Genomic DNA, 115,343 nt, shown 5'->3' on the forward strand with positions numbered 1-115,343 from the left:
GGCCACACCGGCTGCGTCTACTCGGTAGCGTTCAGTCCTGATGGCAGTCTTCTCGCCTCTGGCAGCCTAGATAAGAGCGTTAAGCTATGGAAAGTTTCCCGCTGATCGAGCGGCGACGACAAGGTGCTCGCGGAGCAGCCCGATGCGGGAGGTTCCCTTCAACGGACTGGTCGCCAACCGGTGAGTGTCCGAGGTGTCGGGTTGTGGGCGTGGCGTGCCCCCAAGTATCACTGGATCGACGCTCGATGTGGCAATTGGTCTTGGTTCACATTCCGTATCGCCGCGCTGCAACGGCATGAGCTGGCCCCCGGGAACTTCGAAGTACAGGCCCCGTTCGTATCGGGTCAGTCGCTTTCGGATGGCGTCGTATTCGTCGGGCACGGCTGTACCCACCCCCGTTGCACGCTGAAGATGTCAGGCGAAAAGTAGTGTCGGACGCTTCGTCTCGTATATCAGTCGGTCGTGCGGGCACCCCGTGCGCGGAGGGCGGCCTCGGCGATGCTGTACTCGATGATCTCGGGGCCGCTGTCGTCTCGGAACAGATGCTTGGCGATCGACACCATCGAGATGTCGGAGATCTGGTCGTCGCGATACCGCACGGACGGGCCGAACTCCGTGTAGAGGGGTGGGCCCCATTCCGGGATGTTCATCCACCCGTATCCGGCTCGGCGGACGTAGCATTCGCCCTGGAACCGGATGTAGCCGTCAGCGAGGTCGCGGTTGCCTGGTGTGATGAACGCCGACCAGTCACCGAACAGCGGTATCGCGGCGTCCATGATCCGGGTCGAGTGCGGGCGTTTCCACCATTCGGTGTCCGCGGGCATCTCCGGTACGGTCGAGGTAAGGAATTGCTGGATGCGGGCTTGCATGTGCTCGGGCGCGACCCAGTCCAGCCAAGCCTGGGTTTTGTCGTCGAAGTCGAGTGCGAACCCGAACTGGTCGTTGCTGTCCACTGGAATGGCCTCCGTACGGTTCGTTTGTTTCCTCGTTTACTTTTCGCCCGAACGGATTCTCCCGGAAGGCCACGGCTCGATGCCTCCGAGGGCTGGTACAGCGTGGCTTCTCCTCGTAGTGCTGTCTCGGGCATGAAGGATCCACTCCGATGTGGGGAGAGGGGAGGCCAGTCAACGGACCGCTGGACGGGTTGCCCGCTCGGTCGCGTCCAAGGGCGATGAAGCCGACTTGGTGGGAGTCACGATCACGGCCTTGGATGATCATGCCGATATGGTGCCGGTCAAGCAGAGCTTGCTCACAACGCCGCCCCCGTGGGTGTCCCCTCCGAGGTGAGGCGCGGCCTTTGCGGGACACGGTATCGGTCCAGAACAGGCCGGTCAGCGATCAGGGCAGCTCGTTGCGGGTGGCGGGGTCAGGCGGTGACGTCCAGTTGTGCGGCGAGGCGCCGCGATTCGCGCTCATTGAGCCGGCCGCTGTGTGTGACCAGTTCCGCCGCCAGTGAGCGGGCTAGTGGGTGGCATTTCATCGACTCTTGGCTGACGGCCGTGCCTGTGCGTAGTGCGCCGAGTGTACCGAGCCAGTCTCGTTGTTGGGCGTAGGCGCGGGACAGTTCGAGCCAGAGTCGGGCGCGGCGGTCGATCGACGGCACTGTATCGGGATCGACGGCGCTTGCCGTGTCCAGTGCGCTGCCGGACTTGCGTAGGTCGACCTGTACCGATACGGCGCTGATTTCGGTATTCGCGACGCCGAACAGTGTCCAGGGGTGTGCTGATCCGGGGGGCAGTGCGCGTGCTATGCCCATCGCCTGGTCGATACTGTGCAGTGCGTCGCCTTCGCGGCCGATGCGTGCGGCGGTGATGGCGCCGTGGAGTTGGCAGGCGCCCCAGAGTGCTTGTGCGTCTCGGTTGCCGTCCAGGTGTGGTCCGAGCAGAGCAATGGCGTCGGACATGAGGCGGTAGGCATCGGCCTCGCGGCCGGTGGAGCGCCAGACGTTGCCGAGTACCCAGGATGCCGAGGCGAGGGTTACCGGGTCGTCGGCGATCTCGGCGGCCGACATGCATCGGTCGGCGGCGAGCCACAACAGTGGTGCGTCGGCGACCCAGGCAAGGACTTGTTCGGACAGTGCGTAGGCACCTGATAGCGCTGCTGCGGCGGCGCGGCGTTCCGATCCGTCGAGTGTGCGTACTGCGCGGCGGCCATCGCGGATCAGTCCGGGCAGCATTGCGCCCGCGTCGGCGCGGGGCGTAGCCGAAGTGTGCCATAGCCGCCACGCGCGCTGAACCCGTGCAGCAAGTCCGACCGTGTCGACCGGTGACGGCGCGGGGGTGAGGTCGACACCTTCTATCGCCGCGCGGATGGCGGGTACGACGGGATGTCCGGCGCGGCGGGAGACACCGACCAGCAGCTCGTGGTCGCCGGTGATCTCGGTGAGATCCCGGACGCCGAGTGCCTGACCGATGCGCAGCAGCATATCGAGTGCCGGTGGATGCTGTAGGCGGCCTTTTTCCACATCGCGCAGCCAATCTTCGGAGCGACCGACGAGACCGGCGACAACTGCGCGGGTGCGGCCGGTGCGGGTGCGGATGTTCTGGATGCGCTCGCCTATCGCGCGTGTGGCGAGTTCGTCAGAGGTCGGCATAGCGGCCTGCCTTCTTCGCGGGATGGGGCCGCTTCGCGGATACCCCCTCGGCTGATGGGATGTCCTCCGCGAAGAGGTAATTCCCAGGATAGGGGTCTCTGGTGCGGTCTGACCAGCGTCTCGAGGTAGGGGGAATCCCCCTACCTCGCAGAGTGGTTCGCGCCTACCTGTGCGTCCGGTTCGTCGCGTGAAGGATTCGTCTACGTCACCGCCGCCGGGTTGGACCTCGAGTCCTCGGCGGCGGTGGCAGCCAGCGGCAGCAGGGGACAGGCAGGGGATATTCGATGCGATATCGGCCGACCGCTTTCGGGTATGTAGATCCGGATGTCAGTAGGTGTGTGGAGTGGGACCGGGCACAGGTTTACCGTTTGGCGCGTCATCTCGGCTATTCGGTGATGTGGCACGACCTGTCGTCGGTGCTCCCGCTGTTCGATCAAGTACGTGCCGCCGACGTGGACGCGGTGGTCGTGCCCGGCCCGGATCATCTGGGCCCGCTGGAGTTGAACAGGGTTATGGACGTTGCCGATGTGGAAACGGTCCTGCCTCGGTTGTCGTTTGCCCGGTGGTCGATGACATGGGCCGGGCAATGATCACTCTGGGATACGTGGTGGCGGTAGGGCTGCCTCTGGCGGTGCTGGTCTGGGCGCTGGCATGGCCTGCGCCGCGCGCGGAAGCGGAACCGACCCGCAGCGCACCGAACCGCGACCGTACCCGAGTCCGGCGCGTGACGACCCGGCAGCAACGGAATGTGCGTCGACGGCCGAGCGTGGAGGTGGATGCCTGTTCTTTCGGCCAGGAGAATCAGCGGGCGGGGCACGCGTAGCCGGGCCATCGATCGCCTGCCGCTGGGATGGCCCCCGTGCAGTTCGTTGTTTCTTCGTTTACTTTCCGCCTCAACGGACTTCGCCATCCGGGTGCGGGTGAGACCGAACCACTCAGATTTGCCCGCACCCGCGCGCCTGGCGCCCCTGATCGAACACACGATCATCGACACCTTCGACTTCCACCTCGCCAAGAACTACCTCGCCCACCAGAACCTGCTACCTCTCGACCTGGGCGTGGCCGCGCAGGTCGGAACGGTTCGCGGGTGGTGCCAGAGTGTGTCGCGCAGGATCGCGCCGAGGCGCGCCGGTCAGGCCGGCCCGACGGCGGCGCGGATTGCGGGATCGAGAAGGCCGAGGTCGCTGCCGAGGCGGTCGGCGAGGTCGCGGGCGACCGCGACATCTTTGCGGAGGAAGTCGGCGACCGATTCGGAAAAGGCCGCGACCGACCCCTTGGCCGCGACACTGAGGACCGCGCGGCTCGAACTACTCGCGTGGGGGAGCGCCGCAAGCACTTCCGATTCGGCGAGACCCAGTTGCCCGGCCAGCCGGACGGCTTCGGTGACCAACCCGATCTGGGCGGCGAACAGCGCGTTGTTCACCAGCTTGACCCGTTGGCCGTTGCCGAGTGCGCCGACCGGCAGCACCGGATCGGCGTAGGCCGACAGCACGGGGCGGGCGCGTTCGACCGCTTCCGTATCGCCACCGAGGAAGACGGTGATCGCACCGTCGGCGATATTGTGCGGACCTCCGCTGACCGGCGCGTCGACCACCCGGCGACCGGTCGCGGCGATCGCGGTCGCGGTATCGGGGCTGCCGGTGGTGTGCAGGATGAGTACCGAATCGTGCGGCATGGTGTCGAGCAGACCGCTGCCGAGGCAGACCTCGCGCACCTGGTCGTCGGTGAAAACACAGATCACCACCGCCTCCGCGTTCTCACCTGCCTCGGCGGCCGAGCCGACGGTGGTCGCGCCGGCGGCGCTGATGGCCTCGCGGCCGGCGGGGTTGCGGCCCACCGCGCGGACACTGTGCCCAGCGGTCACGAGGCGCCGGATCATGGGGACGCCCATCCGGCCGGCGCCGACGAATCCGATACGCACGCGGTTCTCCTTCGATCGTGGGCGCCGGAATTTCCCGGCGGCCGAGCAGCTTCGGGGCCCCCGCCTCGCAGGCGGTCGTGCTGGTTCAGCGAGGTTTTCCCATGAGGTCCAGTGTCGCGTCGGCGGTATCGAGCACCGCGCCGGGCGTGATACCGGCGGCCTCGGCGAGTTGGCTGATCAGCCGGACGTCCTTGCGCAGCAGGTCCCCGGCATGGGTCGCGATCTGCTCCAGCGATCCGCCGCCGGCCAGGATCCGGCCCAGCGCGAAACTGTTCCCGCTGCCGTTGCCGATCACCTCGCCGAGCCGCTGCGGGCTCACCCCGAGCTGTTCGCCGAGTTCCAGGGTGCTCACGGCGGTGGCCATATGCGCGGTGAAGAGCAGGTTGTTCAGCAGTTTGGTGGTCTGGCCGGCCCCGACATCGCCGAGGTGGACCACCGGATTCGCGTAGGTGGCGAACACCGGCAGGCAGCGTTGCAGGGTTTCGGCGTCCCCACCGGCCATCACCAGCAACCGTCCCGCCTCGACCGCCGGTGCGCCACCGCTCACCGGCGCGTCTATCAAGGAAACACCGTGTTCGGCAGCCTTGTCGGCGAGATCGCGGCAGGTATCGGGATGGACGGTGCTGTGGATCGCGATCACGGGCCGGTCGGTGCGTCCGGCTGCCGAGGCGGCGAATCCGGCGAAAATACCGTCCTCGCGTTCCAGAACGTCGCGAACGTCCGCGTCACCGACGACGCACAGGCACACCAGATCGCTGCCGGCGGCCAGCGCGGCCGGACTCTCGGCGATCTCCGCCGCGGTATCGGCATACGGTTCGACCGATACGGCGCGGCGCGCCCACAGGGTGGTCGGATAGCCGCCCTCGACGATCCGGCGGGCCATCGGCCCACCCTGACTACCCAATCCGATGAATCCGACGCGCATACGATTCTCCCTTCGCGCGCTCAGGAATCGGCGCTCGCCGAATCCGGTTGTCCGGCGTTCGGCCGCCAGAACACGGCCAGCAGCGCGGCGGTCCCGAGTACGCCCACGAGGAGCGCGATCAGTCCACCGGCCCAGCCGGTGATCTCGATACCGGCGGCATGATCCACCGACAGCCACCCCGGACCCAGAATGCCCATGACCACGCAGACCACACCGAGCACCAGCACGTATTCGTAGCCGTCGCGCATCACGAAGAACCCGTTCTTCCGGTGCGCCAGCAGGGCGGCCACCAGCATCACCGAGATCACCGCCGCGGCGGCCAGCGGGGTGAGCAGTCCGAGGATCAGCAGCACACCCGCCCCGATCTCGGTGATCACGCTCAGCCACGCTTGCAGGACACCGTTGCGCAGCCCGAGGCTGCTGAACCAGCGCGCGGTGCCGGCGATCTTGCCGCCCCCGATCCAGTGGTTGACCCCGTGCGCGATCATGGTCGCCCCCACGACCAGCCGTAGCAGCAACAATGCGATATCGGTGACGTCCATGAGTTACCTTTCCGGCGCCGCGGCGCCGCCGTCGAACTGCAGGGTGGGCCCGGAGAATTCGCCGGTCTGCCGGGCAACGGCACATTCTTCGGCGAACGAGAGCACAGACAGATGGTAGGCCGGTGCCGTGCGACCGAGGCTGATGTTGTGCCCGGTATTCGGCTGCCGGTTCACCACTACCCGGCCGGCGGCGGTGAACAGGGACCCCACCGCCGTCATCTCCGCCGGATCATTACGCCATACGCGTTCGTGTTCGCCGAGGGTGTAGCGCACCGGGATGCGGATATGCGGCGCGAGCCCGAGGAATTCCCGGGCGGCCCACTCGTTGAGGGCCTTCACTTCGAGGGCCGATCCACGGGCCGCGACGTTACTCCCGCCGAGAACGTCCGCAGGATAGAGCCGCGCGGGACTCCAGATCAGTTTGCCCACTCCCGGTGGCCGTTTGCCGGGTTCCCGTCGTGTGCCCCAGAGCAGTTCGTGGGCCACCGGCTGGTGCTGCCGCCCGGTCCCGGCCAGTTCCAGACCCAGCAGGTCGGCGCCACGCCCGGCCGCGGCCATCCGGACCGCCAACTCGCAACCCGCCGAATGGGCTAGCAGGAAAACTCCCGCGCCACGCGGCAATCCGTCGAGCAGGGTGTCGATCGCGCCATACATCAGATCTACCCGCCGGCGCGGATCCGTGAGCCTGTCTGCGTAGGGGCCGGAGCTCCGGAAACCGGGCCGGTCCAGCGCGAGCATGGTGTATCCGAGTCGCTGTCCGGTGCGCAACAGCGAGAACTCCGGATGTCCGGGGCAGTCGAAATACCGGGAGTCGACCGCGCCTCCGTGCACCGCGACCACCACCGCGCGCGGTGTGCTTGCTTCGGCCAGCAGGCCGGACACCGGAATTCCGTGGACCTCCCGGACTTCCGCGGCCACCGGCAGCGGACCGGTGGGCTCGGTCGGTACGAGATCCGAATCGGTCAGTGTCATCGGCTCAGGACGCGCTCCGCAGCAGCATGGCGCCGCCCGGGGTCAGCCCCCCGCTGGAAACCACCGCGACCCGCGCATCCCGGACCTGGCGTTCCCCGGCCGTCCCGCGCAGCTGCACGATCGCCTCGTGCAGCAGCCCCATCCCATGGGTGCGGCCGTGTGACAGCTGCCCGCCGTGGGTGTTCAGCGGCAGGACCCCGTCGCGGGCGATGTTCTTCCCGCCGTCCAGGAAATCCTTGGCTTCGCCGATTTTGCAGAAACCCAACGCCTCGATCCAGGACACGCAGTTGATGGTGAACCCGTCGTACAGTTCGGCCACATCGACATCGTCGGGCCGCAGATCGGTGCGGGTCCACAGGTGCGCGGCCGGGCCGAGTACCTGCGGTTCGTGGGTGAGTGTGCTCTGATCCCATTCGATCCGCTCGATGATCTGGGTGCCCACGGCCTCCACCTCGATCCCGGGCACCGGCAGGTCCGCCGCGGCGTCGCGCGCCGAGACGATCACCGCGACCGCGCCGTCACACGGCACATCACAGTCGTAGAGACCGAACGGCGTGGTGATCGGGCGGGCGTCGAGATAGTCGTCCATGGTCATCGGATCGCGGTAGACCGCGCTCGGATTCAGTGCGGCGTTCGCACGCTGGTTCACTGCGACCCAGCCCAATGTCTCGCGGGTGGTGCCGTATTCGTGGAAATGCCGTTGTGCCTTCTGCGCCAGCGTATGCGCGGCGGAGGTGGATCCGAACGGATGCATCCAACTGGCGGTGCGGCCACCGCCGGATACGGGGAGGGCACCACGTTTCATCATCTCGTTGAAGGTGGCCTCCCACACCGTGCGGTAGCACAGCACATGGGTGGCCAACCCGGCGTGTACGGCGAGCATGGCCGCGATCACCGATCCGCCGGGCCCGAAGGTCTCGATCCCGCCGTTGTGCCAGGTGGGCCGGATGCCGAGCGCCGATTCCAGTGCGGTGACCCCGCCCTCCCCGAAACCGCCCAGGTTGCCGCCACCCGGATACGAGGACAGGCCGTCGATATCGTCGAGGGTCAGTCCGGCGTCGGCCACCGCGCGTTCGCAGGCGTCCACGGTGAGCTCGAGGGGTGGCCGCATCAACCGCCGCCCGATATCCGACATCCCGATTCCGGTGAGAACGACACTGTCCTCGAACTTGTCGCGACGCAGCATCGGTGTCACCCGCTGACCGAATTCGGCCGGTGCGATCTCGTCGACCGGTAGTGGCGCCGGTTCCGGCTGTCGAGTGGTGGGACGGAACAGCGGTAGCCATACATCGCCGTCGTGCTGGAACATCACTTCGACTCGCATACCGAGGTGGAGTCGGTCCGGATCGCATTCGACGATATTGGTGGTGAGCCGGACCCGGGGGTCGTCGGACAGCGCCACCGTCGCCACCACGTACGGAGGTGGCAGGCCCGGCAGCGCGAACCGGTGGTTGACCGTGAAGGAAGCAAGTGTCGCCGTACCCGAGACCACGCGCGGGGCGAGTTCGCGACCCCGGCAGTACCGGCAGATCGGCTGGGGCGGATGGATCAGTGCCGAGCACGCGCGGCACTCCTGGATCCGCAGTTGCCCGTCGGCGCCGGAGGTCCAGAAGAATTCGGTGTCCAGGGACAGCAGCGGGAGCGGCCGCCCCGAACGCGGTGCCGGATCGTCCTCGTTCGTCGATGCCATATCGCCTCCTCGTATCACCGGTGCGCGGCACTTCCGGCCGGTGATCTCCTCGTTGTTCCGTGACCGCGGCGGGCGGCCGGCTGCCACCCGCCGCGGTCACGGGGATCCGTTGTGGTGCCCCGGTGCTAGATCTGCGCGGCGTCCTTCCGGACGGTGACGGGTTCGGCGAGTCGCTGTTCGTCGCATGCCGTCTGCAACTTCTCCAGCGTTTCGGCCAGACCCGGGCCGAGCGGCTCACCCGGAGTGAACGTGGCCGGAAGATGGCGCATGCCCTGAATGACCGCGACCGTTTCGTAGTGCACGGTTTCCTCCGGGATGCAGCGGAAATCGGGTATCCGGTCCAGCACCGCCAGCAGCATCCGCTTGTACACCGCGCGGGCCACATTGGATCCGATACACCGGTGGATGCCGAGTCCGAAACTGAAGTGCCGATTGCCCTTCCGGTCCAGGACGACGGCATCGGGTTGTTCGAACACCGCCGGGTCGCGGTTGGCCATCGCCCAGGACAGCCACAGCCGTTCCCCTTCGGCGAACCGGGCACCGGCCAGTTCGATATCGGTGGTGAATGTCCGGCCGTCTCCCGGGGCGGGAGTGAAGTACCGCAGGAACTCCTCGGTTGCCGAATCGAGCAGGTCGTCGCGTTCCCGGCTGAGGGTTTCGCGTTCGGCGCGATGTTCGGACAACCATTCCAGCGAATGCGCGGTGAGCGCGGTGGTGGTGTCGAAACCGCCACCGATCAGGAGCCCGAGCATGCCCAGGATCTCGATATCGGGGAGCGGTTTGCCGCCGAGTGTCGCCTCGGTGGCCAGCGCGTGGACGAGACCGGGCCGCGGGTGCTCCCGGATCTCGACCAGATTGGTGTACATGTCCAGGCCCATTTCCTGGTGCAATCGGTGCACCCGCTCGTACTCCGGGGAGTCCGGTGGGGTGTAGACCGTGGCGTGTGCGGGCTCGCTGTAGACCGCCCAGTTGCGCAGCGGGATGCCCAGCATCGCCAGCGTCAGCACCGCGGGCACGATATTGGCGAGGTCGTCGACGAAATCGATGCGCCCGCTGCGGATCTTCTCGTCGAGTGCGGCCCGCACGAGTTCGTCGACGAACGGGATCCATCGCTGTACGGCGGCGGGGGAGAGGTACGGGTTGAGCACCGAACGCAGTTCGCGATGCTCGGGATCGTCCATCTCCAGGATGCCGTTGCGGATGGCGGCTTGGTTGGTGGAGGGGATCGTGATGCCTCGATATCCGCGCCGCACCCCCTCCACATCGCGGTCGTTGGAGACGTGAGGGCAGCGGGCGAGTTCGAAGACTTCCCGGTTGCCCGCCGCCACCCAGTAACCGTCGTGGTTGTCGGTCCAGGCGACCGGGCAGTGCCGGTGCATATGCTCGGTGATCGTCTGGAACGACTCCCGGTAGCCGGGTTCGTAGCGGTCGTAATGGAACTGAGGACGGTGACTGCCGGTGGATTCGGTGGCGGACATCGGGTGCCCCCTCGTCTTGCTCGGTCTACTCGGTGAGCGTGATGGCGCGCTCGGGGCAGGAGTGCACCGCCTCGCGCACGTGATCTTCTTGATCGTGGGCTACGTTCTCGTCCACCGGTGACGAGTGGCCGTCGATTTCGCTGAGTTCGAACGCTTTGGGCGCGATCATCGAGCAGAGGGTATGGCCCTGGCAGCGTTGCTGGTCGACATGGACCTTCACGGTTGTCACTTCCCTTCGAGTGCGGCCGGCGGATACCTGGGGCTGATTCAGGTGTTGCGTCCGCCGTTGACGCCGATGATCTGGCCGGTGATGTAACCGGCCTCTTCGGAGATCAGGAAAGCGCAGGTGGCGGCGATATCCTCGGGTGTACCGACCCGCCGCACGGGTGTGCGCTGAATATGGTCCTCGACGGTGCCGCCGAGTAGCCGGCGCTCCTCGGAGCGGCGCAGCATCGGGGTATCGATGAACCCCGGCGGGACCGCGTTGACGGTGATCCCGGACGGGCCGAGTTCCAGCGCCAGCGATTTGGTGAGCCCGTTGACCGCGGATTTCGACGAGACATAGTGCGACATGAACGGCTGTCCCGACTGCGCGCTGGAGGACGAGATGTTCACGATTCGCCCCCATCCGGCCTCGACCATATCCGGCAGGACCGCTTGGATCGTATGGAAGACGCCGTGCAGGTTGACCTCGATGACCCGCTTCCATTCGGCGAAATCGATGTTCTGGAAGCGTTTGAATCCGTCTACGCCGGCGGCATTCACCAGAACGGTGACCGGACCCAGTTTCTCGCGGATGGTGCCGAGTGCTGCGGCCAGGCTGTCGGGGTCGGTGACATCGGCCCGGTAGGCGGAATCGTCGCCGGCGGAGGCATTGCGGTCCAGGGCCGCCACATGGAAGCCGTCGCTGCGGAGCCGCTGCGCGATGGCCAGTCCGATGCCCGAGGCGCCGCCGGTGACAACTGCGGTTTTCACCGGGCCTCCGTAGCGTGGAGGTCCGGCCCTTCACGGCGGGGAGGAAACGCGTCAACCTCGGTGGCGACGTGGTCAGTGGTTGTCATGCCAACCCGTCTTTCTGTATGTGTGTCGGTGCTGTGTGTTAGGAATTCCGCTGTGCGGAAGGCGTACAAAGTCCGGGTTTATCCGGATACCGAGCAAGCGGCCCAGTTGAGCCGTACGTTCGGCTGCGTGCGCCTGGTCTGGAACAAGACCCTCGACGCACGGCACCGCGCTTACCACGCGCACGGCACGAAGACTGCCTACCGGGAGACCGACGCCGCCCTGACTGTGTGGAAGAAGACCGAGGACTTGGCGTTTTTGTCCGAGGTGTCGTCGGTGCCGTTGCAGCAGACACTGCGGCATCAGCACACCGCGTACGCGAGCTTCTTCGCTGGACGCGCGAAGTACCCGCGTTTCAAGTCCCGCAATGGACGTCAGTCTGCGCACTACACGCGATCTGCGTTCCGTCTTCGTAACGGCAAGCTGACGCTGGCCAAGCACTCGAAGCCGCTGGAGTTCGTATGGTCTTGGGACGTCGATGTCTTGGCGGATCTGAATCCGACGATGGTTGTTGTGTCGCGGGAGTCGGACGGGCGTTGGTATGTGACGTTCGCTGTCGACGCCGGCGACTCCGACCACGCAACGGAAACCGGCAGTACGGTCGGCGTTGATCTCGGAGTGAAGGACTTCGCGGCCCTGTCCACAGGCGAGAAGATCGCCAACCCGAAGAATTTGGACCGCAAGGCGCGCAACCTCGCGCGTTACCAGCGGCAGATGGCGCGTAAGCAGAAGGGTTCCGCGAACCGCCGCAAGGCCAGGAACAAGGTTGCCGGAACGCATCGAAAGATACGCAACGCGCGCTTTGACTTCCTGCACCGAACATCGACGCGCTTGATTCGCGAGAACGATGTGATCGCGATCGAAGACCTCAACGTTGCAGGCATGAGCCGCAGCGTGAAGGGAACGATCGACAAGCCGGGCCGCAACGTGCGCGCCAAAGCCGGACTCAATCGCACGGTGCTGGACGCGGCCCGGCGTCAACTGGAGTACAAGGCCGAACGCGCGGGTAAGCGGGTCGTGGTCATCGACCGCTGGTACCCGTCCAGCAAGACGTGCTCCGCGTGCGGACACCTGCTGTCGAGCTTGAAGCTGTCGGTGCGGCACTGGAGGTGTCCCGACTGCGGCACCCGGCATGACCGGGACCACAACGCCGCGAAGAACATCCTTGCGGCAGGTCTTGCCGTAGCCAGGGAAAGCCCTGGTGATGCCTGTGGAGCTGGCGTAAATCTGCAAGGGTCCTCCCTTCGGTTGTCGGCTACGAAGCAGGAACTATCGGGCGTGAGCCCGATGGGAATCCCGGCCCTTTAGGGCCGGGCGGAAGTCAAGCTGGCCTTTCCTCTCTCGCGCCCGCCGGCGCAAGAATATGCATTCCGAATAAGAGAACCGTACTCTCGTGAAGATCGGCTACGCAAGATCCGTTCGATCCGTGCAGTCCGACCCCTGGTCTGCTGTGGGCTGGAAAGTTCCCGCTCATCGAATCGACCGCGCGAGCCCGCTGTCAAATGTACTATTCTCCTGAAACGAGAATGCTATTTCCACAAACTTCGAGGAGGCGGGATGTCAACGCAGGAAGAGGCGGTGACTGCCACCCAGCGGCTGCTCATCGACGGGCAGCTGATCGAGACCGGGCGCACCCTGGCCTCGCTCAATCCCGCGAACGGTGACGTGGTCGGCCACGCGCCCGAAGCCGGTGTGGCCGAGGTCGACGCCGCTGTCGCCGCCGCCCGCCGCGCGTTCGACACCACCGATTGGTCGACGAATCACGAATTCCGCGCGCGCTGCCTGGAACAGCTCTATCAGGCGCTGCTGGACAATGTGGAAGAGTTGCGCGCCCTGATGATCGCCGAGGTCGGCGCGAGCTACATCCTCACCAAAGGCAACCAGCTCGAAACACCGTTCGAGATCGTGAAGTACTACGCCGGGCTGCTGCGGGACTACACCTGGACCGAGGACCTCGGGCCGGTCGAGATCCGCGGCGCACAGCATCAACGGTGGGTAGAGAAGGAAGGCGCCGGGGTCGTCGCGGCCATCGCCGCCTACAACTACCCCTACCAGTTGGCGTTCGCGAAACTCGCGCCGTCGCTGGCCGCGGGCTGCACCGTCGTACTGAAGGGTGCGCCCGATACGCCGCTGATCACCCTTGCACTCGGCGAACTCATTGCGCAGCACACCGATATACCGGCCGGTGTGGTGAACATCCTCACCAGTTCCGAAGTAGCCGTCGGTGAGCGGATGACCACGCACCCAGATGTGGACGTCGTCTCCTTCACCGGTTCCACCCCGGTCGGTCGCAAGATCATGGCCGCCGCCAGTGAAACCCTGAAAAAGGTATTCCTCGAGCTCGGCGGCAAATCCGCGGCGATCCTGCTCGACGACGCCGACTACAACCTGGGCGCCATGTTCGCCGCGTTCAGTATCTGCTCGCACGCCGGCCAGGGCTGCGCCATCACCACCCGGCTGCTGGTGCCGCGTGCCGACCACGACAAGGTCGCCGAACTGGTCGCCGCGAACCTCGCGAACATCACCTACGGTGATCCCGCCGACCCGAAGAACTATATGGGCCCGCTGATCAGCGAACGCCAGCGTGACAAGGTGCACGGTCTGGTGGAGCGTGCGGTCGCGGCCGGTGCCACCCTGGTGGCGGGCGGCGAGAAGGTCGATCCCGGCTATTTCTACAAGCCGACGCTGCTGGCGAACGTGGATCCCGACAGCGAGATCGCGCAGGAAGAAGTGTTCGGCCCGGTGCTGGTACTGATCCCGTACGACGATATCGACCACGCCGTGGCGATCGCCAACAACTCGATCTACGGCCTGTCCGGCGGTGTCTTCGGCGCCGACGCCGAACGCGCTCGGGCGGTGGCGCGGCGGATCCGCACCGGAACCTTCAGCATCAACGGCGGCAACTACTTCCACCCCGACGCGCCGTTCGGCGGATACAAGCAGTCCGGTGTCGGCCGCGAAATGGGCGTCGTCGGGATGGAGGAGTTCATGGAGCGTAAGACGATCGCCGAGGTGCTGGCATGAGCGGGTCGGGCCCGGAGGCAGTAGCGGAGCGTGACCACGCAGGGCCCTCGCTCATGCCGAGAGGAGAGGCAGCGTGAGTAAGCCGCTGGAGGGGATCACGGTCCTCGAGGTCGCCATGTACGGCTTCGTACCGTCGGCGGGGGCGGTACTCGCCGACTGGGGTGCGAACGTGATCAAGGTCGAGCACGCGGTGACCGGCGATCCGCAGCGCGGGTTGCGGCAGATCGGCAAGTTCAAGGTCGAGGGCGACCCGAATCCGAATATCGAGCACGCCAACCGCGGCAAGCGCAGTATCGGCATCGATATGTCGGTCGAGGGCGGCCGGGAAGTGATCTATGAGCTGGCACGGAAAGCGGATGTCTTTCTCACCAGTTTCCTGCCGTCGGCGCGCACCAAGTTCGGGATCGACGTCGACAATATCCGGGCCGTGAACCCGGAGATCGTGTATGCCCGGGGGAGTGCGCTGGGTCCGCGCGGTGTCGAGTCCGATCGCGGCGGCTACGATATGACGGCTTTCTGGTGCCGGGGCGGCGTGGCCGCCACCATCACCCCGGAAGGCACCGACGGGATGATCTCGCCGCCCGGTCCCGCCTTCGGCGACACCATCTCCGGTACCAACCTGGCCGGCGGTATCGCCGCGGCACTGTTGAAGCGGGAACGAACCGGGGAACCGTCGATCGTGGACGTCTCGCTGCTGGGCAGTGGTCTGTGGTCGCTCGGCCACACCGTGGCGCTGTCGGCTTATCAGGGTGAGCCGATGATCGCCCCGCCGCCCGGAACACACGGTGCGATGTCGAATCCGCTGTCGGGCCTGTACAAGACGGCCGACGACCGCTATCTGTCGTTCGTCATGCTGCAACCCGGCAAGTTCTGGGCAGATGTCTGCCACCATATCGACCGCCCCGACATGGCCGGGGATCCCCGTTTCGCCGATGCCGCGCAGATCGCGGCGAACACCGATGCCGGGGTGGAGATCCTGCGCGAGGCGATCGCCCAGCGGACCCTCGCGGAATGGACCACCGAATTCGCGACCCTCAAAGGGCCGTGGGCCCCTGTCCAGGATTCCCGTCAGGTCGCCGACGACCACCAGATCCGTTCCAATGAATACATTCTTCCCGCAGGGGAATTGGAGCTGGTCTCGAGTCCGGTGCAGTTCGATGTCACCGCCCCGGAACTGCGGCCCGGTCCGGAATTCGCCGCCCAGACCGAGGAGGTCCTGCTCGAACTCGGCTGGGACTGGGACCGCATCATCGAGTTGAAAACCAGTGGAGCCGTGGCCTGATCCGGGCAATCCGACGATGACGTGGTGCCGGGGCGCGACCCGGCACCACGCCGGGCCACCCGGTCAGTCCGGGGCGTGCTGCGGCGCGAGCGCGGGGCCGCTGATCGCGCACTGCGGCAGGCAGTCGACCGAGTCCAGGGAGGGGGCACGCCGGGGCGGGCGCAGCAGTAGCGCGGCCAGAAGCGCCCCGGTGAGCAGCAACCCGGCGCAGATCCACATCGCGACTGTGAAACCCGAATCGAAGGCCGCGGGATCCTCCAGCGAACCCGAGATACCGGCCAGACCGGGCAAGGCCGCCACGGCGAGCAGTTGCGCCGTCCGGGCGACCGCATTGTTCACACCGGAGGCGATACCCGCTTCGGTCGTCGGTACCGCCCCGAGTACGGCCCCGGTGAGCGGTGCGACCAGCACCGAGAGGCCGAGGCCGAATACGACCACTCCGGGCAGTACATCCACCATGTAGCCCGCATCCGGTCCGATCCGCAGCAGTAACACCAATCCGGCCGCCGCGATGAGCGGCCCGAGTGTCATGGGCAGGCGGGGGCCGTGCCGCTGGGCCCACCGGCCGGCCGGGGCCGAAAGCAGCAGCATCAGCAGGGTTACCGGAACGGTGGCGGCACCCGACAGCAGCGGTGAGTATCCCGCCACCAGTTGCAACTGGAGTACCAGCAGGAAGAACACCCCGCCGAGCGCGGCATAGACCGCGAGCGTGACAAGGTTGGCCGCGGTGAAGACACGCGAGGCGAACAACGAGGGCGGGACGAGCGGGTGGTCGCTGCGCATCTCGATCAGGACGAATGCTGCCAGCAGCAGCCCGCCCGCGCCCACCAGCAGCGGGACGGTATCGATCAGCCCGAGGGTCAGCGCGCCGAGCGCGGCCGCGATCACCAGTGCGCCGGGTAGGTCGAGCCGGGTCGCGGCATCCGGGTCTCGACTCTCCGGCACATGCCGCAGCGAGACCAGGACCACCACCAGTACCAGCGGCAGATTGATGAAGAAGATCGACCGCCAGCCCGCCACATCGATCAGCCAGCCCCCGAGGAAGGGGCCGAGCGCGCCCGCCACCCCGGCGAATCCCGACCACAGCCCGATGGCCGCGCCCCGGTCGCGATCGTCGATGGACGCGGAGATCAGCGCGAGACTGCCCGGGGTGAGCATCGCGCCGGCGACGCCCTGCAACACCCGGGCGGCCACCAGCATTTCGATGTTTACCGCCGCGCCGCACAGCAGTGATGCCAGGGCGAAACCCACGGCGCCGGCCACGAACATCTTGCGCCGGCCGAACCGGTCGCCGAACGAACCGCCGAGCAGGATGAACGAGGCCAGCGTCAGGGTGTAGCCGTTCAGCGTCCATTGGAGTCCGGCGACATCGGTGTCCAATGCCTCGCCGATCCGGGGCAGGGCGATATTGACGACTGTCGCGTCGAGGGACGCCACCGACGAACCGAGAACCGTGGCCAGCACGATCCACCGGCCGGAGGCCGACCGGAGCCGGGGCAGCTCAGCGGTAGTCACTCCAGTGAAGATAGGTGGTCAGGCGGGGCCGGCGCGTTCGACACTCGGCGTCGTGGCCTGCGGGATGACAGGAGTACCCGGACCGGCGGGCGATGGTCGCCTGCCCGGGTTCCGGGACTCACGCGGCTCACGCAACCGCGTACCGTGGCCGGATTGCGAGTTCGGTCAACCGGCCGGCGTCAGGAAATGAGCGTTGAGCAAGGCGGCGTATTCGGGGAGCACAGTCGAGTCCTGGAGGGATCCTTGTGTTCTGGCCCATTCGGCGAGTTCGGTCAATTTCGCTGCGAGGTCCGGTTGTAGTTGCAGGGTGAAATCGAACTGTGGCAGGACCGTGCGCAGGAGCTCCGGGTCGAGCTGCGTGGCCGTGGCGACGGCGGCCACGGCGGGATCGGACAGTTGCGCCAGATCGCTTCCAGCGTCCCTCAGCGCCGCGAAGAATGCCGTGAGCGCGGGGCCCTTCGAATCGATCGCCGCCTGCGTGGCGAGGTACAGGCTGTGCTGGCTGTAGCCGCCGCCCGCGAGCTCGACCGCATCCTCGCCCAGGGCCTGGATCACCTGTGCCTGGTAGGGCTGGAAGATCGAGACCGCGTCGACATTGCGCTGGGTGGCCGCGGTGACCGTCGCCGACGGCGCGACCTGCACGAGGTTCGCCTGGATCGCGTTCTCCGACAGGGCATCGACGGCGAAATACGCCGCACTCGTGCCGATGGGGGTGCCGATCGATTTCCCGGCGAGATCGTCGATGCTCGCGATTCCGGCGCTGCGGCGGGCGACGATCCGCGAGCCCTCCCAGCGCGAGCCGTCGCCGACCACGCGCAGTGACGGTGACCGGGTGAGGACGGCGGAGGTGGGTACATCGGCGGCCGTCGCGACATCGACCTGCCCCGCGGCGACTGCCTGTAGAGCCTCGATTCCGGACGGGAAGTTCACCACTTCCACATCCACACCGTGCCTGGTGAAATGGCCCCCCTCGGCGGCGACGGGGATCTGCGCCCAGGACGGGTCGACGACGAAACCGACAGTCAGTGTGTCGGAGTCGTTGCCGGTGTCACCGCAGGCGACGACGGACAGAGTCAGGGTGGCGGCTGCTAGTGAGGCGGACAGCAACCGCCGGAGACGAATTTTCACAGTCGTGCGACTTTCTGCTTCAGAGGTGGTGCGCGGGTACTGCATGGTCGATACCGAGTTCGTGATGGAGCGATTTCCGGATCTCGCTGTAACCGGACTGGTCCGCGAGGGCGTCCGCGGGACGCGGGCGGCCGAGAGGATTGGTGATCCGGTCGGCGATGCGGCCGTCGCGAAGGACACTGACCGTATCGGCGAGCCGGATCGCCTCGTCGATATCGTGGGTGACGAAGACGACCGTCCGGTGCAACCGGGTCCACAGATCGATGAGCAGGTCCTGCATCTTCAGGCGGGTCAGCGCATCGAGGGCCGCGAAGGGTTCGTCCATCAGCATCACGGTGGGCTCGCCCGCAAGCACACGCGCAATGCTCACCCGCTGCCGCATCCCGCCGGAGAGTTCATCGGGGCGCCGGCGTCCCACATCCGTGGCGAGTTCGACGAGTTCGAGGAGTTCCGGGACGCGGCTACGCCGAAGGCGTGCCGGCACACCACGGGCCCGTAGCGCGAACTCGATATTGTCGGCGACACTCATCCACGGGAACAGGACGTCGCGCTGGAAGGCCATCCCGCGGCGCGGATCCGGTGCGACGACCGGTTCACCGTTATCGGTGATCGTGCCCGCGGTGGGGGCGATGAGCCCGGCCAGGCAGTGCAACAGCGTCGATTTCCCGCTGCCGGAGGCGCCGACGAGGACGGAGAAGGAGCCGTCCGGAATCGTCAGGTCGATCCGGTCCAGCGTCGGCAGCGACTGCCCGGGGAATCGCACTACGAGGTCGTTGATTTCGAGTGGCATCTCATTGCTCCTTGCGGGCCCAGCGGGTGACCGGCGCCGTGCCGGTCGCGATCACGAGGTCGCACAGCGCGCCGATGATCCCCAGTACGATCAGGCAGGCGATGAGCCGGTCGGCCTGGGAGAACAATTGCGCCTGATAGATCCGGTAGCCGAGACCGGCAGTGGTACCGGTCATTTCGGCGACGACGATGAGCACGAAGGCCATGGCCGCGCCCACCCGGAGGCCGGAGACGATATCGGGCGTCGCTTCGGGTAGCACGATGCGGGTGAGGGTCTGCCATCGTCCGGCACCGAGGCAGCGCGCGGCCCGCAGATAGTCGGCCGGTGTACTCGCCAGTCCCGCATGGCTGTTGATCCAGACAGGAACGAAGACCCCGAGGGCGATGACAAGGGTTTTGCTGCTCTCACCCAGCCCGAACCACAGGATTGCCAGCGGCACGAGCCCGATGGTCGGGATCGGCGACAGCAGCCGCAGGACCGGTTGCAGGAGATTGCGCCCCGCCGCGGTATTCGCGGTGACCACCGCGGCGGCGATCCCGGCGACGGCCCCGAGGCCGAATCCCGCGAACGCCCGCCGCAGGCTCGCGACGATATCTTCGGCGAGCAGGCCCTCGGCCGCCAGGTTGTATCCGGCCCGGAATATCTCCGGCACGCTGGGAAAGAGTTCGCGCGGGAACCGGCCACTCGCCACGACCAGGCTCCAGACCATCGCGGCCAGGGCGAGCCCGGCCCCGGTCCAGCCGAGGGCCCGCAAGCGCGCGATCCAGCGCGGGACCGCGCGCCCCGTGTTCCGCGGGGCCGGGTCCGGCCCGGCGGTGGACGAGGGTGCGGTCCCGGTGATCGTGGCTCGTACGCTGGTGCTCACGTCGGCGAACCTTCCTGGGGTGATGAGCCGGACAAGGATCTACGGATTCGGTGCCGTGCCGACGGGGCGTGCCGGGTCGCGCGGCGTGCCCGCCGGAACCCAGCCGAAGGGCACCGACTGCGCCCGGTAGACCAGCGGTGTCAGCGTGAGCCGGTCCACCCCCGGCACCCGGGGCTCGCGGACCTCGGGCTCACCTGCGACGCCGTAGCCCTCGTAGGGACTGTGGTATTCCCAGACCACGTCTCCGGCGGCGGTGACCTGGAAGAGTCGTCCCTGCATACCCTCGGTGATCAGGGTGTTGCCGTTGGGCAGTCGCTGCGCGTTGCTGACGAAGGAGCTGAAGAACGTCCAGGACGGCCGGCCGGAATCCTCGGCGGTGTACTGCCAGACGATCTGCTCGGTGGCCGGGTCGATTTCCAGGATCCGCGACCCCGCGTATATCCCGAGCGCCGCCGGTGGATACCCCGCACCACCCTGGTTGTCGAAGACGAGGATATTGCCCGCGCCGGGCAGGCCCGCGGCGGTCATGTGCGGATTGTGCTGGCCGGATATCTGATCCAGTGGCCGCGGCACCTTGCGGACATTGATCCGCTGATGCTGGGCCCCGGCGAGCGCCTCGAAATAGGGGCCGAGTTTCCAGACGATACCGCCCGAGGTTTTGTCGATCAGTGCGACGATATTGGCCTTGCGGAAACTGACGAGAATATTGTCGGGATGGAACACGCCCTCCGGATCCCGGTCGTACCAGCGGTTGGGGCCGAGGGTTTTCGCGCTGTTCATCTCCAGATACCCCCACGGGTCCTCGGGATCGCGTGCCGCCGTCTCCCGCAGCGCAGAGCGGCCCGCCGCGGAGAAACCCAGCTCGTCGAGGTGGTCGCCGGCCAGCCACTGCCAGACGATCGCACCGTGGGCGTCCACTTCGACCAGTCCCTGATCGCCCACGGTCGCCTCGGCCAGGTCCGGGACAACCCGCGGTACGGTGACCAGCAGCAGCCGATGGCCGTTCGGTAGCAGCTCCCAGTCGTGGTTCTGCCGTGCCGCGCCGCCGGGGGCCTGATGCCCCCATTCCCAGACACGTTCACCGGACCAGCTGAGCTGGCCCACCGTCCCGTTGGCGTAGATCCCGCCGCGCGCGTCGCCACTGTCGGACAGCTGGACTCCGACGTCGCCGAGCCGCCCGCCGTTGAGGGCGGGATCGATGAGGCGCGGCGGCACGCCCGCGAAGGGCCACTCGTGCAGCACGGTCCCGTTGAGGTCGATCAGCCGGGTGACCGCGTCGGCGCCGGTGAAGAGAACGTAACTGTCGTAGGCGTTCTCGGGGTCGCACCAGGTGACGCCCGTCTGTCGTGTGTATGCCATGCCCGCTACTTCACCCTTCGCTCATTGCACCCGTGGGTCCTGCTCGGAACGGGTCTAATCGATTAGCGTAGGGAGATTGCGGTAGCGCGCACAGTGTAAGAATCGGGGCGAATCAAACCCTCCGGCACCGGAGTCCCCGACGACCAGACTGGATCGATCGTGAGAGTCAAACGCCCCACCCTCGCCGATGTCGCCCGGCACGCCGGCACCTCGACAGCCGTGGTCAGCTATGTGATGAACAACGGGCCGCGCCCGGTCTCGGACCGGCTACGTGCCAAAGTCGTCGCCGCGGCCGACGAACTGAACTACCGGCCCGACCGCAACGCCCAGGCCCTGCGCCGGCCGCGCCGCTGGCGCCAGATCGGTTTGCTCGTCCCCGATATGACCATGCCGCTGTTCGGTGCCTTCGCCGGCCGGATCGAAATCGAGGCACGGGCACGCAATCACCTCACCATGATCGGCAACACCGGCTTCGATCCCGAACGGGAGCGGGAGTTCGCCGCTGCCTTCATCGATATCGGAATCGACGGCCTGCTGGTCGTCGGCGCGGTCGACGCCCCCGGCACGGCCGCGATCTGCGAGCAGGCGCGCGTCCCCGCGGTCTGGGTGCACAACAGCCGGGGCACGAGCGACTCGCCGATCGTCGGCGCCGACCACCGCGCCGCCGGCCGGCTCGCGGCTCGCCACCTGGTAGCGACGCACGCATGCGAAAACCTCGTCTTCGTGGGAGGTTTCACCGATGGCGACGTGCGCCACGGCGACCGGGAAACCGTGGCCCAGCGGTACGCGGGCTTCGCCGAGGTCGCCGGTGCACACCACGAGGTGATCCGCACGGATCTGACGGCCGAAGGGGCCTACGCCGCGGTGAGCGCGTTCCTCCGGGACGGCGTGCGGCCGCCCGGTGCAATGGTGATCGGTACGGGCGGGCAGTCCGCCGCCACGGTGCGCGCGGTCACCGACGCCGGATTACGGATACCCCGCGATATCCGGGTGGTCGGTTTCGACGCCGATACCGCCGGTAATTTCGGGCAGATAATCCTCACCTCGGTGCGGCAGCCGATCGGCGCGATCACCCGTACTGCGTTGGACCGATTGCTCGGCGACGCGGCCGAGCCGGGACAGCGTGCGGAGGCCGCCGTGGCGCGGGTCGAACTGGATACGGGCGAATCCTGCGGTTGCCGCACCGGTTCCGTCCCGGCCCCGGTCGCCCACCGGGAAAGCTATTGCGCTGCGGTCCCGGGCTCCACTGCTTCGCCGACCTCGACCGGATTGGACGGGTCCGCACTCCACTGCGACCACGAACCCGGGAACAGGGAGGCTTCGCGACCCGCGGCAGCCAATGCGGCAACAGCGACGGCCGCCGTGACGCCGGAACCGCAGTAGACGACCGGTGGGGGGCCGGCCCCCGGCCCGGGAAACACCGCGCGGACCTCGGCGTCCGGCCGGAACCGGCCGGACGCGTCGAGCAGGGTCGTCGAGGGGACGTTGATCGCGCCGGGAATATGGCCGGCCACGGGATCGACCGGTTCGTTCTCACCCCGGTAGCGTTCGGGCGCCCGGGCATCGATCAGGCTCCCCCGGGCGGCGATATCGCCCAGCTCCGCGGCGGTGGCGACCTGTCGTGCGCCAGTGTAGAGATCGTCGTGGGTCACGGTGATATCGCCGGTGTCCGGGGTGACCTGGCCGGTGTCGAGGGAACCGGCCGCTTCCTGCCAGGCGGCGAGGCCCCCGTCCAGGATGCGGACATCATGCAGCCCGGCGGCGGTGAGCACCCACCAGGCGCGCGCCGAACCGGCGCGGTTCCAGTCGTCGTAGATAACGACCGGGGTGCCGCTGCGCACACCCCACGCCCGCAGATTGCGTTGCAGAGCCGCACCGCCGGGCAGTGGGTGCCGGCCGCGTCCGGTCGCCGAGTGATCGGACAGTTCGTTCTCGAGGTCGACGTAGACGGCGCCCGGGAGGTGACCGGCGCGATAGTCGTTTCGGCCGTCCGGCCGGTCGAGCCGCCAGCGGACATCGAGCAGCGTCACCGGTTCGCCCGCCGCAATCGACTGCGCCAGTTCCTCGGCGGTAGTGAACACTTCAGCACGAGCAGTCATCGAACAGTCTCCACCTCGGGGGTTTGCCGCCGGAATTCTCACCGCAGGGTGGTCGGCGTGGCTCGGCCGACGACGGCACAGCCGGATCGTAGCAGCGCTCGCGGGGTTGTTGCCGAGTCGATGCCCTCCGTGTCCGAGCCGGGCCCACGGGCCTGCGGACGCCATTGAAATCTCGGCGAGGCTAATTCTGTACTGCAAGTTTGTGCGTATCTAGAGTCCTTGATCGGTAAACATCCCATCAATCGTCCAGGTTTGATGGTGTGCCGCGGATTTGCCGTGACCACGGCAGGTATCCATTCCGCGGGTGCCCCGGCGCCGATCGGCATGCCGTGCAGCAGAAGAGAGTTCGCAATGCCCGAAGAGTGCAGATCGCCGCGCCCGGATGCCCGGGCGCGGCTCACGGTTGCCGCTGAGGTGTACGGCCTCGGCGTCGGGCCGGCCGCCTGGCGTCGCGGACCCCGCACGAACGAGGCCGTGCTCGAGGCAATCGAGGAAGCCGCCGCCCACCTCGACACCGCCGGCGCCGACTACCTGGTCGTCGCCGATTCGCTCACCTCCCGGTTCGCTCCGGATATCGACAGCGTCCGTCCCGATGCGCTGCTGGTGGCAAGCGGATTGGTCACGCGCACCCGGCAACTCGGGTTGATCCCGGCGATCGGCCTCCCGGCGACCGAACCCTTCCATGTGTCCCGCGCCGTCGCCACACTGGATATCCTGTCCGGCGGTCGCGGCGGCTGGCATCCGGTGGCGCCGGAGGACGACCCCCTCGTCGACCGTTCCCGCCCCGGCGCCGAGCCCGGCGGCCCATCGGTGAACAATGATCGCTACGCCGAACATATTGCCGTCACACGGGCACTGGCGACGAGCTGGGAGCCGGATGCCATCTTGTGGGACACCCGCGCCGGGCGGTTCCTGGACGCGGCGAGGATCCATACGCTCGAGCCGCTCGGCGAACACTTTCCGGTCATCGGCCCCTCGCCGACCCCGCGCCCCCCACGCGGCGGTTTGTACACCGTTGTCGACGCGACCGCGCAGGAAGTTTCCCTCGCCGCACGCTGGGCCGACGAGGCAATCGTGCGCGCGGAATCACCTGCCGAAGCAGCGGCTGTAGCGACGGCGCTGCGCAGATCTCTGAACGAGCACGACGCCCGGCACCATGAGAGTTCCACGCGACCCGGACAGGGGCCCCGCCGATTCCGGGAGAGATCCGGGCGACCGGAGCGCGACGCCCCGCCGTGGACCGCGAATCCCCCCGGCCGGCGGCGCGATATTCCACTGCGTATCGCGGTCCGCCCCTACCTGGCCGATACTGCCGGGCAAGCCCGTGAACTGCAGGTAGCCGATTGCGTGCTCCCCGCCGCGACCCGCGCGATTCCGGTAGTGGGCACCGCCGGGGAAATCGTGGCGCAACTCGAACGGCTCGCCGCGGATCTGGCCACGCCCCGGATCCTGCTCAGCCTGCCCGACACTCGCGGGGCCGCCCAGCTCTGGCATCGGCTCGCCGCCGCCGGGCTGCCGACCGGCCGCATACCCGCCTGATCGATCTCGCCGAAAGTTCTCGATGAACCAGCCAGTCGCCCACCTGGGCGTGATATTCCCCGGTAACAACGAGTCCGTCGTGTGGCGCCATCCGGCCACCCGATCGTTTCTCGAACTCGATACCTATCTCGATTTCGCCCGCACCGCCGAACGTGGCGGCCTGGACTTCCTGTTTCTTGCCGAACGGCTCGGGATCCGCGGTGCCGCGGGCCGGGTCCACGAACATCTGGCCGCCGGGCGGGTGGACAATCTGACCGTTCTCGCGGCGCTGGCCCGCGCAACCACCCACCTGGGGTTGGTGGCCACACTCAATACGACCTTCAACGATGCGCTCACCCTGGCCCGTCAGCTGGCCACCCTCGATCAGCTGAGTGCCGGTCGAGCGGCATGGAATATCGTGACCACCGAAACGGTGGGGTCGAACTTCTCCGCCGGTAACTACCTCGCCCACGACGAGCGGTACACACGCGCCGGTGAAGTCGTCGATCTGGTGCGGCAACTGTGGCGGGCGGCGCCCGAGGCAGCGGTCCGCCACGAGGGACGTTTCCAGAGCTATGCGGGTTCACCCGGACTCGGCCGCAGCCGGCAGGGGGAGCCGGTTCTCGTCCAGGCCGGGGCCTCGGCAGACGGGCGTGCCTTCGCTGCCCGCTACGCCGATGTGGTGTTCACCAATGCGGGCGGTGATATCGAGCGGGCCAGAGCTTTCCGCGCCGATCTGCGCCGCCTCGCCGGCCAGGCGGGCCGCGACCCGGCGCGCGTTCTCGTTCTGCCGGAATTCGGATTCGTCGTCGGGGATACTGCCGCCGAAGCCGTGGAGCAGGCTGCGTACCTGACCGACCTGAAGGTATCGCCCCTGTTCGCGAGGGCGTGGCTCGAGGATATGTGGCGCCGCCCGTACCCCGATTTCGATATCGACGGGCCGCTCCCCGCCGAGGAACCCGATTACGCCGGCGGTCTGCCCGCCGACGACCGCTTCGCGGTGCGCGCCGCCACCACCCACCAGCAGCGTGTCACGGCCTATCGCGACCTGGCCGAACAGCAGGGGTTCACCGTGCGGCAGCTGATCGCGCATCTCAAACGCGACAGCCTGTTCGCGGGTACCCCCGAGGCGATCGCCGACGAGATCGAACGCTGGGTCACCACCGGCGCCTCCGACGGTTTCATCCTGTCGCCTCCGGTGATCGTCGACAGCCTGACCCGGTTCGTCGACTCGGTAGTGCCCCGGTTGCGGGCGCGCGGACTGCTACGCGAAACCTATGCCGGTTCGACCCTGCGCGACCACCTCGGCCTTCCCGGCCCGACCGCCGGTACCCCAGCGGACTGAACCCGGCGACAGCGCCGCCCTCGACCGGCAACCGCCGGGCTCCGACCCTGCCGTCCCGACCTAGAACGGAGTGGATTTCCTTGTCTGCCAACGCGGCTCCTCGCCGGATGATCCTCGGCACCCTGCTCAACGGCGCGGGCCATCACGAAGGTGGCTGGCGGCTGCCGGACAGCCGCGCCGAGGAGATCTACGCCGTTTCTCTCTATCGTGATCTCGCCCGCCTGGCGGAGGACGCGAAACTGCACTTCTTGTTCGCCGCCGACAGTCCGAGCCAGGATCTGCGGCAGCTCCGGAAGAAGGCCCACCGCAACCTGGAGCCGCTCACCCTGCTCACTGCGTTATCGCTGTCCACCGAGCGGATCGGCCTCATCGGGACCTTCACCACGTCCTATTACGAACCGTACAATCTGGCCCGGCAATTGAATTCGCTCGATATCATCTCCGGCGGCCGCACCGGCTGGAATGTGGTCACCTCGCATTCGGGCGCGGAGAACTTCACCGACCGGCCGCATCTCGAACACGGTCTGCGCTACCGGCGCGCCGAGGAGTACGTGCGCCTGACGAAAGCTCTGTGGGACGGCTGGGACCGCGATGCCCTCGCCGTGGATCGGGCACATGGCGTGTGGGTGGATACCGAGAAGGTGCGTGCCGCAGATTTCCACGGTGAGTTCCTGCATTCCCAGGGCCCGCTGAATCTACCGCCGTCCCCGCAGCGGTGGCCGGTGCTGGTGCAGGCGGGTGCCTCGGACGACGGCAAAGTGCTCGCCGCCGCGCACGCCGAACTCGTGTACACGGCCGGCAGCGGGCTGGAAGGGGCCTACGCCTACGCCGAGGACGTCCGTGACCGGGCCGAGGCGCGGGGGCGCGGACGTGACGCAGTGAAGATTCTGCCCGGAATCGCGCCGGTGGTCGCGGAGACCGATGCGCAGGCGCAGCGAATCCTCGACGAACTGGACGATTTCATCGACAACCGGACGGCGCTGCCGATGCTGGAGAAGCTTTTCGGTGGGATCGATCTCTCCACCATCGGGCTCGACGAGCGGATCCCCGCAGAACTGCTCCCGCAGACCTCACAGGCGTGGGTCGAATCGCGGTACCGGCTGTTGCGCGGGCTCGCCGTGGACGAGGGTTACACCGTGCGGCAACTGATCCGGGTGGCGCAGCGTGGGGGCGGGCACTGGAGTCCGGTCGGTTCGGTGGAGCGGGTGGCCGACCAGATGGAGGAGTGGTTCCGGGCCGGCGCCGCGGACGGGTTCAACTTCCTGCCCCTCTACAACCCTGGCGGACTGCACGCGATCACCACCCTGCTGGTGCCGGAACTGGTGCGGCGCGGGCTGTTCCGCGACGAGTACGAAGGCTCGACGTTGCGTGAGAACCTCGGCTTCGCACCGCTGGAGCATTGAGATGACCGATACCGTCCACACCGCCGCGCCGTTGCCCCGGCGGTGGCGGGTGCGTGAAATCGCCGGCACCCGGTTCCTACTGCACCGGGCGATCACCGGTGTGTTCGCGGTGATCGGTGCGTTCGTCCTGTTGTTCTTCGCCTTGTACGCCTCCGCCGATCCCGCGCGGGCGATGCTGCCCCAGGATGCGACCGACGCCGACGTCGCGGCGGTCACCGCGGAGTACGGTTTCGACCGGCCGATCTGGGTGCAGTTCACGAACTTCGTCGGTTCCGTCCTGACCGGGAACCTGCCGGACTCCTTCCGATACGGGGAGAACCCGTTCGCACTGGCGCTCGACCATCTCGGCGCCAGCGTCCTGCTCGGCACGGTGGCCTTGTTCATCGGCGCGGGTCTCGGCGGCCTCGTCGGCTATCTGGCGGCGACCGGTACCGGCTGGTGGCGTCGCCGGGGGTTGCCCGCGGTGGCCATCGCCTCGCATGCGTTGCCGACCTTCTTCCTCGCCGTCGTGCTGATCTACGTCTTTGCTGTTGTGCTGAAAGTGCTGCCCACCAACGGTTTGCGGACACCGGCCGGACTGGTCCTGCCGGTGGTTGTGCTGGCCGTCAGCATCATCCCGGATATCGCACGCACCGTCCGGGTTTCGGTACTGGAACTGCTGGACGCCGATCATGTGCGTGCCGCTCGCTCGCGCGGCCTGAGCGGGCGGCGGATCGCGCTGCGCCATATCGTCGCCAACGCGGCGGCGCCCGTGGTCAATCTGCTCGGGGTGCAGGCCGGCTATCTGCTGGGCGGCGCGGTCGTGGTGGAGACGACCTTCGGCTGGCCGGGGCTGGGCCAGCTCGCCGTCAACTCACTGCAGAACCGGGATTACCCGCTGGTCATCGCATGTGTGCTGGTACTGGCCGTGGGGTTCGTCATCGCCAATCTGCTCGCCGATGTGTTGTCGGCGCTGCTCGAACCGAGGATCACCGCATGACCGCCCCCGCTGTCGCGGTCCGCCGCCGGACCGATCGCACCGCGCTCGTCTGCGCCGCTGTACTGGGTCTGATCGTGCTGATCACGCTGTGCGCGCCATTTCTGGCTCCCCACGATCCGGTTACCGGCGATCTCGCCGGGGTACTGCAATCCCCGTCGGCCGCCCATCCGTTCGGCACCGACGAACTCGGCCGGGACCTGCTGAGCCGGGTGCTGCACGGCGGCCGCGGCGCCCTGACCATCACCGCGATCAGCAGCGTGCTGACCGCACTGATCGCCGTCGTCCTCGCCATCGCCGCGGCCACCCTGGGGCCCGCCGTGGACGCCGTCGCCGGGAGGCTGGGCGATATCGCGCTGGCGGTACCCACCATCGTGATCGCGATCGTGCTGCTGACCTTCGCGGGTAATTCGCCGGCCATCCTCGTCACTGTGATGGTGCTGGGCGGCTGGGTTCCGACATTCCGGCTGGTCCGGGCCTCCGCGCGGGCCACACTCGCGCTGCCCTACGTGGATGCCGCCCGGATCGCCGGGGTCCGGCCGGGCCGGATCGCCCTGCGGCATGTCGTGCCCGCGGTAGCCCCGATCCTGGTCGTCTCGGCCACGGCGAGCGCCTCGGTGGTGCTCGTTTCGCTGTCCAGCCTGAACTATCTCGGACTGGGCCTGCAACCGCCCATACCGGACTGGGGCCAGATGGTGGCGGCCGGCCAGGCGAAACTGTCCACCGCGCCGTGGCTTTCGCTCATACCCGGTGGCGTGCTGGCGGTCACCGTGTTCTGCCTGCAGATGGTGGGCGATGCCGTCTCCGATCGGCTCGGCGGAAATGAGGAGAACACACGATGACACCTACCGCCGGCGCAGTTCCCGGTACCACGCGCGAGACCGCTGCCCTGGCCCTCGAGGGACTCGTGGTGCGGGCCCGCCGCACCGGGCAGGTACTCGTAGACGGGATCGATCTGACCCTCGAGCCGGGCGAATCCGTAGGTATCGTCGGCGAATCCGGATCCGGCAAGACGCTCACCGTCATGGCGGCAGCCGGGTTGCTGCCGGCCGGTACCCAGCAGGACACGGGCACCATCCGGCTGGGTGGCCGCGATATCGGTGAACTCGGCGCGGCCGAGCGGCGCCGGTTCATCGCCGGGCGGGTCGGGGTGATCTTCCAGAATCCGACTGCCTCGCTCAATCCTCGGCTCACTGTGGCCACCCAGGTCGGTGAGGTGGTACGGGCAGCGAAGTCGAAGGCCGGCACCGGACCCGCACGAGTGCGGGAACTCCTCGATCTGGCGCAGATTCCGGACCGGGACCGGGTCCTGGCGGCCTATCCCCACGAACTCTCCGGCGGCCTCAACCAGCGTGTCGCGATAGCGCTGGCGCTGGCGGCGTCGCCTTCGGTGCTCATCGCCGACGAGGCCACCACGGCGCTCGATGTGACCACCCAGCACCGGGTGCTGGGTATGCTCGCCGATCTCCGCCGTGATCTGGGCCTGGCGCTACTGCTGGTGAGCCATGACATGGGCGTGGTCGCCGATACCACCGAGCGGGTGCTGGTGATGCGCGGCGGGAAAATCGTCGAACACGGCGAGACCGCGGCGCTGCTGGCCGCTCCCGGGCATCCCTACACCCAGGAGTTGCTGGATGCGCTGCCGCAGCGTCTCGGTATCGCGACCGCGCCGGACACCGAAGCCGCCGAACCACTGGTCACAGTGCGCGGCGTCACGGCCGGGTTCCCGGAGGCGGGCACGGTACGCCGCCGGACCCGGACGGTATTGCACAGCGTGGATATGGAGCTACGTCCCGGCTGCTCGCTCGGTATCGTCGGCGAATCCGGTTCCGGCAAAACCACACTCGCTCGGATTGTGGCCGGACTGCTCACGCCCACGTCGGGTTCGCTGTCACTCGGCGGCGACGGAAGCTGGTCCGATCTGGACCGCGCCCGTCGCGCGCAGTGGCGCCGGGATGTGCAATACGTCTTCCAGGACCCCTACGGTTCGCTGAATCCGCGGATGACCGTCGCCCAGTGCCTGCGCGAGCCACTGGAGGCCAACGGCCTGGATCGCCGCGCCGCCGACGCGCGGATCACCACCCTGATACCGGAGGTGGGCCTGCCGGCCGATGTCACCGACCGCCGGACAAGCACCTTGTCCGGCGGTCAGCGACAGCGGGTGGGTATCGCCCGCGCCCTCGCCACCGATCCGCGCGTACTCATCGGCGACGAACCGGTCTCTGCGCTCGACGTGACCGTCCAGGCCCATATTCTGCGCCTGCTGAAGGAGCTCGTCACCCGGCGCGGGTTGTCGCTTCTCTTCATCTCGCACGACCTCGCGGTCGTCGGCTACCTGTGCGAATCCGTAGTGGTGATGCGTGACGGCCGCATCGTCGAATCCGGCCGCACCGCCGATCTGCTCACCGACCCGAAAACCGAGTACACGCGCCGGCTCGTGGAGGCCGTTCCCGGCTCTTCGCTGCCGGGCCGGGCGCCCACCGTAGAAAGCATTTCCTCATGACGAACTGGTCGAGACGTTCCTTCCTGGCCGCCGCCGCGGTGCTACCGGCCGTAGTTGCTGCCTGCGGCTCGCTGTCGGATCCGGGGCCGGGGTCGACTGTCGGCGACACCCTCCGGATCTCTTTGTCGCGGTCCATCAAAACGATCAACCCGTACAGCGTCGGTTCGCCCGATGCCGACCGCGCTGTCCAGGGGGCGGTCTACAGCGCTCTCACCCGCACCGGTGCCGACGGCAGTACCCAGCCCGAAATCGCCACCAGTTGGCGCGAGGTCGACGAACTCACCTGGCAGTTCACACTCCGACAGGATGCGGCTTTCCCTGACGGAACCCCGCTGACCAGCCAGGATATTCTCTGGAACTTCGATCATCTGCTCGATCCTGCGGACACGACCCAGTCCGGTTCGAAACTGCGCGCCTTCGTTTCCGCGGTGAGCCTGCCGCAATCGGAGGTCCTGCAGTTCTCGTTGCGCGAGCCCGCTACCGATCTGCCCGGCCGCCTCAGCCTGATCTACCTCACCACCGCCGCGTTCGCGGCGAACAACAATCTCGACACCGCGGCCTGGGGCACGGGTCCCTACCGGCTGGACGATATCGACTTGGAGAACGGGGCACAGCTGTCGCTGAACCCGCACTACTTCGGGCCCGCACCGGCATTCCCGGAGGTGGCGTTCTCCGTTCTGGCCTCCGAAGCGGCGCGTGTGGCGGGCCTGCAGTCCGGGGAGATCGATCTCGCGCTCACCATCGAGCCCTCGAACCTGCCGCAGTTCGCCGACTCCCACCGAACGGTGCTCGCGCCCGGACCTCGCGCACATACATTGGCGATCAACGAATCTCATCCCGCTCTGGCCGACCCGCGGGTGCGTCGGGCGCTCAACTACGGCATCGACAAGCAGGCCATCGTGTCGTCGATATTCGGCAAGGACTTCCCGATCCTGCCCGGCCAGGTGCTCTTCGGCCCCTACCAGGACCCGGCCGCGGGAGTCGGCGCCTATCCCTACGATCCGGAGCAGGCCAAGGCATTGCTCGCCGAATCCGGGCACGGCGGTGGACTATCGCTCGAGGTCTCGATTCCCGCCGGCAGTTATGTGGCCGGCGAAACCGTGGTGCAGGCGATCGCCCAGCAGCTGGCTGCGATCGGGGTGACCCTGCGCCTCACCCCGGAAGCCGATTCGTTCGACCGCCAGGCCGGGCCGAATCCCCCCGATCTCGCCTATATCGCCTGGACGACCGAATACAAGGGGGGCTATCAATGGCTGGACTACTACACCACGACCTTCTCGATGAGCAATACCACCGACATCGGGTTCGACACTCTGCTGACCCGAGCTCTCGCCACCGGCGATCCGACAACCCAGCGTGACCTGATCGACCGTGCCATGCGCCGCTATCACGACGAGGCCGACACCGTCTTCTTGTGGCCGGCCCCGCTGACAGCCGTGCATTCGGCCGCGCTGAACTGGACGCCGCGCGTGGTGGTGTGGCCGCAGGAGGTCACCCGCGCCGGCACATGAGCGTGGCGAGGGCCGCGACCGGATAAGTCCTAGCTCGCCCGCTGGAGCGATTTCCGGCGTCGCAGGGGCTGCCGTGGCCGGGCGACAAGGGCATTGCTCAGCGGCGTGCGCAGGGCCAGCTCAACCACCAACAGGCTGGCGGCCAGCACGATGACGGTGAGGATCGCCGACCGCAAGCGCGGGATGGGATCCAGCATCCAGTCCACCGGCAGTACCCGGTAGACCACGTCGATCATCATCGGATGCACTGCGAAGACGCCGAACGCGCGTAGCGCGCCGTAGCTGACGATGCGCGCGACCGGGCCGGTGCCGTTTCCCCGGCGATCGTTCCACGCCATACCCACCAGGTACAGCAGGATCAGTGCGCCGACGAACAGCGGCAGGAACTGAGGGTTCCACGGCGAGGAGCTGCGCGTGGAGTCGATACCGGCGTCCACGTCCCGCAGATGCCCCACCAGACCGTACGCACAACCGAGCATCGCCACTCCGATGACGACGGGCAGATTCGCGCGGATCCAGGCGTCTACGCGTTCGAAATGGACCGCGAGTAAGGCACCGATCACCGCGAACAGTGCGTACATCGGGAAGGCTTTCCACAGGTGCAGGTAGGGATTCCAGCCGAGTGCCGCGGTCGCGCCGGGCCAGTCGAAGAAGATGAATATGCCCAGTTGCAGCGTGACGGTGGCGGCGAGCAATTCCAGATGGTGACCGGCGGTGCGGTGGATCAGCCATTGGAGTGCCGGGAACAGTAGATAGATCTGCATGGAGATGAGCAGAAAGTACAGGTGATACCGGCCGTCGCCGGTGAGGATGCTGCCCACCGAATTCCGGGCCAGTTCCCCGGCGCTGGGCATCGGCGTGGAATCGTCCCACCAGACCAAGAACACCGTGTAGAGAACCGACCACACCAGATACGGCAGGACGACCTGCCCGAAGCGCCGCCGCCAGAAGGCGCCGGGGGAGACTTTGCGACCGGAATAGCCCAGGAACAGGACGAAAACGGTGATCGCGACGAACCCGTACCGAGTGATGTGCCCCACAGTGGCCAGCAATCCGCTGCCGCCGGCGACATCGGGAGTGGTGCCGTGGGTGTGTGCGGCGACCACCAGGGTGAACAGAGCAACCCGCACGAAATCGGCGGTGTGATTGTACGGGCGGGCTGCCGGTGGCGATGCCTGTGTTGTGTGTGCGTCCGTTCTTGCCAGCGTGTCGACCACGAAAAACCCTTACCCATGCTTATGAAAACCCGACCTGTTTACCGCATCGGTGTACCCACCGACAAACCCCGCCCGCCCCTTCCGGAACGGTCGTCGTCGAACTCCATGGTGGCTGCCGGGCCGCTTCCCGGTCGAGACTGCCCGGTCGAGACGCTGTCGGCCGGGCAGTGGCAGCGGATGCCGGCGACCTACGCGTCGAGATCGCCCGTCCAGATCAGCGGGACCTGCGCGGGCCGCTGAGACCTGCGCGGGGTGCGAATCCGGTGATCGGTGTCCGATACAGTGGAGTACAGGCAAGACAGGGAGGGCGCACGGCAGGAGGCCGGTGGAGCTCGGCCGCCGCCGAGTCGGGGCCGAGCTGCCGGACCGGGCCGATCGGCTTCACAGTGGTAACAGAACGGTTGGTCATGGCTGCGTCGCATTCACCCGGCCCCGCGCCTCGGACGGCCGGGACGCCCGTGGGGCCGGGGGCGGTGGCCGGCGATGTAGCCGATCCGGCCGAGTCCCGGCCCGGGGCGCAGTCGGCGGCGAGCACCACCTACCGCGCTGATCTGGACGGTTTGCGCGGAGTGGCGATCGCGCTGGTGGTGGTGTTCCACATCTGGATGGGCCGGGTATCCGGCGGGGTGGACGTCTTCCTGGTGTTGTCCGGGTTCTTCTTCACCGGTTTGCTCCTGCGCCGGGCCGGCAGTGCCGGGTCGGTAGGGGTGTGGTCCACGGTGCGCCGGACCTTGCGGCGTCTGCTGCCGGCGCTCGTGGTGGTGCTCGTCGCGGTCCTCGGCGCTGCCGTGGTGTTGCGTCCCTATACGCAATGGACGGATATCACCGTACAGACGCTGGCGTCGCTGTTCTACTACCAGAACTGGCAGCTCGCATGGACGTGGTCGGACTATCTGGCCGCGGACCCGTCGGTGAGCCCGCTGCAACATCTGTGGTCGATGTCGGTGCAGGGGCAGTACTACCTGGCGGCGCTGCTCGTTGTCGCGGTGGTGACCGCGCTGTGCCGGTACCTGGGACGTCAGGGGTGGTTACGGGCCGTACTGGGGGTTGTCGTCACCGTGGCCGCGGCCGCTTCGTTCGTGTATGCGGCGTATGGCACGGCCACTTATCAGGGCTGGAACTACTACGACAGTTTCGCCCGGGCATGGGAGCTGCTGGCCGGCGCGGGCCTGGTACTCGCCGCATCCATCCGGGCACCTGCGCGACCTGTCCGGCATGTCCTTGCCTGGTCGGGTCTGGTCGGGGTCGTCGGGTGCGGATGGCTGATCGTCGACGGCGCAAATCGATTTCCGGGGCCGGCGGCCCTGCTGCCTGTCGGCGCCTGTCTGGCGCTCATCCTGTCCGGCACCGGTCTCGCTCCGGAGGACCGGCCGTGGCCGAACCGGATCCTGGCCACCCCGTTGGCGCGCAAGCTGGGTGATATCGCCTACCCCCTGTACTTGTGGCACTGGCCGATCCTGATCTTCTATCTCGCCTACCGCGACCAGCCGCGGGCCGGGCTCGCCGGCGGGGTCGCGATCGTGGCGTTGTCGGTGGTGCTCGCCTGGTGCACGCATCGCTGGGTCGAACAGCCGCTCCGGCTGCGCTCCGGGGCCGGGCTCACGGCGGGTGGCGGGTCGCCGCGGTACCGGCGGGTGGCCGGTGTGGTGGTGTCGGCGGTAGCTGTCGTGATGGTCGCGGTCACAGTCGCCTGGCAGGTCCTGGTCGTGGAGCAGGCGAGCGTGCCCAGTGCTCTCGACCCCGTCCGTTACCCCGGTGCAGAAGCGCTCGCCTCCGGTGCTCCTGTTCCGGAGGCCCGGGTGCGCCCGAGCCCGTTGGAGGTCTCGGCGGATCTGCCGCCCACGACGGTCGACGGCTGTATCGCCGATTGGGACACCCGCGAGGTCGTGACGTGTACCTACGGCGACCCGGACGCGGAGCGAACGCTGGCCATGGCGGGAAGCTCGCATGTGGAGCACTGGTTGCCCGCCCTGCAAGTCCTCGCCGAACAGCACAATTTCCGTATCCGGACCTATCTCAAGATGGGCTGCGCCCTGACACTCGCGGAAGACGCCACCTACAACGGCGAGGCCATCCCGGACTGCCGCGACTGGTCCCGCGACGTCATCGATCGGCTGGGAACCGAACGCCCGGACTGGGTGTTCACCATCGGCACCCATCCGCGTCTGGAAAGTGGTGACGAAACGCCGCCCGGTTATCCCGACGTCTGGGCGGCGCTGGCCGATCAGGACCTGAATGTGATCACGATCCGTGATACCCCGTGGCTGCGCCGCGACGGCGGCGTCCCGTATCGGGCCGGCGACTGCCTCGCTTTCGGCGGCACCGCGGCCGGTTGCGGGATGCACCGTATCGACGCGCTGGACGAGATCAATCCGGGCTTCGAACCGGCGTCGTATTTTCCGAATGTCTTCCCCATCGATCTCAGTGACGCCGTCTGCACGGACGAGCTGTGCCCGGTCGTAGTGGGAAATATTCTCGTCTACCACGACGAACACCATCTGAGCGCCAGCTTCTCCCGCTCTCTGGCCGGTCCGCTCGGACGCGCGCTGCATCCGCTGCTGGGCTGGTGGTGAACGGCGCGGCGGCCGCTGGCGATTTTCAACGGAAAATAGACCTATAAAATAGCCTGTTATCGAATACTTACGGTTTTGCCGCGGTCGCCGCTCTTGCGGGGAAGCGGTGAGCGGGCGAGGGTGTTGTTCCGGCGAAGTCAGCGACGATCTGGAGGTCGACCCATGGAAACACCGCAGGTCAACGAATTATTCGACCCCGCAACGGAGTTCGGCGGACGAGTCGCCGCGCGCCTGGAGCGTGAAGAGATCATCTGGTTGAGCACCGTCGGCCCCACCGGTACGCCGCAGCCGAACCCGGTCTGGTTCCTCTGGCGGGCGGGATCCTTCCTCATCTTCAGCCGGCCCGACCGCCCCAAACTTCGTAATATCGCCCGCAACCCCCGAGTGGCGCTGCACTTCAACAGCACCGGATCCGGTGGCGATATCGTGGTGTTCGGCGGTTCCGCCCGGCTCGAACCGGTCACCGACCCGGACGAGGTCGCGGTCTATCTCGAGAAGTACCGGGATGGGCTGGCGGGCCTGTCGACGACGGCCGAACAGTTCCGCGCCGAGTATTCGGTGCCCATCCGAGTGATTCCCGACCGCCTGCGAGGTTTCTGAACCGCTGGGCGCGTCCGGCCGGGGCACGGCGACGCGGGCCATCGAGTGTCGTGCGGTGCGCAGTGGCCGATCGCACTACCCGCCCGCTTGCGGTCTATGGCCTACACCAATACTGTTCCGACACAGGAGATGTCCCAACTGAGACAACTTCTGATCTGTTGTTGTTGCTTTCATTGGAGTTCCAAGGCATTGGCAAAGTCCCTACCGTCGACCGAAACCGGCACTGTCGGCTGCCCGTACTCCGCCCCCGCTCGGACCGGTACGCCGCCCCGCGTTGCCCTGTACACCGAGGAGTACGCCGCCGATCCGCATCGCTCGTTCGGCCAGATGCGTCGTAGGCACGAAACTCTCGCGCCGGTGGAGCTGGCTCCCGGTATTCCGGCCACCTTGGTGATCGGCTATCACACCGCAATCCGGATCTTCAATGACCCCGAGCATTTCCCGGCCGATGCGCGCTCGTGGGAGAAGTCCGTCCCTGCCGACCATCCACTCATGCCCATGATGGCGTGGCGGCCCAACGTGATGCGCAGTACCGGACGGGAACATACCCGGTACCGGCAGGCGATCACGGCGGCTCTCGACGGGGTCGACCTGTTCTCCATGCATCAGAATGTCGAAGGGGTTGCCACCCCCTTGATCAACGACTTCTGTATGGACGGCAAAGCCGAACTCATCGGTCAGTACGCCTTCCCGCTGACCTTTCAAGTGCTCAACGCCATGCTGGGGTGCCCGCTGGATCTCGGGCAGTACATCGCTACCGGTATGGCCGCGATGTTCGAAGGCGGTGCCGCCGCCACCGAAGCGGATGCCCAGATCAACGAAGCGCTCCTGGAGCTGGTCGCACTCAAGCGCGCCGAACCCGGCCGGGATGTCACCTCTCGTCTGCTGGCCCACCCGGCGCAGCTACAGGACTCGGAGATGGTGCACCAGTTGGCTGTGCTGTACGGGGCGGGTATCGAGCCGCTGACCAACCTGACGGTCAACACCCTGCTTCTCATGATTACCGACCCGCGGTTCACCGGCACATCGTCATCCGGTGTGGCGCCGACGACCCGGGATGCGCTCAACGAGCTGCTGTACACCGACCCGCCGATGGCGAATTATTGTCTCAGCTACCCGAGGCAGCCGATCATGCTCGATGGTGTGTGGCTACCCGCCGATCAGCCGGTCCTCATCGGCATGTCGGCCTGCAACAATGATCCGGCGATCCACTCGGGCCAATACACCGACAACAACGCGCATCTGGCCTGGGGTTCGGGCCCGCATGCCTGCCCTGCCAGGTCGATTGCCTACATGGTTGCCCAGAACGCGATCGATCAGCTGCTCGACGCGCTTCCCGAGGTGCAGCTCGCCTGCCGGCCCGAGGAACTGCATTGGCGGCCAGGGCCTTTCCATCGTGCACTCTCATCGATGCCGGTGATGTTTCCGCCGTCGCCGCCGCTGGGGCCCTGAGGTTTGCTGCGGTGTGGCCGGATGCGGTCACACCGTGGATCGTTCACGTCTACGCGAGCTGATCGGCCCATGCCCCCATCATGTGGGTGTGAAAAATCTACGCAACTTGTATTGTTGCGTCGGAAATAATACTGATTCAGTCCAGTTATATCATAAAGATATCAAGGATAACGCTGAGGTCTCGCGCAGTCGCCGGGGCTATCCTAGAATTCTTTGTGGCGCTAATGATTTCAGTTCCGTAAGACCGCTCCGTATCCGCTCTCTTACCAACGACAACCGAATCCCGTTGATTCGGCTACACATCGGCAGCACCGTCGGTTTTCGGCATGTTCGGCTAGCCGGTGACATCTAGCAGCGCGCAAAACTTGCTGCACCGCCCCGAGGAGGATGTCGTGGCTCAGCCCGTTTTCCTGGACGTCAGGCCAAGTAAGGAACGCATACTAACCCGAGCAATCGAACTCGCGCAAGAGGATCCGGCTTTGGCCGAACGGTTGATGCGAGTGAACGAGGTAGCCCGAGGAATCAGAACGGTAGAGGTCTGGATTACCGACGCCTGTAACCTGCGGTGCAAGGGCTGCTGGTTCTTCGAACACGATATGGACAAGCAGAGCATCGAGATTCGTGATCTGGGGACGATTCGCGCGTTCGCCGAAGATCTGCGCGACAACAAGAGGATCACCAGCACACTCCTGATCGGCGGCGAACCGGCCCTCGTCCTGGATCGAGTCCGCGTCTTCGCGGAGACGATTCGCAATGTCACGGTGGTGACGAACGGGACGCGGCCGATTCCCTACGACGGGCTGGAAGATCTCGCTATCGCGGTATCTCTGTGGGGTGGGGGACCGGTCGACGACGAGTTGCGTGGCTACGGGGTCAACGGTAGGCGGATCAGCGGCCTGTTCGACAAGGCGCTGCGCACCTATACCGACGACCCGCGGGCCACCTGGGTCTACACGCTCAGCGAAGCCGGGATGCCCTACCTCGAACGAACCGTCGAGGCCATCGCCGCAAACGGCAACCAGATCAACTTCGGTTACTACAGCGACAACGGCACGGACCCCACTGCCCGGCTACACAACGAAGAACGGGCAATCGAGGAAATGACCCGGATGCGCGAAACCTACCCCGATACCGTTATCGGAGACCCCTACTACTTCCGCACGCTGGTCACGGGCCGTACGCATTGGGGTACCTTCGGCGCCGAAACCTGCCCCAGCATCAGCAACGATCACCCCGCACACGCCGCACGCCTGACCGAGGGCCACCCGATCGTCGGCAGGTTCAACGCGTACCGGACCGACCACAGCGTCCAGTACTGCGCCACCACCGGGGACTGTGACAACTGCCGGGACAGTCAGGCCGTATGGAGCTGGTTGCTCGTCAATCTGCACCGTTTCCTGGCCGATCGCGACCAGTTGAACACGTGGGTGACATTGGCCGAGAACTTCTACCGCCAGTACTACTGGTCCAGCTACCATCCCGCCCGGCAGGTACCCGCCGAACCGGCGGTCGGTGCTTAGGGCCGGGTAGCAGCCGACCATGGCACCGATGTCTCTGGAAAAGGCACGGCTCTTCTCCGATGTCCTTCGTGGTGACCCGGGCGCGCGGATCCTCTGGGCCCGCCCCGGGGCCGACCGGCACCGGGAATACGAGAAGGTCCGTGCCCGGGGCGCTCTGGCCACCAGTCGCCGCGGCCTGCTGTTCACCGCCACGCACGGACTGTGTCACCAGGTCCTCACCAGTGGCGACTTCGGCCCGGCGCCGATCGGTGCGTCGGCACGCCGGCGCAATGCCGCCGGCGACGTCACGCTCGTCCATCCGGTCGACGATTCCTTTCTGAAGCTGGAACCACCCCGGCACACGGAATTGCGGTCGCTGGCCGCGCCGACGTTCCACCGGCGCGCACTCGCCGATCTCATGCCACGGATCGAAAAGAGTGTCGAGCACTGCCTGAACGAGCTTCCGCGCGGCGGCGTCACCGAACTGATCACGAACTATGCCGAAGCCGTTCCGATGGCGATGATCTCGCATATTCTCGGCCTACCGCCCGCGGATGCCCCACGTTTCGCCGCGTGGGGAAACGTGCTGGCCTCGTTGCTGGACGGGGCCAGAACGACGCAGGAACGGGAGCGTTCCCGGGCCCTCGTCACCGAGATGACGGCGTATTTCAAGGATCGCCTGGAACAGGCCGAACCGCAGAGTGCCGGGCTCATCGCCGGTCTGGCGCAGCAATGCCCGGCGCAACTGAACCTGCGGGAGGCCATCGCGACCTGCAGCATGCTGCTGGTCGGTGGTTTCGGTACCACCACACATCTGCTCGGAAACGCCCTGCACATGCTGCTGCGGCAGCCGGGGCTCCATCCGGCCGATGGTGATTACACGGCGGTGATAGAGGAATCCCTGCGTTACGACACACCCGTCCAGTACGTCGTCCGGGTTGCCAAAACCGATACCCGGCTCGCCGATCGAGCCATTACCGCCGGAACACCGATCGTGCTGCTCCTCGCCGCCGCGAATCGCGATCCCGAAATCTTCACCGACCCGCACGTATTCGATCCTCGGCGCCGGGAACCGCACCGCCACCTCACCTTCGGTGCCGGAATCCACTTCTGTATCGGCGCCGCGCCGGCTCGTGCGGAAGCAGCCGTCGCCGTCCAGCGATTCTTCGAGAGGTTTCCGGACGCACGGCTCGCGGGAAAGGTGCAACCCCTGCATTCGCGGGCGCTGCACGGGTTGCGCGGGCTGCCCGTGGTCCTCGAGAGCTGAAGCGGGTCATATCCGCTCGGTATCGTGCAGATAGCGCCCGAGCAGACCGGCCGCCACAAGCATCGCGACTCCGCGCGCGGTGAGCTTGTGCTGCCAGCCGTCGAGCGCGTCGGCGAGGGCAGCTGTGCCACCGGCCGCGCGGATCTGCTCCACCACGGCGGCGATACGGGCCAGCCCGTAGCCACCCCGGCGCAGGAGGTGGGCGAGTTCGGCGTCGCGGATATCGGGTGCGTGGAAGATCCGGTATCCGGTCGCCGGGTCGCGGACCGGGGTGAGAATGCCGGCGGTTTCCCAGGTGCGCAGGGTCGCGGGGGTGACGCGGAGGTGATGGGCGAGTTCGCCGACGGTGCGGGCGGTGGCACCGGTGGTGTCGTCTGTGGCTGCGCCGGTAGCGGTGGTCAGATGACTGATCGCCTTTCGCACCGCGTCGAGGGTTTCGCGGTCGCGCAGCAGTTGGTGGTGTCCGCGATCGATGAGTTCCAGGGCGGTGTCGAGGTCGTTGTCGTGTAGTCCGGTCATGATCCGGCCGGCGAGGGCGTGACCGTATGCGGTGACCAGGGCCAGGTAGGCGCGCAGGGCCGCGGCGTGTGCTTCGGTGTAGATGCGGTAGCCGCTGGAGGTGCGTTCCGCGGCGGGAAGGAACCCGTCGCGTTCGTAGTTCCGGACGGCCTGTGTGGAGAGTCCGTGTTCGCGGGCGAGGTCGGCCGGGCGCAGTGTGCTCACTGTTTGAGACTATATTCCACTGGCCTCGGGTAATTGGTGAAGAAGTCTCAACCGATCTTTCAAGGATACGATCGAAGAAATGAACTTCGATACGGAAATCTTCGATATCGGCTCCCTCGACCTGCTGGGATTCGGTGAACCGACTCACCTGGAACCGGCCTTCGCCTGGACGCGCAACGAGCTTTTCGCCGAGTTGGCCGGCCGCGGCTTCCGGTCCGTAGCACTCGAAAGCGATCGCGTGGCCGCGCTCGTCGTCGACGATTACGTGCGGCAGGGTGTGGGCACGCTGGACGAGGCCATGCGGGCCGGTTTCTCGCACGGATTCGGCGAATCGGCGGCCAACCGGCAGCTCGTCGCCTGGATTCGGGAATACAACGAGAATCGGCCCGTCGAGGAGCGGGTGGCTTTCCACGGCTTCGACGGGTCGATGGAGACCATGAATGCGCCGAGTCCGCGCCGGTATCTCGAATATGCCCGCGACTATCTGGGCCTCGATTACGACCTCGCCGCCGCGGCGGGCCCGGACGAACGCTGGCATCGCACGGAGGCGGTCATGGATCCGGCCGAATCAGCGGGCGCCACAAGCGAAGCCGGCGTTCTCCGGGTGCTTGCCGACGATATGCTCACCGAGCTCTATACCCGTGCGCCCGAGCTGGTGGCGAAAACCTCACATACCGAATGGGTTCGGGCCGAAACCCAGCTGACGGCCGGACTCGGGTTGCTGCGGTACCACAGGCAGGCAGCGCAACCCATCGGACAGGAAGCCCGGTGGACCCGGATGTGCGCCACCCGGGACGCACTCATGGCCCGGAATCTTCTCGATATCCGGCGTATCGAGACCGGGCGGGGTGCGACCCTGGTGTGTGCGCACAACCTGCACCTGCAACGCAATACGAGTCGGATGCGCATGGGCGATATGGACCTGGAGTGGTCCAGCGCCGGCGCGATCGTCGGGTCGCTGCTGGGTCCCCGGTACCCTGTCGTCATCGGCAGTCTGGGCCGCGACGACACCATCGGCATGCCGGAACCCGAACCCGGTACCTACGAGGGTTTTCTGCAAGGGCGGGTTGCCATCCGGGAGTTCGTAGCGCCCGCGGGAATCCCCGTGGCCACCACGCGAATCGACCACACGCCGGCCCACGGCTACTTTCCGCTCGACCGCGAGACGGTGGACGAGGCCGACGCGATCCTGCATATCCACGACGGTGCGGCCTACCGAGGAGGGGCGCCGCACCTGCCCTCGGCGGCGGCGCCGGAACTCCGATAGGCCCCTCGGCCGGTAGTCGGTGCTCGAGCGGCCCGCGGACCCGCGGCCTCCGACTTCCTCGTCCCCGGCCGCGCGCGGTGTGGCCTACTGCGAATTCATGCCGGCCACTTCCCATGGCCCGGCGGGTGCCGCCATGGGAGATCCGTAGCGTGTCCCCCCGGTGCCTTCAGCGGGCGAAGGTTGCGGCGTGGGCGGCAGCGGTGAGCCGGACGAGATCGGCGGCATCGGTATCGCCGAGGACCGCGAACGCCGGGGCGATCAGCGAATCGGTGATCGATTCGGCCTCTTGCCAGCGGTCGCGGATATCGTCGGTGGTCTCTTCGAAGGGCTCGGGCCAGCCGTACCAGCGGGCCTGCCCGGGGCCGTCGTTGAGTGGCGAACCGGAGACCAGGACGGCTTGCAGCGGGGTGATACCGGCTGCGCGCACGGCCATCAGGTGCAGACCGCCGCGGAGTTCGCGCAGGACGTGCGCGAGTTGCATGACTCGCGCGGCCGGATCGGCAGGCAGGGGCATCGCCCGCCAGCCCGCGAACAGCGGAGCTCCGGCGGGGTCGGCTGCCGCGGCAACGGTTTCCATGAGCGTTGCGAGCCGCGCAGCTTCCTCGAATGCGCCGAGTTTGCGCCGGCCGAATTCCTGGCAGACCTGTGCGTAGCGCTGCGCAGCTTTCTCGGCCGGCATAGACACCGATTCCCACGCGGTGCGGATCGAATGTCCGGGGAAGAATCCGAACGCCGCGGTGACCACATCGGCATCCACTTCGCCGAGGACACCGCCGCGGCCGCGAGTGTAGGGGCCGAAGAATTCTTCGATACCGGTTTCGGCCGCGTACGTGCGTGCCTCCCGGGAGAACATGAACCCGCCGCCGAGCTCCTGGATATGCTTGTTCACCGTCGCGCCGACAGACATTCCGACTCCTCCTCGCCCTGATGCCCCCTCACCGTAACGGGTTCTTACGCCGTACGGAAGTGTTGGTCGCGGAGGGGCCTCTGCCGGGCGGGCAATCGCCGATCCCGCCGTCGCCCCGCCCGGACCGGCTAGACCAGGGCGCTTCTGTTCTGTGCGAAGGCGATGACGTCCTCGGTGTATGCCGGCAGCTCGCGCCCGGCGAAACATGACCGGAGATGTCGTACGGCGTCGTCGAGTTCCGGGCCCGGCCCGCGGTCGGCGAGCAGGACGACGATCGTCTCCCAGGTGCCGATGTGCGGATCCGCTTGCGCGAGCAGTTCATCGAGGTAGCGGTCCGGCTCGACCAGTTGCAGTGCGCGGCGCGCGCAGGCGTGGATCCGGCGGGGAAGTTCGGTCCGGACGGTGTCGATATCCGATTGCAGGACGTGCCCGTCGGGGCCGGATCGCAGGCTCCACGGCCCCGGCGGCGCGCCGGCTCCATTGCCGGTGGTGAGCAGATCGGGGCCGGTGGCCTCCTCGGGGGGTATCGCGGGTAGGCCCACCCGGGCATTACGCCAGTTCCCGAACTCCCACCACGCGGCCGGTGTGGCGGTCAGGTGCAGGTCGAATCGGAGCACTTGGTGCCCGTCGCTCCACGCGCGGGACGCCCGGGTGCGCCCGACGGCAGCGACACCGCCCGGTTCGGTACGTATCCAGCGAGGATCGCTGCCGCGGAAACCGTACGGCTCCAACAACTTCTGCGTGTCCCGCAGCAGACGGCGCAGTGCCGGATCGGGTCGGACCATCCCGGCAGATTATCGAGTCGGTCCGACAGGTTCCCAATGCGCAGCTCACCTGCCGTGCTCGCATGCCGCCTGCCCCCGGAGCCCGGGGTGCCTCGAGGTGGCCGGCGTGAACGCCGGGTTGCTGCGCGTCGGTCTTACCCCGACGAGCTCGCGTACTTGGCGGCGTAGCGGTCGGCGTATTCCTGGCGGGTGGTGGTGGACAGGTCGACATCGGCGCCCTTGGCGCGCAACGCGCCGACAGTGGCCTCCTCGCGGGCCTGATGGGCGAAGGGGTCCCAGTTCAGGAAGCGGCAGGCGTTCTGCCAGGTGATCTTGTCGATATCGGAATCGTCGGCACCGACCCCCTCGAGTTCGCTCAGCACGAATTCCGGGGCGCCCGGCCACAGCGAATCCGAATGCGGATAGTCGCATTCCCAGGCGATATTGTCGATACCGATCTCGTGGCGGAGTTTCAGCGAGGTCGGGTCGGTGACGTAGCAGGCCATGACATGCTCACGGAATACCTCACTGGGCATCTTGCCGCCGAAATCGCGCCGCAGCCAGCGCTGGTTGGTGTAATGGCGGTCGGAACGGTCCAGGAAGAACGGGATCCAGCCGACACCGCCCTCGGACATGGCGACCTTCAGCTTCGGGTAGCTGCGGAACGCCGGACCCCACAGCAGGTCCTGGACCCCGATCAGCGAGATGCTGGGCGCGAGGACCATGAGGTTGTCGATCGGCGCGTCCGGAGCCAGTTTGAGCACACCGAAACCCTGTCCGATGTGCAGGTTCATGACGGTGTCGTTATCGCAGAGCGCCTGGAACACCGGTGCCCAGTAGTCGATATCGTGGTAGCTGGGCAGGCCGTCGATATGCGGCAGTTCCGGCATGGTCACCGAACGGCAGCCCTTGGCGGCGAGCCGGTTGATCTCGTCGACGGCCAGCTGCGGTTCCCATAGGGGCAGGATGCCGATCGGGATGAACCGGCCGGGGTAGGCGCCCGCCCATTCCTCGATATGCCAGTCGTTGTAGGCGGAGATCATCGCTACGGTGATCTCGTCCATCCCGCCGCGGCTCAGATGCCCGGCGCTGAAGCCGGTGAAGGTCGGGAAGCACATGGAGCCGAGGACGCCGTTGGCGTCCATATCGCGTACCCGATCGTGGATGTCGTAGACCGCGGGCCGCATTTCGGCGTACCCGGCGGGGTCGTATCCCCACTCTTCGGGCGGCCAGGAGACGACCGCGTTGAGGCCGGTGACACCGGTCGGCCGGTCCCGGTAGATCCAGCGGTCGATGCCCTGGTCGTCCACGACGACCTCGGGTACGTACTCGGCGTACTTCTTCGGCACATGGTTGTCGAACATATTGCGCGGTTCGACCACGTGGTCGTCGATGCTCACCAGGATCATGTCGTCGATATTCACGGGATTCCTCGCTGTTCATGGTCGACGCCGGGCGCACCCAGGCGGGGAGAGTAATAGTCTCCTGTTGTGAGAATTGCGCTCTCGGTTATGGTCGACGATACACCGCGGCCGGTGCCGGGGCGAGAGGATCGGAGCGGATCGTCGACGTGCTCGGCTCGCGGCCGCGGCGGGCTCCGCGGACGTGCCCGCGCGACGGAGTGCCCCCTGGCCGGTCGCCGACCGGCGGTGCTCAGCGCAACTGGTCCTTCATCACCTTTCCGGTGGCGTTGAGCGGAAGCTCGTCGAGGAACACCACCGACCGTGGCACCTTGTAGCCGGCCATTCGCCCCCTGGCCCAGGCGATCAGGCCGGCTTCGTGGACTGCTTCGCGCACCACCACGAACGCCTTGCCCACCTGCCCCATTCGCTCGTCGGGTACACCGATCACCGCGGCCTGGGCGACCGCCGGATGCTCCAGCAGGAAGCCTTCGATTTCGGCCGGGTAGGCGTTGAAGCCGCCGACGATGTACATATCCTTCTTGCGCCCGATCACTTTCAACCGACCGCCTTCGTCGAGACTGCCCAGGTCGCCGGTGTGCAGCCAGCCGTCGGCGTCGATCGCCGCGGCGGTGCCTCCGGGATCGTCCAGGTAGCCCTGCATCACGCTGTACCCGCGGATGAGCACTTCCCCGTCGTCGGCGATACGCAGTTCGATACCGTCGCACGCGGTGCCCGCAGTGGTGGCGATCTGCTCGAAGGTGTCCCCGGGGCGGGACGCGGTCGCCGTACCCGCTTCGGTGAGCCCGTAGCCGGTCATGATGGACTGGAAAGGCAGCTCCTGGCGGACCCTGCGGATCAGGTCGACCGGGATGTCGGCAGCCCCGGTGACCGCGGCCCGCAGCGACGAGATATCGCGCGTGCCCTCGTATTCGAGCAGGGAATGGTAAAGGGTCGGCGCGCCCGGAAGCATGGTGACCCTTTCCTTCTCCACCAGCTCGAGCACCTTGCCGACATCGAAGACCGGCACCGGCAGCATGGTGGCGCCGCGGATCAGCGAGGAGACGATCCCCGCCTTCAACCCGAAGGTGTGGAAGAACGGGTTCACCATCAGGTAGCGGTCGCCCTCGCGGAGATCGGCCAGATCGCACCATTCCGCATAGAGACGCAGCGTCTGCAGATGGTTCATCATCACGCCCTTGGGGCGCCCGGTGGTGCCCGAGGTGTAGATGATGTCGGCGATATCGGTGCCCGCCACCCGGCGTTCGAACGGAGAACCGCTGCCGAGGAAGTCCGATTTCAGGTCGAAGACCGGAACTCCGGGCGGTGCCGGATAGTCGCCGCCGAGGAAGCCCTTCTGCACAAGTAACGCCTTGGCGCCGCTGCGCCGGATCACATCGGCCGCTTCCCCGGCTTTGAACCGGGTGTTCACCGGCACCAGTACGCCGCCCGCGGTCAGCAGGCCGAGCGCGGCGATGATCCACTCGGCGGAATTGGGCGCCCAGATGGCGGCCCGGTCGCCCTTACCGATCCCTGCTTCGGCGTATGCACCCGCGGCCCGCCGGATGCAGTCCGCGAGTTCTGTATAGGTCAACCGCAGGTCCCCGTCCACGACCGCTTCGGCGTCGCCGAAGCGGTCGGCGGTGGACAGGGCCAACTGCGGGATGGTCTCCCAGCTCATGTGGTCCCGCTCAGACCTTCAGCAGCCGTGCCAGGTTGCCGCCCATGATCTTGGCCTGGTTCTCCAGCGGCATATCCTTGATCTCGTGGATGTAGCGGGCCGGTTCGGCCAGCCCCTCCGGATGTGGCCAGTCGGAACCGAACAGCACATGGTCGGCGCCCATCACCTCCGACAGCCGCTGCAGATCCTCTTCCCAGAACGGGCTCACATAGAGGCTCCGTTTGATGGCCTCGATCGGATTCTGGAAGCCGAAACCCTCCGGCGCCTTCTTGTAGACGTCGGACAGCTGCTGCAGCAGCGGTTCGAGCCAGGCCGAACCGTTTTCGATGACAGCGATCTTCAGATCGGGGAAGCGGTTCAGCGCGCCGTGGCACACCCAGGACGCGACCGCATCGGTGACGGGCCGCCACTGATTCGTCATCGCGAAAGTATTGGTCTGGAACGGCAGCATCTCCTTGTCGCTGCCGTCCCATTCGGCGTCGAAGCGTGAATAGCCGCTGTCGGAGGAATGCATGGTGACCAGCACATCGAGCTCGACGACGCGCTTCCAGAACGGATCGAACTCCGGCAGCGCGAACGAGCGCATGCCCTTGTAGCCGGGTACCGGTGCCGGGCGCACCAGAATGGCCTTGGCGCCGTGTTCGACAACGGCCCAGTTCAGTTCGTCGATCGCCCGTTCGACGATCGGCAAGGTGATCACCGGAACGGTGAAGATCCGGCCGGAGTGTACGAAGTTGCCGTCCTGGCCCCAGTCGTCGAGCATCCAGCGGTTCAGCGATTCGATCACCGCGTGGATCAGTTCGGGATGGTGGCGCATCCGCTCCTCGACCAGGCTGGCCAGGGTCGGGAACATGAGCGCGCGCTGCAACTGGAGATCGTCCATGACCTTCAGCCGTGCCTCCGGGTCACGGAAGGCGTCGATCGCCTTCATGGACTTACCGAAGATCTCGCGGCGGCTCTTCCCCTCGGGATTGCCGTGTTTGAAGTAGTCCTCCATTGCCCCCGGGCGGGCGACGACCTCGAAGGTGGGGTTGGGGATGTACTCGCTGATCTGGCCGAGCACCGCGATTTTGGTGCGGCCGTTGATCTCGACGTATTGGATGGCCCCCTTGTACTGCTCGGGAAGGTGGCGGGTGAGCGCCTCCTTGGTCTCGTAGAGGTGATTGTCCGCGTCGAAGAGCTGGTAGGGCAGCTCGACTTTACTCATGAAATCCTCCTTGGCTATTTATGAGAATCGTATTCTCATAAAGGTTCGGTCGCAATGGCCTCGTTACCGGCCGCAGTGGCCTGCTCGTGCGCCGCGGCCAGCTCGCGCCGGATAACGAATTTCTGGACCTTTCCGCTGGGAGTCCGCGGGAAGTCGGTGACGATGTGGAGCTCCTCGGGCCATTTCTGCTTGGCCAGCCCCGCCTGCGCGAAATGTGCGCGCAGGGCCCCGATATCGGGTTCGGGGTGGCCCGGCAGGCAGCGCACCACCGCGGCGGTCCGTTCCCCCAGGCGTCGATCAGGGACGGCCACCGCGACCCCCTCTGCCACGCCGGCCAGCGTGAGCAGCACCTCTTCGACCTCCAGGGCGCTCACGTTCTCCCCGCCCCGGATGATGATGTCGGATTTGCGGTCGGTGATGGTCAGGTAGCCGTCCTCGTCGGCGGTGCCGATATCGCCGGTGTGGTACCAGCCGTCGGCGTCGAACGCGCGGGCGGTGAGGTCGGGGTCGGTATAGCCCAGGCAGAGATCCGGCCCGCGGCTGACGATCTCGCCGTCCGCGGCGATCCGGAACTCTGCACCGGGTAGTGCGTGACCATCGGTGAACAGGCGTTTGTCCGCGGGTTCGGTGGCCGATGACCCGGTGATCGACGGATGTTCGGTGCTCCCGTACGAACGGAAGACCCGGATCCCGAGGTTTTCGAGCCGGGTACTGACCGCGGCCGGGACCGCCGCGCCGCCGAGTCCCGCGTAGCGCAGCTGCGCCAGATGCGCGGATTCGTAATCGGGATGATCGAGCAGGCTGGTGATGAAATAGCTGACCCCGCCGCCCACGCAGATGTTCTCGGTGGCCATGAGTTCGAGCACCCGGCCCGGATCCCAGAGGTCGAGCAGATGGATCGGCGCGCCGTCGAGTACCGGGATGAGCAGGGCGTTGAGCATACCGATGAAATGCCCGACCGGGGCCGAGGTGAGCTGATCGCCCCGATCCGGCGGGTACATCCCGGCCAGCTGCCGCACTTCGTAGCCCAGGGTGTTGTGGCTGTGTACGACCCCCTTGGGTGCCCGGGTGGTGCCGGAGGTGAAGGCGATGCAGGCCGGGCTGTCCGGATCGGTGGTGAGCACGCCCGTCAGCGGTTCGGGGTCGAGTAGATCCTCGAAATCCCGGCCGACCACCCCCACCACCGGTACATCGGCGCACAGTTGCGGGTCGAATTCGTTGCGGCCGAAGCGGTCGCAGGTGATGAATGCTTTCGGTGCGACCGTGCCGAGGATGTAGCCGAGCTCCTTGCGGCCGTAGAAATGCGCGATGGGCACCACCGTGGTGCCCAGCAGCGCGCAGGCCCAGTAGGTGGCGGCAGCCTCCATCCAGTTCGGTAGCTGGAAGGCGACGATATCGCCGGGGCTCACACCGCGCCGGTGCAATCCGGCCGCCAGCCGCCGGGCGGTCCGTTCCACGTCGCCGAAAGTGCCCGTGTACGGGCGGGTCTGTGAGTGCACCGCGAAGGTTGCGCCGGGGGCCGCCGCGAGACCGCGGGCGAGGAGTTCGCCGAGTGTTTCGTCGGTCCACCAGCCCGCTTCGCGATAGCTCCGGGCCAGGTCGGCGGGAACATGGCGGGTGAACAGGTCGAGCCCGGTAGCGGAGCGTGCCCGAGCGGGGTCTTCGCTCGTGCGCCATGAATGCGGCATATATCGAACTCCCGATCCGAGCGCCGGAAACCAGCGGAAAAGTATATGGTTCTCTATGTAAGAGAATCATATTTCCGTCGAGGAGAACAAGTCGTGATCGAGCTCGAACTGGCGGACGGACTGGCCGTCGTCACCATCAACCGCCCGCACGCTCGCAACGCCATCGCCCTGGACACGATGGACGAGCTCGACAAGGCGGTCGACGGAGCCGCCGGCGCGCGGGCCCTGGTGATCACCGGCGCCGGCGACAAGGCCTTCGTCTCCGGCGGTGACCTCAAGGAACTCGCCGCGCTGCGCACTCATGAACAGGCGGCGGCAATGGCGAACCGGATGCGGCAGGTATGCGACAAGCTCGCCGGATTCCCCGGGCCCGTGATCGCCGCCCTCAACGGGCACGCCCTCGGTGGCGGAGCCGAGGTGGCCGTCGCCGCCGATATCCGGATCGCGGCGGCCGATATCAAGATCGGGTTCAATCAGGTCGCGTTGGCGATCATGCCCGCCTGGGGCGGGGCCGAGCGGCTGGCGCGACTGGTCGGCCGCAGCCGGGCGCTGCTGCTGGCCGGTTCGGGCGAGATCCTCACCGCGCCCGATGCCGAACGGCTGGGTCTGGTGGACCGGGTCCTGCCGCGCGCGGAGTTCGACGCGGGCTGGCGTTCGCTGGCCCTGGCCCTGGCAAACCCGTCGGCCGGAGCGATCAAACGGGTGATCGACGGTGCTACTCCACAGGAGGCGGTGGACGCCTTCGCCGGACTTTGGGCCGCCGACGCTCATTGGGCCGCGGCGGACCGGGTGCTGAAGCGCGGGAAATGAATTCGCTACACCTACTGTTCGGGTTCGAGCAGGTCGATCTCGCGTTCGGCGAACGCGAAGGTTTCGGCGTGCCCGGCGGTCATCCCGAGTGCCTGCTCGAGCACCACCATCCGGGCGGCGCTGGTCATCAGCACGGACAGCACATCGGCGGGGAAGCGGCTCGTATCGACCCCGTAGCCCTCGAGCATTCGGCCCAGAGCCTCGGTCTGGGCGGCACGGAACTGTTCGGAGTAGCGCACCACCTCGGCGCGGATGGCCGGTTTCTGGTTGGCCAGGCCGACGAACTCCATGGTGAACCGCGCTGCGGTGGCATCCGTGCTGAATGCCCACAGCGCGTGCAGTGGACGCTCGGATTTCAGGACCTGTGCCAGGGTTTCGAGTCCCTGGTCGGCGCGGCGCCGGAAGAGCGCGAGGAACAATTCGTCCATCGAGCGGAAGTAGTAGTGCACCAGTTGCGGTTTGAGGCCGGCGTGTTCGGCGATGCGCCGGGAGGTCACGGTGGCCCACCCCTGTTCGAGCATCAGCTGTTCGGCGGCGTCCATCAGGACGGTGCGATTCTTGGCCTCGGGTGCGCCGAGCCGGCGGGGTGCTGGCATGGTCGTGTCTCCTCCTGGATTTCCGCGCGGCCGAGGTGGTCTCGTGATCACCGGGGATGGTATCTCGCGGGCAGCGACTGTTGACGGCCGCGTGCCGCGCATGCTAAGCATGTGCTCAGCATCACATCTGAGCGGCTGCTCAGCAAGGGGCGATCCGGATCGGCTCCGGGCAGCGGCGCCGTCGGGTGAGATGCATTCCGGCGCATGGGGCCACCACGCGTCGAGGGCGGCGGTTTCGGCGGCAACAGCCCGAGCGGGCCGCAGAACACGCGAGCCGTATCAACCGGCGATCCACGGTTGGCAACAAGACTCTGCTGATATCAGGAGGTTCCCGTGACCGATTTCGATACGGTCGACTACTTCACCGACCCTGCGCTGGTGCCCGACCCGCACCCCTACTACGACCATCTGCGCGCCAAATGCCCGGTGACCCGCGAACCCAACTACGGCGTGTACGCCGTCACCGGTTACCAGGAAGCCAACGATGTACTGCGCGACTCGGAGTCCTTCTCCTCATGCATCGCTGTGGGCGGCCCGTTCCCGCCGCTACCGTTCACCCCCGAGGGCGAAGACATCACCGCGCAGATCGCCGCCCATCGCACCGAACTGCCGATGTTCGAACATATGGTCACCATGGACCCGCCGGAGCACACCGGCGCCCGGTCGCTGCTGAACAAACTGCTCGTCCCCTCCCGGTTGAAGGAGAACGAGGAGTTCATGTGGAAGCTGGCCGATAAACAGCTCGACGAATTCATCGACGACGGGAAATGCGAATTCCTCGGCGCCTACGCCAAGGTCTTCACCCTCCTGGTGATCGCGGACCTGCTGGGTGTGCCCGAGGCGTACCACGAAGAACTGCGTATCAACCTGGCCGGCGGGCCGACCGTGGGCTCCATCGACAAGGAGATCGTGCCCGTCAACCCGCTGGAATGGCTGGACAACCTGTTCAGCGAGCTGATCTCCGACCGGCGGCGTAACCCGTGCGACGATGTCCTGACCTCGCTGGCCGGCGCGAAGTACCCGGACGGGTCGACGCCCGAGGTCACCGAGGTCGTCCGCACCGCAACCTTCCTTTTCGCCGCGGGTCAGGAAACCACCGCCAAACTGCTCGGTAGCGCCATGCAGTTCCTGATCACCCGCCCCGACCTGCAGGATGTGCTGCGCGCGGACCGGAGCAGGATTCCCGTCTTCATCGAGGAAACCCTGCGGATGCAGGCACCGGTGAAGAGCGGTTTCCGGCTCGCGAAGAAGGCCGTGGAGGTCGGCGAGGTGCCGCTGTCCGCCGGGGACCTGGTGATGGTGTGCCCCGGCGCCGCCAACCGTGACCCGCGGCGCTTCGAGAACCCGCACGAATTCGATCTCGCCCGCCCGAACTTCCGTGAGCACATGGCTTTCGGTCGCGGTGTGCACACCTGCCCGGGTAGCCCGCTGGCGCGGGTGGAGGGCCGGGTATCGCTGGAACGGATCCTGGATCGGATGCTCGATATCCGGGCGGATCCGGAAAAACACGGCTCCGTCGACGATCCGGTCTTCCAGTTCGAGCCGACCTTCATCCTGCGCGGCCTGACCGAACTGCACATCACCTACACGCCGCAATCCTGAAAAGACCTACGCAGCAACCGGAACCGGCAGGCGGGCTGCCGCAACGAGAAAAGAGGAAGTCATGACCGGACGGGTCGAAGGAAAGGTCGCGTTCATCACCGGCGCGGCCCGCGGCCAGGGCCGCAGCCATGCGGTACGGCTGGCCGAAGAAGGCGCCGATATCATCGCCATCGATATCTGCAAACCGATCGACACCGCCGAGATCCCCCCGGCGACACCGGCCGATCTCGCCGAAACCGAAGAACTTGTCAAGGCCACCGGCCGCAGAATCGTCACCGCCGAGGTGGACGTTCGCGACGCCGACGGTCTGCGGGAATCTCTCGCCGAAGGCGTCGGGAAGCTCGGGCGCCTCGACATCATCGTCGCGAACGCCGGTATCGCCAGCGGGGGCGACACCCTGGCCGAGACCGACGAGAACGTCTGGCAGGAAACGATCGACATCAACCTCAGCGGTGTCTGGAAATCGGTGAAAGCCGGTGTCCCGCATATCTTGGAGGGGGGACGCGGTGGTTCCATCGTGCTCACCAGCTCGGTCGGCGGGCTGAAGGCCTACCCACAGACCGGCCACTACGTCTCCGCCAAACACGGTGTCGTCGGCCTGATGCGGGCCTTCGCGGTGGAACTCGGTCAGCACATGATCCGGGTGAACTCGGTGCACCCCACCCACGTGAGTACCGCCATGATCATGAACGAGAAGACGTTCCAGATGTTCCGCCCCGATCTGGAGAACCCGACCGCCGACGATATGGCGCCGATCTGCCAGATGTTCCACACGCTGCCGGTGCCGTGGGTGGATCCGATCGATATCAGTAACGCCGTGCTGTACCTGGCCTCCGAAGAGGCCCGCTACCTCACCGGCGTCACGCTTCCGGTCGACTGCGGTTCGATGCTCAAGTAGGCCGGGACAGCGCGGGTGGACGCTCGCCGGTGCCCGGCTGTCCCGAAACGGGCGGCCGGGTAACCCGCGCGTCGCGGGATGGAATGCTTTCCTCGCAATGTCGTGGTGCCGGCCCGGCAGCATCGGTCCGGATACAGACCGAGCGCACCGAATCGGCTCGTCGGCCGATACCCCTGTGCGAGGATCGGTTGTTATGAATGCCGCGCGTGCGGGTCGGTGGGCAATCGCCCTGGGGATCGTCGGGGCCATGGCGGGGCTGCGTATCGGCCGAGCCGGCGCCACCCCCGGAACTGGGCACCGAATTCACCCTGGCAGGCGGTGATACCGCCGTCCTGGACGCGGGCCGGGTGACGCTGCTGTTTCGCGATGTCCCCGAGGACAGCAGATGCCCCGCCGAGGTGAACTGTGTCTGGGAGGGCGATGCGACGGTGCTCACCGAGGTAACGGTGGACGGCACACAGTCGGCCCACGAACTCCATTCGAACCCGCAGTACCCGGCCGATGTGCTGACCGGCGGCTACCGGATCGCGCTGCGGTCGTTAGCGCCGCCGGGATCCACCAGCGAAATCGCCCTGCCCGATTATCGCGTGAACCTGCTGGTCACACGCGAATGATTCCGTTCACGTCGTGGGTCGCGATAGCGTCGGCGGCTACGATGTGGGAATGCCGCGCCCATCCATCGGATATTGCGACCTCCCCGAATACATGACGTGGGAGGAGCTCGAGCAGCTACCGGTGGAGATCGCCGCGCAGATCGAACTCTGGGACGGTCGCGTGGTATGGGTCCGTCGGGGACCGGCCGAGCATCAGGAGTTCACCAATCTGCTGTGGAGCGAGCTACGCCGATGCGCCCGGCACGAGATGGGGCGAGGCCCCGAGCTGTGCTGGCGGGTGCATACCGAAACGAATGTCTTTTTCGGCCGCAGCGGCAAGTCCGATTTCGTCACCCCGGATTTCTTGGTTGCCCGGTGCCTTGCAGAGCCTTATCAGGATTTCCGTGCCGATGATGTCCTTCTCGCCGGAGCGGTGCTCTCGCCGTCGAATACCCGCAACGATATGGATGAGAAGAAGTCTCGCTATGCACAGGCCGGAATTCCCTGGTATTGGGAAGTGACCCTGGCTCCGGAGAAAAGTGCCATCGAGACGGTCAGGGCATTCGCGCTGGAGACCACTCACGGCCGGCTACCGGAGGGAGTGCACCCGCTCTACCCTGCCAACTATCTGCTGGCCGGTAAATGGTCGCCGCGAGATTCCGAGCGGATATCGATCGGCTTTCCATTTTCGATTGATATCCCCTGGTCGGCACTGGCCTTCTGAGTTCGGCGCTATCCGGGATTCATTCGCCGGGTAGGGCGCGGCGTAGTTCGGTGACCGCTATCCGCGCGGCTTCGGCGATGGCGGCATCGACCGCCGGGAGAGCGGGATCCGCGCGGGCGGCGCGGGTGAACACCGCCACTGCGACCGAGTATTCACCCGGGAATTCGACCACCGCGACCTCGTTGCGGATGATGCCGATGGTTCCCGTTTTGCCCGCCACCGATACCGCGCGATGCGGGAAGCCCGCCGCGATCCGGTGCGGCCAGACCTGTCGGCGCATCACTGCGCGCGCGAAATCCGTTTGCTGCGGCGATACCACCTCGCCGCGCCACAGCGCCGAGAGCAATCGGGTCATCTCCTCCGGTGTGGTCGCGCTCGTGTAGGCGGGATCGTAGGCCGAGACCGTCCAAGCCTCGTCGTTGTCGGCCAGCGCGGCGAATGCCTCCACCGTGCTGTGGGTATCGGTATCGGAGATCAGGCTGCGCTGGATATCGGCCGTACCACCGACCAGCCGGGTCCGGGTGAGTCCGAGGGAATCCAGCAGGTCGTGCACCCGGGGGAGACCGATCTCGCCCAGCAGCAGATCTGCCGCGGCATTGTCGGACACCGTCATCATCGAGGTCGCCAGATCCCGGCGGCTCAGGGTCACCGGATCGTGCAGGGCGGAGATCCCGGTGGGTCCGGGGGTGCATTCGGCGGGCGTGAGGGTGAGCCGCTCCAGTGGATCGATCCGGCCGGCGTCCACCGCCCGGCAGTACGCGAGCAGTAACGGAAGTTTGTACACCGAGGCGGTCACCACCCGCTCGGTGCCGCCGATCGAGACCTCCGCGGGGCCACCGTCACACCGCCTGGCGTGCAACCGGCCGGTGCAGCCCGCGTCGGCGAATACCGCATGGATCCGTTCGGCGACGGTCACCGTACTCGTTCCCGGTACAGCACACTGTCCAAGGCATCGGCCTGTTCTTCGGCACCCGCCCGGTGGATCACCCGGCAGCGCAACGCCACCGCCTGTGGTGCCATCCGCAACCAGACGACGCCCGGGATATCGGACGGTGGGGTGGTGGTGAGACCGAAACTGGTCCCGGCGGCCACGGCCGCGAGTATCGAACGGTCGTCGTGCACGGTGACTGTCGCAGCGTCGAGTCCTCGCTCGCGCAGGAGGTCCCGGACCGTATCTGAGGCCGGGGGATTGGCGGCGCGCGGATACGCCGCATAGGTGAGATCGGCGAGCATCGGGAACGCCGGACGTTCGGTGGCGGCGCTGCGATGTTCGGCGGGCACCACGATCCAGCGCGGCAGTTTCACCACCGGTCTGGCCTCCACACCGTCGACCAGTGCCGGATGTTCGATCACCGCCACATCGCACAACCCCGACCGCACCGCCGACACCAGGTCGACCGTGGCGGCCACCGTGGTGGATACCGCGTCACCACTGTTCTTCTCGGTCCGTAGCGCGGTGACGCAGGCGGTGAGGATCCGGTCGGAGAGCGCGGTGGTGGCGCCCCAGTGCACGGTGCCGCGAGTGCGGGCGATCCGGTGCGCCTCGGCCAGCAGCCGGGCCGCGTCGTCGACCAGCAGCCGGGCCCGTGGCAGGAGCTGGCGTCCGGCTGCCGTGAGTACCGCGCCCTGCCGCGTGCGGTGCACGAGCTCGACCCCGAGCCGGCTCTCCAGTCGTCGTAACCCTTGGGACAGCGGCGGCTGGGTCATATCGAGAACCGTGGCCGCCCGCCCGAAATGACCCTCGTCCGCGATGGCGACGAAATAGCCGAGGTGGCGGATGAGGTCCATAGCCATATTGAACCAGCGCCCCCGCCGGCCACCGTCCAACTGCGGTTTCAGCGCCGGGATCGCACGGCGAAATAGGGATTTACCTGCGTCTATATCTGTTGCGTATCGTGTGCGGGAGTGTCGGATATTGGCGGCGCGCCACGGACCCGTGTGTGCTGCCGATGTGAAACCGATCCGATCCGAATTCCGCGTCCCGCGCCGATCGCTGGCGGCCGTACTGGCCGTCACCGCGTTCGCCGTCACCGCATGCGGTTCCGATCCGGGCGAGCCCACCACCTCGACACCCGCCACGATCAGCGCGCCGGCCGTCGCCGAACTCAGCAATTCGCTGATGGAGATCCAAGAACGCCACAATGTGCTGTTCGGCATCGCCGCCTACAGCCCCACGGGTGCGCGGACCTTCGAGTGGAATGCCGCGGACCGGTTCGCCCTCACCTCCACCTTCAAGGTGTACGCGGTCGCCGCGCTGCTGCGCCTCGCCGAACGCGGGGAAGTGGATCTGAACGAGCGGGTGCCGATCCTGCACGCGGACATCGTGATCGCGTCACCGACCACCAGTTACCGCGCCGGTGAGACACTCAGCTGGTACGACCTGTGCCAAGCCGCCCTCGTGCGCAGCGACAACACGGCCGCCAACCTCATCCTGCGCCGGATCGGCGGCCCGCCCGCGGTCACCGCTCTGGCTCGCATGATCGGCGATACCGAGACCCGGCTGGATCGCTGGGAACCGGCACTCAACGAAGCCCTCCCCGGCGACACCCGCGATACCAGCACCCCTGCCGCGTTCGCCGGTGGTCTGCACCGGCTCGTCCTGGGCAATGCGCTGATCCCGGTACACCGGCGGATGCTCACCGGCTGGATGCGTTCGAGCGTCACCTCGGGTGATCGGATGCGCGAGGGGTTGCCGGTCGGCTGGGTTGCGGCCGATAAATCCGGGACCGGCGCCTACGGCACCGTCAACGATGCCGGTGTGGTGTGGAGCCCCACGGGAACCTCGGTCGTTCTCGTCATCTTCAGCCGCTCGACCATCGGCTACCCCATGGCCGCCCCGAGCAACAAGGCCGTCGCCGACGCCACCACAGCCGTCCTGGCGACCGTGACCAGCTGATGCGAGCAGCGCCGAACCCGGTATCCTGCGTCGGGATACGAGGGGAACGCGAATGTATTTGGAGTCCGATTTTGCCACCGAGGCGGAGAATGCGACGCGGGACGACGTGATCGGCCTGATTCGCGCGCTGGGGCATGAGCATTCCATTGCACGACTGGCTCGCGCCGACGAGATCTATGTCCAGGCGGTGTATCTTCCCGCGGCGGCCCTGTACTACATCCCGGGTGAGCCCGAGTTCGGTATCGATTTCCGAGACGGCGGACCGAGCCTGCACTACGCGGCATCCAACACCGATCGAGAGTCCGTGCTGGAGGTTTTCCTCGGTTATCTCGACCAGGACGACCGGTGGCGAACCGCACTCGACTGGACACGCGACACCCGGTACGAGGACACATCCGACTGACTCCCCGGACGTCCGGCGACCCGGGCAGCGCCGCTATCGGAGGTGACGACGGGGGCTAGCCCTGCCGCTGCCGACGTGGTGCGCACGACCGCCCGCTGGGCTCACTCCTCGACGACCAGTCCGACCGCCGCGGCGAGAGTCGGCGCGAGGTCCAGCAGCTGGCCCGGTGTGACGAGTGCGCCGCGCAACGATTCCACCCCATCGGCGATACCGATACTGTGCGCCTGCCGGAAGTCGACCTTCTTCAGCTGTGCATTGCGCACCGCCAAAGCCGACACCTCGGAACCCGGGAAGCTCACTTCCGAAAGCTTCGCGCTACCGAAATCGACGTGCCGCAGCACACAATCGACGAAACGGACCTTGGTCAACCGGGCATTCCGGAAATTCACCGAGTCCAGTTTGCAATTATGGAAGACCACCCGGCGCAGCTCGGCACCGCTGGCCTCCACCCCCGACCAGGCCCCCTCGATCATTTCCGCATCCAGCCACGCGGCGTCGGGCATATCCGTCCCGGTGAACCGGACACCGTGCAGCCAGACATCGGCGAACCGGGCGCCCCCGGCCACACCGCGGTCGAAATGCATCGAGCGGAAGGCGCACTGGCCGAACACCGTATTGCGGAGATCGGGTTCGGCCAGCACCATATCCTCGAACCGGGCACAGTCGTACTCACGCTCGACAGCCAGTTCGCCGACCGGTTCCAGCCATTGGGTGAACGGTAGATCGGCCAGTTCCCGTGGCATTCCACTCCTTCGTCGGTGACTGTGGCGATCACGCCGAGACGGTCCCACTGTAGATGGTGAAATGCACGGCACCGGGGCAGGCTCGGGCGCTCGCGGTGGACAGCACGGGCACCGGGCGCGGCGGCTGTTCAGCCTACAGAAGGACGCAGGCGATCGCGAGATGGTTGCGGCGTGCCGGAGCGTGAATATGTCATGCCACTTGTACTTTCCGTCGGTACTGAAGACTTCCGAGGGAGAAACACAGGACGATCGACCCCGACCCCGACGCTCACGGCATGGGCTCAGCGTGATTCGTTTCCGGCCGATTTCCGGTCCGCGAGGCCCGGGGGCGGATGCGCCGCTGCGGGCTTCCAGCCGAGCGCCGGGGCGATGAGTTCGACCGTGTCGTGCAGGATCTGCTCGTAGTCGCCGCGATGGAATTCGTAGGGCAGTTCGAGGCGGAGTTCGGTGGTGTGGGCGAGAACCGGATCGGTGCGTAGACGAGCCACGATCTGTTCGGCGGTACCGGCCAGATCCGGCGCGAACAGGATGCGCCGCTCACCCTGCGGGGCCAGCGTCCGGTCGTGCCGGGTGGCCGCGTACTGCCGGTAGCGCTCGCGGGTGGGGCGGTCGGCGCTGTCGAAGGGGACGATCACCCGGCCCACCGCGACTCTGGCCGGCCGTGCCGGATCGATACGACGCCGGTACTCGGCGAGCAGATCCAGCTGAGTAGTGCCGAAATCGTCGCTGTGCTCGCCGAACACGATATTGCCGGTGAGCAGGTTCAGGCCGTTCGTTGCGGCCCAGCCTGCCGAACGGATGCTTCCGCCGCCATACCAGAGCCGGTCGATCAACCCGGGGCTGTGGGGTTGCAGACGGGGACGCTGGATATTGCCGGGGGAGTGGATCACGGTATCCGGGCCGCCCAGGTAGTCGCCCCGCAGGTTGTCGATCAAGCGGGCGATTCGTCCGTAGGACAGGTCGTAGCTGCGCCAGTCGCCGTCGAAGACGAGGTCGCCGATCAGGTCGGCGTGCGGCGGTGTGCCCGCGCTGAAACCGGGTTGCAGCCGTCCACCGGACAGGACGTCGGCCATCGACAGGTCCTCGGCCAGCCGGAACGGGCTTTCGTAGCCGATAGGGATCACGGCGGTGCCCAGTTCGACTCGGCTGGTGCGCTGCGCGGCGGCGGCCAGGAAAACCGCCGCCGAACCCACTCCGTGCTCGAGATGCCGCTGCCGGATCCAGGCACCGTCGAAACCCCGGCGTTCGGCGAACTCGAACAGCCGCAGCGTGTCTTCGAGTCCGGCGGCGGGATCACCGTCGGGGTAGTTCCCGGGAGTGAGCAGTGAGAGTGTGGTGATCGACGGTGCGCCGGCGCTCATCGGATCAGCCGCGTTCGTAAGGGATTTTCTCGCCTGCCTCGATTGCCACCGGTAACCGGTTCTCCGCCGGGGGCAACGGGCAGGTCGCGAGATCGGTGTACGCGCAGGGAAGATTCACGGCCCGGTTGAAGTCCAGGGTCACCGTGCCGTCGGGACCGGGCGGCGGTAGCTGCAGTACGCGGTTCGCGGCGTAGGTCGTGACCCCGGACGTCGCGTCGGTGAACAGGACCGACAGGTGCCCCGGCGCCTTCCCGGGAAAGGCGGTCAGCCGGAGGGTGCGACCGTCGAGGCCGAACTCGATCTCTCCGGGCGCGTCGTAGACGTGTTCGAGTCCCTCCACGGCCGCGCCCACCGTGGTCGGCCGCGGCCGGGCGAACGCGGTGTACCGCCCCGTGACCACCCACTTCGGATCCGGGGCATAGGCGGGAGTGCCGCGAAAACCGGTGCGCAGCGGATTGTCCGGGTGCCGCGGACGGACGATATCGTGGCCGCCGCGTGCGGCGACCTCGATCACGGCAGGGCCCCATACAGCGTTGATCCCACTTCGCTCCGGGATGATGCCGAAACGGTGGGTGCCGGGCACCGGGCTCCCGTCGATCAGCAGTTTCTCACCTTCGCCGAGAACCACCACGACCCCGTCGGGGCCGGTGGACCACTCACCCGGTGCATCGGCGAAACGTTGCGGTGCCGCCGTGAGCCAGTGCAGCCCGGTGACGGAGAGGAAGCCGTGCGGATCGGCCAGGTTCTCCTCCTGCCGCCGGTGCCAGTCCTGCCAGTCGGCGGTGAAGGTATCGGCCGAGGTTGCCGGGGTCGTCATGGGTGTTCCCTCCGGATCGGGGCGAGACTGTGCGTGATCATCCGCCGCGGCCGCCGAACGAGAAACGTTTCTGCTCGTCCTGATTCTGTCCGCGCACCCGCCGGGGCCGGACGCCGAGCCACACCATGAGCGCCAGCGTCGCCAGATACGGTGCCGCGTCCGAAACCTGCATCGGCAAACCCACGGTTTGCAGGCGGAAGCCGAGGGCCTGCGTGTAGGCATAGCAGGCCAGTGCGAGGAGCAGGGGGCCGGCCCGGCCGGCGGTGAGAAGCAGGGCGAGCACGATGATCCAGCCCCGGCCGGCGGACATGTTCTCGGTGAACAGGGCGACGGCGCCGAGGGCGAGCTCGGCGCCCGCCAGACCGCCGAGTATTCCGGAGAGGACGAGGGCGGCGAAGCGGTAGCCGTCGGGCCGGACGCCGAGTGAGCGGGCGGCGTCCGGGTTTTCGCCGACGCCGCGTAGCCGGGTACCGGCAATGGTGCGGTGCAGCATCAGGTGGGTGAGGGGCACCGCAGCGAGGGCGAGTAGTCCGAGCGGGGTCAGTGCGGCGAGCACCGGTCCGATACCGGGTACTGCGGCGGCGCCGGAGAACCAATGCGGCAGACGTGCCAGATCGGGGCTCTGGTAGGTGCCACGCACACCGAATACCGCTTCCAGGGCGAAGGTGGTCGCCCCGGCGACGAGCAGGTTGACCGCGGACCCGAGGATGAGCGGATGCCCGAACCGGGTGATCGTGCCGAAGGCGAAGACGCCGGCCGCGGCCGCACCCGCCACAGCCGCGGCGGCGGCCCCCAGGACGGCGCTACCGGTACAGGCACTGGCGGCGACGGCGGTGAAACAGCCGAGTAGCAGCAGCCCCTCGAGAGCCACGTTGAACACGCCCGCCCGGTGACAGATCAGGCCACCGGCGCCGAGCAGCAGCAGCGGTGTCGATGAGCGGGCGACGGCGGCGAGCACCTCGGGTGAGATCAGCAGCGCGAGGTTCACCGGCGCACTCCCCAGCGGCGGACCAGCGCGGCAGGGGTGAGCTGTAGCGAAACCAGGAAAACCACCAGCGCCTGCACCACCGTGGAAACATAGGACGACAACCCGTAATCCCGCTCGAGCTGCGCGGCGCCCACGCCGAGCGCGGTGAACAGGAACCCGGCCAGGACCACCGCGACCGGACTGGTGCGCGCGAGCAACACCACCAGCAGGGCGGTGATCGCGAACCCGGTGCCGTTGAGGCCGCCGTCGATGAGCCGGAAGTGTGAACCGAGCACGACCAGCACCCCGACGAGCCCGGCGATCGCGCCGCCGGTGGCCATATTCACCACGACGGCCCGCCCGGTGCGCACGCCGACGCCGGCGGCCAGCCGCGGGTTGAGGCCGATGAGTGCGGTCTCGTAGCCGATCGGCAGCCGGTTGTTCACGAACACGCAGATCACGAAGACGGTGGCGACCACCAGCACCGACCAGTTCACCCCGGCGGCGAGCAGCGTGAGGACATTGCCGGACCCGAACCACGATTCGAGCAGATCGTGCCCGGCCGAATCCCGGGGTACGAGTGCCGCCACTCGGCGGTCCGCCGGGATCGATGCGGTGGCATCGCGTTTCGATGCCGGATCGGCGAGCGCCGTGTTGATCAGGTAGGAAGTGAGCGCGATGATCGGGAAATTGAGCAGCAGCGAGGTCGCGAACACCGGCGCCTCGAACCGGGTGAATGCGAGCGCCGAAGCGGTGGCGGCGAGCGCGCCGCCGGCCGCGGCCGCCACCAGGGCCACCGCGATCGCAATCCAGCCGGGTCCGGGCAGATATAGGGCCACCACCGTCCCGGCCAGTCCACCGGCCACGAATTGACCGTCACCGCCCAGGTTGAACTGCCCGGCCCGGAAGCAGAACGACAAGGCCAGCCCGAGCCCGATCACCGGAATCGCCTGCTGCACGGTGGTCACCAGTCCGGGCCCGGACAGCGACGCCCGCAGCATCGTCGGATAGACGGTGCCCGGCGGATACCCCAGCACGACGAACAGGCCGGTCACGATGACGGCGGTGGCCGCCACCGCGAGTCCCGTATCGCAGGCCCGCACCCAGGACGCCGGGGCGGTGAACATTCGGCGCAGGCCCGCCCGGCGTGGGGCCTGCGAGTGGGCAGGTTCGGCGGTGATACTCACCCGGCCACCTCGGCGACGACCGCATCACGCTCCGGTACCGAGGCTTCGGGTACCGTGCCGCCCGACATCAGGATCCCGATCGTTTCGGGATCGGCCGCTGCCGCGTCGAGTTCCCCGCTGATCACCCCCGCAGAGAGCACCACGATCCGGTCGCTGAGCGCGCGCAGTTCGGCCAGGTCACTGGAGATCAGCAGGACCGCACCCCCGCCGGCCCGGTATTCGTCGAGGCATTCGTAGATGAATTCGACGGCACCGAGATCGACACCGCGGGTGGGCTGTTCGGCCACCAGCAACTGTGCCGAATGGGCGAGTTCGCGGGCCACGACGAGTTTCTGGGTATTGCCACCGGACAGCGCGCGAACCGGGTCGGCCGGATCGGCGACCTTGATCCCGAAGCGGCCGATCAGGTCACGGGCGTGCGCCCGGAGGGCTCGTGGCCGCAGAATGCCGCGGATCGCCAGGGGCGGGTGGCGGTGGAACCCGGCCGCCAGGTTGACGGCGACGGAGCCGTCCGCGGCCACCCCGTCGCGATAGCGGTCCTCAGGGATATGGGCGAGTCCGGCCCGGCGGCGGCCGCCGTTGTCCAGCTCGGTCATCTCGGCACCGTTCAGTTCGATCGAGCCTGAGGTCAGCATCTGGTGCCCGGCCAGCACGGCGGCCAGGGTCTCCTGGCCGTTACCGGCAACCCCGGCGATCCCGACGATCTCACCGGCACGCACGGTGAGTGAAATATCGTGTAGGGCACCGGGCCCGGATAAAGCGGTTCGTGCACCGGTGACGCGAAGCACCGGCCCGCCCGCAGGACCCCCGGCGCGACGAGGCCGCGGGTCGACCAGGCGGCCGGTCATGTGCCGAGCCAGTTCGGTGGTACCGGTTGCTGCCACCGCGGATTCGAAAACCTTCCGGCCGTCGCGGAGTACGATCACGCGGTCGGCGACGGCCATGACTTCGTCGAGTTTATGGGTGATGAGCACAACCGACCGGCCCTGGGCAGTGAATGTGCGCAGCACCCGGAACAGTGCCCGGGCCTCCTGTGGTGTCAGGACGCCGGTGGGTTCGTCCAGAATCAACAGTTCCGCACCGCGGTACAGGGCCTTGAGGATCTCGATACGTTGCAGCACCCCCACCGGAAGTCCCGCGACCGGTTCGTGCACCGGGACCGCGAGCCCGTGTTCGGCCGCCAGCGCGGTGACCCGCCGGACGGCTTCGGTGCGGCGCAGCACACCCCAGCGGCCGGGTTCGGCGCCGTAGCAGATGTTCTCGGCCACCGACAGTTCGCCGAAGAGCTGGAAGTGCTGGAACACCATGCCCAATCCGTGCGCGATCGCCTCGGCCGCCGAGGCGAACTCCACCGGCTGCCCGTCGAGCACGATACGGCCCGAATCGGGGCTCACCAGGCCGTACAGGATGGACATGAGGGTGGTTTTCCCGGCGCCGTTCTCTCCGACCACGGCGAGCACCTCACCGGGGCCGAGGGTGAACGAGATACCGTCGTTGGCGCGCACCGGGCCGAAACGTTTGGTGATGCCGTCGAGCTCGAGCGTGGGCACGGGTGGCGCCTATTCGCCGGGCGCGCGGACCGTGACCCGGCCGGCCACGATATTGTCACGGGTCTGCCGGACCTGCGCGACGATATCGGGATGATCGAGGATCACGCAACCGCTCGCGGCGGCGTCGTCGGTCAGTGAGGTGACCGTCGAACCGCCCTCGGCCAGGCCGTAGGCCTTCGAGGTGCCGCCGGGCACGCCGTCACGGACGGCGGCGAGCAGATCCAGCACCACCGTATCGATGCGTTTGATGGCATTGTCGACGACCCGGCCCGGCGCGAGCGGGCACTGGTTCACATCGACGCCGTAGGCGAACACCCGGCGCTCGACGGCCGCTTCGAAGATGCCCCCGTTCCCGCCACCGGTCACGGCGTATATCTGATCGGCGCCGTTGTGGATCGCGGTGAGTGCGAGCTCCTTCGAACGAGCCGGATCGCCCACCGCATTGTCGCCGCCGACGAACAGCTGGGTGTCGGTCACCGCGGGGTTCACGCTGCGGGCGCCCTGCGCGAATGCATCCGACCAGCGGTGGAAGAACGGTGAATCCAGCGCTGCGACGGAGGCCAGGTGACCGCTGCGGCTGAGTAGAGCGGCTTCGACACCCAGGAGATACGACGCCTCGTGCTCCTTGAATGTCGCGCAGCGCAGATTTTCCGGAATCGGGTCGGGACAGGAATCGATGAGTACGAACTGCTGGTCCGGGTATTGTTCGGCGTACTCGACAGCGAGATCGTCGAATTCGTAGGTGATCAGCACGATCGCCTCGGGGCCGGCGGCGATTGCCGCCTCGATATTGGCGCGGCGCGACTGCTCGTCCTTGCTTTCGTAGGTGCGCGCACCACCGCCCAGGGCGGCCGCGGCGGCGGCGGTGCCGGTATCACCGAGCTGGAGGAATTCGTTCTGGCCGATCGGCGCGTTGGTGATGTAGACGAACGCCGGGGAGTCGTTCTGCGCGATGCCGCCACCGCAGGCCGTGCCGGCGGCCACGACCGCAAGCACGGCGCAGAGTCGCCCGAACCATCGGGGGATACGCATCGGCTATGTCCTGTCGGCCCGCTCGGCGGCGAGGCTGTTGAGATAACTGCGGGGTGCGGTGCCGTTCACCGTGTGGTCACCGATGAGTGCGGCCTTGTAGGCGGCCGGATTGTGGGAGGAGATGGTGCGGGCGTTACGCCAGTGCCGGTCGAGCCCGGCGGCGGCCCGTACCGCGGTGGCGCTGCCCGCGTCGAACAATCGCCAGGTCGCGGCTCCGGCCAGGTCCGTGTTGGTGACCTGGGTGGCCGCCGAGTCCAGCAGGGCCTGCTCGGCCCGGTGCGGGGCCGGGTCGGCGGCGAATTCGTCGAGGGTGCGGGCCAGTAGCAGCACAGTGGCACGGGCGGTGTATGCCTTGGCCGCCACCTCACCGGCGATCTGTAACACCTGCGGGTCCTGCGCCGGTTCAGGAGTGGAGGCGAGCGGGTAACTGCGGGTGCGAGACCGGACGAGGGCGGCGGCGTCGTTCGCGCCGGCCTGCACGATACCGGCCTGGACCGCCGACAACACGAACTGGTAAAACGCCTCCATATAGTCGTTGAGCAGCGGATTGCGATGGTGCAGTAGGTAGTCCGGGTCTACCCAGACATCCTCGAATACCGCTGTTCCGCTGGCAGTGAGCCGTTGCCCGAAGCCGTCCCAGTCGTCGACGATGGTGACTCCCGCGCAATGCCGCGGAACCAGGGCCGAGACGAATTCGCCGTCCACGACGACCAGCACGTTCAGCCAGTCGGCGTAGAGACTGCCGGTGGTGTAGAACTTGCGGCCGTTCAGCAGATAGTGGTCACCGGCATGTTCCAGAGTGGCAGACAACGAATTCAAGCTCGACGTATTCGTTTCCGTCCCCGCGGGTCCGAAGAACGCGCCGCCGGCGGCGGCCCGCAGCAGGCTGTCGCGAGCGGGACCCGGCGCGGCCTGGCAAAGGATCTCGACGAGCCCGGAATGGCCACGCAGGACCTGCGCCAGATTGGAATCCGCCGCCGCGATATCGATCAGGACCCGGGCCAGCACGCTCACTTCGGCGCCGGCGCCGCCGAACTCGGGCGGCACTCGCAGCGCACCCACGCCGGCCGCCAGCAGGTCCGACAGGTGCCGCGTGGGCAATATGTGCCGGGCGTCCCGCTCGGCCGCACCGGCCGAAAGTCCGGAGACGACCTCGGCTAGGCGTTCGAGGCGGGCAGGAAGATCGTCGGCTGAAACCATTCGATACCTCGTTCGGGTGCGGGCGCGATACCGCCGGGCGACCGCGCGGGAAAGCGGATTTCGCAGGAGAAAACCACGAAACATACGGCGCCGGAAACGCTTCGGCTCACCGTGGCCGAAATGGTGGTCCCGGCGGTTCGCCCGGCGCACCATCACGGAACAGTCAGTGCCCCGCGTCCACACCCGTACTCCCGGGGGAACGGAGTCCATGTATGTCCGATGCCGACCGCAACAGCTTCGTGTCGATCAGGATCGCCGCGGAAGTCGATACCGCCCTGCGCCGCGGCCATCCCGTGGTGGCACTGGAATCCAATGTCATCGCCCACGGCTTCCGCCGGCCCGGCAACCTCGCGGTCGGCCGCGAGGTCGAGCAGGTGGTGCGGGCAGGAGGCGCGGTGCCCGCGACGATCGCGATCGTGGACGGCGCCGTCGTCATCGGCCTGGAAGACACCGAACTGCAACGCCTCGCCACCGCCTCCGGCGTCGCCAAGGTCAGCAGTCGCGATATTGCCGTAGCGGTTGCCGGGGGCGGGCTCGGCGCGACCACGATTTCGGCGACCATGGCGCTGGCCCGGCACGTGGGAATCGGCACCGTGGCCTCGGCCGGGCTGGGGGGTGTGCACCGCGGTGCCGAGGATTCCCTGGATATCTCCTCGGATCTGACCGAACTCGCCCGCACCGGTCTGATCGTCGTGTGTGCCGGTGTGAAGAAGATCCTCGATATCGGCCGGACCCTGGAGTTCCTGGAAACCCAGGGCACCCCCGTGATCGGCTACGGATACGACCGGTTTCCCGCGTTCTACTGCCGCGACAGCGGGTTCCCGGTGCCCGTGCAAATCGACGATCCGCGCCGCATCGCCGAGGTCGCCCGGCTGCACCGGCGGTTCGCCGGGGGCGGATCGGTCCTGGTCACCCACCCTATCCCCGAGGCGGACGCACTGGACGGCGACACCATCGAGGAGGCCATCGCGCAGGCCCTGGCCGATACCGCGGCCGCCGGTATCACCGGATCCGCGGTGACCACCGCGGTGCTGCGAGCGGTCGACGATGCCACCGGCGGTGCGGCCGCGGCCGCGAACCGCGCGGTCCTACTGAGCACCACCGCGGCCGCCACCGATATCGAGGTGGCGCGCGCCGCAATCCACCGCACGAGCGGGCCGCCGGAACCGGCCGGCCCGGCCACGACCGGAACGGAGCCCGCCCATGTCCGTTGAACCTTCGGCGCTGTTGTTCGATCTGGACGGCACCCTGCTCGACACCCCCCGCGCCATCGCCGAGCAGTTCTCGGCAGCCGTCGAAACCGTCACCGGTAACCACCCGGGTATCGAAGCGGCCCGCCGGCTGATCGGCGCACCGCTGGAACGTATGGCCGCCACATTGTCCGGTAGCGAACCGGATTCGGTGGTGGCCGCCGCCGTGGCCGCCGAATACCTCGTGCGGTACCGGGAACTGATCGTTCCGAAAGCGGCGGATCTGCTGTTCCCCGGCGTGGGCGCGGGGCTGGCCCGGTTCACCGCCGCCGGGCTGGTGCCGGCCGTGGTCACCAGCAAGAAGCACCACAGTGCCGAGCTGATATTGGAAGCCGCCGGTATCCGCGACCGGTTCGCGGTCGTGATCGGCGCCGATGATGTCGGTAATCCGAAGCCCCACCGGGACAGCGCTGATGCCGCCCTGGCCGGTGCGGGCCTGCACGATATCGGCCCGGCCGGTGCGGTGATCGGCGATACCGCAGGCGATATCGGCCTCGGCCGCGCTATCGGGGCATTCACGATCGGGGTGAGCTACGGGGTGTATTCGCCGGAGCAGATCACCGCGACGACCCCCGATCTCGTCGCCCACACCTTCGACGACCTCACCTACGCCGTGCTACGGCGCCACCGCAGTCTCTCCTCGGATCGAAAGCGAGACCGGATATGACCACATGGACCCACCCGGCGACCGAACCCGTCCGGATCGACAAATACCTCGGGGTCAATGTTTTCGAACTCCCGCACCGGCCGGGACTGCTCGCCCTGCACACCGAGGCCCGCGATACGGGTACCGGCCAGGAGCGGTTCGTCCGCACCACCGGGCGGATCATCCGGCTGCTGCTCGAGGAGGCGCTCTCGCACCTCGAACATCGCCCGCACGCGGTCACCACGCCCACGGGATATGAATTCGACGGCACCCGGGCGGTGTCGCCGCGACTGTACGCGGTGACGATTCCGCGGGCCGGAGATGCGCTCGAAAGCGGACTTCGAGAGATCCGGCCCGATACCCGCCTGGGCAAGATTCTCATCCAGCGCGATCCCACCACCAAACAGCCGAAGTTGTTCTACCGCAAACTACCGCCGGATATCGCCGGACAGGAAGTGCTGCTGCTGGATCCGACCATCGCCACCGGCGGCACCCTGCTCACCGCGGTGAACGAACTCGTCGCCGCCGGGGTCGAGGAGCACCGGATCATCGTGGTCAATGTGCTCACCTGCCCGCAGGCCATCGCCACGGTGCTCTCCCGGCGCCCGGACCTGCGGATCGTGACCTCCCATATCGATACCGGCCTCACCGACCAGGCGTTCATGCTGCCCGGTATCGGCGATTTCGGGGACCGATTCCACGGCACGGTAACCGGCGCGTGAGGAGCAGCCATGACATCGACCGAGTTGATACGTCTGCTCGATACCCAGGTCGCGGCCTGTCCGGGGGCCGTCGCCTGTATCGATGATTCCGGCTCGCTGTCCTATCGCGAACTGTGGGAGCGGGCCGGTCGCGGCGCGCGCACGTTGCAGCAGGCCGGTGTCGCGCCCGGCGATACGGTGGGGCTGCTGCTCACTCCGTCGGTAGAACTGGTCGTCGCGGTCTGGTCGATCCTGCGCAGCGGTGCGTCGTATCTGCCGCTGGCCGTGGATAATCCGGACGAACGGCTGGCCTGTATGGTCGCCGACAGCGGTATCCGGGTAGTGATCACCGAAGCCGGCACCGAACCCGCGGCCGCCCGTATCCTGCCGCCGGCCGCCCGCACCGTGCCGATCGACCGGTGGCCGCACGACCACCGGGGGGCCTCGCCCGCGGCCGCTGTCCACACCGATTCCCCGGCGTACACCATCTACACCTCGGGTACCACCGGAGCGCCCAAAGGGGTGATGATCGGCCGGCGCGCGATGGTGAACCAGATGACCTGGCTGGCCGGCGAGTTGGGATTATCGCCGGGGGCGCGGATTCTGCTGAAAACCCCGGTCGGGTTCGACGCGGCACAGTGGGAGCTGCTGGCGAACGCGGTGGGTGCCACCGTGGTGGTGGCCGCGGCCGGGACACACACCAGCCCGGAGAGCATTCTCGGCTACATCCTCCGGCACCGGATCACCGTAGTGCAGTGCGTGCCGACGATGTGGTCCGAACTGGTGGCCCTGCCCGGCCTCACCACGGCGACCGGACTGGCCACCGTGGCCAGCGGCGGGGAGCCGCTGCCGGTTCCGCTCGCGCTGCGCCTGCGGGAGACGCTGCCCGGCGCCCGCATGATCAACCTCTACGGCCCGACGGAAACCACTATCAATGCGACCTGGTTCGACTTCACCACAGCCGACCTCACCGGATCGCGGGTGGTTCCGATCGGCCGGCCGGTGCCCGGCTGCCACACCGTGGTCGTCGATCCGGCCGGTGCGGTGGCCCGTGACGGGGAGATCGGTGAGCTGCTCATCGGTGGCGTGCAGCTGGCAGCGGGGTACCGCGCCCGGCCGGCGGAGACCGCGGCCAAGTTCCGTACCGAGGCTCTCGGCGGCGGAGCTCCGGAACGCCGCTATCGTACCGGCGATCTGGTGCGCCGCCGCGCCGACGGGGTCCTGGAGTTCGTGGGACGCGACGACGAACAGGTGAAGATCAGCGGGCACCGGGTGGAGACCGGTGAGGTCCGGGTCCGCATCGAACAGCATCACTGGGTGCGTGCGGCCGCGGTGGTGCCGTGGCAGCCCGAACGCGGCGGTACCCGGCTGGCGGGTTTCGTCGAGCTCGATCCCGCCGAGGCGCCGCTGATGGATCAGGAGCTGGCCGGGCGCCATCACCGGTCCAAGTCGACGCGTACCCAGGTGACTGCGCAACTATCCGATCTCGGACTCCGGCATTTCGGCCCCGGCGAGGGTATTGGGCTGCCGGGGGCCGAACCCCGCCCGGAAGTCCGCCGCCGCGTTTTCGCCCGCAAGACCTACCGGACCTTCGACGACTCCGCGCCCACCCTCGCCGAGCTGACCGCACTGGTCCGGGGCGCGGCGAACGAGGTGACCAGTGCCCGCCGCCCGCTCAACCTCGCCACACTGGGGGCACTGCTGCGCTGGCTGGGACCGTTCCACAGTCCGGACCGGCTGCTGCCCAAGTACGCCTACGCGTCGCCCGGGGCGCTCAACGCTACCCAGGTGTACGTCGAGGCCGCGGGCCTGCCGGGGCTGGCCGACGGTGTGTACTACTTCCATCCCGTCCGGCACGGCCTGTTCCGGGTCGCACCCACCGGCCGGAGCGGCGTGCATCTGCACCTGGTGGGCCTGGCCCGGGTGATCGAATCGGTGTATTCGACCAATGTCCGGGAAGTGCTGCATTTGGAAGCCGGGCATATGCTCGGCGTGCTCGACGAGGTGGGCGCCGAATGCGGGTGGCAGCTGCGCACGATCGCGGCGAAACTGCCGGGCGGGGTGCCCGAGGGCTATCTCACCGCGACCGTCACGATCGAGGCGCAACCCGATATTGCGCAGCCGGGCCCACAGGTGCAGGCACTGGTCCAGATCCACGGTGATATCGGCGGTACGCCGCAGGGGATCTACCAGTTCACCGAATCCGGTCCGCGGCGGCTCACCGAGCGGAAAATCGAACGCCGTCACGTGATCGCCATCAATCAACGCTCCTACGACCGGTCCTGCTTCGGAATCGTCCTGACCGTCCCGAAGAGTCGCGGGTGGGCGGGTTTCACCGAACTCGGGCGGGTCCTCGCCCGGCTCCAGCAGCGGGGCATCCGGGCGAACCTCGGCCTGATGTCAGCGGGGTACTCCTCGCTGACCGGTCGCCCACTGCCGTCGGCCCGCCGGTTCGGCGAACTGTTCGCCGAGACCCCGCCGGCCGATTCGCTCACCTATTTCGCTCTCGGCGGCCGGGTCTCGGACGACCAGCTGGCCGACACCGGAATGACCGAGGACGCCCTACACATGGCCGGCCCCGAAGAATTGCTCATCACCGATCTGCGCACGGTACTGCCCCGGGCCATGGTGCCCGCCACGATCCATGTACTCGACCGGATCCCGCGGTCGCCGAACGGCAAACAAGACCGCGCTGCCCTGACCGAGCTCGCTGTGCGACTGGATCGGCAACGGGAACGCCACACCGAACCACCCCGGACCGAACGCGAACGTGAGGTCGCGGAGATCTGGTCGGAAATCCTCGGGTACCGCCCCGTATACCGCGACGACGACTTCTTCGACCAGGGCGGGAACTCGATATCGGCACTGCGGTTACTCCGCGCCCTCGAACAGCGGCTGGGCGGCACGCTACCGGTGCAGACCGTGTTCCGCACCCCGACCCTTGCCGGTCTGTCCGCAGCGACGGCCGAAGCCGCCGCCGCTGCCGGAAAACCCGCAGCCGCCGGTCCGGACCGGGTACTCACCCGGCCGTCGGCCACCGGTGCCGGCAGCGAGGCGCCCGGCCCCTCGCGCATTCTGCGGCTGGCCGGGAGCACCGGCTCCGGGGATCCGACCACGGTGATCTGGCCCGGGCTGGGCGGTTATCCGATGAGCCTGCGCCCGCTCGCACAGGAACTCGGCCGGCCCGGCCGGGCGGTGTACGGGGTCCAGGCCCGTGGACTCAATATCGGTGAGCGGCCGCATACCGAAATCGCGGCGCTGGTCGCCGACGATGTCGCGGAGTTACTCGCTCGCGGACTGCCCGAGCCGTACCGGATCGTCGGATATTCGTTCGGTGCCCGAATCGCGGCCGAGGTGGCGCAACAGCTCACCGAGGCCGGCCGTCGCGTAGATCACCTGGTCTTGATCGCACCCGGTTCCCCGGTGATCGCCGGGCTGCCCGGCGACACCGGGGATACGCACTACCGCAACCCCTATTTCAAACGGATCCTCGCCTCGGTGTTCTGCGGCAGCGTCGCACCGGCCTACGCCGCCGATCTGGATACCCGCGTGACGAGCCGGCCGGAATTCCTCGACCTGATCGCAGCTCGCGAACCGGCCTTCGGCCGGGATCTGGCCGAACGGATCGTCACGGTGGTCGAGCACACCTACCGGCTCCGGGACCAGCCCGCCCGGGTGGACCCCGACCTGCTGGACAGCAGCATCTTCCTGCGTGCTCGCGGCGACGGCCCGTCCTTCGCCGATGTGCCCGTCCCGCCGTTGCGCCACCGCATCCGGCCGGTCGGCAATCTGCTGTACCACCACTACGAAATCATCACCGCCGGAGCGTTCGATATTGCGGCGGCGGTCCTGGAACAGGAGTTGATCTGATATGCCGCACGTCGAGATCTGGCATCAGCCCGCCGAGCTGTCCGAGGGCGCGCGCCGCCGGCTGGCAACCGATATCGCCGCCGCGGTGGTCCGGGCCTACGGCGTACCCGAGGGCGTGGTGTCGATCGGTACGGAAACCATCCCTGCACAGCACTGGGACGACCAGGTCTACCGGCCCCGGATCACCGAGCGCGCCGACACCGCCGGCAGCCGGCTGCTGCGCTCACCGGACTACTGATGGCGGCGCGTATCGAGACACCTGCGGGCACAGCCGCCCCGGCCGCGCTCGGCGCTATGGTCGCGGCCGTTGCGGCCGTAGCGCTGAACCTGCGTCCCGGCGTCACCACTGTCGGGCCCGAACTCGCGGCCATCACCGCGCATTTCGTGGCGGGCCCACGCATCGCAGGGCTCATCGCCGCACTGCCGGTATTCGCCTTCGCGCTGGTGAGCCTGGCGACCCCGCACGTTCTCTCCCGGATATCGGTGCGCACCGGATTGCTCTGGGCACTCGCACTGACCGGTGCCGGTCTGGCGGTGCGTCCCTGGGCGGGGCTCGCCGTATTCGTGATCGCGACCTTCGTCGCCGCTGTGGGCGCCGGCCTGGCGACCGTGCTGCTGCCGGCCCTGATCCGGACAGTGGGGGACACGCGAATCCTGGTGACGGCCTTCACGACCGCGCTGCAAGGCGGCGCGGTACTGGGCTTCGCGACGGTGGTGCCGCTGTCGCAATGGCTCGGCTGGCAGTGGGGTATGGCCCTGTGGGCGGTGCTGGCGCCGGCCGCCGCAGGGGCGTTGTGGCGGGCGCAGCGCGGCCCGTCGCCCGTGGCGCTACCCGGCCCCGCAACGGCCATCGATCCCGTGCGTTACCTGCTCCGCACCGGCACCATGCGACTGGCGATCTTTTTCGGCCTCCAAGCCCTGGTCGCCTTCGTGGTGATCGGCTGGTTGCCGTCGGTGCTGCGCGACGCCGGGCAGAGTGCGGCCGCCGCCGGTGGCCACCTGGCCCTGCTCACCTGCGTCGGGCTACCGATCGGCCTGCTCGTCACACCGCTGGTGGCCACGTCGGCCCACCCGTCCCGTTGGCTGGCCGGGTTCAGCGCGTGCAGCGTTGCCGGGATCGCCGGTTTCCTGGTCGCACCCGCCACGGCACCACTGCTGTGGTCGCTGATTCTCGGGACCGGTCTGTCGGTGTTCTCCCTGGCACTGACCGTGATCACCCTGCGCGCCGGATCCGCCGGTCAGGCCGTGCTGCTGTCCAGTGCGGTGCAGGGGATCGGCTACCTCCTCGCCGCCCTCGGCCCGTACGCGATCGGGCTGCTCCGGCATACCGGCGACGGCTGGACGGTGCCGCTCATCGCCCTCCTGCTGGTCGCCGTGGCGCAAACCGTATTCGCCGCGGTCGTCGGCGATACCACCGCCGCCCACCCGGAAGACAGTGCCCATCCGGACGACAGTGCCCATCCGGACGACAGACAGGAGTCCCGTTCATGACGAACCCGGCACTCGGCGCGGTCGCCGATCTGCTCGACGACCGCAGCTATCACATCGAATTCAACGGTCACCTCACCAATCACGTCAAACACGCGGTGATCGCGCTCGCCGGAATCGGCGCCCCGGAACACCTCATCCGTGACTACTACACCGAATACGCCCGGCTCACCGCCTACGGCTTCCCGCTGGAGCCGAAACGCACGACCGGTCAAGTGATCGATGCCGGTAACTGGCGCGAATATCTCGGGCAGCGGGTGCATTTCACCGCGTATCACGAATTCTTCGATACCGAAGTGCGGCGCCTCGGCATCGACGGCGCGCTCGCCACCTACGCACCCGAGCTACTGCACGGCTGGATCGGCGCCTTCACTCATGCCACCATTCACCTGGGCTGGGCCGTATGGGCCGGTCACCCGGGAATGACCGCCGAAGCACTCGCTTACCTCACGTTCTCCGCGGTGCCGGTTACCCCCGGTGACCGCGCACCGAGCCCGTACGCCGACGCCGCCGACCCGTGGGAATCCCTCCTCCGGCTGAGTGCGGGCTGGGCGGCCGATACCGAATTCCGGTCGGCCGTCGAATCGGTGATCGACCATACCGACACGGTCACCGAACTGCACCCGGAGCTACGCCGGTCGGGATTACAAGCCCGGGTGGCGGCCATCGCCGCCGCCGATATTCCGGCTCTGGCCGATACTCCCGCCTGGGTCGGTGACGGCGCCGATCGGCGCGCCGAGCTGCGCCGGGCTGTCACCCTGTTGTACCTGGCGGTGCCCGGCGATTTCGTGGTGCTGCACCTGATCACCTCGCTGTTCGCACTGGAGGTGATCGCCGACCGGCTGGATTCGGCCGCCGAGCGCGACCGCATCCACGACCTGTTCTGGGCGGGGTTGCGGATCATCATCGCGGCCGAACGCAAAATCCCCGACCCACGGAAACTCCGGGCCCTCGCCGATATCTACCCCGATACCGGCCCGGAGACCGGTGATCTCCCGGTAGCCGAGTTCGAGGTCGCCGCCCGCCGGGCGTGGCTCGAGGACGAAGAACACAACCCCAAACTCGTATTCGTGCTCCGGCAGTGGTGGGAAGAGCACCGCCGGCCCGCCTACCGGCACGCCGCCGCCCAGTTCACTCGGACACCCCTGCTCCCGCCGAGTTTCGACGAACCTCCGAACGATTAGTCAGGACCCACCGTGACCAACACGATCTCCGATTCCCTCCAACAGCACCTGGACGCGCGCTACGGCGCCACCGCACCCGCCGCCGGCGACACCGGCAACGCCACCCTCGAAGTACTGTTGCGCCACCGCACGGTGCGTCAGTACCTCCCCGGCGAAATCAGCGAGAACGAACTCCAGGTGATTCTCGCGGCCGCCCAATCGGCTTCCACCTCGGCGAACTTCCAGTTCACCAGCGTGATCGTGATCGACGACCCGGCCGTCCGCGCCCGGCTCGCGGAACTCGCCGGCGGACAACAGCTGATTCTCGACGCCGCGGTATTCCTGGTGTGGGTGGCGGACTGGTCGCGCAATATCGCGGTTGCCCGGGAGCACGGTCACACCGTCGAGGCCGCGCACTACCTCGACAGCGCGATCTCCGGCATCGTCGATGTCACTCTTTCCGCCCAGAACGCCGCCGTTGCCGCCGAATCCCTCGGCTACGGCATCACTTTCGTCGGCGCCCTGCGCAACCGGATCGACGACGTCATCGCCCTGCTCGAACTCCCCGAGTGGACGTTCCCGGTCTACGGTCTGGCGATCGGTATCCCCGACCCCACCGACCCCGCCGGTATCAAACCCCGCTACAACCAGAACGTCGTCGTCCACCGCAACACCTACACCCCGCCCGCCGACATCGATATCGCCGAATACCTGGACCGCATCAACGCCTACTACCGGGAACAGGAACTTCCCGCCGACTGGGTGAAAAACCGGCTTGCCGGGCGCATCTCGACCAAGGAGAGCTTGCACGGCCGCCAGGGCATCCGCGCCAGTTTCCGCAACCAGGGCTTCGAACTGCGCTGACGGCGCGAATCCGCCACCACCGTCGTCCCGGTTCCCGCCTGCGGCGAACCGACGGTCCAGGCTTCGACAACACGTCGATATCCCGGGCAGGTTCCCGGCCGTCCCGAAATGAGGACGGCCGGGTCCGCTCATTCGGCCGCGGACCGCACTGCCGCAAGGCCGAGATTCTCACGCAGGGTGGTGCCGGTGTACTCGGTACGCAGCACACCACGGTCCTGCAACAGCGGGACCACCCGGTCGACGAATTCGTCCAGACCCCACGGCACCAGATGCGAGCCGAGGATGAAACCGTCCGAGCCGCCGCCCTGCACGAAGCTGTCGATCTGTTCGGCGACCTGCGCAGGTGTGCCGACGAGCGCCCCCCGTTCGAACTGGTCCAGCACCACCTCCCGCAGCGTCAGCTTCTTCGCCTCGGCGACCGCACGCAGGTGGCGCACGGTGGCGAAGCGGTCCTGGTGCACGAACGCGCGGCCCTGGATGATCGGCGGGGCCTCGGGGTCCGGGTCGATATCGGGTACCGGGCCTTCCGGGTCGAAAGCCGACAGGTCGCGATTCCAGAGCTGTTCGAGCAGGATCAGGGCTGTCTGCCCGGTGACCTGTTCGTTGCGGACAGCGTGGTACTTCTCGACGGCCTCGGCTTCGGTATCGCCCAGGAAGAAACTCGCCGACGGCAGGATCTTGATATCGCCGGCATCACGCCCGGCGCCCACCGCGCGTGCCTTGATATCGCGATAGAACTCCGCTGCCTCCGGCAGCTGCCCGTACGGGGAGAAGATCGCGTCGGCATTGGCGGCGGCGAAATCACGGCCCTGCGGGGATACTCCGGCTTGCAGGATCACCGGCCGGCCCTGCGGGCTGCGCGGCACCGTGAAACGCCCGGAGATATCGAACTGTGCGCCGTCGAAGGCGAACGCGCCGGCGTCCGGGCGCGCCAGGAATCGGCCGGACTCCTTGTCCGCGACCACATCGCCGTCCGCCCAGGAATCCCAGAGCTCGCGCACCGCGGCCAACGTCTCCGCGGCGCGTACATATCGATCGGCGGGGTCGAGAAATCCGCCGCGGCGGAAGTTGCGGCCGGTGAAGGCGTCGAAGGAGGTCACCACATTCCACGCGGCACGTCCGCCGGACAGGTGGTCGAGAACGGCGAAACGGCGGGCCAGTTCGTAGGGCTCGTTGAAGGTCGTGTTGATGGTGCCCGCCAGACCGAGATGTTCGGTTACCGCGGCGAGCGAGGCGAGAACGGTGAAGGTATCCGGGCGGCCGATAATATCCTGGTCGAAGATCTTGCCTGCACGTTCGCGCAGCACGAGCCCCTCCGCGAGGAAGAAGAAATCGAACTTCCCCCGCTCCGCGGTGCGCGCGGTGTGCTCGAAACTGCCGAAATCGATCTGGCTGCCGGCCTCGGGATGCCACCACGCGGTGTGGTGGTTCACGCCGCCGAGGAATGCGCCCAGGATGACCTGCTTACGGGGAGTACTCACGGGGACCTCGCTCAGGCAGTCGCGTAACGGTTGGGGACGGTGGTGGGCAGGCCGAGCAGTGCGCGTAACGATCCGTGCGGGTATCGGGCCCGGAAGACTCCGCGGCGCTGAAGTGCGGGCACCAGCCGGTCGGTGATGGCGGCGAGATCGTCGACCGCGACACCCGGCCGCAACCGGAAACCGTCGACACCCCGCTCGCTCCAGTCGACGAGCAGGTCGGCGAGCTCCTCCGCGCGTCCGGCGAAGACTGCAGCGTCCGAGTCGAATTCGGACCCGGCGGTGTCGTCCAGCAGGGCCAGGCGCTGCGGTCCGGTGGCGTCGCCGGTATCGAGGAATACCACCAGGTCGGTGTAGGTCCGCAAGCGTTCCCCGGTGCGTCCCACTCGGGCCGATGCGGTGGCGACCTGTTCGAGTATTGGTTCGGGTCCGGTTTCGCGCGCCGGGGTGACGAAGACGAGATCGGCACTGCGTGCGGCGAATTCGTAGATCAACGGCGCATGTGCGAGCGCGCTGACCACCGGTTGCCCCTGTGGCGGACGCGGGGTGATCGACGGCCCGCGGACATCGAAGAACCGCCCACGGAAATCGATGTAGTGCAGTTTGCCGCGATCGATGAACCGGCGCGCGGCGATATCGCGGATCTCGGCGCCGTCCTCCCAACTGTCCCACAACCGCCGGACCACTTCCACGGCGTCGGCGGCCTCCTCGAACAATTCGGCGACGGAATCGGGAAACGTGCCGGTGGCATGGGCCTGCGCGAGTTCGGTGCCGGTGAGTTCACCGATGGTGCGCCGCCCGAAATGCGCGGCCTCCGCGGCAGTGGCCGATACCCGGGCCTGCCAGCCCGCCCGGCCGCGTGAGGTGTAGTCCAGGGTCGCGAGCGCGGTCGACAGATGAAACGGTTCGGTATGGGTGGTGGTTACGGTCGGGATGAGGCCGATATGCCGCGTGACCGGTGCGATCCGGGCGGCGATCAGCTGCGCGTCGATCCGGGCCCGGACGCGATCGAGCGGCGGATCGACGGCCGTGCCGCGGTCACCGGGAACCGCCAGGTTGTCCTCGATACTCAGGAAGTCCAGCAGACCACGCTGCGCCGTCGCCGCCAGATCCGTCCAGTAGGCCGCGGTGAACAGTTCGGCCGGCCGGGAATTCGGCGCCCGCCACGCGGCGGGATGCCACCCCGCCCCGTCGAGCGCTACGCCGAGATGTAGTTGCTGCGCCATCGTCTCTCGTTTCTTGTGCGTACGCCAGTGGTGTACAGGTGAACGCGGGCCGGCGGTCCGCGGTGGGTTCCGGGGTACTCGGCGGGCGGGGGGAAATCAGGGTCCTACCCGTGGCGGAGGTCAGCTGTTCACCCGGCACCCCTGGCGGGGGCGCTTTCGAACGGCCGTCGGCTGCCGCTACTCGCTCGCCGGACATGTCGTGTCAACGGTTGGGATCAGTCCGAGCGCGGCGGAATGCAGGCCGCGGTGCTGTTGTCACCCTCGCGATTGGATTCACGGTGAACATGAACGGCGACACCGGACTACCGCCGCGCCTACATTCGGCTCACCATCCACAGCGGCCAGGGGACGAACCGCCGGTATCGCCCCGATATCGGACCGGTGCCGCCACGGCGTCCGATGGAGGATTGATCGTGTCATGAAGACAGTCGCAGCCGTCGGCGACGACCCCGCCACCGTGCGGGCCGCAACGGTCGACGAGACCACCCTGCCACTGGCGCGGCGATGGCATCCGTGGCGGTGGGTGGTTTCGGCAATTGCATTGGTCCTGGTGGCCCAGTTCATCCACGGCCTGGCCACCAATCCCGGCTGGGACTGGCCGACCTTCCTCGAATACTTCACCGCCGACGCGGTACTGAAAGCCCTATGGGTGACCGTGGAACTCACCCTCTACGGAACCTTCTTCGGATTTCTGCTCGGCATCTGGCTCGCCATCGGGCGGTTGTCGCGCAATCCGGTATTGCAGGTGATCTCCTGGACCTATATCTGGGCGTTCCGATCCATACCGCTGATCGTGCAATTGCTGTTCTGGTTCAATCTCGCCTACCTCTACCGGACCCTGTCCCTCGGCATCCCGTTCGGCCCCGAGTTCGTCCGGTTCGACGTCAACGGTGTGATCAGCGGATTCGCCGCCGCCGTGGTCGGGTTGGCGCTGCATCAGGCGGCTTATGCGGCAGAGATCATCCGCGCCGGCATCATCTCCGTGGACCCCGGCCAGGTGGAGGCGGCGAAATCGCTGGGACTGCCGTGGCGGCGACAGTTCTTCACCATCGTGGCTCCGCAGGCCATGCGGGCAATCCTGCCGAATGCCGTGAACGAAGTGATCAGCCTGTTCAAAGGCACCTCGATCGTTTCGGTGATGGCGATCGCGGAACTCTTCTACCAGGTGCAGGTGATCTTCGGCCGCAACGGGCGCGTGGTGCCACTGCTGATGGTCGCCACGGTCTGGTACATCGTGCTGACCACCGTTCTCACGGTCGCGCAGTACTACATCGAACGGCATTTTGCGAAGGGCAGCGAACGTGAACTGCCGCTGACGCCGTGGCAGCGCGTCCGCCGTAAGGTCGCCGAGATCACCGGGGAGCGGCGATGAGCCGGCCTACCGGTGCCGAACCGGGGGAGGGGATATGACCACACCTGAGTACGCCGTGGAACTGCGCGGAATCCGCAAATCCTATGCCGGCACCGAAGTGCTGCGCGGTGTCGATCTGGCAGTCCGGGCCGGTGAGGTGACCGCGATCCTCGGCCCCTCCGGTTCGGGAAAATCCACGCTGTTGCGCATCATCAACCACCTGGAGAAGGTGGACGCGGGCATTGTGCGGGTGGGCGGCGAACTCGTCGGCTACCGCCGCAAAGGCGCCACACTGCACGAGCTACGCGAACGGGAGATCCTGCGGCAGCGATCCCGGATCGGGTTCGTTTTCCAGAACTTCAATCTGTTCCCGCACCTGACCGTCCTGGAGAATGTGGCCCTCGCGCCGATCGCGGCGCAGGGCCGCCCCCGAGCCGAGGCGGAGGCAGCCGCTACGGACCTGCTGCGGCGGGTGGGCCTGGGAGACCGGTCGGCCGCCTATCCGCGCCAGCTCTCCGGCGGACAGCAGCAACGGGTCGCCATCGCGCGCGCACTTGCCCTGCGGCCGAGGGTGATCCTGTTCGACGAACCCACCTCGGCCTTGGACCCCGAACTCGTCGGCGAGGTCCTCGACGCCATCCGCGGCGTGGTCCGCGCCGGCGCGACGCTGGTGATCGTCACCCACGAGGTCGGATTCGCCCGCGAGATCGCCGACACCGTCGTCCTGCTGGATGCCGGCCGCATCATCGAGCAGGGCCCACCACACGAAGTGCTGGACAACCCAGGCCACGATCGCACCAAAGCCTTTCTGTCACATGTGCTCTGAGCGCGCACGAGCGTCGCCGGCGTCGATTCCGGAAGTGAAGGACACCCCTATGCGTTATCCCCGAACCGGCCGGTGCCGCACCGCCCTGGCCGCCGCATCCACCACCCTCGTCCTGGCGGCGACCGCCTGTGGGGGCGGCGGCGAAATCGGCAACGAGGTCCGCACCGCCGACGGACACGTTTTCGACCTCTCCCCGGAACAGTCGAGCCGCGTGCGCACCGAGAAGGTCGACAGTATCGCCGCGCAGGTTCCGCAGCATATCCGCGACCGCGGCACCCTGGTGGTCACCGGTTCGTCCACCACCGGCCCACCCCTGCGGTTCTACGCCACCGACGACCGTACGATCGTCGGCTCGGAGGTGGATTTCGCCTATCTCCTCGCCGATATTCTCGGGCTGGGTCTCGAGGTGCGCGCCGCCGACTGGTCACAGAACTTCGTGCAGCTCGATTCCGGCGAGGTGGACGCCTTCATCTCCAATGTGACCGTCACCGAGGAACGGAAGGAGAAATACGACTTCGCCACCTACCGGCTCGACAATATCGCGCTGGAGGTCCCGATCGACGCCGACTGGACCTACACCGACCGGAAATCGCTGGCCGGTAAACGGATCGGCGTCGGCAGCGGCACCAACCAGGAACAACTGCTGGTGGAATGGAGCGACAGCAATACCGCCGAGGGCCTGCCCGCCATCGATATCGCCTACTACCAGCAGACCACCGACTACTACCTGGCCCTGTCCGCGCACCGGATCGACGGTTTCCTCGGCCCGAACCCGGTAGCCGTCTACCACTGCGCGACCTCCGGCGAGACGAAGATCGCCGCGACCGTGTCCGGCGCGGGCGACGCCTTGCAGGCCGAGATCGCCGTGGCCACCAAGAAGGACAACGGCCTGATCGGCGCCGTCCACCAGGCGCTGCAATACGCTGTCGGCAACGGTATCTACCAGCGGGTCATCGACCGCTGGGGTTTGCAGAGCGAGGCGGTGCCGCAGTCGCGTATCAACCCACCCGGACTACCGAAGCAACAGGGGTGACCGATGCGCCGCATCCGCCACGTCACCCAGGACGATCCGCTCGCCGCCCCGCTGCTCACCGAGCTGGCAATCGAATACAGCCTCCGCTACGGGAGAACCGCCGGCGAGATCCGGCACGAATTGGCGACCTACCCGGCCGCGGAGTTCGCGCCACCGGACGGCGGCCTGCTGATTGTGATCGAGGACAGCGAACCTGTGGCAGGCGGCGCCTTCCGGCGTTACGACACGAACACCGCGGAACTGAAACGGATCTGGACCGCCCGCGAACACCGCCGCCGCGGCCTCGGCCGCCTTGTTCTCGCCGAACTGGAAGCCGAGATCATCCGCCGCGGCTACAGCCGCATCTACCTCACCACCGGCCCCCGCCAACCCGAAGCGGTCGCGCTGTACAACGCCGCCGGATACACGGCGCTGGGCCGTGTGCTCGAACACGAGGTCGGCCGTTTACACCCCTTCGAGAAATACGTGCCGGCCGGCGCGAATCCGCGACCAGGCAGCACAGCGGCCTAGAAGGTGCCGACGCCGGCGAGAATATCGATACTCGTGGTCGTGCCGCCGTGGTCTGGATGTCGGTTGCCGATCCAGGTGATTTTAAGTATTCCGCTGCTTTCGGGTGCGGTGCTAGCGTCATTCACCGGTTGTTTACTTAGTCTAGAGAATTGAGCCTCGCCGGTGCCGCGTGAATTGCTGTACAACGCTTTCCTGCACTTGACCCCGAATCATCACAGTCATGGCTACTGGCGTACGCCCGAAGGGCAGGTTCAGTACGGTTATTCGAAGCTCGATCCCTATGTGGAAATAGTGAAAACGCTCGAACGTGGACGGTTCGACACCCTTTTCATTGCCGATGTTTCCGGTGTGTACGATCTCGATTTCGGCGACGGCACCGCGTCCATCCGCGCCGGATCCCAGTTCCCGGAGCCGGATCCGGTCACCATCGTCTCGGCGCTCGGACTGGTCACCGAACATCTCGGTATCGCGGTGACCAGCAATATCATCCAGAGTCACCCGTTCGCTTTCGCGCGGCAGCTGTCCTCACTGGACCATTTCACCGGCGGGCGGGTCGGCTGGAATATTGTCACGTCATACCTGCGCAACGGTTTCCAGAATTTCGGGTACGAAGATATTGTCGGTCACGACGAGCGCTACGAATGGGCGCAGGAATATGTCGATGTGACGTATAAGCTCTGGGAGAAGTCGTGGGAGGACGGCGCCGTTCTGCACGACCCGGAGACGAACAGATTCTTCGATCCGGAAAAGATTCACCGGATAGACCACCGTGGTCCGAGGTACAGCGTGGCCGGTCCGCATATTGTCGAACCATCCCCGCAGCGCACGCCCGTTCTTTTTCAGGCCGGTAATTCACCGATCGGTCGGGAATTTGCTGTGCGCAATGCGGAAGTGACGTTCTTACCGTCGGTAACGCCGGAGGCGGCGCGCCGTGATATCGCGGTTCTCGACGATCTCGCCCGCGCGCAAGGTCGCGACCCGGCCTCGCTGAAGAAGATCGTCCAGCTGTCCACGGTGATCGGGTCGACCGAGGAAGAGGCACTGCGCAAACAACGTCACCTGCACGACAACACCGACTTCGCCGCGTTGCAGGCGTTCTACAGCGGCGGTACCGGGATCGATTTCTTCGGGCTCGACCCCGCGACCACCCTGACCGAGCTACAGGAGCGCGCCTCGTTCGGCGAGCATGTGCGTTCCACTCTGCGGGCTGCCGCCGACGCCGATCACGGTAACGGCGCACCTGTCACCTGGGGCGACTATCTGCTGCGGCATGCGCTGCTACCGGGACGGTTCGCCGGTACCCCGGAGCAGATCGCCGACGAGGTGCAGCGTTGGGCCGACGCCGGCGTGGACGGGTTCAACGTCGTCCCCATCACGACCCTGGGCTGGTGGGACGAATGGGTCGACCACGTGCTGCCGGTACTGCAACGCCGCGGGCTGGCCCAGCGGGAATACCATCCCGGCACCCTGCGGGAGAAATTGTTCCGCAAGGAAGCCGCGATCGATCCCACCCACCGCGCGCATACGGTGACCCTGGGTGGCGACCGGACTGTCCGGGCGTGACCGGCCCGCGGTTACGTGGGCGTCGCGCGGCGACAACCGTGATGGGGCTGGCCCTCACCGCGGTACTGGCCGCCGGATGCGGCGCGGCGGCCACACTGCCCGACTCCGCGGCCACCCGGCGAATCGAGGGCGGCACCATCACCTACGCGCACTACCAGGAGCCGCCCTGCCTGTGGGGTGGCTGGGTCCAGCAGGCGTATCTGTCGCGGCAGGTCTTCGACTCGCTGGTGAGTTACGACCACGGTGAGATCCGTCCATGGCTGGCCACCGCCTGGAAACAGTCGGCCGACCGCAAGGCAGTGACGTTCACCCTGCGCCGCGACGTCCGCTTCACCGACGGCACACCGTTGGACGCAGACGCCGTGGTCGACAATGTGAACTTCTGGCTGGAAAACCTGGGCTGGGTAGACTATTCGTTCCTCACCGGCGCCGACGCCGTGGACGAGTACACCGTCACCCTGCACACGAGTGAGCCCAACCCCGAGATCTTCAACGAACTCGCCAACGGCCACTTCGGCATCCAATCACCCACGGCGCTGCGCGAACATACCGCGGAACAGAACTGCCTCACCCCGGTCGGCACCGGTCCTTGGATCGTGGGGCAGTGGAAGCGCGGCGAGGGAATCGACTTCGTGCGCAACGACGACTACAACTCCGCACCCGCCAATGCCCGGCATCAGGGTCCCGCGTATGCCGAACGGCTGGAATGGAAATTCGTTCCCGACGCCACCACCCGTTGGGGATCGCTGCTCACCGGCCAGGCGGACACGGTGTACGACATCCCCTCGTCCCAGTGGGCGACCGCCAACCGCGACTACCAGGTCCTCAATTATGTCGCGACCGGCCGGCCGCAGGCACTCACCTTCAACACCGCGCAGGGGCCGTTCACCGACCGTCGTCTCCGCCAGGCATTCACTCACGCCGTAGACCGCGTGAAGATCGCCGGTGCGGTATTCAAGGGCTCCGTACCGTTCGAGGGCAACGGATCACTGAGCAAGACCACGCCCGGGTATCTGCCCGTCGACGACGCCCTGCCCTACGACCCCGCTGCGGCCGACCGACTGCTCGATGCGGCCGGCTGGACCGAGCGCGACAGCGCGGGCTACCGGATGCGGGACGGGAAAGTGCTGGAGGCGCGGCTGCCCTACGGGCTGGGCTCGATCATCACCCCCGACGGGTCCACGGCTGTCCAGATCGTCCAGGATCAGGTCCGCCGGGTCGGGATCAAACTCGATCTCATTCCGCTCACTCCGACCCAGCAGTTCGGCGGCGCCCACGCGAAACAGCACGAGAAGGAGATCAGCTTCGGTTACTGGGTGTGGCCGTCACCGAGCATCCTCTACATAACCTACAAGGCGGGTACCGCCGCTGCGCCCAACGGCAACAACACCGCCTTCTTCGACAATCCGGAGGTAGAGGCGAAAATCCTCGATGCGCAACGCGAACCGGAACCCGCCGAACGCACCCGCAAATACGCGGAACTACAGGTCTGGTTCCAGAACGAGGCCGTCGCCGTCGGCCTCTACAACTACACCTACAACCTCACCGTCGCCGACAACCTGAAGGATGTCTGGCAGGACAGCGGCAATGGACTGCCCGTCTTCAGCGACGCCTATTTCGTGGAGCCGTCATGACCGGTGCAAGCGTCTCCGAAGCCACCACCGCACCGGTGTCCGCGGCCCGCGCCGATGCGATCGTCCGATCGGTTGCCGCGCGGATCGGCTCGGCCGTCTTCGTGCTGTGGGGTACGGCCACGGTCACCTTCCTGGTGCTGTCGGTCCTGCCCGGGGACCGTGCCACCATCCTGCTGAACATCCGCTCCGGTCAGACCATCGAACGCACGTCCGAAGAACTCGCCCCGATCAATGCCGAATACGGGTTCGATCAGCCTGTCCTCGCGCAGTACTGGACTTACCTCAGCGGGTTGCTGCGCGGTGACTTCGGCGAATCACTGCAACTGCAACGGCCTGTCGTCGACATCATCGGTGAACAGATCGCCCCCACCCTCACCCTCGCGCTCGGGGCCCTGGTGCTTGCCTGGGTACTGATCATCCCGTGGACGCTGCTCACCGCCGGACACGGCCGCCGGGCCGGGGCACTCGGCTCCGCGGTCGAAACGATCACGGCGGGATTGCCGCAATACTGGGTCGGGATACTGCTGCTCATCGTGCTCGCGGTCCAGCTGCGCTGGTTTCCGGTGCTCGGCGGGACAACTCTCGCCGGGACCGTGTTGCCGCTGGTCACGCTCGCGATACCGCTGGCCGGTTTCCTCGGGCAGGCCATTCGTGGCGAATTCGACCGGGCCGGCCGCCAGCCCTTTGTCCTCACGGCACGGGCCCGGGGAATGGGTATCGCCGGTGTCCGGGCCCGGCATGTGCTGCGCCACTCCCTGATTCCCGGGATCACCCTCACCGGCTGGGCGGTGGGCAGCCTGCTGTCCGGTGCCGTGCTGGTCGAAACAGTCTTCGCCCGACCCGGATTGGGCAATGTCCTGGTCACCGCGGTGACCTCGAAGGACTTCCCGGTCGTCTCGGGGATCGTGATCCTGATCAGCTTCGCCTACATCCTGATCAACCTGGTGATCGACGCCGTCTACGTCGTCGTCGATCCGCGTCTGGAGTCCCACCGATGACCACACCTGTCACCCTGGCACCGCCCGGCCGCGCGGCGGGGCGCATCCGGCCACCGCTGCGTGTGCTCGTCTGCGCCGGGATCACCCTGTTCTTCGTTGTCGCCGCGCTGCTCCCGGGAGTCGTGGCCACCCATTCACCGTGGCATACCGATCTGGACAATGTGCTCGACGCCCCGTCGTTCAGCCACCTGCTCGGTACCGACAACGCCGGGCGTGACCTCTACAGCCGCATCGTCTGGGGAACCCGCGAATCCCTGTCCATCGGGGTCGGGGCGATCGCGGTCGCGCTGGCCATCGCCGTCGTCCTCGGCTTCGCTGCGGGTATCGGACCGCGCCTGGTCGCCGAACCCGTCAACCGCCTCCTGGAGATCCTGCTCGCGTTCCCGACACTGCTGCTCGCGCTCCTCCTGGTCACATTGCTCGGACCTTCCGCACAGAGTCTCGTAATCGCCGTCGGAGTCGGCACCGCACCGGGTTACGCGCGCCTGATCCGGGCCCAAGCGCTCGGAGTGAAGAATTCCGGCTACGTCGAATCGGCGCGCGCCCTGGGACATACCGGCCGCACCATATTCGTCCAGCACATCTTCCCGAACGCATTGCGCCCGTTGCTGGCGTTGTTCACCCTCGGTATCGGGCAATGCGTGGTCTGGGCCTCCGGGCTGTCGTTCCTCGGGCTCGGCGTCGCGCCGCCCTCGGCCGAATGGGGTGTGCTGCTCAACGAAGGCAAGAGTGAAGTCCTGACCGCCTGGTGGCTGGAGGTATTCCCCGGGATCGCGATCGTGCTGATCGCGCTCGGTGTCACACAGCTCGGGCGTTTCCTGCAGGACCGTGCCGAAGGGAGAACCGACCGATGACCACCGAAGCCGAACGCGGTATCCACGTCGAACATTTGAACGTCTCTTTCCGCACACCGGCCGGGGATATCGTGCCGGTCGTACGCGATGTCTCCTTCGGCGTGCAGCCCGGTCGTTGTGTCGCCCTGGTCGGTGAATCGGGATCCGGGAAGAGCGTCACCGCGCGCACCCTGCTCGGACTCACCGGCGACACCGCGATCGTCGACGCCGCCGGCCTGTCCCTGAACGGAGAGGACCTGCTGACCACCACCGAGCGCCGCTGGCGGCGAATCCGCGGTACCCGGATCGGGTTCATCCTCCAGGACGCCCTGGTATCCCTCGACCCGCTGCGCCCGGTCGGTGCCGAGATCGGTGAGAGCATCGGCCTGCACCACCGGATCGGCCGCGCCCGCCGCCGGGAGCGCGTCCTCGAACTGCTCGAGCGAGTAGGCGTCCCCGAACCACGGCTGCGGGCACGCCAGCGCCCGGGGGAACTGTCCGGCGGGCTGCGCCAGCGCGCGCTCATCGCCTCCGCTATTGCGCTGGGCCCCGAGATCGTCATTGCCGACGAGCCCACCACCGCACTCGACGTCACTGTACAAGCGCAAATCCTCACCGTCCTCGAGGAGATGCTCGCCGCAGGTACCGGTGTGGTGCTCATCAGTCACGATCTGGCCGTCGTTGCCCGGCTCGCCGACGATATCCTGGTGATGCAGGGCGGCCGGATCGTGGAATCCGGTACTGCCGAAACAGTTCTCGGCTCGCCCCGCCACCCGTACACCAGGCAGCTGATCGATGCGATTCCCAGCGAACACACCAAGGGCACCCGGCTGACCCGCGGCCCCGCCGCACATACCGCCGCCACGCTGTTCCCCGACCGGCCCGGCCCGGCCGCCGACCCCGGCGAGATCCTGCTCGAAGCACGTCACATCGTGAAGTCCTACCGAGGCCCCGACCGTGTCACCCGCAGGGTCGTCGACGATGTCTCCTTCCGGCTGGCGCGCGCAGAGACGCTGGGCATCGTCGGTGAATCCGGTTCCGGTAAGAGCACACTCGCCCGGATCGCGCTGTCGCTGGTTACTGCGGACGGCGGCGAGATCCGCTATCGCGGCGCCGTACGACCGGCGGCGGATACCGCCGAACAACGCCGCATCCGGCGCAAGATCGCCGTCGTCTACCAGGATCCACTCAGTTCCTTCGACCCACGCTGGACCGTGGGCCGGATCCTCACCGACGCCGTCCGCCTCGGTGACCCACACAGGGCGCACCGGGCGCGTGAGCGAGCGCTGACCCTGCTCGACGTGGTCGGTCTCGCCGGTGCGCATATCGGCAGCCGGCCCGCCACCATGTCCGGCGGGCAACGCCAGCGCGTCGCCATCGCCCGCGCCCTGGCCGCCGACCCGGAGATCATTGTGCTCGACGAAGCGGTCTCCGCACTCGATGTCTCGGTCCAGGCCCAGGTGCTCGACCTGCTCACCGACCTGCAGGAACAACTGGGCCTGAGCTATCTGTTCATCTCCCACGATCTGGGCGTAATCCACCACATGAGCGACCGGGTCCTGGTCATGCAGGGCGGACGGGCCGTCGAACAGGGCGACGCCGACCAGATTTTCACCGAACCCCGCGAGCCCTACACCCGGCGGCTGCTCGCTTCCCTGCCGCGCCTGGAATACGCACGGCTGCACACCACCCGAACCAGCACTCAGGAGCGCATCGGCGTATGAGTACCCGCAGCACCGCCACGATCCGCGACGAGGTCGCCGCAGTGGCCGCCACCGCCCGCGCCGAAGCCGCGCATCGCGAACGGCACCGCAGTTCGCCCGCCGGCCAGGTGCGCGGCCTCGCCGACGCCGGTCTCGGTGCCCTGCGCGTTCCGGCGGAGTTCGGCGGCGCCGACGGCACCATCGGCGACCTGGCCGAACTGCTGGTCGAGGTCGCCGCCGCCGATTCCAACCTGACCCAGATCGTGCGCGGGCACCTCGGATTCGTCGAATCGCTGCGCGCACAGTCACCCGGGGCCGGCCGGGACGAACTTCTGGAGGCCGCCGGTAGCGGTGAACTCTTCGGTCCGGCCGCGTCGGTCCGCGGGCCCGCCGTACCGGTCGCCGGCGCCACCTCTCTCGTCGACGGCGATACCCGGCTCATGGACACGGGTGGCACACCGCGCCTGTCCGGCACCAAGTACTACACCACCGGCAGTCTGTACGCCGAGTGGATCAATGTCCTCGTCCCTGTCGAGAACGGCTACGCCGAGGCCGTGGTTCGGCGTGACGATCCCGGTGTCACCGTCACCGACGACTGGAACGGTTTCGGACAGCGCCACACCGCCAGCGGCACTGCCGTTTTCGATGATGTTCCGGTCCGCCCGGAACATATCTTCCCCCGCGCGGACCCGGACCTGGACGCCTACCTCAACGCCTTCTACCAGTTCGTGCATTCGGCCACCCAGGCCGGAATCACCCGCCGCGCAGGCGAAGACCTCGCCGGTATCGTGCGCGGCCGCACCAGAAGCTACCCGCTGGCCGCCGCCCCGGAACCCCGCAGTGACCCGCAGGTCCTCGGTGTGGTCGGTGAGGTCGTCACCCGTGGCTATGCCGCCCGCGCCGGCGTCTCCGCCCTGGCAGCAACGTTCGACCGCTTCCACGCCGCCCCGCTCGTACAGCGGCCCGCGCTGCTGGCCGAGGTTGTCGTCGAATCCGCGGCAGTGCAGGTCCTCAACTCCAGGATGGTGAGCGAGGCCACCTGGCTGCTCTTCGACGCCGCGAGCGCTTCCGCGGTGGATGCGGATCTGGCCCTGGACCGGCATTGGCGCAACGCCCGGACCATCTCCTCGCACAACCCGTCGATCTACAAGGCCCGGATCGTCGGCGATCATGCGGTCAACAACCGGCTGCCGGGCTCCCCGTTCGCGCCGGCGGAGACGTCCGCGCGATAGCAGCTGCGCCGCCTGCCACGCAGCCCTTCCTTCCGGCGCATTTGCGTTCAGGACCGGCAGTGTCCGGGCGGCAGAGGCGTCGGCGTGGTCGAGCGGGTGCGCGCGCTGCGGGATCGTCCGGCCGGCGGGTCAGTGTGTGAGTGCGATCTTGATGATCACCACGAGGGTGGCGGCCAGGGTGAGCAGGACCGCAGCGACGGCGGTGGCGCGGGTCGGGCGCTGCCCGCGCAACCTGCCGATGACGAAGACGATGCCGCCGATGCGGATCAGGATGATCAGTTCGGCAATGATCTGTGCGGTCCGGGGTTGGAGCCAGTCCAGCCACCCGGCGGCCAGCACGACACAGGGCAGCACCGCGGAAGTGAGGATCGGTACGGAGTTGCGCAGTTCGCGGAGCCGGTCGGCGAGGGTGGGGGTGCGGTGTTCGCGGACGGTGCGGGCGACGGTTTCGGCGAAGCTGTGGGCGATGAAGGTGGACAGGGCTGTGCCGAGGACTACGAGGATTCCGAGGTGTTTCTCCGCGGTGACGATGGGCACGAGGGCGGCCAGGACGAGGATGTTGCCGTAGATGTAGGCGCTGATACGGCTGGCCGCCTTGCCGCGGTCCAGCGGGATACGCCGGGAGAACAGCGGTCCGTGGAGCAGGGCGGTCGGATCGGGGGTCGCAGCCATCCCATCTCCCTGGTGAAGTGGACACTGTCTCCCGATGGCGAGCTTTGGGCACTACGACGCGCCGGGTGATCGCCACCGGATCCGCTCCTCAGCGCCGAGCTCTCATCTGTGTTCGGCATCTCGGCTCTGCCCAGCGACAAGGCCGAATTCTTCGAGTAGTTCGCCGATTTCGGTCGATTCCAGCCGGCGCACGAAATAATCGCGCAGGAAGGCGGGGCCCGGAATATCCACCGCTTCGCCGTCACGTAACCGGGTGGTCGCCGCCAGCAGCGCGCGAACGTCGTAGGTGGAACCGAATACCTCGGGTACTCCACGTTCGATATCGAGCAGCTGGTAGACGGCCTCCATGGCACTGCGCACCGAGTATTCCGTGGTGAAGATGCAGTCGCGCGAGGATGTTTCGGCGAACTGGCCGATGAAGGCGAAGTTCGTGGCCTTGTCCGGGACCACGTCCGGCCGGTCGCCCGCATGCCGGGGCATGAAGAACGAGGTGACGTACGGCATCATCACCGGAACGCATTTCGCTGCGCGCGCGGCCAGTTCGGATATCTCGCCCTCGGGCACACCGAGGTGATACAACCATTCTTGCGTGATCTCCTCGCCCGTGCAGTCCTGCATGGGCTTGCGGATGTAATCACCCGGAGTGTCCACGAACAGCGAATACAACCAGACGACGATCTGGTCGGGCGGTTGCTGCTTGAAATGCGGCTGCCGGTTGACTGTCCAGCTCAGTAGCCAGCTCGAATCACGGACCGTGACGATTCCACCGGTGACTACTTTGCCGCTGAACGGATCTCGCTTACATATTCGCCGGATATGCTCGGGGATCCGCGAATCCAATGTGGTGACAGTCGCCGATTCCCATTTCGTCTCCGGTATATGACCGCCGAATACGTCGGGACGGCCGAAGGACGGGTCCTTTGCCGCGATCCGCCGCCATAGATCCCACGCCGGGGCCGGGCCTTCGTCGAGTTGGGCCGGAGTGTGCTGGTCCCCGTTGTTCGAGTTCTCGGTCAGCGAGCCGATGGTCATCAGCAGCAGATCGTTCTCGTCCAGGTCGACGCCACCGGGTACGCCCTCGGACACCCAGTGGATATGTGATGCCTGTTTGTGCTGGGCGCCGAGATCGAAATCGATATCGGTCACCTCCGTATCGAAGCGGAAGGTTACACCCTGGTCGAGCAGCCATCGGTACAGCGGAAGTACCAGCGATTCGTACTGGTTGTATTTGGTGAACTTCAATGCCGAGAAATCCGGCAGACCACCGATATGGTGGATGAACCGGTGCAGATACAGCTTCATTTCCAGTGCGCTGTGCCATTCCTCGAAAGCGAACATCGTGCGCCAGTAAAGCCAGAAATTACTCTTCAGGAAGTCCGCCCCGAACACCTCGTCGATTCTCCTCCCCTCCATTTCCTCGCGGGTGGCGAGGAATATTCGAACGATATCCTTCTGTGCCTTCTCGTTCAGCGCGAAAAGCCCATCGGTATGTGCGTCCTCACCTCGGTGGTGAGTGGCGCGCTGGAGCGAATAATTGGGGTCGTCCTTGTTCAGCCAGTAGAATTCGTCGAGGACACTGGCATCGTCGATCTCGAGCGAGGGAATCGACCGGAAGAGGTCCCAGAGGCATTCGAAATGGTTCTCCATCTCGCGTCCGCCCCGGATCACGAATCCGCGCTCCGGCTCCTTGATGCCGTCGAGTGCGCCACCGGGGAGCTTCAGTCGCTCCAGAATCGTGATCCGGTTGCCCGGCATCCGGCCGTCCCGGATCAGGAATGCGGCCGCCGACATAGCGGCGAGACCGGCCCCTACCAGCCATGCCTTCATGTTCTCGACGCCTGCCGGTGTGCGAGGGCGGGCGAATGCCTCATAGTTCCCACTGCTGTAAAACACGATCGCGCTCCCTCGGGTCCGTTCGTGCTCGCGGCTGGCGGTGGTACGCAGCACACGCTACGCATGCCGATCCGCCGGTACGTCCATGGTGATTCGATCGGTACGCTCGTGAGACCGATCCGTCTTCCCGTTGAGCTCGTTGCCGGACGACGAGCCGGACCGCCGACGGTTGGCGGGTCACCGGCGGTCGAGAACCATCCGGGACAGCGAATCCAGCACGTAGCCGATGATGCCGATCACCACGATCACGGCCATCACCTGGTCGTAGGCCAACTGATCGCGGGCATTGAGGATCTGGTAGCCCAGCCCCGAGCGGACGCCGAGCATCTCCGCCGGCACCAGCACCACCCACGCGATCCCCAGGGCGACCCGGAAACCGGTCTGCACCTGGCCCCGGATCGCGGGCAGAACCACCGCCGACAGCTGTTCGCGCCGGGACGCACCGAACGAACGGGCCACCAGGAGCAACCCGGGATCGATCGCCCGCACCCCCGCCGTGGTATTGAGCACGATCGGCCAGACCGAGGCAGCCGCGACGAGGAAGATCACCGGCTGATTCCCGATACCGAACAGTGCGACCGCGATCGGTGCCCAGGACAGCGGCGAGATCATCCGCAGGAACTGCACGACCGGCGCCACCGCGTGCTCGGTGGCGGCGTGCAGGCCGAGCAGCAGCCCGAGCGGAACACCGACGGTGACCGCGATCAGCAGCCCCACCAGTAGCCGCCACATACTGACCGCGATATCGGGAAGCAGAACGCCGCGGTCGAAGAGTTGCGCGGCCGCGCCGGGCACATGCTGCGGCCCGAATTCGCGCAGCAGCGAACCGGGCCCGGCCACCAGGTCGGTGAGTACCCACCACAGCAGGATCGCGGCTGCCACGGCGGCGAGCCGCGGCAGCCACGGGGGAGTCCGGAGCGGCCGGTTGACGACGGTGTTCACGTTGGGTCGATCTCCTCGGTGCGGGTGAGCCGGTCCGGTAACCCGAACGCGGCCGGGCCGCCCGCGTGGTCGAGCGCGGCGCGGACGAATCGGTCGTCGACGAGCTGTTCGTGCACCCGGTCGGGGTCGAGGGCGGATAGGAAGCGGGTGTCGCCGTCGACCACGGTGTCGTGCATGGCGGTTACCAGTGCGGTGGTGAAACTGGGAAAAGGGAAGGGCTGGAATCCGATTCGCTGAGGCTGCCACTCGGGGTGGCGGACCGGGAGTTCGCCGGAATAGGTGAGGGCTTTGGTGATCGCGGGCAGCGGCTGGGGCAGGTACCTGTCCGCCAGTTGTTTCGCGGCCGTGGGCCGGTCGGTGGCGATCCGCCCCTGGGCCGCGACCACCACATCCGCGACCGCCTGTGCAGCCGCGGGACGCCGGTCCACCAGATCCTGATGGACCACCAGCGCGCAACACGCGTGGTCCCGCCACAGATCTCCGAGGAACCGGTGGATACGGCCGACCCCACGTAGTTCGGCGGCGGCATTGAACGGGTCGGCCACGGTGAACGCGCTGATCGAACCGTTCGCCAGCGCAGGAACCATATCCGACGGGCTCATCACCACCAGTTCCACTGTGCCCGCCGACCGCGACGCCGAACCACGGATCACCGGCCGCAATCCGTGCGCGCGCAGGTGCTGCTGGACGACGATGTTGTGGATCGACCACCAGAACGGGATCGCGACCTGTGTTCCGGCCAGCTGCCCGAGTTCGGTGATCCCGGGCGCGACCGTGAGAGCCGATCCGTTGGTGTGGTTCCACCCGAGGATCCGCGCCGGTGCGCCGAGTCCGAACTTCAGCTGCACCGCCATCGGCATCAGCAGATGTGCGATATCGACCTGCCGGGTGAGGAACGCTTCGGCCAGTGCCGCCCAGCTGCGGAACAGTACCGGTTCAGCGAAATCTACTGCCCTGCTGGTGCGTTCGGCGACGAGGAGCGGCGCGGCATCGGTGATCGGCAGATAGCCGATACGGAGGTGTTCCCCGCCGCCGCCGCGCCGTCGTGCCGCGGCCCGGCCGAGATCGGCCATTCCGGCGATACCACCCGCCGCCACCAGTCCGGCGCACCCGCAGAGCAGGCCACGCCGCGATATCGAGGGCACACTCATACTGTCACCGACGAATCCCGGTAGCGGTCGATGATGCGCTGCCGCAGCTGATCGGGCTGCGAGGATCCGCCGGGATCGGTGAATTCCTCGCGGACGGTGCCGCCCGCGCCGATGAGCACGATCCGGTCGCCGAGCCGCAGCGCCTCGTCGATATCGTGGGTGACCAGCACCGTGGTGCAGCCGATCTCCCGCACCAGGCCGGCCAGCCAGCTCTGCAGATCCGCGCGGACGGCGGGGTCGAGCGCGCTGAACGGTTCATCCAGCAACAGCAGTCGCGGTCGCACGGCCACCGCTCGGATCACCGCGACCCGCTGCGCCTGCCCGCCGGAGAGCTCGCCGACACGATGTCCGGCGAGACCACCGAGCCCGAATCGGCCGAGCAGGTCGTCGGCGTAGTCCGGGTCGAAACTCGCACGGTGCCGGGCGAAGCGCGCACCGAACCGGACGTTGTCGCGCACCGTCAGCCACGGCATCAGCAAGGGCTGCTGGAACACCATGCCCGTCGCCGGGTTCTCGGAAGCCTCGGTATCCCAGACGATTTCGCCGCGGTCGAGCCGCTCCAGTCCCGCGATCACCCGCAGCAGTGTCGATTTACCACTGCCGCTGGCGCCGAGTATCACCAGCAGTTCGCCGGTGCCGATCTGCATATCCACACCGTCGAGTACGGGGTCGGCGCGGCCTGGAAAGGTTTTGCGGGCATCCGCTAGTCGTACTGCGACAGTTCCCACCGCAACTGGCCTTCCGAAGGGGATTGAACAGGGAGGAAGGCGGCTTCGCGGAACCGCCGGTTGGTACCACAGCGCAGGGCGTAGCCCGCGCCACCACACAGGGTGGATTCCAGGCGGGTCGCGTCCACTGCCAGCCGCGCGGCCTCGAGCCGCAACCGCAGCAGTTCGGCCGGTGGTGTCGCGTGGGCGTCGGCGGCGTGGTCGTATAGTGCCTGCCGGGCGGTGGTGTACCGGCCGGCGAGTTGGCGGTATTCGTCGCGGAATTGGGCGCCGAGGCCGTCGAGGCGGTGACCGGACTCCCGGACCGCGGTGCCGGCGATACCGGTGCAGAACGCTGACTGCAACAGCAGGAACACCGGCCGGATGGCGCCGCAGAAACCGGGAAGGTCCGCGGTGACCAGCTGATCCGCCCGAACCTCGACCTGTTCGAAGGTCAAACCGGTAGAGGCGGTGGCGCCCAGGGCGAGCAATTCCGGTGCCGGGCGGATGCGGACTCCCGCGGCATCGGCGGCCACCACCCCGACCCGGCCGCGACCGTCGCCGTCGCGGAATGGGAAGACGATCACCGAGTCGTCGAAAACATTCGAGGCCCACGCGATCGGACCGGAGATCCGGCCGCCGTCGGTTTCGTCTGCCTGTAACGGCAGTTCGCCCAGTCCTGCGAGGTGTTTGAGCGCGGCCGCCATGGCGGTCACCCCGATACGCCGCCCCGAGGCCAGGTCGTCGAGGTGCTGCTCGCGCACCGGCCCCGGTGCGCGCCAGAGGTATTCGAGCGACATCCGCTGCGCCCAGAGCGAGAAGCCCGCGGCCAGGCTTTCGCCCGCGACCTGCTCCACCAGCTCGGTGATCTCGCGGATATCCGAACCGCCCAGCCCGGCCGACAACAAGCCGTGTCCGCCGATTTCGCGGATATCGGGGCGGATATCGGTACGGCCGAGATCGAGGTCGGCGGCGCGGTCGCGGACGAAGCCGGTGACGGCGGACAGGGCGATGACAGTGGCGGTCATATCTTCGGGTCCGCCAATTCGTGCAACCGGTCCACCGGCGTGCTCACCGCGTCCCGGGCCCGGCGCACCGCGGCCTCGTCGGGTGCGTCGTAGAAGCACAGGCATTTGTCCATATCCTCGCGGACGTAGGTGCGCAGGAAACTCACCTCGGGCACATCGGCGTATTTCGGTGCGTTCGCCTTCTTCCGTGCGAGGTAGGTGTCCATGTCGATCTCGGCGGGGATATCCCATTCGACCAGGTACCCCGCGGTGGGGCGGGCGGCCTTGATCGCCGCCAGTTCGGCGCCGACCAGTCGGACCTGATGCGGGCCGTCGACGGCGGTCGCGAGTACATCGTCCGCGGGCAGTGCTGGGGCGCGGCAGTCGGCGAATTCGGTGATCGCGAAGATCCGTGACGCACCGGTGACCTGTGCCTCGATCAGGGCACCGCCTTCTTTCTCGGCCCGGGCGCCGAATTCTTCGATCGTCCGGTTTGCGGGGCCGGTGGGCACGAGTTCGTACAGGTACAAGGACATGGGCGGTCTGCCTTCCCACAGTGGAATCTACGAAGGGACGCGACCGCTGACGGCGGTCGACGCCGGGAATGCGCGTGAGGATTACTCGGCGACGCCGAGCGGGATCAGCGCTGGTGACGACAGGCAGCGGTGGCCACACGCACGAGGTCCACGTGCAGGCGGCGGGTGAGGTTGCTGCGGGTCACGAATCAAGACTAACCGTAGACAGAACGATCTGTCTATACGCTGGCATGGTTATGGTGGGAACGTGGCCACGACAACAGAGCCCGCGGTGTCCCCGGCAGACCGTCGCGGCAAACCCACGCCGGCACAACGACTGCTGGACACCGCGACCACCCTGTTCGCCCGGTACGGCATCCGCGCGGTCGGTATCGACCGGGTACTGGCCGAGGCCGGGGTGGCGCGGGCCAGTATGTACTCCGCCTACGGATCCAAGGACGCACTGGTCGTTGCCTATCTGGAGAACCTCGACCGGTGCGATCGCGCCCGCTGGCACGAGGCCATCGCCGAGGTCGTGGATCCGCAGGACCGGATCCTCGCCTTCTTCGACCTCGCCCTGGCTTCCGCCCCGGACCGCGGTTTCCGCGGCTGCCGATACGCCAACGCCGCAACGGAATTCCCGGACGAGCCGCTCGCTCCCGTCGTCGCGCACCGCCGCTGGATGTTCGATACCCTCACCGAACTGCTCCGGATCCGCGGCGCCGCCGATCCCCCCGGCCTCGCCCGCCGGATCCAGCTGATATACGACGGCGCCCTGGCCGGTTCCAAACTCGAGCATGCGATCGAGCCACTACAGATCGGCCGGGCGGTCGCCGTCGAACTTCTCCGCGGCGGCTGACGGGCGGCCGGGGGCCGGGCAGTGAGCCCGATACAGGTGGCGCCGACCAGGTCGTGCAGCCGGGCGGCGTTCGTCGGCCGCACCGTAGCGGCCGGTCACGGTGTCGCGTGGGCGGTATAGATGTGCTGGGCGACCTCGTCGCGCATGGCGGTGAACCCAGGGTCCGTGCGGAGTACCTGGAAAGGTGCGTCGCCGAGATCGGTCTTGAAATCTGTGGGGTGGTCGTAGATGATGCGACCCGGCCGGGTGCCCATGACCAGCACCCGGGTGCCCAGCAGTAGTGCCTCATCGATGCTGTGGGTAACGAACAGAACGGTTTTGCGGCGGTCCCGCCACAGCGCGAGGAGTTCGCCCTGGAGCTTCTCCCTGGTCAGTGCGTCGAGGGCGCCGAAGGGTTCGTCCATGAGGATGATCTGCGGGTCGTTGATCAATACGCGGGCGATCTGGGCGCGTTGCTGCTGCCCGCCGGAGAGCTCGTAGGGCCGGCGGCCGCCGAGCCCGTCGAGGCCGACCATGGCGAGCAGGCGTTCGGCCGCCGCCGTGCGTTCGGCACGGGCGATACCACGAACCTTCGGCCCGAATTCGATGTTCTGCCGGACCGACAGCCACGGATACAGCGCGGGTTGCTGGAACACCACGCCGCGATCCGGGTCGGGGCCGGTGACCCGCCGGTCACCGATACACACCGTGCCCTGTGTCGGCTCCAGGAAACCGGCCACAAGTTTCAGCAGGGTCGTCTTCCCGCAACCGGACGGGCCGACGACGCAGACGAATTCGCCGCTCTCGATGGTGAGATCCGTCGGTGCGAGCACCTGCGTGGGTTCGTCGCCGCCCGGATAGCTCTTGGCCACCGCCGTACAGGTGACCAGGTGCGCGGTCGCGCTCACTGCGCGGCCCGCGCCGCGTCCGGATAGATCGCGGCCAGGTAGTCCTGTTCGCTGCCGACCGCTGCAACATCGCCCTGGGCCAGCAGGAACTGCGCGGTACTGCGGAGGTTACCGGCGAAGTCACCACCCAGATACCGCGGCCCGGCCAGTTCGGCCGCAGTCGGATAGGTGTACCCGGCCAGCTGCGGTAGGGCCTGCTGTGGCTCGATACCCAACTGCGCGCCCACCGCGACAGCCGCGTCCTGCGGGTTGTCCCGCAACTGTCCGATCGCATAGTTCTGCACCTTCGCCCAGACAGCCGCGAAATCGCTGTGCCGGTCCAGGAATGCCGTCGTCGCGGCGGCGACATCGAAGGTCGCCGAGCCTGCGGCGGCGGTATCGGCGCTGGACGCGATGGCTGTGCCACCCGCCTCGAGGAGTTTCGGTAGCGTGGGTGCCCATACCCAGGCGGCGTCGATCTGGTTACCGGTCCAGGCGCCGGGGATGGCCTCGGGCTGTAGGTTGACCAGGTCGACCCGACCGGTGAGTCCGGCTGCGTCGAGTGCGGCCAGCAGGCTGTAGTGCGCGGTACTGCCGAACGGGGTCGCGACCCGTTTCCCGCGCAGACCGGCGACATCGGTGATCGGGTCCTTGGCCACCAGCGATTCGGATTCGCCGATGACATCGTGAATCCACAGCACCCGCACCGGCAGGTTCAGCGGTGCCGAAACCGCCTTCGTGGCCGGGCTGGACCCGAGCGTGGCGATATCGACACTGTCCGCGCCGAAGGCCTGCACCACGTCGGCGCCGGAGGCGAACCGGCTCCAGGTGATGGTCGCATTCGGCAGGCACGCCTCGAGCAGGCCCCGGTCCTTGACGTACAGGTCGGCGTTGGGGATCGCCTGGTAGCCGAGACGTGCGGTCGCGGTGATCCCGGTATCCGGTTCGAACGGGCAGTTCGCGCCGCTCTGCGCGCCGGTATCGCCGCGACCGGATTCCACGCATCCGGCGGCGGCGAAAGCCAGAACCAGCGCCAGAACCGTACGCAGTGTGCGTGTCATACCTTGCCCTTCCAGGGAACTGCCGCGTCACCGGCGAATTTGATAACCGAATCGAGAATCAGTGCCGCGCAGCCGATCACGATGATGCAGGCAATGGTCAGCGGAGTGTCCAGCTGGGTTCCGGAGATATAGGCGAGCCCACCGATCCCGGGTATACCGTTGTTGAGCTCGGCGGCGACGACGGTGGTCCAGGCGAACGCGGTGGCGATTCGGATACCGCTGATCACTTCGGGGAGGGTCGCGGGGAGAACGACCCGGATGATCACCTGTTCGCGACCGGCGCCCAGTGAACGGGCGGCGTCGAGATAATCCTGCCGCACCCCCGAAACACCGTTGAGTGTGGCGATCGCAATGGGCGGGAATGCGGCCAGGAACAGCAGCCAGATCTTCGATACATCACCGATACCGAACCAGACGATCAGCAAACCGATATATCCCAAAGGGGGCAGGGCGCGCAGGAAGTTCAGGATCGGTTCGGTGATCAGCCGCACCGGCGCCAGCATGCCCATGACGAACCCGGCCAGCGGCCCGGCCAGCACGGCCGCCCCGACCCCGGCGCCGATCCGTTGCAGACTGGCGACCAGATGTTCCCAGAGGTAATAGTCCTGCGCACCGATCACCATTCGATCGACGCCCGGGGCGATCGAATGCCGGGTACTGGCCCGCACGAAAGCATCCCAGACGGCGCCGGGCGACGGTAGATACAGCGGATCCACCAGCCCGGTCGCCGTGACCAGTACCCACAGCCCGAAGACCAGCACAAGGGCGCCGAGCCGGGTCGACGCGGGACGCAGCAGTCTGCGGTAGCTGCGCCGCGCCGCCGGATCCTGTGCCTGCGCCGGGGTCTGCACCGGCTGTGCAGTGGCGGTCATCGTCCGCACCGCACAGTTCGCCCCGAGCCGGCCACACCGATCTCCCTACTTCTGCCCGACCAGGGCTGCCCGGCCGACCATCCGAAAACCGGCACGAGGGTCGACGCTATCGAGGTGGGCCGGAGCCGGGAAGAATTGGACGCGCAGTGAGCGAAATGCGGCGGCAGCCGGAATTCAGGAGCCGATGCCGCTGATCGAACCCAGGAATCGCCAGGTGGCGCGTTCGTCCTCGGCACCACCCAGATCCGTCTGCGTTACCAGCAGTTCGGTCGCTCCCGCGTCCACATAGCGGCGCAGCTGCGCCTCGACCTCCGTTTCGCTGCCGGTCACCAGAAGTTCGGCCGCGGTAGCGACACCTTCCCGGTCCAGCACCGAACGATAGGACGGGATCGCGTCGTAGAAGGCCATTTGTCCGGCGGCCTCGGCACGGACCCGGTCGGGGTCGGTGGTGACCACCACCGCGACTCCCGCGACCACCCGCGGCCGCGCACGCCCCGCGGCGTGGGCGGCCTTCTGGACCCGGGGCACGATATCGTCGCCGAGCGTGCGCGGGCCGGCCAGGAAAGGCACAATCCCGTCGGCGAGTTCCCCGGATGCGGCGACCGCCTGCGGGCCCATCGCGGCCACGACGATATCGGGTCCGTCGCCGCCCGGGACCGCCGCGGGCAGCGGTGGGGCGGCCGCGAGTGTTTCACCGGTGAAATCGGCGGTTCCCGTGGTGACCACCGAGCGCAGGACCGTCAGATACTCCCGCAACCGGAGGATCGGGCGGTCGGTACGCACCCCGAACGCGGGTTCCTCCAGCGCCCGCGCGCCGAGGCCGAGGCCGAGGGTGAAGCGGCGATGGCTCGCGGCATGGGCGGTCTGCGCCTGGCTCGCCACCACGAGCGGATGTCGCGGATTGATCGGCACCACCGAGGTCCCGGTCCGCAGTCCCGGAACCGTCGCGCCGACCACCGCGGCGACGGACAGCGAATCGAAGTCGAAACGCTGCGCGAACCAGACCCGGTCGATCCCCGCGCGCTGTACGGAACGTGCCCGTTCGATGAGATCGTCGACGGTATTCGCCGCGGCAGGGCCGGGATTGAGCGCGATTCCGATCGGTGTGGTGAGTGCCATATCCGCCGCAACCGCCCCGGCCGCGAGTCGTATTCCGGACGCGGGGATTGGATTCGCCCGGAATCTCAACGGTGACAGCAACGACATCATCTGCTACAGGTGCGGGGACTCTTCGGAAAATCCACCACCGGGATCGCCGCCGTCCAGATCTCCGGGTGGCGGCGCAGAAATCACGCTGAGCGCAAGCGTTTCCGCACCGCAACAGCCGTCGTACCGTCGGCCGGTGGCATCTGGCAGTAGTACCCGGCGATATCTGAAAACGGTGACCGGGGTCAGTGGAGGAACCGATATCTACGGCGCCGCTGTGGACCCGGGCCGGTCGACGCTCGATACCGCGCTCACCGTCGCGAAGATCGCCGAGGAGCACAGATTCGATGCGCTGTTCGCCGCTGATCTGCTCAGCTTCGGTGCGCAGGGCGCGATCGGCGCGCAGGAACCGCTGATCTACCTCTCCGCGCTCAGCGCGGTCACCTCGCGTATCGGCCTGATCGGCACCGTGACGACCACATTCCATCATCCGTACAATCTGGCTCGGCTGTTCGGCACCCTCGACCACGTGAGCAACGGGCGCGCCGCCTGGAACGCGGTGACCTCGTCGCTGGGGGAGGAGAACTACAGCGATCTGGAGCTGCCGGGCCCGGAGGAACGCTACGCGCGGGCCACGGAATCCCTGGAGGTGGTACATGCCCTCTTCGACTCCTGGCAGGACGGCGCGCTGACTTCCGACGGCCACGGCGGGGCCGTTCTCGACCCGAGTAGGGTCCGGCCCATCGAGTACCGCGGCCGCTATTTCACGGTGCGCGGACCGCTGAACATCCCGCCGCTGCCGCAGCGCCGGCCGGTGCAGTTCCAGGCCGGTCAGTCGGCGGGCGGAGTGGAACTGGGGGCCCGTTTCGCCGAGGTCGTCTTCACCTCGCTCACCACCCTCGACGATGCGCTCACCTACACCGGTGGGATCCGGGCCCGCGCGCGAGAACTGGGCCGGGCGCCGGGACTGCCCTATATCTTCAGTTCACTGCACGCCACCTACGGAGCAACGGAGGCCGAGGCCGCCCGGCTGGTGCGGGAGCAGGAGGAATCCTTCGACCTCGAGGCAGGGCGGCGGCTACTCGCAGATATGCTCGGCGGCGGTATCGACCTGTCCGGGCTCCCGCTGGACCGGCCGCTGCCGGAATCGCTGCTACCCGACCCCGGATCGGTACACCGCCGGCGGGGCAGGGTCGAGATCTTCGCCCGCCTTGCCGCCTCGGGGCGCACCCTGCGCGAACTCATCCTGGAGTCTCGCCACACCGGACACTGGTCGGCGGCGGGCACGCCGGAACAATTGGCCGACGCCATCGAGGAGCGGTATCGCGCGGGAGTTCTCGATGTCGTATCCCTCGGCGGTCTCGACGATCCACGCACGCGGGATTTCGTCACCGATGGACTACTCCCGGAATTGCGGCGCCGGAATATCGTCGGCACCGATTATCTCGGCGCGACCCTTCGCGACAATCTCGAACTACCACCGCTGCCCGCATCCGCGGACGAGCGGGTCGCGGTGTCGTAGGCATCGAATCGGTCCTGCTCTAGCTGCTTTCGGGCACGGCGACTGCCCTCGGGTGGCAACCGCGATCGTCCGGGTGAATGCTGCGACTTCTGATCAGTGGGTTGCAGGGGGTGAGTTGGTGCAGGGCCGACATGGCACCGTAGTGGGCGGAGAACCCCATGGCCTGCACCACCGGTTCGCGCGGTGAGCAGTACCGATCCCAGCAGAAACGGAGCCTCGGCTATGTCCGTCGATATCGGAGCACTGACCGACCGGGCGGACCTGTGGGCCGCCCAGCAGGTCTTCCGGACCGCCATGGTCGGAGTACCGCTGCTGGACCCTGCCGCCGCGGATGGGCTCAACGAACCCGGCCGGACTTTTGGTGCCCGAGTGGGCGGCGAACTCGTCGGCACCGCCAACTCGTACACGAGCTGGCTGGTCGTGCCGGGCGGGGAGCGGTTGCCGCATGCCGCCGTTACCCATGTCGGTGTCCTGCCGACGCATGCCCGGCAGGGGATCGCGTCGGCATTGCTTCGCCACCAGCTCACCGATATCGCGGAGCGCGGCGAGATCGTCGCCACGCTGCGGGCCACTCAAGGCGGGATCTACGAGCGGTTCGGATACGGGATTGCGGGGTCGGCCGCGCGCCTGGAGATCGACCGGCGGCGGGTGCGGTTCCGCGATACCGTCCCGGAGTCGGGGCCGGTTCGGCTGCTTGCGCCCGCCGACATATGGGAGGTGCCGGCCAAGATCTACGCCACCGCAGGGGTGTCGTGGGTCGGCGCCATCGACCGGCCGCCGCAATGGTGGCGATTGCTGCAGGTGAAGGGTGATCGCGGGCATGTGGCCGTGCACGGGGACCCCGGCGCAGAGGACGGGTTCGTGCGCTACCACGGCGCCGAATCCGCCGCCTGGGCACGAGACCCGAAACGCACGGTGGTGGTCGACGATCTGGTCGCCACCACCCCCACGGCCTACCTCGGGCTCATCCGGCACCTGCTCGCCGCGGATATCGTCGATTCCGTGGTGATCCCGATGGCGGCGCCCGATGCGCCGCTGCGGCACCTGCTGACCGACGAGCGGGCGGTCACCGTCACCGATATCCGCGACGAGACCTGGTTACGGTTGGTCGACGTGGCCGCCGCATTGCGTCGCCGCGCCTACAAACCCGGTGCGCCGGTAGTTCTCGCGGTGACGGACCCGATCCTGCCGGCCAACAACACGCGCCTTCGGGTCGCGGGGAGCGGCGTGGTCGCAACCGACGCTCCCGCCGACCTCAGCACCGATATCGCCACGCTCGGGGCCGCCTATCTCGGCGGGACGTCATGGCGTCATATGGCGCTTGCGGGCCGGGTAACGGAGCATCGGCCGGGGGCGGCTGCCGTCGCCGATGCGTTGTTCGCGGTGCAGGATCACCCGTTCAGTGGGACCTATTTCTGACACGGCGCGGTGGATGAACCGTCCGGCGCTGCCGGCCACCTCTTCTGCTCGGGTGTTGCCCCGATCGGGAGTAGGGGTCTGTTCCCGCATCCTCCGGACCGGTTGAACCGGCGTTCGTAGCGGGCCGGCTCAGCGCTTTTCCCTCGGCGGTGATCGGTGGCCGGCTCCTCTTTCCCGGGGGCGGTGTGCGTCCGGCCCGACCTGCGCGGAGTGCCCCCGCCGATCTGGGCAGAGTTATCCATCTCCTAATTGGAGAATGGTATTCTCCAATTAGTGGGCGAGGTGCCCCGGGGGGCGCTCGGGTGGCATTGAAAGCTCTGGTGGATGCGCGGATACCTCATGCTCCCTTCTATCCTTACAAAGATTGCAATACTTATTGCGCTTGCGTGGATGGAGCGTTAGATTCCTTACAAAGTCCTCGACATCGAGGCGGATCAGCGCTAGCGGCCGGGTCGGTTGGGAGTCAGTCGGAATGTTGCAGCAAGAGGCTCGCTATCAGGGCGGCCAGTCGATCGGACTCGCGGCGGGCTGGAGTCAGCGGCGGATCACCCCGCCGAGCCGCTTGTTCGGGGCCAACGGATTGCGGACCGGGCCGGACGGGCGGATCTTTATCGCCCAGGTGACCGGAAGTCAGATCAGTGCCCTCGATATCGATACCGGTGCGATCGAAACCATCAGCGCGAAGGGCGGCGATATCGTCGCGCCCGACGATTGCGCGTTCGACCCGGACGGCAACCTGTATGCCACCGAGGTGATGGACGGCCGCGTGAGCGCCCGAAACGCCGACGGCACCACTCGCTTGCTGCGCGCGGATCTGCCCAGCGCCAACGGCATCACGGTGTATCAGGGCCGGTTGTTCGTCAACGAATGCCGGCCCGGCGGCCGGCTCATGGAACTGCCGCTCGACGGTGGCGCACCTCGGGTCCTGCTGGAAAATCTGGAACAGCCGAACGCCATGGAAGTGGGTCCCGACGGGCTGCTCTACTACCCGGTGATGGGGCTCAACGAGATCTGGCGGATCCATCCCGACGGCGGTGAACCCGAACGGGTCGCCGGGGACCTCGGCGTACCCGATTCGGTGAAATTCGATGCGGACGGATGCATCGTCTCCACCCAGGTCGCCTCGGGACAGGTGCTGCGGATCGACCCCCGCAACGGCGAGAAAACCGTCCTCGCCCAGCTCGACCCGGGCCTGGACAACTGCACCTTGGTGAACGGTCGGCTGTTCGTCTCCAACTTCACCGGTGAGATCACCGAGATCCGCGCCGACGGCACCACCCGCACCACGCTGCCGGGCGGACTGAACTGGCCGCTGGATCTGACTGTCGGTCCGGACGGCACGTTGTTCGTTGCCGACGGTACCTACTTCTATGCGGTCGGTCCCGACGGGCTCGAAACCCTGGGGATGCTGTTCAGCCCGGGGTATCCGGGCTTCGTGCGGGGTGTGACGGCCGCCGGCCCGGGGGAGTTCCTCGTCGCGACTGCGGGCGGTCAGGTCGCCCGGTGGCGGCCCGCAAGCGGGGAGAGTGAATTCCTGGCGGGCGCCGACGCGCCGCTCGATCAGTTGTACGGGATCGAAGCCGGGCCCGGCGGAATTATCGTGACCACCGAGTTCGGCACCGGCCGGGTGCTCGGGCTGCGCGGCGACGGCGGAGCCGAGGTGCTGGCCGCCGGGCTGGACAAGCCGATCGGCATTGCGTTCACCGTGGACGGCACCTGCCTGGTCGCGGAATCCGGGGCGGGCCGGGTTGTCTCGGTGACCGCCGGGGGAGTGGACACCGTGGTGGACGGTCTCGACACCCCGCAGGGCCTGCTGATCCGCGGATCGCAGCTGCTGATCGTCGATTCCGGTGCCAAGAACCTGGTCGCGGTCGATCTGGAGACCACAGCGCGCGAGGTGCTCGCGTGGAACCTCCCGGTGGGTGCGCCGCCAGGAGTGACGCCGAAACCGCTGCTGGGTATGCCGCCCTTCTCCGGGCCACAGGGGCCGTTCGCGGGTATCGCGGCCGGCCCCGACGGGACCCTGTATATCGCCGCCGATGCCGAGGGCAGTGTGCTCGCATTCCGGAAGGACAGGTGAAACAACCATGACCGGTGAATTCTTCGGACTCGACGGGCGCGTGGTGATCGTGTCCGGTGCGGGCGGCGGCGGGATCGGGACCGCCGTGACGAGACTGGTCGCGCAGGCCGGAGCCACTGTGCTCGGTGTCAGCCGGGGGGCGGAAAACTTGGCGAAACATGTGGAACCGCTTGCGGGCGGGGGATTGAAGGTCGTCCCCGTGCAGGCCGATGCCGCCACCGATGAAGGTGTCGCCACCGTACTCGAGGCCGCGCGGCAGGCCGACGGTGACCTCTACGGCCTGGTGAATATCGCCGGTGGTGCCGCGCCCGCCACCTGGATGCCCGCCACCCGGGTGACGCGTGACGACTGGCGGGCCCTGTTCGCGCAGAACCTCGAATCGATGTTCTTCATGAGTCAGGCGGTGGCCGCGGAGATAAAAGCGGCAGGCCGGCCGGGTGCGATCGTCTCGCTGTCGTCTATCAGCGGGATGAACACCGCGCCCTTCCATATCGCCTACGGCACCGCGAAAGCCGCGCTCGTCGCCGCGACCCGAACGATGGCGGTCGAACTGGCCCTCAGCGATATCCGGGTGAACGCGATCGCGCCCGGTGTCACCGAAACTCCGGCTTCGGGAACCTATGTGGACGAGGACGTCGAGCGCGATCGCACCGCAATCGCCATGGGGCGCCGCGGCCGGCCCGAAGAGCAGGCGGGCGCCGTGCTGTTCCTGCTCTCCCAGCTGTCGTCCTATATCACCGGGCAGACGATCCTGGTCGACGGCGGGCTCAACTTGAAATGGACCCATCTGGGCGCCGACAACACCTCGCTGTTCCTGAAGGACGAGGGCTTCCGCGCCGCCATCACCAGCTGACCACCGAAATGTATTGCACCGACACCGATTGTCCCCGGACCCGGGGTGGGAGAACGCCATGAGCGAGCGCAGCGAGCGATCAATAAATACAGCCGAGCCCTCGCTCGTGCCGGAGCGAAGCGGAGGCATGAGCGAGCGCAGCGAGCGATCAATCAATACAGCCGAGCCCGTCGACGATATCGCCACGAACACCGACCCCTTGTCCGCGCCGATGACGATCGGGGTGCAGGCCTACCTCAGTCCCGAATACGTGAAAGACGAACGCGACAAGTTGTGGCGCAAGGTCTGGCAGCAGGTGGGCCGGGTCGAGGAGATCCCGCGGGTGGGCGATTACCTCACCTACGAAATCCTCGACGATTCGATCATCATCGTGCGTACCGCCGCGGACACGATCCGCGCCTATCACAATGTGTGTGCGCATCGCGGTCGCAAACTGGTCGACACCCCGCCGGGCCAGCGCAATGCCAAGGGGCAGAAGAAGCAGTTCGTCTGCGGGTTCCACGGCTGGCGATACGACCTCGAGGGCCGCAACACCTTCGTTCCCGAACGCGAAGATTGGCCGTGCGGACTCACCGAACGCAACGACGGACTGGTCGACGTACATGTCGACACCTGGGGCGGCTGGATCTTCGTCAACCTGGATCCGAATCCCCCGGAAACCCTGCTGGAATACCTGGAGCCGGCCGCGACTCTGCTCGATCCGTTCCAGTTGCAGAACATGCGCTACCGGTGGCGGCGGTGGCTGGTGTTCGACTGCAACTGGAAGGTCGCCCTGGAGGCCTTCATGGAGACCTACCACGTGCCCTACACCCATCCGGAGTTCATGAACTTCGGCATGTTCCTGGGCTGGGCGCGGGCACAGGGCAAACACAGCAATATCGGCTACGACGCACCGAAGGGCCAAGAGGAGAGCCAGGGCAAGATCCGCCTCGGTCACGGCCCCGACGCCCGCATATCGACGATCGAACTGCAGAATTTCACGTGGGAGAACGCTAATACCAACACCACCTGGACCATGGTGGAGGCGGCGCGGCGGCTGACCGAAGAACTTCCCGAGGGCACACCGGCTCCGGAGGTCATGCAGCATTGGCTGGCCTCGGCACGCGCCACCGACGAGGCGCGCGGAGTCATCTGGCCGACTGTCACGCCGGCCGATGTCGCGGCCGCCGGTACCGCGTGGCAGATATTCCCGAACTTCCAGATCGGGCAGGCGGTCAACAATATGCTCTGCTACAGCGCGCGACCCTACGGCTACGACCCGGACAAATGCATTTTCGAGGCTGCGGTCTACGAACTGTTCCCGGAAGGCGAAGCGCCGGAGACGGAATGGATCCACACCCCGCAGGACGATCCGGGCTGGCGCACCGTGCTGCCGCAGGATTTCGACAATATGGCGGCCGTCCAGCAGGGAATGAAATCCGCCGGGTTCTCCGGCCCGAAACCGAATCCGTATCGCGAGCGCAGTGTCGTCAACCTGCATCACAACCTCGCGAAGTACATGGGCACCGGCGCACCGCGTGACCTCACCTGACCCGGCGCCGCCGGGCCGATCCACCACCGAGGATTCCGAATGAACAACTGCGCACCCACGCAGACCCCCGAGATCGACCAAGCCGCGTTACGGGCCAAGTATCTGGCCGAACGCGATAAGCGGCTGCGATCGGAAGGGCAACAGCAGTACGTCGCCAGCGAAGACGGGTTCGCCGAGGTCTTCGAAGGCGACCCGTACACTCCGGTGACACCGCGCGAACCCTGCACCGAGGAAGTTGATGTGGTGGTCCTCGGCGGGGGCTGGGCCGGTTTGACCGCGGGCGCTCGGCTCACCCAGGCCGGCGTCGAGGATTTCCGGATCATCGAACTGGCCGGCGATTTCGGCGGCGCCTGGTACTGGAACCGCTACCCCGGTATCCAATGCGATTCCGACGCCTACTGCTACCTGCCGCTGCTCGAGGAAACCGGGTACATCCCGACCCAGAAGTACGCCTTCGGCGACGAATGTTTCGAGCACGCCCAGCGTATCGGGAAACATTTCGGACTGTACGAGAAGGCGATCTTCTCGACGATGACGAAATCGCTGGAATGGGATGAGGCGCTGCGGCGCTGGCGGATCGGCACCAATCGCGACGACCGGATCCTGGCCCGGTTCGTCGTGATGGCGCAGGGCCCGTTCAACAAGCCGAAGCTGCCCGGAATCCCGGGGATCAACGATTTCACCGGGCACACCTTCCATTCCGCCCGCTGGGATTACGAATACACCGGTGGTGATATGCGTGGTGGCCTGACCGGTTTGGCGGACAAGAAGGTCGCGGTGATCGGAACCGGCGCCAGCGGGATCCAGATCATTCCGCATATCGCCCGGTCGGCCGAGCATCTGTATGTTTTCCAGCGCACCCCGTCCTATATCAACGAGCGCGGAAATGTCCCGACCGATCCGGAATGGGCGAAATCGCTGCAGCCCGGCTGGCAGCTGGAACGGCGCCGCAATTTCCACACCGCCGCGTTCGAGGCGTTCGCGCCCGGCCAGCCGGATCTGGTGTGCGACGGCTGGACCGAGGTCAGCCGGAATGTGCAGGCCTACCTGGACGAAACCGGCAGCTGGGCGGAGGTGACCCCGGAGAAATTCATGGAGATCCGGGAGAACCAGGACTACCGGGCGATGGAGCGGGTCCGGCAGCGGGTGGACGAGATCGTCGATGATCCGGCGACCGCGGCAGCGCTCAAACCGTATTACCGATTCCTGTGCAAGCGGCCTTGTTTCAACGACGAATACCTGCCGACCTATAACCGCCCGAATGTCACCCTGGTCGACGTATCTAAGACCAAGGGTGTCGAGCGGATCACCGCCACAGGCGTCGTGGCCGACGGTGTGGAACATGAAGTGGACTGTCTCATCTTCGCCAGCGGATTCGAGATCACCACCGATCTGGATCGCCGCTACGGTATCCACCCGTTCACCGGCCGCGACGGGTTGTCGCTCTATGAGCATTGGGCGGAAGGCTACCGGACCTTGCACGGCCTCACCAGTAACGGTTTCCCGAATATTTTCTTCACCGGGTTCGTGCAAGGCGGGGTGACCGCCAGCACCACCGATATGTTCGATCAGCAGGCCACCCATGCCGCCTACATCATCGGTGAAGCGCTGAACCGGGACGCGAATGTCGTGGAACCGACCCCGGACGCTGTCGAAGGGTGGTGCGCCACTATCAAGGACACCGCCGTCGACAACAGTAATTTCCAGCGTGAGTGCACGCCGGGTTACTACAACAACGAGGGCGAGCAGAACATCCGTTCCCATCTGGGCGAACCGTATTGGCCGGGCTTCTACGCCCTGGAGGAGCTGTTGCAGGAATGGCGCGGTACCGGCCGCCTCGAGGGTCTGGCTTTGGGCAAATGAGGGAGGCGGGCCCGGAGAAGAGGTTCGACGGCCGGGTGGCCGTCGTCACCGGAGCCGGTCGCGGGCTGGGGCGGGCCTACGCGCTGCTGCTCGGCGCGCGTGGCGCGAAAGTCGTGGTCAACGATATCGGCGGTGGTATCCCGGGCGGTGATGCCGATGCCGGGGTGGCCGGTGGTGTGGCCGCCGAGATCCGGGACGCCGGTGGGGAAGCGATCTCGAATACCGATTCGGTGGCGAGCCCCGAAGGCGGCCGCGCGATCATCGACACGGCGCTCGACACCTATGGCCGCATCGATATCCTCATCCACAATGCCGGCAACGTCCGCTATGCGCCGCTGACCGAAATGACCTACGAGGATTTCGATTCCGTCCTCGACGTGCATCTACGGGGTGCTTTCCATATGGTTCGCGCGGCATTCCCGGTGATGCGCGAAGCCGGCTACGGCCGGGTGGTTCTGACCTCCTCGATCGGCGGACTGTACGGCAACCGGAATGTTGCGAATTACGCTGTCGCCAAAGCCGGTGTGATCGGATTGTCGAATGTGGTCGCCCTCGAGGGGGCCGAACACGGAGTGAAATCCAATGTGATCGTGCCCGCGGCGGTGACCCGGCTGGCCGACGGGCTGGATACCTCGAAGTACCCGCCGATGGAACCCGAGCTGGTTGCCCCGGCCGTGGGCTGGCTGGCCCACGAATCCTGCACGATCAGCGGCGAGATGCTGGTCGCGCTGGCAGGCCGGATGGCACGGGCATATATCGCGGAAACCCCCGGCGTCTACCGGCCGCAATGGTCGATCGAGGACGTCGGCGAACAGATCGACGACATACGCGATACCGCCGATTCGTGGTTGCTACCGGTGGTGCCTTCCGCACACAGCGACCATATCGGCCGGAGTTTCGCAATGGCCATGGGAGGACAGTGAATTATGACGGTCAAGGTTTACGAACGGATACTGGATCTCTTCGAGGCCGAAGGTATCGACACGATTTTCGGCATCCCCGACCCGAACTTCGTGCACCTCTTCCATCTGGCCGACGAACGCGGCTGGAATGTGGTGTCCCCGCACCACGAGGAATCGGCGGGTTTCATGGCCGAGGCGGTATCCCGGATGACCGGTAAGGCCGCCGTCTGTATCGGCACCCTCGGTCCCGGTATGGCGAATATGGCGGGCGCGATGATGTGCGCCAAGGTGGAGAATTCGCCGGTGATCTTCCTGGGCGGGCAGCGCGCGCGGATCACCGAACAGCGAGTACGCCGCGGGCGGATCCAGTTCGTGAAACAGTCCGGGCTGCTGGAACCCTCGGTGAAGTACGCGGCGAGTATCGAATACGCCGACCAGACCGACGAGATCATCCGCGAAGGCCTGCGCAAGGCGCTGACCGGTGTACCCGGCCCGGTGTACATCGAATACCCGTCGCATGTCATCCAGGAGGAGCTCGACGTTGCGGCGCCGCTGCCGCCGCACCGCTACCGGCTGGTCGGGCAGACGGCCGGTCAGGACAAGATCGACGAGGCCGCCGAGCTCATCCGGCAGGCGAAACAGCCGGTTCTGCTGGTCGGGCACGGGGTGCACACCTCCCGCGCCGGTGCCTCGGTGAAGGAACTCGCCGATCTCATGGCCTGCCCGGTCGTACAGACCTCGGGCGGTACCTCCTTCATCGAAGGTCTGGAGGACCGCACATTCCCGTACGGTTTCTCGCCGTCCGCGGTGGAAGCCGTCGTGCAATCGGATCTGTGCCTGGCCATCGGCACCGAACTCGGCGAACCGGTGCACTACGGCCGGGGCCGGCACTGGCTGGCGAACGAAGCCGTCCGGAAATGGGTGCTGATCGAACAGGACCCCACCGCTATCGGGGTCAACCGTCCCATCGATGTACCGCTGGTCGGTGATC

Annotated in this window: 101 protein-coding genes and 2 pseudogenes (1 of these 103 running past the window's edge); 54 read left to right on the forward strand and 49 right to left on the reverse strand. The window is 67.2% G+C overall.

Annotated elements, in window-relative coordinates:
• The coding region (locus NS6_RS33790) for a WD40 repeat domain-containing protein (RefSeq protein WP_157112680.1) at positions 1–105 on the forward strand (105 nt) is incomplete at its 5' end.
• A gap of 347 nt (positions 106–452) precedes the next feature.
• Here NS6_RS33790 and NS6_RS09480 read toward each other — a convergent pair.
• Together NS6_RS09480 and NS6_RS09485 are read right to left on the reverse strand one after the other, a co-directional pair.
• Entirely contained in the window at positions 453–953 is a 501-nt protein-coding gene (locus tag NS6_RS09480; protein WP_068039710.1) for a hypothetical protein, read from the reverse strand.
• Between the two features lie 413 nt (positions 954–1,366).
• A complete protein-coding gene (locus NS6_RS09485; protein WP_068039712.1) occupies positions 1,367–2,593 on the reverse strand; it encodes a helix-turn-helix domain-containing protein in 1,227 nt (408 codons plus the stop codon).
• A 284-nt stretch (positions 2,594–2,877) separates the two neighbouring features.
• Here NS6_RS09485 and NS6_RS09490 point away from each other — a divergent pair, with 284 nt between their 5' ends.
• Positions 2,878–3,183 carry a hypothetical protein gene (locus tag NS6_RS09490; protein WP_068039715.1) on the forward strand — a complete coding sequence of 102 codons (306 nt, stop codon included), beginning with the start codon at positions 2,878–2,880 and terminating at the stop codon, positions 3,181–3,183.
• The gene (locus tag NS6_RS35165; RefSeq protein WP_068039718.1) at positions 3,180–3,416 is read left to right on the forward strand and encodes a hypothetical protein; all 237 of its coding nucleotides are present in this window, start codon (positions 3,180–3,182) and stop codon (positions 3,414–3,416) included. Before NS6_RS09490 ends, NS6_RS35165 begins: the two co-directional genes overlap by 4 nt.
• Before the next feature lie 309 nt (positions 3,417–3,725).
• On the opposite strand, the gene NS6_RS09500 is transcribed toward NS6_RS35165, so the two are convergent.
• From NS6_RS09500 to NS6_RS09535, 8 genes are all read right to left on the reverse strand, one after another.
• Positions 3,726–4,514: an NAD(P)-dependent oxidoreductase gene (locus NS6_RS09500; RefSeq protein WP_084470892.1), complete on the reverse strand. Its 789-nt coding sequence runs from the start codon at positions 4,512–4,514 to the stop codon at positions 3,726–3,728.
• A gap of 85 nt (positions 4,515–4,599) precedes the next feature.
• On the reverse strand, positions 4,600–5,439 hold the full coding sequence (locus NS6_RS09505) for an NAD(P)-dependent oxidoreductase (protein WP_068039721.1): 840 nt from the start codon (positions 5,437–5,439) through the stop codon (positions 4,600–4,602).
• 20 nt (positions 5,440–5,459) lie between these two features.
• Complete coding sequence (locus NS6_RS09510) at positions 5,460–5,981, reverse strand: DoxX family protein (RefSeq protein WP_062975415.1); 522 nt, start codon at positions 5,979–5,981, stop codon at positions 5,460–5,462.
• Between the two features lie 3 nt (positions 5,982–5,984).
• A complete protein-coding gene (locus NS6_RS09515) occupies positions 5,985–6,953 on the reverse strand; it encodes an alpha/beta hydrolase (protein ID WP_068039724.1) in 969 nt (322 codons plus the stop codon).
• Between the two features lie 4 nt (positions 6,954–6,957).
• Positions 6,958–8,643, reverse strand: a complete 1,686-nt coding sequence (locus tag NS6_RS09520) for a thiolase C-terminal domain-containing protein (protein WP_068040518.1) — start codon at positions 8,641–8,643, stop codon at positions 6,958–6,960.
• A gap of 125 nt (positions 8,644–8,768) precedes the next feature.
• Positions 8,769–10,121 carry a cytochrome P450 gene (locus NS6_RS09525; RefSeq protein WP_068039728.1) on the reverse strand — a complete coding sequence of 451 codons (1,353 nt, stop codon included), beginning with the start codon at positions 10,119–10,121 and terminating at the stop codon, positions 8,769–8,771.
• Between the two features lie 25 nt (positions 10,122–10,146).
• Positions 10,147–10,341 carry a ferredoxin gene (locus NS6_RS09530; RefSeq protein ID WP_068039732.1) on the reverse strand — a complete coding sequence of 65 codons (195 nt, stop codon included), beginning with the start codon at positions 10,339–10,341 and terminating at the stop codon, positions 10,147–10,149.
• Between the two features lie 47 nt (positions 10,342–10,388).
• A complete protein-coding gene (locus NS6_RS09535; RefSeq protein ID WP_068039735.1) occupies positions 10,389–11,096 on the reverse strand; it encodes an SDR family NAD(P)-dependent oxidoreductase in 708 nt (235 codons plus the stop codon).
• A gap of 138 nt (positions 11,097–11,234) precedes the next feature.
• Between NS6_RS09535 and NS6_RS09540 the strand changes: the two genes are divergently transcribed.
• From NS6_RS09540 to NS6_RS09550, 3 genes are all read left to right on the forward strand, one after another.
• On the forward strand, positions 11,235–12,488 hold the full coding sequence (locus tag NS6_RS09540) for an RNA-guided endonuclease InsQ/TnpB family protein (RefSeq protein ID WP_068039737.1): 1,254 nt from the start codon (positions 11,235–11,237) through the stop codon (positions 12,486–12,488).
• A gap of 249 nt (positions 12,489–12,737) precedes the next feature.
• The gene (locus NS6_RS09545) at positions 12,738–14,204 is read left to right on the forward strand and encodes an aldehyde dehydrogenase family protein (RefSeq protein ID WP_068039740.1); all 1,467 of its coding nucleotides are present in this window, start codon (positions 12,738–12,740) and stop codon (positions 14,202–14,204) included.
• 73 nt (positions 14,205–14,277) lie between these two features.
• Positions 14,278–15,486, forward strand: coding sequence for a CaiB/BaiF CoA transferase family protein (locus tag NS6_RS09550; RefSeq protein ID WP_084470893.1), 1,209 nt, complete (start codon positions 14,278–14,280; stop codon positions 15,484–15,486).
• Between the two features lie 63 nt (positions 15,487–15,549).
• Here the strand turns inward: NS6_RS09550 and NS6_RS09555 are convergent, their stop codons facing one another.
• From NS6_RS09555 to NS6_RS09575, 5 genes are all read right to left on the reverse strand, one after another.
• Positions 15,550–17,001, reverse strand: a complete 1,452-nt coding sequence (locus NS6_RS09555) for an MFS transporter (protein ID WP_068039743.1) — start codon at positions 16,999–17,001, stop codon at positions 15,550–15,552.
• A gap of 165 nt (positions 17,002–17,166) precedes the next feature.
• On the reverse strand, positions 17,167–18,129 hold the full coding sequence (locus NS6_RS09560) for an ABC transporter substrate-binding protein (RefSeq protein WP_068040522.1): 963 nt from the start codon (positions 18,127–18,129) through the stop codon (positions 17,167–17,169).
• A gap of 19 nt (positions 18,130–18,148) precedes the next feature.
• Positions 18,149–18,919, reverse strand: a complete 771-nt coding sequence (locus tag NS6_RS09565; RefSeq protein ID WP_068039746.1) for an ABC transporter ATP-binding protein — start codon at positions 18,917–18,919, stop codon at positions 18,149–18,151.
• Between the two features lies 1 nt (position 18,920).
• A complete protein-coding gene (locus tag NS6_RS09570) occupies positions 18,921–19,784 on the reverse strand; it encodes an ABC transporter permease (protein WP_068039748.1) in 864 nt (287 codons plus the stop codon).
• A gap of 39 nt (positions 19,785–19,823) precedes the next feature.
• Positions 19,824–21,143 (reverse strand): aryl-sulfate sulfotransferase, encoded by a 1,320-nt coding sequence (locus tag NS6_RS09575; protein ID WP_068039750.1) that lies wholly within the window; start codon positions 21,141–21,143, stop codon positions 19,824–19,826.
• Between the two features lie 159 nt (positions 21,144–21,302).
• Between NS6_RS09575 and NS6_RS33795 the strand changes: the two are divergent.
• Positions 21,303–22,304, forward strand: a pseudogene (locus tag NS6_RS33795) (LacI family DNA-binding transcriptional regulator); the annotation flags it as partial.
• 59 nt (positions 22,305–22,363) lie between these two features.
• On the opposite strand, the gene NS6_RS09580 reads toward NS6_RS33795, so the two are convergent.
• On the reverse strand, positions 22,364–23,242 hold the full coding sequence (locus NS6_RS09580; RefSeq protein WP_068039752.1) for a sulfurtransferase: 879 nt from the start codon (positions 23,240–23,242) through the stop codon (positions 22,364–22,366).
• Positions 23,243–23,593: 351 nt separating this feature from the next.
• On the opposite strand from NS6_RS09580, the gene NS6_RS09585 reads away from it, so the two are divergent.
• The 7 genes from NS6_RS09585 (at position 23,594) to NS6_RS09615 (ending at position 32,498) form a co-directional block, all read left to right on the forward strand.
• Positions 23,594–24,781 (forward strand): LLM class flavin-dependent oxidoreductase, encoded by a 1,188-nt coding sequence (locus NS6_RS09585; RefSeq protein ID WP_068039755.1) that lies wholly within the window; start codon positions 23,594–23,596, stop codon positions 24,779–24,781.
• Between the two features lie 22 nt (positions 24,782–24,803).
• Entirely contained in the window at positions 24,804–26,105 is a 1,302-nt protein-coding gene (locus tag NS6_RS09590) for an NtaA/DmoA family FMN-dependent monooxygenase (protein ID WP_068039758.1), read from the forward strand.
• 80 nt (positions 26,106–26,185) lie between these two features.
• Positions 26,186–27,508 (forward strand): NtaA/DmoA family FMN-dependent monooxygenase, encoded by a 1,323-nt coding sequence (locus tag NS6_RS09595; RefSeq protein ID WP_157112682.1) that lies wholly within the window; start codon positions 26,186–26,188, stop codon positions 27,506–27,508.
• A gap of 1 nt (position 27,509) precedes the next feature.
• Positions 27,510–28,487 carry an ABC transporter permease gene (locus tag NS6_RS09600; protein ID WP_084470895.1) on the forward strand — a complete coding sequence of 326 codons (978 nt, stop codon included), beginning with the start codon at positions 27,510–27,512 and terminating at the stop codon, positions 28,485–28,487.
• The gene (locus tag NS6_RS09605) at positions 28,484–29,326 is read left to right on the forward strand and encodes an ABC transporter permease (RefSeq protein WP_068039761.1); all 843 of its coding nucleotides are present in this window, start codon (positions 28,484–28,486) and stop codon (positions 29,324–29,326) included. The genes NS6_RS09600 and NS6_RS09605 overlap by 4 nt, the downstream gene beginning before the upstream one ends.
• Entirely contained in the window at positions 29,323–30,987 is a 1,665-nt protein-coding gene (gene nikE / locus NS6_RS09610) for a nickel ABC transporter ATP-binding protein NikE (protein WP_068039763.1), read from the forward strand. Before NS6_RS09605 ends, nikE begins: the two co-directional genes overlap by 4 nt.
• A complete protein-coding gene (locus NS6_RS09615) occupies positions 30,984–32,498 on the forward strand; it encodes an ABC transporter substrate-binding protein (RefSeq protein ID WP_068039765.1) in 1,515 nt (504 codons plus the stop codon). Before nikE ends, NS6_RS09615 begins: the two co-directional genes overlap by 4 nt.
• 29 nt (positions 32,499–32,527) lie before the next feature.
• Here the strand turns inward: NS6_RS09615 and NS6_RS09620 are convergent, their stop codons facing one another.
• Positions 32,528–33,628, reverse strand: a complete 1,101-nt coding sequence (locus NS6_RS09620) for an acyltransferase (RefSeq protein ID WP_168443417.1) — start codon at positions 33,626–33,628, stop codon at positions 32,528–32,530.
• Positions 33,629–34,122: 494 nt separating this feature from the next.
• On the opposite strand from NS6_RS09620, the gene NS6_RS09625 reads away from it, so the two are divergent.
• The 5 genes from NS6_RS09625 to NS6_RS09645 all read left to right on the forward strand — a co-directional run bounded on the left by NS6_RS09625 (position 34,123) and on the right by NS6_RS09645 (position 41,106).
• On the forward strand, positions 34,123–36,288 hold the full coding sequence (locus NS6_RS09625; RefSeq protein ID WP_084470897.1) for an acyltransferase family protein: 2,166 nt from the start codon (positions 34,123–34,125) through the stop codon (positions 36,286–36,288).
• 162 nt (positions 36,289–36,450) lie between these two features.
• Complete coding sequence (locus NS6_RS09630; protein WP_068039772.1) at positions 36,451–36,888, forward strand: TIGR03667 family PPOX class F420-dependent oxidoreductase; 438 nt, start codon at positions 36,451–36,453, stop codon at positions 36,886–36,888.
• Between the two features lie 189 nt (positions 36,889–37,077).
• A complete protein-coding gene (locus tag NS6_RS09635) occupies positions 37,078–38,340 on the forward strand; it encodes a cytochrome P450 family protein (protein WP_068039776.1) in 1,263 nt (420 codons plus the stop codon).
• 392 nt (positions 38,341–38,732) lie between these two features.
• On the forward strand, positions 38,733–39,860 hold the full coding sequence (locus NS6_RS09640) for a radical SAM protein (protein WP_068040526.1): 1,128 nt from the start codon (positions 38,733–38,735) through the stop codon (positions 39,858–39,860).
• 28 nt (positions 39,861–39,888) lie between these two features.
• Positions 39,889–41,106, forward strand: coding sequence for a cytochrome P450 (locus NS6_RS09645; RefSeq protein WP_168443416.1), 1,218 nt, complete (start codon positions 39,889–39,891; stop codon positions 41,104–41,106).
• A gap of 6 nt (positions 41,107–41,112) precedes the next feature.
• Here the strand turns inward: NS6_RS09645 and NS6_RS09650 are convergent, their stop codons facing one another.
• Entirely contained in the window at positions 41,113–41,829 is a 717-nt protein-coding gene (locus NS6_RS09650) for a MerR family DNA-binding transcriptional regulator (protein WP_068039780.1), read from the reverse strand.
• 79 nt (positions 41,830–41,908) lie between these two features.
• On the opposite strand from NS6_RS09650, the gene NS6_RS09655 reads away from it, so the two are divergent.
• Positions 41,909–43,096 (forward strand): erythromycin esterase family protein, encoded by a 1,188-nt coding sequence (locus NS6_RS09655; protein ID WP_068039782.1) that lies wholly within the window; start codon positions 41,909–41,911, stop codon positions 43,094–43,096.
• A 166-nt stretch (positions 43,097–43,262) separates the two neighbouring features.
• On the opposite strand, the gene NS6_RS09660 is transcribed toward NS6_RS09655, so the two are convergent.
• The 6 genes from NS6_RS09660 to NS6_RS09685 all read right to left on the reverse strand — a co-directional run bounded on the left by NS6_RS09660 (position 43,263) and on the right by NS6_RS09685 (position 50,743).
• Positions 43,263–44,003 carry an SCO6745 family protein gene (locus NS6_RS09660; protein WP_068039784.1) on the reverse strand — a complete coding sequence of 247 codons (741 nt, stop codon included), beginning with the start codon at positions 44,001–44,003 and terminating at the stop codon, positions 43,263–43,265.
• 128 nt (positions 44,004–44,131) lie between these two features.
• Positions 44,132–44,788, reverse strand: coding sequence for a hypothetical protein (locus tag NS6_RS09665; RefSeq protein WP_068039786.1), 657 nt, complete (start codon positions 44,786–44,788; stop codon positions 44,132–44,134).
• Positions 44,789–44,922: 134 nt separating this feature from the next.
• Positions 44,923–46,191: an amidohydrolase family protein gene (locus tag NS6_RS09670; RefSeq protein WP_068039788.1), complete on the reverse strand. Its 1,269-nt coding sequence runs from the start codon at positions 46,189–46,191 to the stop codon at positions 44,923–44,925.
• Positions 46,192–46,420: 229 nt separating this feature from the next.
• Positions 46,421–47,848 carry a FadD3 family acyl-CoA ligase gene (locus tag NS6_RS09675; RefSeq protein ID WP_068039789.1) on the reverse strand — a complete coding sequence of 476 codons (1,428 nt, stop codon included), beginning with the start codon at positions 47,846–47,848 and terminating at the stop codon, positions 46,421–46,423.
• 10 nt (positions 47,849–47,858) lie between these two features.
• Positions 47,859–49,055: an amidohydrolase family protein gene (locus NS6_RS09680; RefSeq protein WP_068039792.1), complete on the reverse strand. Its 1,197-nt coding sequence runs from the start codon at positions 49,053–49,055 to the stop codon at positions 47,859–47,861.
• Positions 49,056–49,090: 35 nt separating this feature from the next.
• Entirely contained in the window at positions 49,091–50,743 is a 1,653-nt protein-coding gene (locus NS6_RS09685) for an AMP-binding protein (protein ID WP_084470899.1), read from the reverse strand.
• A gap of 93 nt (positions 50,744–50,836) precedes the next feature.
• Here NS6_RS09685 and NS6_RS09690 point away from each other — a divergent pair, with 93 nt between their 5' ends.
• Positions 50,837–51,553, forward strand: a complete 717-nt coding sequence (locus NS6_RS09690) for an enoyl-CoA hydratase/isomerase family protein (protein WP_174552577.1) — start codon at positions 50,837–50,839, stop codon at positions 51,551–51,553.
• 11 nt (positions 51,554–51,564) lie between these two features.
• Here the strand turns inward: NS6_RS09690 and NS6_RS09695 are convergent, their stop codons facing one another.
• Positions 51,565–52,149: a TetR/AcrR family transcriptional regulator gene (locus NS6_RS09695; RefSeq protein ID WP_068039796.1), complete on the reverse strand. Its 585-nt coding sequence runs from the start codon at positions 52,147–52,149 to the stop codon at positions 51,565–51,567.
• Between the two features lie 333 nt (positions 52,150–52,482).
• Between NS6_RS09695 and NS6_RS09700 the strand changes: the two genes are divergently transcribed.
• The 4 genes from NS6_RS09700 (at position 52,483) to NS6_RS09715 (ending at position 55,966) form a co-directional block, all read left to right on the forward strand.
• The gene (locus NS6_RS09700) at positions 52,483–53,751 is read left to right on the forward strand and encodes a cytochrome P450 (protein ID WP_068039797.1); all 1,269 of its coding nucleotides are present in this window, start codon (positions 52,483–52,485) and stop codon (positions 53,749–53,751) included.
• Between the two features lie 61 nt (positions 53,752–53,812).
• Complete coding sequence (locus NS6_RS09705) at positions 53,813–54,649, forward strand: mycofactocin-coupled SDR family oxidoreductase (RefSeq protein ID WP_068039799.1); 837 nt, start codon at positions 53,813–53,815, stop codon at positions 54,647–54,649.
• A gap of 197 nt (positions 54,650–54,846) precedes the next feature.
• Positions 54,847–55,263 carry a hypothetical protein gene (locus NS6_RS09710; RefSeq protein WP_245669231.1) on the forward strand — a complete coding sequence of 139 codons (417 nt, stop codon included), beginning with the start codon at positions 54,847–54,849 and terminating at the stop codon, positions 55,261–55,263.
• A 49-nt stretch (positions 55,264–55,312) separates the two neighbouring features.
• Positions 55,313–55,966: a Uma2 family endonuclease gene (locus NS6_RS09715; protein ID WP_068040533.1), complete on the forward strand. Its 654-nt coding sequence runs from the start codon at positions 55,313–55,315 to the stop codon at positions 55,964–55,966.
• Between the two features lie 19 nt (positions 55,967–55,985).
• On the opposite strand, the gene NS6_RS09720 is transcribed toward NS6_RS09715, so the two are convergent.
• Positions 55,986–56,882, reverse strand: coding sequence for a serine hydrolase (locus NS6_RS09720; RefSeq protein ID WP_068039801.1), 897 nt, complete (start codon positions 56,880–56,882; stop codon positions 55,986–55,988).
• On the reverse strand, positions 56,879–57,754 hold the full coding sequence (locus NS6_RS09725) for a LysR family transcriptional regulator (RefSeq protein ID WP_068040534.1): 876 nt from the start codon (positions 57,752–57,754) through the stop codon (positions 56,879–56,881). The genes NS6_RS09720 and NS6_RS09725 overlap by 4 nt, the downstream gene beginning before the upstream one ends.
• Positions 57,755–57,917: 163 nt before the next feature.
• Between NS6_RS09725 and bla the strand changes: the two genes are divergently transcribed.
• Together bla and NS6_RS09735 are read left to right on the forward strand one after the other, a co-directional pair.
• Positions 57,918–58,862, forward strand: coding sequence for a class A beta-lactamase (gene bla / locus NS6_RS09730; RefSeq protein WP_068039803.1), 945 nt, complete (start codon positions 57,918–57,920; stop codon positions 58,860–58,862).
• Positions 58,863–58,914: 52 nt separating this feature from the next.
• Positions 58,915–59,265, forward strand: coding sequence for a hypothetical protein (locus NS6_RS09735; RefSeq protein WP_068039805.1), 351 nt, complete (start codon positions 58,915–58,917; stop codon positions 59,263–59,265).
• A 101-nt stretch (positions 59,266–59,366) separates the two neighbouring features.
• Here NS6_RS09735 and NS6_RS09740 read toward each other — a convergent pair whose 3' ends face one another.
• The 8 genes from NS6_RS09740 to NS6_RS09775 form a co-directional block, all read right to left on the reverse strand.
• Positions 59,367–60,008 carry a pentapeptide repeat-containing protein gene (locus tag NS6_RS09740; RefSeq protein WP_068039807.1) on the reverse strand — a complete coding sequence of 214 codons (642 nt, stop codon included), beginning with the start codon at positions 60,006–60,008 and terminating at the stop codon, positions 59,367–59,369.
• Between the two features lie 281 nt (positions 60,009–60,289).
• Positions 60,290–61,369 (reverse strand): LLM class flavin-dependent oxidoreductase, encoded by a 1,080-nt coding sequence (locus NS6_RS09745; RefSeq protein ID WP_068039809.1) that lies wholly within the window; start codon positions 61,367–61,369, stop codon positions 60,290–60,292.
• Positions 61,370–61,373: 4 nt separating this feature from the next.
• A complete protein-coding gene (locus NS6_RS09750) occupies positions 61,374–62,186 on the reverse strand; it encodes a DUF1684 domain-containing protein (protein ID WP_068039811.1) in 813 nt (270 codons plus the stop codon).
• A gap of 37 nt (positions 62,187–62,223) precedes the next feature.
• Positions 62,224–63,174, reverse strand: a complete 951-nt coding sequence (locus tag NS6_RS09755) for an ABC transporter permease (RefSeq protein ID WP_068039813.1) — start codon at positions 63,172–63,174, stop codon at positions 62,224–62,226.
• Positions 63,171–64,340 (reverse strand): ABC transporter permease, encoded by a 1,170-nt coding sequence (locus tag NS6_RS09760; protein WP_068039815.1) that lies wholly within the window; start codon positions 64,338–64,340, stop codon positions 63,171–63,173. Before NS6_RS09760 ends, NS6_RS09755 begins: the two co-directional genes overlap by 4 nt.
• Positions 64,337–65,890: an ABC transporter ATP-binding protein gene (locus NS6_RS09765; protein ID WP_068039817.1), complete on the reverse strand. Its 1,554-nt coding sequence runs from the start codon at positions 65,888–65,890 to the stop codon at positions 64,337–64,339. The genes NS6_RS09760 and NS6_RS09765 overlap by 4 nt, the downstream gene beginning before the upstream one ends.
• Before the next feature lie 9 nt (positions 65,891–65,899).
• The gene (locus NS6_RS09770; RefSeq protein ID WP_068039819.1) at positions 65,900–66,922 is read right to left on the reverse strand and encodes a BMP family ABC transporter substrate-binding protein; all 1,023 of its coding nucleotides are present in this window, start codon (positions 66,920–66,922) and stop codon (positions 65,900–65,902) included.
• 3 nt (positions 66,923–66,925) lie between these two features.
• On the reverse strand, positions 66,926–68,122 hold the full coding sequence (locus NS6_RS09775; protein WP_068040536.1) for an acyl-CoA dehydrogenase family protein: 1,197 nt from the start codon (positions 68,120–68,122) through the stop codon (positions 66,926–66,928).
• Positions 68,123–68,334: 212 nt separating this feature from the next.
• Here NS6_RS09775 and NS6_RS09780 point away from each other — a divergent pair, with 212 nt between their 5' ends.
• Genes NS6_RS09780 through NS6_RS09815 form a run of 8 tightly spaced genes read left to right on the forward strand, consistent with a single transcriptional unit; the run spans position 68,335 to position 78,104 of the window.
• Positions 68,335–69,336: a pseudouridine-5'-phosphate glycosidase gene (locus tag NS6_RS09780; protein WP_068039821.1), complete on the forward strand. Its 1,002-nt coding sequence runs from the start codon at positions 68,335–68,337 to the stop codon at positions 69,334–69,336.
• Positions 69,326–70,039, forward strand: coding sequence for an HAD family hydrolase (locus tag NS6_RS09785; protein ID WP_068039824.1), 714 nt, complete (start codon positions 69,326–69,328; stop codon positions 70,037–70,039). The genes NS6_RS09780 and NS6_RS09785 overlap by 11 nt, the downstream gene beginning before the upstream one ends.
• A complete protein-coding gene (gene upp / locus NS6_RS09790; protein WP_068039826.1) occupies positions 70,036–70,740 on the forward strand; it encodes a uracil phosphoribosyltransferase in 705 nt (234 codons plus the stop codon). The genes NS6_RS09785 and upp overlap by 4 nt, the downstream gene beginning before the upstream one ends.
• A gap of 9 nt (positions 70,741–70,749) precedes the next feature.
• Positions 70,750–74,589 carry a non-ribosomal peptide synthetase family protein gene (locus NS6_RS09795; protein WP_068039828.1) on the forward strand — a complete coding sequence of 1,280 codons (3,840 nt, stop codon included), beginning with the start codon at positions 70,750–70,752 and terminating at the stop codon, positions 74,587–74,589.
• A gap of 1 nt (position 74,590) precedes the next feature.
• A complete protein-coding gene (locus tag NS6_RS09800; RefSeq protein WP_068039829.1) occupies positions 74,591–74,827 on the forward strand; it encodes a tautomerase family protein in 237 nt (78 codons plus the stop codon).
• A complete protein-coding gene (locus NS6_RS34610; protein WP_068039830.1) occupies positions 74,827–76,080 on the forward strand; it encodes an MFS transporter in 1,254 nt (417 codons plus the stop codon). The genes NS6_RS09800 and NS6_RS34610 overlap by 1 nt, the downstream gene beginning before the upstream one ends.
• Positions 76,077–77,261, forward strand: a complete 1,185-nt coding sequence (locus tag NS6_RS34615; protein ID WP_068039832.1) for a questin oxidase family protein — start codon at positions 76,077–76,079, stop codon at positions 77,259–77,261. The genes NS6_RS34610 and NS6_RS34615 overlap by 4 nt, the downstream gene beginning before the upstream one ends.
• Before the next feature lie 12 nt (positions 77,262–77,273).
• The gene (locus NS6_RS09815; protein ID WP_084470904.1) at positions 77,274–78,104 is read left to right on the forward strand and encodes a nitroreductase family protein; all 831 of its coding nucleotides are present in this window, start codon (positions 77,274–77,276) and stop codon (positions 78,102–78,104) included.
• Positions 78,105–78,232: 128 nt separating this feature from the next.
• Here the strand turns inward: NS6_RS09815 and NS6_RS09820 are convergent, their stop codons facing one another.
• Together NS6_RS09820 and NS6_RS09825 are read right to left on the reverse strand one after the other, a co-directional pair.
• Positions 78,233–79,585: an NtaA/DmoA family FMN-dependent monooxygenase gene (locus tag NS6_RS09820; RefSeq protein WP_068039833.1), complete on the reverse strand. Its 1,353-nt coding sequence runs from the start codon at positions 79,583–79,585 to the stop codon at positions 78,233–78,235.
• An 11-nt stretch (positions 79,586–79,596) separates the two neighbouring features.
• Positions 79,597–80,808, reverse strand: coding sequence for an LLM class flavin-dependent oxidoreductase (locus tag NS6_RS09825; RefSeq protein ID WP_068039834.1), 1,212 nt, complete (start codon positions 80,806–80,808; stop codon positions 79,597–79,599).
• A 418-nt stretch (positions 80,809–81,226) separates the two neighbouring features.
• On the opposite strand from NS6_RS09825, the pseudogene NS6_RS09830 reads away from it, so the two are divergent.
• The 10 genes and pseudogenes from NS6_RS09830 (at position 81,227) to NS6_RS09875 (ending at position 92,491) form a co-directional block, all read left to right on the forward strand.
• Positions 81,227–82,218, forward strand: a pseudogene (locus NS6_RS09830) (amino acid ABC transporter permease).
• Positions 82,215–82,985: an amino acid ABC transporter ATP-binding protein gene (locus NS6_RS09835; protein WP_068039836.1), complete on the forward strand. Its 771-nt coding sequence runs from the start codon at positions 82,215–82,217 to the stop codon at positions 82,983–82,985. Before NS6_RS09830 ends, NS6_RS09835 begins: the two are co-directional and overlap by 4 nt.
• A gap of 49 nt (positions 82,986–83,034) precedes the next feature.
• Positions 83,035–84,018: an ABC transporter substrate-binding protein gene (locus tag NS6_RS09840; protein ID WP_068039838.1), complete on the forward strand. Its 984-nt coding sequence runs from the start codon at positions 83,035–83,037 to the stop codon at positions 84,016–84,018.
• Positions 84,019–84,021: 3 nt separating this feature from the next.
• Entirely contained in the window at positions 84,022–84,528 is a 507-nt protein-coding gene (locus NS6_RS09845; RefSeq protein ID WP_068039840.1) for a GNAT family N-acetyltransferase, read from the forward strand.
• A 162-nt stretch (positions 84,529–84,690) separates the two neighbouring features.
• A complete protein-coding gene (locus NS6_RS09850) occupies positions 84,691–86,091 on the forward strand; it encodes an NtaA/DmoA family FMN-dependent monooxygenase (RefSeq protein ID WP_068039842.1) in 1,401 nt (466 codons plus the stop codon).
• Positions 86,088–87,725 carry an ABC transporter substrate-binding protein gene (locus NS6_RS09855; protein WP_210746817.1) on the forward strand — a complete coding sequence of 546 codons (1,638 nt, stop codon included), beginning with the start codon at positions 86,088–86,090 and terminating at the stop codon, positions 87,723–87,725. The genes NS6_RS09850 and NS6_RS09855 overlap by 4 nt, the downstream gene beginning before the upstream one ends.
• Positions 87,722–88,723 (forward strand): ABC transporter permease, encoded by a 1,002-nt coding sequence (locus NS6_RS09860; RefSeq protein ID WP_068039844.1) that lies wholly within the window; start codon positions 87,722–87,724, stop codon positions 88,721–88,723. Before NS6_RS09855 ends, NS6_RS09860 begins: the two co-directional genes overlap by 4 nt.
• The gene (locus NS6_RS09865; RefSeq protein WP_068039846.1) at positions 88,720–89,577 is read left to right on the forward strand and encodes an ABC transporter permease; all 858 of its coding nucleotides are present in this window, start codon (positions 88,720–88,722) and stop codon (positions 89,575–89,577) included. Before NS6_RS09860 ends, NS6_RS09865 begins: the two co-directional genes overlap by 4 nt.
• A complete protein-coding gene (locus NS6_RS09870; protein WP_068039847.1) occupies positions 89,574–91,280 on the forward strand; it encodes a dipeptide ABC transporter ATP-binding protein in 1,707 nt (568 codons plus the stop codon). Before NS6_RS09865 ends, NS6_RS09870 begins: the two co-directional genes overlap by 4 nt.
• Entirely contained in the window at positions 91,277–92,491 is a 1,215-nt protein-coding gene (locus NS6_RS09875; protein ID WP_068039849.1) for an acyl-CoA dehydrogenase family protein, read from the forward strand. The genes NS6_RS09870 and NS6_RS09875 overlap by 4 nt, the downstream gene beginning before the upstream one ends.
• A 129-nt stretch (positions 92,492–92,620) precedes the next feature.
• Here NS6_RS09875 and NS6_RS09880 read toward each other — a convergent pair whose 3' ends face one another.
• From NS6_RS09880 to NS6_RS36440, 8 genes are all read right to left on the reverse strand, one after another.
• Complete coding sequence (locus NS6_RS09880; protein WP_068039850.1) at positions 92,621–93,163, reverse strand: hypothetical protein; 543 nt, start codon at positions 93,161–93,163, stop codon at positions 92,621–92,623.
• A gap of 102 nt (positions 93,164–93,265) precedes the next feature.
• Positions 93,266–95,056: an oleate hydratase gene (locus tag NS6_RS09885; RefSeq protein ID WP_068040541.1), complete on the reverse strand. Its 1,791-nt coding sequence runs from the start codon at positions 95,054–95,056 to the stop codon at positions 93,266–93,268.
• Positions 95,057–95,233: 177 nt separating this feature from the next.
• Positions 95,234–95,998 carry an ABC transporter permease gene (locus NS6_RS09890; protein ID WP_068039851.1) on the reverse strand — a complete coding sequence of 255 codons (765 nt, stop codon included), beginning with the start codon at positions 95,996–95,998 and terminating at the stop codon, positions 95,234–95,236.
• Positions 95,995–97,149 (reverse strand): ABC transporter substrate-binding protein, encoded by a 1,155-nt coding sequence (locus tag NS6_RS09895; RefSeq protein WP_068039852.1) that lies wholly within the window; start codon positions 97,147–97,149, stop codon positions 95,995–95,997. The genes NS6_RS09890 and NS6_RS09895 overlap by 4 nt, the downstream gene beginning before the upstream one ends.
• A complete protein-coding gene (locus NS6_RS09900; protein ID WP_084470905.1) occupies positions 97,146–97,877 on the reverse strand; it encodes an ABC transporter ATP-binding protein in 732 nt (243 codons plus the stop codon). Before NS6_RS09900 ends, NS6_RS09895 begins: the two co-directional genes overlap by 4 nt.
• Positions 97,853–98,884: an acyl-CoA dehydrogenase family protein gene (locus NS6_RS09905; RefSeq protein ID WP_068039855.1), complete on the reverse strand. Its 1,032-nt coding sequence runs from the start codon at positions 98,882–98,884 to the stop codon at positions 97,853–97,855. Before NS6_RS09905 ends, NS6_RS09900 begins: the two co-directional genes overlap by 25 nt.
• A complete protein-coding gene (locus tag NS6_RS09910) occupies positions 98,881–99,399 on the reverse strand; it encodes a DUF4242 domain-containing protein (RefSeq protein WP_068039856.1) in 519 nt (172 codons plus the stop codon). Before NS6_RS09910 ends, NS6_RS09905 begins: the two co-directional genes overlap by 4 nt.
• A 104-nt stretch (positions 99,400–99,503) precedes the next feature.
• Complete coding sequence (locus NS6_RS36440; RefSeq protein ID WP_356954177.1) at positions 99,504–99,584, reverse strand: putative leader peptide; 81 nt, start codon at positions 99,582–99,584, stop codon at positions 99,504–99,506.
• Positions 99,585–99,646: 62 nt separating this feature from the next.
• Here NS6_RS36440 and NS6_RS09915 point away from each other — a divergent pair, with 62 nt between their 5' ends.
• The gene (locus NS6_RS09915) at positions 99,647–100,237 is read left to right on the forward strand and encodes a TetR/AcrR family transcriptional regulator (RefSeq protein WP_068039858.1); all 591 of its coding nucleotides are present in this window, start codon (positions 99,647–99,649) and stop codon (positions 100,235–100,237) included.
• Positions 100,238–100,332: 95 nt separating this feature from the next.
• Here the strand turns inward: NS6_RS09915 and NS6_RS09920 are convergent, their stop codons facing one another.
• The 4 genes from NS6_RS09920 to NS6_RS09935 all read right to left on the reverse strand — a co-directional run bounded on the left by NS6_RS09920 (position 100,333) and on the right by NS6_RS09935 (position 104,155).
• Positions 100,333–101,124, reverse strand: a complete 792-nt coding sequence (locus NS6_RS09920) for an ABC transporter ATP-binding protein (protein ID WP_068039860.1) — start codon at positions 101,122–101,124, stop codon at positions 100,333–100,335.
• Positions 101,121–102,164 carry a taurine ABC transporter substrate-binding protein gene (locus tag NS6_RS09925; protein ID WP_068039862.1) on the reverse strand — a complete coding sequence of 348 codons (1,044 nt, stop codon included), beginning with the start codon at positions 102,162–102,164 and terminating at the stop codon, positions 101,121–101,123. Before NS6_RS09925 ends, NS6_RS09920 begins: the two co-directional genes overlap by 4 nt.
• Positions 102,161–103,036 (reverse strand): ABC transporter permease, encoded by an 876-nt coding sequence (locus NS6_RS09930; RefSeq protein WP_084470960.1) that lies wholly within the window; start codon positions 103,034–103,036, stop codon positions 102,161–102,163. Before NS6_RS09930 ends, NS6_RS09925 begins: the two co-directional genes overlap by 4 nt.
• Positions 103,037–103,210: 174 nt before the next feature.
• Positions 103,211–104,155, reverse strand: a complete 945-nt coding sequence (locus tag NS6_RS09935) for a TIGR03564 family F420-dependent LLM class oxidoreductase (RefSeq protein WP_068040548.1) — start codon at positions 104,153–104,155, stop codon at positions 103,211–103,213.
• A gap of 223 nt (positions 104,156–104,378) precedes the next feature.
• On the opposite strand from NS6_RS09935, the gene NS6_RS09940 reads away from it, so the two are divergent.
• From NS6_RS09940 to NS6_RS09975, 8 genes are all read left to right on the forward strand, one after another.
• Positions 104,379–105,704 carry an NtaA/DmoA family FMN-dependent monooxygenase gene (locus tag NS6_RS09940; RefSeq protein ID WP_068039864.1) on the forward strand — a complete coding sequence of 442 codons (1,326 nt, stop codon included), beginning with the start codon at positions 104,379–104,381 and terminating at the stop codon, positions 105,702–105,704.
• Between the two features lie 222 nt (positions 105,705–105,926).
• Positions 105,927–107,123 (forward strand): GNAT family N-acetyltransferase, encoded by a 1,197-nt coding sequence (locus NS6_RS09945; protein WP_068039867.1) that lies wholly within the window; start codon positions 105,927–105,929, stop codon positions 107,121–107,123.
• Positions 107,124–107,595: 472 nt separating this feature from the next.
• A complete protein-coding gene (locus NS6_RS09950; protein ID WP_068039868.1) occupies positions 107,596–109,203 on the forward strand; it encodes an SMP-30/gluconolactonase/LRE family protein in 1,608 nt (535 codons plus the stop codon).
• 7 nt (positions 109,204–109,210) lie between these two features.
• Positions 109,211–110,056, forward strand: coding sequence for an SDR family NAD(P)-dependent oxidoreductase (locus tag NS6_RS09955; protein ID WP_068039871.1), 846 nt, complete (start codon positions 109,211–109,213; stop codon positions 110,054–110,056).
• Positions 110,057–110,267: 211 nt separating this feature from the next.
• Positions 110,268–111,587 (forward strand): aromatic ring-hydroxylating oxygenase subunit alpha, encoded by a 1,320-nt coding sequence (locus tag NS6_RS09960; protein WP_245669264.1) that lies wholly within the window; start codon positions 110,268–110,270, stop codon positions 111,585–111,587.
• 39 nt (positions 111,588–111,626) lie between these two features.
• Positions 111,627–113,450 (forward strand): flavin-containing monooxygenase, encoded by a 1,824-nt coding sequence (locus tag NS6_RS09965; protein WP_068039879.1) that lies wholly within the window; start codon positions 111,627–111,629, stop codon positions 113,448–113,450.
• The gene (locus tag NS6_RS09970; RefSeq protein ID WP_068039881.1) at positions 113,447–114,373 is read left to right on the forward strand and encodes an SDR family NAD(P)-dependent oxidoreductase; all 927 of its coding nucleotides are present in this window, start codon (positions 113,447–113,449) and stop codon (positions 114,371–114,373) included. Before NS6_RS09965 ends, NS6_RS09970 begins: the two co-directional genes overlap by 4 nt.
• Before the next feature lie 3 nt (positions 114,374–114,376).
• A protein-coding gene (locus NS6_RS09975) for a thiamine pyrophosphate-binding protein (protein ID WP_068039882.1) crosses the window boundary here: on the forward strand, positions 114,377–115,343 show its 5' portion. Its footprint extends 740 nt past the window's final position; only the first 967 of its 1,707 coding nucleotides appear in the window; it begins with the start codon at positions 114,377–114,379; its stop codon lies beyond the right edge, outside the window.

Origin of the sequence: Nocardia speluncae NBRC 108251 (genome assembly GCF_001613245.1) — a bacterium.
GTDB lineage: Bacteria > Actinomycetota > Actinomycetes > Mycobacteriales > Mycobacteriaceae > Nocardia > Nocardia speluncae.

Excerpts from the sequence above, each read along its gene's own strand:
- NS6_RS35165 (WP_068039718.1), top strand. The coding sequence starts at position 3,180 with ATGATCACTCTGGGATACGTGGTGGCGGTAGGGCTGCCTCTGGCGGTG.
- NS6_RS09870 (WP_068039847.1), top strand. The coding sequence starts at position 89,574 with ATGACCACCGAAGCCGAACGCGGTATCCACGTCGAACATTTGAACGTC.
- upp (WP_068039826.1), top strand. The coding sequence starts at position 70,036 with ATGACCACATGGACCCACCCGGCGACCGAACCCGTCCGGATCGACAAA.
- NS6_RS09905 (WP_068039855.1), bottom strand. The coding sequence starts at position 98,884 with ATGACCGCCACTGTCATCGCCCTGTCCGCCGTCACCGGCTTCGTCCGC.
- NS6_RS09625 (WP_084470897.1), top strand. The coding sequence starts at position 34,123 with ATGGCTGCGTCGCATTCACCCGGCCCCGCGCCTCGGACGGCCGGGACG.
- NS6_RS09645 (WP_168443416.1), top strand. The coding sequence starts at position 39,889 with ATGTCTCTGGAAAAGGCACGGCTCTTCTCCGATGTCCTTCGTGGTGAC.
- NS6_RS09505 (WP_068039721.1), bottom strand. The coding sequence starts at position 5,439 with ATGCGCGTCGGATTCATCGGATTGGGTAGTCAGGGTGGGCCGATGGCC.
- NS6_RS09715 (WP_068040533.1), top strand. The coding sequence starts at position 55,313 with ATGCCGCGCCCATCCATCGGATATTGCGACCTCCCCGAATACATGACG.
- NS6_RS09930 (WP_084470960.1), bottom strand. The coding sequence starts at position 103,036 with ATGACCGCCACTGCACAGCCGGTGCAGACCCCGGCGCAGGCACAGGAT.
- NS6_RS09485 (WP_068039712.1), bottom strand. The coding sequence starts at position 2,593 with ATGCCGACCTCTGACGAACTCGCCACACGCGCGATAGGCGAGCGCATC.
- NS6_RS09840 (WP_068039838.1), top strand. The coding sequence starts at position 83,035 with ATGCGTTATCCCCGAACCGGCCGGTGCCGCACCGCCCTGGCCGCCGCA.
- NS6_RS09750 (WP_068039811.1), bottom strand. The coding sequence starts at position 62,186 with ATGACGACCCCGGCAACCTCGGCCGATACCTTCACCGCCGACTGGCAG.
- NS6_RS09725 (WP_068040534.1), bottom strand. The coding sequence starts at position 57,754 with ATGGACCTCATCCGCCACCTCGGCTATTTCGTCGCCATCGCGGACGAG.
- NS6_RS09775 (WP_068040536.1), bottom strand. The coding sequence starts at position 68,122 with ATGGTTTCAGCCGACGATCTTCCTGCCCGCCTCGAACGCCTAGCCGAG.
- NS6_RS09780 (WP_068039821.1), top strand. The coding sequence starts at position 68,335 with ATGTCCGATGCCGACCGCAACAGCTTCGTGTCGATCAGGATCGCCGCG.
- NS6_RS09835 (WP_068039836.1), top strand. The coding sequence starts at position 82,215 with ATGACCACACCTGAGTACGCCGTGGAACTGCGCGGAATCCGCAAATCC.
- NS6_RS09795 (WP_068039828.1), top strand. The coding sequence starts at position 70,750 with ATGACATCGACCGAGTTGATACGTCTGCTCGATACCCAGGTCGCGGCC.
- NS6_RS09935 (WP_068040548.1), bottom strand. The coding sequence starts at position 104,155 with ATGGCACTCACCACACCGATCGGAATCGCGCTCAATCCCGGCCCTGCC.
- NS6_RS09965 (WP_068039879.1), top strand. The coding sequence starts at position 111,627 with ATGAACAACTGCGCACCCACGCAGACCCCCGAGATCGACCAAGCCGCG.
- NS6_RS09565 (WP_068039746.1), bottom strand. The coding sequence starts at position 18,919 with ATGCCACTCGAAATCAACGACCTCGTAGTGCGATTCCCCGGGCAGTCG.
- NS6_RS09580 (WP_068039752.1), bottom strand. The coding sequence starts at position 23,242 with ATGACTGCTCGTGCTGAAGTGTTCACTACCGCCGAGGAACTGGCGCAG.
- NS6_RS09960 (WP_245669264.1), top strand. The coding sequence starts at position 110,268 with ATGACGATCGGGGTGCAGGCCTACCTCAGTCCCGAATACGTGAAAGAC.
- NS6_RS09675 (WP_068039789.1), bottom strand. The coding sequence starts at position 47,848 with ATGAGCTGGGAGACCATCCCGCAGTTGGCCCTGTCCACCGCCGACCGC.
- NS6_RS09680 (WP_068039792.1), bottom strand. The coding sequence starts at position 49,055 with ATGAGTAAAGTCGAGCTGCCCTACCAGCTCTTCGACGCGGACAATCAC.
- NS6_RS09865 (WP_068039846.1), top strand. The coding sequence starts at position 88,720 with ATGACCACACCTGTCACCCTGGCACCGCCCGGCCGCGCGGCGGGGCGC.
- NS6_RS09705 (WP_068039799.1), top strand. The coding sequence starts at position 53,813 with ATGACCGGACGGGTCGAAGGAAAGGTCGCGTTCATCACCGGCGCGGCC.
- NS6_RS09510 (WP_062975415.1), bottom strand. The coding sequence starts at position 5,981 with ATGGACGTCACCGATATCGCATTGTTGCTGCTACGGCTGGTCGTGGGG.
- NS6_RS09860 (WP_068039844.1), top strand. The coding sequence starts at position 87,722 with ATGACCGGTGCAAGCGTCTCCGAAGCCACCACCGCACCGGTGTCCGCG.
- NS6_RS09490 (WP_068039715.1), top strand. The coding sequence starts at position 2,878 with ATGCGATATCGGCCGACCGCTTTCGGGTATGTAGATCCGGATGTCAGT.
- NS6_RS09925 (WP_068039862.1), bottom strand. The coding sequence starts at position 102,164 with ATGACACGCACACTGCGTACGGTTCTGGCGCTGGTTCTGGCTTTCGCC.
- NS6_RS09785 (WP_068039824.1), top strand. The coding sequence starts at position 69,326 with ATGTCCGTTGAACCTTCGGCGCTGTTGTTCGATCTGGACGGCACCCTG.
- NS6_RS09910 (WP_068039856.1), bottom strand. The coding sequence starts at position 99,399 with ATGTCCTTGTACCTGTACGAACTCGTGCCCACCGGCCCCGCAAACCGG.
- NS6_RS09630 (WP_068039772.1), top strand. The coding sequence starts at position 36,451 with ATGGAAACACCGCAGGTCAACGAATTATTCGACCCCGCAACGGAGTTC.
- NS6_RS09825 (WP_068039834.1), bottom strand. The coding sequence starts at position 80,808 with ATGGCGCAGCAACTACATCTCGGCGTAGCGCTCGACGGGGCGGGGTGG.
- NS6_RS09615 (WP_068039765.1), top strand. The coding sequence starts at position 30,984 with ATGACGAACTGGTCGAGACGTTCCTTCCTGGCCGCCGCCGCGGTGCTA.
- NS6_RS09880 (WP_068039850.1), bottom strand. The coding sequence starts at position 93,163 with ATGGCTGCGACCCCCGATCCGACCGCCCTGCTCCACGGACCGCTGTTC.
- NS6_RS34615 (WP_068039832.1), top strand. The coding sequence starts at position 76,077 with ATGACGAACCCGGCACTCGGCGCGGTCGCCGATCTGCTCGACGACCGC.
- NS6_RS09770 (WP_068039819.1), bottom strand. The coding sequence starts at position 66,922 with ATGCGTATCCCCCGATGGTTCGGGCGACTCTGCGCCGTGCTTGCGGTC.
- NS6_RS09710 (WP_245669231.1), top strand. The coding sequence starts at position 54,847 with ATGCCGCGCGTGCGGGTCGGTGGGCAATCGCCCTGGGGATCGTCGGGG.
- nikE (WP_068039763.1), top strand. The coding sequence starts at position 29,323 with ATGACACCTACCGCCGGCGCAGTTCCCGGTACCACGCGCGAGACCGCT.
- NS6_RS09970 (WP_068039881.1), top strand. The coding sequence starts at position 113,447 with ATGAGGGAGGCGGGCCCGGAGAAGAGGTTCGACGGCCGGGTGGCCGTC.
- NS6_RS09585 (WP_068039755.1), top strand. The coding sequence starts at position 23,594 with ATGCCCGAAGAGTGCAGATCGCCGCGCCCGGATGCCCGGGCGCGGCTC.
- NS6_RS09655 (WP_068039782.1), top strand. The coding sequence starts at position 41,909 with ATGAACTTCGATACGGAAATCTTCGATATCGGCTCCCTCGACCTGCTG.
- NS6_RS09875 (WP_068039849.1), top strand. The coding sequence starts at position 91,277 with ATGAGTACCCGCAGCACCGCCACGATCCGCGACGAGGTCGCCGCAGTG.
- NS6_RS09545 (WP_068039740.1), top strand. The coding sequence starts at position 12,738 with ATGTCAACGCAGGAAGAGGCGGTGACTGCCACCCAGCGGCTGCTCATC.
- NS6_RS09590 (WP_068039758.1), top strand. The coding sequence starts at position 24,804 with ATGAACCAGCCAGTCGCCCACCTGGGCGTGATATTCCCCGGTAACAAC.
- NS6_RS09520 (WP_068040518.1), bottom strand. The coding sequence starts at position 8,643 with ATGGCATCGACGAACGAGGACGATCCGGCACCGCGTTCGGGGCGGCCG.
- NS6_RS09845 (WP_068039840.1), top strand. The coding sequence starts at position 84,022 with ATGCGCCGCATCCGCCACGTCACCCAGGACGATCCGCTCGCCGCCCCG.
- NS6_RS09740 (WP_068039807.1), bottom strand. The coding sequence starts at position 60,008 with ATGCCACGGGAACTGGCCGATCTACCGTTCACCCAATGGCTGGAACCG.
- NS6_RS09735 (WP_068039805.1), top strand. The coding sequence starts at position 58,915 with ATGTATTTGGAGTCCGATTTTGCCACCGAGGCGGAGAATGCGACGCGG.
- NS6_RS09945 (WP_068039867.1), top strand. The coding sequence starts at position 105,927 with ATGTCCGTCGATATCGGAGCACTGACCGACCGGGCGGACCTGTGGGCC.
- NS6_RS09665 (WP_068039786.1), bottom strand. The coding sequence starts at position 44,788 with ATGGTCCGACCCGATCCGGCACTGCGCCGTCTGCTGCGGGACACGCAG.
- NS6_RS09800 (WP_068039829.1), top strand. The coding sequence starts at position 74,591 with ATGCCGCACGTCGAGATCTGGCATCAGCCCGCCGAGCTGTCCGAGGGC.
- NS6_RS09575 (WP_068039750.1), bottom strand. The coding sequence starts at position 21,143 with ATGGCATACACACGACAGACGGGCGTCACCTGGTGCGACCCCGAGAAC.
- NS6_RS09605 (WP_068039761.1), top strand. The coding sequence starts at position 28,484 with ATGACCGCCCCCGCTGTCGCGGTCCGCCGCCGGACCGATCGCACCGCG.
- NS6_RS09600 (WP_084470895.1), top strand. The coding sequence starts at position 27,510 with ATGACCGATACCGTCCACACCGCCGCGCCGTTGCCCCGGCGGTGGCGG.
- NS6_RS09745 (WP_068039809.1), bottom strand. The coding sequence starts at position 61,369 with ATGAGCGCCGGCGCACCGTCGATCACCACACTCTCACTGCTCACTCCC.
- NS6_RS09515 (WP_068039724.1), bottom strand. The coding sequence starts at position 6,953 with ATGACACTGACCGATTCGGATCTCGTACCGACCGAGCCCACCGGTCCG.
- NS6_RS09525 (WP_068039728.1), bottom strand. The coding sequence starts at position 10,121 with ATGTCCGCCACCGAATCCACCGGCAGTCACCGTCCTCAGTTCCATTAC.
- NS6_RS34610 (WP_068039830.1), top strand. The coding sequence starts at position 74,827 with ATGGCGGCGCGTATCGAGACACCTGCGGGCACAGCCGCCCCGGCCGCG.
- NS6_RS09660 (WP_068039784.1), bottom strand. The coding sequence starts at position 44,003 with ATGTCTGTCGGCGCGACGGTGAACAAGCATATCCAGGAGCTCGGCGGC.
- NS6_RS09695 (WP_068039796.1), bottom strand. The coding sequence starts at position 52,149 with ATGCCAGCACCCCGCCGGCTCGGCGCACCCGAGGCCAAGAATCGCACC.
- NS6_RS09950 (WP_068039868.1), top strand. The coding sequence starts at position 107,596 with ATGTTGCAGCAAGAGGCTCGCTATCAGGGCGGCCAGTCGATCGGACTC.
- NS6_RS09685 (WP_084470899.1), bottom strand. The coding sequence starts at position 50,743 with ATGCCGCATTCATGGCGCACGAGCGAAGACCCCGCTCGGGCACGCTCC.
- NS6_RS09895 (WP_068039852.1), bottom strand. The coding sequence starts at position 97,149 with ATGAGTGTGCCCTCGATATCGCGGCGTGGCCTGCTCTGCGGGTGCGCC.
- NS6_RS09955 (WP_068039871.1), top strand. The coding sequence starts at position 109,211 with ATGACCGGTGAATTCTTCGGACTCGACGGGCGCGTGGTGATCGTGTCC.